The organism is Methylotetracoccus oryzae (assembly GCF_006175985.1).
GTDB classification, from domain to species: Bacteria; Pseudomonadota; Gammaproteobacteria; order Methylococcales; family Methylococcaceae; genus Methylotetracoccus; species Methylotetracoccus oryzae.
The window spans coordinates 1-83,550 of sequence record NZ_SRSH01000022.1; the positions used below are offsets into that span (position 1 = coordinate 1).

Here is an 83,550-nt window from a genome sequence, read left to right on the forward strand (position 1 = left end):
AACCGAGCGAGGTCGGCGAGAATAGCGGCATGGACCTTGCTAAGAACCGATCATGAGCTTATCCTGCGTTTTCAATGAGTTACACGGGTATTCTATCACAGTCCCTTAACTTAACGGCATTGGGTAGCGACCTACAGTGCGCCGTTACGAAGGAAATTCCCCCGCCCGGTTCCCCATCGCACGACCGCGTGTGCAGTACCCGGCAGGTCGTAGACCACGATGCCTGATGCCATAGTGTTTAGCACGACCTCGAGATCCGCATCGGCATCGATGTTGCCCAGGGTCGGAGCGGCCATGACGCCATTCCAGTTGCCATCGACCGCATCCGGCAAATCGACCTCGTAGATGGGCTGACCATCCGCGCTCAGGATATGGAGCTTGCCCGTGTGGAATGTGCCTTTCTGTACCCAGGAAGCAAAGATCACTTCGGACTTGCCATCGCTATCCAGATCGGCAATCGTCGGCTCTGAGGCAAAGCGGATGAAACCCTCGCTGGACTTATAGATCGAGTATGGCCAGCTGCCGTGTTGCGTTTTGTCCAGCCAATAAGCGTGCATGCGGCCGTCGTAGGACGCAAACAGGATCTCCTTTTTTCCATCGCCGTCTAGGTCTGCGACGGCCGGGTTCGACATTGCACTTTCGATCAGATTGTAGTCCTCGGCCAAGGGAGTTCCGGTATTGATCGGTATCGTGCGCCAGTCGTAACCGCTGCTGTTGAAGCGCGTCCGGTTCTTGTTGAAGATGAACAAAGCCGTATATTGGCTGGGGGGATAGCCGATCTGGCAGTTGTACATATTGCCCGTGACCGCGACCTCGCGCACGCCGTCGCCGTTCAGGTCGGCGATTACCGCCGGCCCGGTGGCAAAGTTGGCAAGATAGCTTTCTGCCCTCGTTCCGTCACAGTCGCCAAAGCCGCGCTTCTCGATCGACAGATTTTCCCATACACCTACTTTGCCCCAATAGGTTTTGCCAGGATAGGTGGAATTGCTCACACGAAGCGGTACGCCATTGGGTTTGTAGGCATTGATGTAATGCACGTCCGACGGCACGACGATTTCCAGACGGGTGTCGCTTGAGTCCAGGTTGCCGGCGGCCGCATTGGCGTTGAAGACTCCCCACGCGTAGCCGTTCTCGTTGTTGAGCTGAGGCCAGCCGGTCCGCAGGATGCCATTGCTGTTGTAGACCCATGTATTGGTCTTGGCGCTGACGGCAGCGGTCACGGTCAATTCCAATTTGCCTCCGTTCCCATCGAGGTCTGCGGCGAGAACTCCGCGCAGCTCCCCTGTCGTGGGCTGCCGTTGCCACTTTGTTTGGCCAGCGAGATTGTAGACGGTGAGATAGCCACCGGATTGTGCCGTGATGATCTCTGCGCCTCCGGCCTGGTCGATATCGGCAACGACGATACCGGGCCATGTGCGGCGGCTGGTGTCGCCTACACGCCAGATCAGATTCCCATTCGCCCCGTTCAGGGCAAACAGCGAGTAGGCCGATGCGACGACATCTAAAATGCCGTCCCGATCGACGTCGACTAGGGCTGGAGAGGAATACCACGCCGTTTCACACCAAGTGTCGTAACAACCACCGCGCGACCACTTCAGCACAGGAGCGGTAAACGCAAATGCGGTTGCAGATAGTTGACTGGCGACACAGAGGATAAAGGTCAAATAGACCCACGCTGAAGCAAACGAAAGGCGTTTCATAGGAATCCCCAGAGGAAAGGTAGATCTCTCGTTGAGACGTTGCCTAAGTCATTGAGTCTCGGTGTTCTTGAATTAAGAGTCGGAATCGATCGGGAATGACGTCCCGCGCTACAGGTCGTTCGGCGATTTGGACTTGGATCATCGGCTGCCCACTAAACCGCATACACGAACCAGAAACTTACAGTGGCGCTGAAGCCTCTCGACGGGGGAAGATCTACCCGCAATGGGAACTTGTCAACGCACGAAAATGATCAGGAATAGTGAAGAACTGAGCTCTCGGTGCGACGAGCTGTCCCCCGTTTTCACCATGCGCTCTGCGCGCGTTCGATAGTCCTTCTTGTTGAACTCGTTGTAGCTGCCTGGGCCCGGCACTCGAAGCGAGTCTTTGATAAGCCGGGCGCGGTCCACGCAATGACGGTTCAGTTCCATCCGTAGATCAAGTTGAAGCGGCCGAAGGTAGGGAGTTCAGCAGGCCAAGTGAAGTCACGCAGCACACCGGGGTACGTCAAGCGCTCGATCTTCGTAATCAAGCTCACATGTCCCTCTCGATGAACTTCTCGGCATCCCTCACGCCCAGGCCGCCGGAGATGAGTTTGGGCAGCAGCTTGTCGCGCAGCGCAGCGAGGGTGCGTTCACCTTGGGTGTCTTAGGCTGCTATAGAGGATCTGCCGCGTCTTGTTCACTGCGGCTATGAAATAAGGATTCTGCATAGCGGTGCTCATCACCAGATTAACGCGACAATCGCAGAGCGCTTCGAGAGACTCTTTCAACCCGAAGTACCGATGGAAGAGATTGGCCGGACTCTCGTCGAAATCCACCCGAAAGTCGAGGTCGCTGCGTTCGGGATCGAAGGCATCAGTTGTCGCTGAACCGAACAGTTCCAGCCGCGCCACGCCGTAGCGGCGGCAGAGCTCGGGGAACTAGGTGATGTGCGGAGTGAGTACGCTGGCAATCCTAAGCGACGATTATGCCACCAGCGCGGAGTTCATTGCCTCAATCACTTTCGACAGTTTCGCGCCGAAGAGCTTGGGCACCCGGTCTAATCCGCTGCGCTGGTCGGATGGCGCATAGCCGAAGTCCTCGGCCTCTAGCCCCCAATTGCCGGCGAGATGCTCGGGTGCTTCTTGGGCTACCAGCGCTCTACACGACCCGGCCAAGGACATCCACCGCGCCGAGAACTGAACGCCCAGCGCAGTGCCGCCTGCCTCATGCCGGCGCGCCGGCCGGAAGTGGCTGGTCCACGAAATGCCCGGGCTGCCCGGATGCGGGATCGCGCGCAAGGCGCAGTTCCCGACCGTGGTAGGCGCGGAGGCTGGCGCGGTGGCCGATCGAGATGATGCTGGCCCGCGGCAGGTGTTGCGCCAGCAGACGGTACAGCTCGCTCTCGGCGTCTTCGTCGACAGCCGAAGTCGCTTCATCCAGAAACAGCCAATCCGGTTGGATGACCAGGGCACGCGCGATCGCGATGCGCTGCTGCTCGCCGCCGGACAGGCGCTGTGCCCAGTGCGCGTGTTCGCCCAGCGAGGGCATCAGATGCGGTAGCCCGACCGCGCGCAGCGCCTCGGCCAGCCGGTCCTCGCCAACCTCAAGCGAGCTTTCCGGATAGCGCAGCACGTCGGCCAGCGTGCCGATCGGCAGGTAAGCCCGTTGCGGCAGGAACAGCATGCGTGCCTGCTTAGGCTTCGTGATGCGACCGTGCCCGAACGGCCAGATGCCGGCCAGCGTCCGAAACAGGGTCGATTTCCCGGAACCTGACGCGCCGGTCACGAGCACGCGCTCGCCGCGCGCGAAGCTCAGGTCGGCATGGTCGACCAGGGCGCGGCCGTCCGGCAGGTTCAGGCTCACCCCCGCTAGTTCCAGGTCGCTGCCGGCGTGCGTCTCCTGTTTGAACCCGTCGCCGGCCAAGGTGGCCCGCTCGATTTCGGCGATCGCGCGTTCGAACGTCGTCAGTCGCTCAACCACGGCGCGCCACTGAGCCAGATCCGTGTAGCTGTCGACGAAGAAGCTCAGCGCGCCCTGGACCTGCCCGAAGGCGCCGGCCGTCTGCGTGATGCCGCCGAGCTGCATCGCGCCGGAAAAGTAGCGCGGCGCCGCGACGATGACCGGGAAGATGTTCGCGGCCAGGCTGTAGAACGTGGTCATCGCGAACACGTTCTTCTGCACGGTCATCAGCTGTCGCCAGTTTTGCACGACGTGGCCGAAGTTATCGAAGAAGCCGCGTCGCTCGTCGTTCTCGCCGCGGTACAGCGCGACGGCCTCAGCGTTCTCCCGGAACCGGACCAGCCCGAAGCGGAAATCGGCCTCGTAACGCTGCTGGTCGAAAGTCAGGCCGATCAGACGCCGGCCGATCATGTGCGTAAGCCAGGTGCCGACGATCGCGTAGATCAGCGCCACCCAGACCATGTAACCGGGGATGGTGACGCCGTTCCATGTGAGGCTGCCCGACAACTGCCACAGGATCGCGACGAAAGATATCAGCGTGACGAATTGGCTCAGGAATCCGAGGCTGAGATCCAGGGTCGTGTCGACGAACAGCTTCAAGTCTTCGGCGATGCGCTGGTCCGGGTTGTCGGTGACGCCGTTGCCGAACTGCATCCGGTAATAGGCGCGATGGCTCAGCCAGCGGTCGATGAAACGGCGCGTCAGCCATTCGCGCCAGCGGATGCGCAGCCACATCTGCAGGTAGATCCGCGTCAGGCCGAATAGCACATAGATGCAGACGATCACGCCCCATTCGATCAACAGCTTCCAGAACGCAGCTTCGTTTTTGTCCTGCAACGCGTTGTAGAACTCGCCGTTCCAGGTGTTCAGCCGCACGTTCAGGTAGACCAGGAACAGGCTGATCGCGACGATCACGCCGAGCAGGATGCGGCCGGGCCAGCGATCGGAGGACACCCAGTAGGGTTTCAGCAGGGTCCATAGATCATGCAGAAAGGGCCGAATACTCCGCATTGCAGTCCTCTTGGAAATCAGCGTGTCAGGAAACTGGCTTAAGCCGGGCGCCAAGCGGCGGGAGCATGGGCAGCGCCGCGCGGAATGTCAACGCGAGCGCAGCCCCATCGGAGGCATAGGGAAGGCTCAGGTCCGGAACAGCGCGCCGAGTCGCTTGCCCAGCACCGCGCCGGCGCCCAGCATCGTGATCGTCAGGAAAACCATCGACCAGACGCCGAGCGCCGCGGCCAGCGCCGGGCCATCGCCCAGCGAGGACGCGAGCGTGTAGATGGCTTTGGTGATGGGGAAATGCGCCGCCTGTTGTGCCAGGATCATCGAGTCGCTGACTTCGAGCATCGCGAACGAGAACGCAAGCAACGCGCCGGCGATCAGGTTCGGCGTGACCAGCGGCAGCGTGATGCGCCACAGCGCGCGCTCGGGCGATGCGCCGAGGTTTTGCGCGGCTTCTTCCAGGATCGGATTCACCTGCTGGAAGCCGGCGGCGGCAGAGCGGACGACGTAGGGCAGTCTTCGCATCGCGTAAGCGACGACCAGCAGCAGCAACGGGTCCTCGCCCAACATGAGCGCATGCAGGGGCTGGCCTTCGCGTGACAGTGCCAAATACCCGAAAGCCATCACCAGGCCCGGAACGGCCAGCGGCAGCATGGCCATGGCATCCAGCAACTGCCGTCCCGGCAAGGTCGTTCGCACCACCACGTACGCGACGCCGATGCCGAGAACGACATCGAGCAAGGTCGCCAGCGAGGCGTATTTCAAACTGTTCGCGATCGAGCCCAGCGTCAACTCGTGGCCCAGCGCCTCGCGGTAGTGGGTCAGTGTCAGCGTGTCCGGCAGGACCGTCGCATACCAGTCCTGCGCGAACGACAGCAGAATCACGCCAAGATGCGGGATCAGCGCGAGCCCGGTCAGGGCCGCGAACGCCGCCGTGCACAGGAACGCCCGCGGCGCCGACGGCCTCACGGTCTCGCGGCCGGTCGTTGCGCGGCCGCCGCCGGTCGCGATGCTGCGCTCGAAGGCCAGCTTGCTGAGCCCGTAGAACAGTGTCGAGAAGAACAACAGCACGACGACCAGTGCGTAGGGGAAGGGGTTGTTGCTGAGATCCTTGATCGCGTTGAAGATTTGCACCGAGGTCACGCGGTCGAAATCGAACACCAGCGGCACGCCGAGTTCGGTGAAGGCCCAGATGAAGGCGATCGCGCTGCCGGCGAAGATGCCGGGCATCGTCAGCGGCAGCGTGATCCGCCAGAACCGACGCCACGGCGGGCAGCCGAGGTTCGAGGCCGCTTCCTCCAGCGCCGGGTCGAGGTTTGCCAGGGCCGCGGCCGCATTCAGATAGACGATGGGATACAGGTGCAGCACGTTCATGATGATGACGCCGGCCATCTGGCCGTCGCCGAGCCAGTCCACCGGTTGCTCGCGGCTCATTAGGCCTGCGTCCATCAGCAGGCTGTTCAGCGCGCCGGCCTGCCCGAGCATCGCCTGCACGCCCAGCGCGCCGACGAAGGGCGGCAGGATCAGCGGCGTCAGCACCAACGAGTTCAGCAAGGCTTTGCCGGGATAGTCGAAGCGCACGTAAACCACGGCCAGGGGCAGGGCGGCCAGCAGGCAGCCCAGCGTGGTCCAGGCGGCGATCACGAACGAATTGACGAGGCCTTCCCGGTACAGCACGTTCCGGAAGACCTCCAGCACGAATTCCAGAGTGAAGCGTCCGTCCGCGTCGACGAAGGCCATGCGCAGCGTGCCCCAGATCGGCAGCACGAAGAACAGCGCGAAGAACACCAGCATCACGCCGAACACGGTCCGGCTCAGGGCCCTGCTCATGGCTCGGCTCCTGCGCTGACGGCCAGTTCGTAGGCGCGCTGGTATTGCGCCCGGAAGGCATCGCCGAGTTCGCGTGCCAGTCGCACCTCCTGCACGCGGTCGCGGGCCCGCAGCAACTGCGCAATGCCGCCGATCGCCTCGTCGTAGCTCACCCGGCTCAGGTCGTGGAACGCCGCCAGCGCCGCAGCAGGAAGCCCGTGCGCGGTCATTGCCTGCCACGCGCGTTTCTGCTCGTGGTGGGTGTCGGCGCACATCACGCGGATCAGGAAACGGATCGCGGCAAATGCCGGGCCGGTCCACTCGGGGTGATAGACGAAGGCCGCGCTTTGCGCATACGGGCGTTCGCCGGGATCGGTCATGAACGCCCGGTTGTTCTCGGTGTAGAAATCCTTCCGGACCGGCAACCGTCGCAGCGCCGTGTCGGCCGGGCCTCCCGGGGTTCCCGGGCGGAACGCCCAGAGTTCCTGGCCGGCCGGGGACAGCACGAATTCGATGAAGGCCGTGGCCAGGTCCGGGTTCGGTGCGCCGCGCAGCATCGCGATCGAGTCGACGCTGAGCGAGGTGCCGCCCTGCGGAGCGATGAAGCCGACCCGGGAAACGCCGTTCGGTTGCCGCACGAACTCTTCCGTGGCGCGGCCATAGGAATCGATCGCCATGCCGGCGGCTGCATCCCCGCGCGCGACTTCCAACGGAATCTTGCCTGCCGAGTCCGTGAAATAGCGCGCGTTCGCGCTGATGCGCTGGATTAGCCGGAGACCGGCCTCCCATCCCCGCCGGACGCCTTCGGCTTCGATTGCCGCGGGTGGGAGGCTCGCGCCGCGCTCCACGGCCACTTCGGCGATCGCCCTATGCATCTGTTGCTGGATCATCAGTTCGAACGCTTTCGCGACGGAACCGCTCTTGGTCGGATCCGACAAGGCCACCTGACCGAGCAAGGCGGGGTCGGCAAGATCCGCCCATTGTGTCGGCTCGGCCTTCACGCCGAGCCGATGCAGCACGTCGCGGTTGTAGACGACGCCGAAGCTGGCCAGGACGACGCCGATCCAGCGTTCCGACCGGTCCCGAAACGGTTCGCCGCCGACCTGATCGGGGATGACGGCATCCGTGAACCAGTCCGGATGCGCGGCGATCACGGCGGCCAGACCGTGCTGCCCGTCTGCGGCGTGTGCGACCAGATAACCGGCATCGGCATGCTGCTGAAAGTCGTAGGAGCCACCACCGAATAACAGATCGACGCCGATGCCGACCGAGGAGGCCAGGAAGGCTCGGCGCGCGTCGGCGGCGGTGCCGTCGGGAGCGGACGAACCCGGCTTGAGCTTGGCGTTGGCAAACGCGCCGGCGACTTCCGGGGTCCAGGGCTTTTCGAGCCGGTGCTGCCATTCATACTGGAACGCGCCGCCGAATTCCGACTTCAGGAACATCGCGATCTCGGAGGAACCGCCGGGAATCCGCCAGTCGAGGTACAGGGTTTCGCCAGTCCGGGCCTTCCAGTCCCTAGCGAAAGCCCGCCCGAATTCCTTGCGGATGCGTTCGTTGTGCGGGGACAGGATGACCAGCCGCCGGTCGTAGGTCATCGGAGCCGTCGTGTCGGCCGAGCGCAGCAGGAATGGCCCGACCAGGGTCAGGACCAGGGCGGCCAGGATCAGGAATTCCTTGCGCAGGCGCCTCGGCCGCTCCTGGCCCGTCGGCGTCGCCGGCTCTGTTCGGTTCACTTTGGTTCAGCCGGGCAGCAGCACGACATCGTCCACCCCTACCGATGCAGTCACGGCGGCGCCTGAGGGCTGCAGCAGGGCCGCCGGGTTCATCTGTGTGACCTTCAGGCCAGCCGACCCACTGACCCGCAGTTCGTACTGTGCCGTTGCACCCAGGTAGATGACGTTCTCGACGATCCCCTTGAAGCGATTCGGCAAGGCCGGCGGTTCGTCCGACAATGTCAGGGCCTCCGGCCGGATCGACACCTGCACGCGATCCCCAGGGGCAGGTTGCCAGGCGGCGAGATGGCAGCGTGCGGTCAGGCGGCCGGCTGCCGTGTCGACCTCGAAACAGCCCATCCCGCCGCCGGCCCCCTGCACGGTGCCTGACAGGATGTTGGTCTCGCCGATGAACTCCGCGACCATCCGGTTCGCCGGGTTCCGGTAGACCTCAAGCGGGGCGCCGACCTGAACCAGCCGGCCCGCCTCCATGACCGCCAGGCGATCGGCCATCGACAGGGCTTCTTCCTGATCGTGGGTGACATAGATTCCGGTCAGACCGTATTCCTTGCAGATGCGGCGAATCTCGGCGCGCATGTCGAGGCGCAGCTTGGCGTCGAGATTCGACAGGGGCTCGTCGAGAAACAGGCACTTGGGCCGGATGACCAGCGCGCGAGCCAGCGCGACCCGCTGCTGCTGTCCTCCGGACAACTGCTGGATGCGCCGTTCGCCGAGTCCATCGAGCTTGACGGCCGCCAGAGCCTCGGCCACACGGGTGGCGATCTCGGCTTTCGGACAGCGACGCTCTTCCAAGCCGAAGGCAACGTTCTCCGCGACGCTCAGGTGCGGCCACAGCGCGTAGCTTTGAAACATCATGCCGGTGCCGCGCTGATGCGCCGGCAGATGCGTAACGTCCTCGTCGTCGAAGCGGATCGTGCCGGCATCGGGCGTGTAGAACCCGGCCAGATGGCGCAGCAGTGTGGTCTTGCCGCAGCCGCTGGGGCCGAGCAGGAAAAACAGTTCGCCGGGTTCGATGCGCAGGTTGATGTCGGCCAGCACCGTCGCCGTACCGAAGCGCTTCGTGAGCCTGTGTACCGTAATCGCGACCATCGAAGCGGAGTTCCCCTTTACTGCTGCAGGGCTACGCCATCATGCGTAAGGCAGCATGGTAGGGCAATCCGGCGGTCATTCGCGACCCCCTGCGCCGCCGCCGGCCGATTGCAGTGGTGCTCTTCGCTTCCGAAAACTGTGGCATTTGCCACACCTCCCTGTGGACCTTGACTCAGTTTTGGACCTGTTCAATGGCGCACAGGTAAGCATTCCCTTATCGAACAAGGGAGATACGATTGGGCACGATTGTTGGATCTATACGGTCGTCGCCAAGTCTGACTGCGGCCCATAACTTAAAACGACCGAGGAAAGCCTGAATGACCGCCACTGCCATTGCGCCGCTCCGCTCATCTGCTTCCAACCGCGAATCCGGCAAACTGTTGCTCGGCACCGGCCTCGCGTTCGCGTCGCTGATCCTGGTGCCGGCTGTCGCCGCACAGATCGGCCTGGGCGCCAGCCTCACCGGCGCGCTGCGCATCGCGCTGATGAAGGCGTCGAGCCGCGCCGTCCGGGGTTCCGGCGCGGGCGGCGACGACGTCGCCACATCTTTCAGCTGCCATTGACGCGACGGGCCGGCGGTCCACATTGAGAGGGGCGCGGCATCCTGCCGGCCTCTCTCCTGTGCATTAACCCGGGGGGCGATGCCGAGACATCGGCACAGGGCATCAGTCATCCTGAGTCCGACGACGTCTTTCGCCGAGTCCCGCGTTCTGTCACGGCCGATAGCTCTCGATCTTTTGGTCCAGGGTCTGTTCCTGCGGCCGGGTCGTGAACGAGCCGGTTTCATGGCAGCTGATCAGTCGCTGAGTGCCGCGTTCCCGCCACACTTTCAACGCGGCTCGCACACTGTCCCAGGCATCCAGATTGCGGATGTCGAGCAGCCCGACGCGTTTGTCGACTGCCGCTGACAGGCGTTCGCCGGTCACCGAGTCGAGGTATTCGAGTTCGTAGGCAACGTCGCCGGTGAACAGTGCCTGCCCTTTGCCTTCCGCATAAACCGTTGCGGCACCGCTGACGTAGGGGGCGGCCGCACTGATGTCTTCCAGCAGGACGTTCGCCTTTTCGGCTTCGGTGAAGGCGCCGCGGATGCGCATCACACCGGGGCCGGGGCTGTCGACGATCGTCATTCCGGCATCGGTGACCGTCTGGCGCAGCGCCTCGGCGCCGAGTGCCCGCAGCATATCCCGATCCTTTTCCTCGAGTTGCTGCAGCGATGACTGATCGCCGCGAGCCCACAAGGTCACGGGATCGATCATCGCCTTTCTGTAGAGCCGGCAGTCAGCTCTGGGGTTGCCGTATACCAGGTAAGGTTCATTACCGACCCCACGGCGCATATCAGAGTAGTCACCCAGAAATCCGGCCGGCGTGACGTGGCGTGCCTCCTTGGTCGTGCTGCAGCCGGTCATTGCGATGGCGCCGAGCGCCATGGCCAGAGAAACGGTAACGCCGCTGATCCGCCGCCGATGTGGGCGAGGTAGTGGAAGAGTGTTCATGGGATTCACCATCGATCCTCGTAGGTATGGCGGAAGCTTGATGTCTCGCACGGTAAGCCGCGAAGGCGGTACCGACGCTCCCGTCGCCTACAGTCTGGTGCAAGTTGGCGAAAACGGGCGCGATTCCACGCTGCCGTTGACCGGCGAACCGTCCGCAGGCTCGCGTGCACTGGCAGCGGAGACCTGAAGGTCCCAGTGTCGTCGTTGACAAGCTTTCGGAGCGCAGGCACGCTGCGCCGTGCTTGGAGCGCTGCCGGTTCTGCAGACCTTTCGGATACCCCCCTCATGAAGCGAAAACTCCTTATCTCTTCCGTTGCGTGTTTCGTCCTGCTGGCGGCTGGTGCGGTGACGGCAGCAATGCTCAGCGGCACCGCGACCTACCGCGAGCGCATCGCGCTGCCGCCGGACGCGGCGTTCGACGCGGTCGTGGAAGATGTCTCCAGGGCCGATGCGCCGTCCACCGTGATCGGCCGTATCGACCTGAAGCCGGCGGGACAGGTGCCCATCCACTTCGAGATTCCGTATGACGCATCCCGCGTGCAGGTGGGCCATCGCTACAGCGTGCGCGCCAGAGTCACTCACGAGGGCCGTTTGTTGTATACCACCACCCGGATGTATCCGGTGCTGACGCCATCGTCCGGCGGTGCAGTGGAGTTGATGATGGAGCGCGTGTCCCGAACCCCGACCGAAAAGCCCGACCGCAGTCTGGCGAACACCTACTGGAAGCTGACCGAACTGAAGGGCGATCCGGTGAAGGTACTGCCGCAGCAACGCGAACCGCACCTGATCCTGCAGTCCGAGCAACAGCGTCTGGCCGGTTCCGGCGGATGCAATCGCTTGCTGGGCTCGTACACGCTGCAAGGCACGTCGGTCGCGTTCGGCAAGGTGGCGTCGACGATGATGGCCTGTGTCGACGGCATGGAGCAGGAGACGGCCTTCTTCCGCGCCCTGGAGTCCGTGCGTGCCTGGAAGATCCGTGGCGATGATCTCGAGTTGCTCGACGAGTCGGGGCGGGTCGTCGCGCGCTTCGTGGCCGTCGATCTGCGCTGACCCCCTCAAGCAGGAGTTCCCAATTATGGGTTCACGACAAACGCCGTTTTGGGCACTACAGGCTTGCGTCGTTACTGTTGCGGCTTGCGCGGCGACGAAACCGGTTCCGCCCGCGCCCGAGCCCCTCGTCGTCAGCGCTGATCGGTCCGGCACCAACCTGGCGCTGTTGCCGGGACAGGAATTGGTGATCCGCCTGCCGGGCAATCCGACGACAGGTTATCGCTGGTCTTCGTTCGGGCCGACCGGGTCTGCGCTGAGTGCCACAGGACCGGCGGCGTACGAACCGGACGCGGGAACTTCCCAGCGCGTCGGCGCCGGCGGCTTCGAGATCTGGCGCTTCGTCGCCACCCGCGCCGGCACGGTCGAACTGCGATTCGAGTATCGCCGGCCCTGGGAAACGGGCGTGGCACCCCTTCAGGTGGTTCGCTATACCGTCAGCGTGCGGTGATTCCTCAGAGAAGCGAGAGGCGTTCTCCGATCACGGATCACTGATGGGGTGTTGTAAAATTGGGTTCGTTTCGCTTGTCTAAACGTGTCACACACCACATGGGAACAGCAGATGCTTGAGGATTTCAAGAAATTCATTTTGAAGGGTAATGTCGTCGATTTATCCACCGGCGTCATTATCGGCGCGGCCTTCACCGGCATCGTCACGGCGTTCACGAAAGGGATCGTCGAGCCGGTCATCGCCCTTGCCGGCGGTGGCCCCAGCCCGAAACTGACCATCCCGATCATGCAGAAGGTGGTCGAGGTCACCGAGAAGAATGCCGCCGGACAGGATGTGACCCATATGGTCAACAAGCTGATCGAACTGGATGTCGGCATCATCATCGGTGCGGTTACCAGCTTTTTGATCACCGCAGCGGTGGTGTTTTTCGTGATCATCAAGCCCATGAACAAACTGGTCGAACTCGCCAACAAGAGCCAACCGGAGCCGCCGCCTCCAGAAACGCCGGCCGACGTGCAGTTGCTGACCGAAATCCGCGACCTGCTCAAGTCCCGTCCCAACTAAGCCAGCGCCGGCTCGGTCCGGTTCGCAATCGACCGGACCGAGCCGGGCGATGCGGCAGTGGGGGCGGATGCTTTGGGTCTGATTTGGGTATTGAATAGTTAAGCCCAAGCCGAGTAGACGGGTAATGAGTCGTCGGCGGAAAGCTTACGGATCGGACCCATCGCCAGGCCAGTGACTCGATCCTGACCTGCCGCTCTTTGCGGTGCAGTGCTTTCGTCTGTAAGGGCGCGAGTCGCGCGGTGGGCTCTTTTGGGTCAAACCACGCCGTAAATCTTCCCGACCCATTCGGGGCGCTCGACGTGATCGATCAGATAGTCCACCCATTCTTCACTGCGTTTGCGCTCGATCGGTGCCAGTGCCGGATAGGCACGGCGGTAAATCGCATTGAATTCGCGAATGTCGGCGAGAGTGAAGGGCGGCTCGTGGCAAGCAAAGAAGTGATTGATCTCGCCATAGTTTACGGAATGTAGGGCCTTGATCTTGGCAGCTTCCATGAATTCCCCCTCGGCGCGCCATCGCGCCATTTTGCTTCTTTGGCATTCACCAGCAGGACACGGTGTCCTGGCGGTAAGGCTCGTGACTTGATACACACAGGACGATTAAGCAAGCCAGGTGCCACCCGGTAAGCCCAGGAATCATGTGGAAATGGGTCGGGCGATGGGTGGACCGGGGGGATCTTTTCACCCAGGCACTGGGTGTTTTGGCGCACTCTGACCGGTGTGTTGTCGCGCGCGGTGCTCTCCCCATGCACGCGGGTGCTCGGCTGCGACCTCCGCTGTCAGGGCACGGTTCAGGTGTAGCGTAGGCTGCCCCTGCGGAGGGGCCGGCACTCTGCCGGCGGGACGGCACGACTCTTTATTCTTTCGGTAATGGGGTGATCCAGACCATGCACGATGCATACGTTCGGGATGGCGCGGAGGCAGGACTCTCGCTGGTGCGCAACGATCTGCTGTTTCGCTTGCAGCGCAAGCTGGGGCTCGTGCCGGCAAACGGTCTCGGTGTGGTCCGGCGGGCAATCTTCTGGTCGCTTGTCGCGTGGTTGCCGGTGGCACTGTGGGCCTACTGGGCCGGCCATTTTCGCCCCGAAGCAACAGGGGAATCGCTGTTGCAGCATTTCGGAGTCAACGCGCGCTGCCTGATCGCGATACCGTTGTTCATACTCGCGGAAGGCACCAGCCACCGACTGACGACGGGGCTCATTCCCTACTTCGAGACCTCGGGACTGGTGCGGCCGTCCGATGTGCGCCCGTTTCGGGAGTTGCTGGTCGGCGTCGCGCGGTTGCGCGATACGGTTTACCCGTGGATCGTAATCCTGGGTCTGATCGTCACGCTGGAAACCCTGCCGCTCACGTTGACCGATACGCATGAACTCGCGTGGGCTGGCTCCGAGACCGACATCGACGGCTTGGGTTTCGGTGGTTGGTGGTACCTCCACGTCTCGCGCGCGATCTTCCTGGTTCTGCTGCTCGCCTGGCTGTGGCGCGTCATCCTGCTGACCACCTTGTTCCATCGGATTTCCAAACTCGATCTGCAACTCGTGCCGACGCATCCGGACGGTGCTGGAGGGCTCGGCTTTCTGGAACGATTTCCCATGGCTTTCAGCCTGGTGCTATTGGCGATATCGATAGTCCCCGCATCTAAATGGGCGCACGAGGTGCTTTACCACGGCAAGGATGTGCACGCCCTTCAGTCGGGCATGATCGGGCTGGCCCTGGTCCTGCTGCTGGTGTTCGCCTCGCCCTACCTGGTCTGGGTCGGCACGCTGGCCCGCACGCGGAAGCAGGCCCTGCTCGACTACGGCGCGCTTGTCGGAGAGCATGGACGCCTGGTCCGCCGGCGCTGGATCGACAAGATGCCGGTGGAGGATGATGCGGTGCTGACCGCACCCGAACTCGGACCGGTGGCCGATACGGTTGCACTGTACGAAGCAGCGCAGAACATGCGAGCACTGCCGCTGGGGAAGCAGTCGCTGCTCGCGCTCGTGGTGCCGGTCGCGTTGCCGATGCTGGGTGTGGTCGCGCTGCGGATACCGGTCAAGGAGATCCTGTTGACCCTGTTGAAGGCGCTGGCCTGAGGCCGCGCTGCGGATGATCCGCGAATCGGCTTCGGCCGACTCACGACGGTAATCGGAAGAAGAAAATGGCCCGGGTGCACGCACCCGGGCCAGGGCGATAGACGGGGCGCGGCGGCGCCTCGAGTCGGGGGGAGGTGGCCTACGGCACCCCGGGGCTCAGGTTCGAAGAGCCGAAAGTGATGAAGAAAAAGGCCGTGGCACCGCGCACGTAGGTGTGGCCCTCGTACGTCGGCGTGGAGGCGAGGTACTTGCCCGAGGCACGCTCATAGATATCGATCGTAAAGCGTGTGAAGGCGCTTTGCGTGCTGGACTTATAAAACGCCATCTCCGGCAGCGAGATCGGGAACAGGGAGCCGGTCACCGGCGGAATACCGAAGAAGAACTCGTTGCTGTTGGTGCCGAACGCGTGAATCATCACTCGCAGCAGGTACTGTTCATTCTTGTCTCCCGGGATCCGCAGGCCCTGTTTTCCCAGCCAGCGCGTGATGCCGGCCTGCACGAACGCTTTGTCGGGCACGGTGTCGGGACTCAAGCCGTAAGTCTCGATAGCGACCGATCGGCCCGCGGGTATGTTGATACGGGCGTGAGCGACGGTCTGCGCGAGCGACTGATCCAGTATCAGCTGCTCGGTTGCAGTGCGCGGTGTGTCGGTCATGCGGCCGGATGTCGTACAGCCGCTCAATGATGCGACGCCCACGGCGACGCTGAGGAGGGCAAGGCTACGTCGGATCATGGCTTAGTCCTCCTTGGGCTGCAGGCCCCAGGCGGTCATCAGTGCCTGGTCGGTCAAAACGGTCATGGTTTCGGTATTCGGCAGTCCAAAGAAGGTTTCGTAGCGCGCATCCCCCGTCCAGATCAGCCGTCCGGTGCGGGCGTCAACGCCCTTGACCGTTACCAGTGGAGGCCGGGCCTCATCCGCCCGGTCGGCGAACACGACTGCGTCGGCGCCCGCTGCATTGGCCGCCTGGACGATCGTTTCTTCCTTAATCAAGAAAGCGTCTTCGGTCGCGACCTGGGTTCCGAGCGCTTCGTGGATTCGGTCGCGGTGTATAACGGACAAACCGTGTGCCTTTACCCAGGCTTCAGCCGCGTTGATGGTCCGTTCGTCATTGCCCCATACGACCACTGACCTCACGTTGCGGGGTTTTGCGCCTGGAAAACCGGACACGGTAGGAGGTTCCGACGGAAGGTATTCATCCAGGACGGTGCCTGTGGAGCACCCCGAAAGAATTGGGATTATTGCCCACATGAGGCGGGTGGCTATTTTTCGCACACTACTGTCTCCTTGCTGCGTGACTCGGACGGTAAGTTTCAGGCACAGTACCGGAACACGATTGCGGATACGCGCCGCAGTTGCTGGCCATGGCATAGAATACGGGATTTTCGAAGGCTTCGCGTGCTCGCCTGACGTGCATCAGTTCCCAGGCAAGTAAGGGCCATACCGAGCGCGCCTCGCACCGCCCGGCAACATTCCGGAGACGTGCGGGTTCGGTCGCTGGGTAAACACTGGTCGGATAACCGGTGCCAGGCGGATGGTAAGTACTCCAGAACTCCGGGCGACACAGACGGGTCGACGAGAACACGAGTGAGTGATACCTATATCTTTTGCGCGTGCCGGTCTCGGATAGAGAGCGAAAACCTTGATCCAATCCCCTATACCACTCCGTTCGAGGGGTTATTTCCCTTACGGAAAAGCGAAAGAAGGGCGACCTGAACGCCCCGCGTCGGTGAGGGGAAATCCGGTCCATCGGAAAGCCCTCAATGCCTGCTTCGTGACGATAAGCCAGGCGAGCTGGGCGTTGATTGGTGCGCGAGCGGATCCGGTCATGGCCTTTGAGGCGACCGGACCCCAACGTGCGGGTGCGCAGGGCGAACCCATTACACTCCCCGCATTCTTGATAGGGAATCCGAGCATGAAGACACTAATCACCCTGGTCATCGCGGCCGTGCTGACTACCGCCGGCCCAGCGGTCGCGGCCCCTGATCCGCTTCCGTCCTGGACCGAAGGCCCCGCGAGGTCAAACATCCTGAGTTTCGTGCAGACCGTCACGCAGCAGGGCGGGCCAGACTACGTCGCGCCCGCCGACCGTATCGCGGTCTTCGACAACGACGGGACCTTGTGGTCGGAGCAGCCAGCCTACTTCCAGCTGCTGTTCGCCATCGACCGCGTGAAGACGCTGGCCGCCACGCATCCCGAATGGAAGAAGAAACAGCCGTTCAAGGCCGTGCTCGAGGGTGACATGAAGGCCTTGGCCGCTTCGGGCGAGAAGGGGTTGCTGGAACTGGTCATTGCGACCCACGCCGGGAACACGAGCGATGAGTTCGCCGTGATCGTCAAGGATTGGCTCGCAACCGCGAAACACCCGAAGTTCCAGCGCCCCTACACGGACCTCGTGTTTCAGCCGATGCTGGAACTATTGGCCTACCTGCGTGCGAACGGATTCAAGACCTTTGTCGTGTCCGGCGGTGGCATCGAATTCCTGCGCGTATTCGCCGAGGAGCGCTACGGAATCCCACCCGAGCAGGTGTTCGGTTCCAGTGTGAAAACGAAGTACGAGGTGCGCGACGGCAACCCGGTGATCGTCCGGCTGCCGGAAATCGACTTCATTGATGACAAGGCCGGCAAGCCGGTCGGCATCAATACCTTCATCGGAAAGCGGCCGATCGCCGCGTTCGGCAACTCCGATGGCGACTTCCAGATGCTTGAATGGGTCACTTCGGGTCCGGGCGCACGGTTCGGCTTGATCGTCCATCACGACGATGCCGTGCGCGAATTCGCCTACGACCGCCACAGCGCTTTCGGCCGGCTCGACCGCGGCCTGGATGTAGCGCCCAAACGCGGCTGGACGCTGGTCAGCATGAAGACCGATTGGCGTCGGGTCTATCCCGAGTAGGCCGGGCGCGCCGCGTCGGGGTCCTCCCTTGCCTCCGCCTACTCCCCCGGTCCGCTGCAGGCGGCCGGGTTTGCGCTGGCAGCCGGAATGGCCCGCAGATACTGATAGACGGCGTCGAGGTCGTCGTTGGTCATCTGCCCGAGCATCGGCCATGGCATGACCTGCAGCAGTGGGCTGATGTCGGGGTGAACGTTCTTTAAGTCCTTCCCGGTCCGCATGGTGGCTCGAAATTGCGCCAGGGTCATCCCGGCCGGCAGACCATTTTCGTCCTTGGTGAGGTTGCGTGACACGAAGGGACCGAAAGTGACTCCGCCGGCCAGATACCCGCGTGCTCTGAACTGCTTCGGTTCGCCCTTGAACGGGTTATGGCCTTTTGCATAAGTCGGGCAGCTGTGGCAGTCGGCGCAGGACCCCTGTGCATTGACGATGTAGCTACCGAGACCCACCGCATCGCGTTGGCGCGGCGAGTAGCGTAGCCGGACCGGCGCAATTGCCAGCCCCTGCTCGACCCGCGGATCTTCGACGACGGCTGGTTTCACGGTGACGGTACCCGTCATCCCTGAAAAGCAATGGACGAAGCAGAAATACGGATACGTGCCGGGCTCGGTAAAGGTCCGGCTGAAGGTCGTGCCCGACGAATCCCACTTGCCGTCCCCTCGGCAATCGGTGCCGCTGGTCGATGTATGGAGGCTGCTGACCAACTCCCATTTGACGGTGTCGCCAACGTTGATTTCGACGTGTTCCGGGCTGAAGGTCGTGCCGCCGGCCCGGATGACGACTTCCGCCGCCATCGCCTGGACAGCGGCAAGGCCACTGCTCAACGCCAGCAGCACCCAATATGCGTATTTCATTCCGGCCCCTCCCGTCTCGCGGTTTGTGACTCACGGCAATCCCCAGCCCCGCATTCAGAATTACATAGGTTGCGGCGGATTGGAAACCCGGCCGGACGGGGTCGACCGGAACAGGCCACCACGAGTGGCACGGAGCGTGACGGGCTCGGACTATAATGCAGCCTCGCGACCCGAGTGCCCGACCAGGGGGGCGCAGCGGGCCGACAGCCATTCCTTGCCTGTCTGTCCCGCAAGGCCCGCAAGGCCCGCGCGGCTTGCGGTGTCCGCCTGCCCTGATTGCACTTCACCAACACGATTTCCGCATCTCGATGATTTCCTCCACCGTCACCAGCCGTCGCGACCCGTCGTTGCAGGCCGTACTATGCAAGGGAACCCCTCTGCGCTACTCGCCGGGCTCGGACCCCTCACTGGACCGGCCAGCGCATGTCCGGGCGGGGTCCGGGCTCGTTCGTCTGGGGGAGCGCATTGCCATCATTCAGGACGATGCCCTGTTCATCGCCCTGCTCGACCCCGCGACCGGCGAAGTTTCTCCGGTGACCCTGCCGGCGGGTGAAGGCGGGCGGCGCGTCTTCGACGAAGCACGTGGCAACAAGCATTTAAAGCTGGACCTGGAGGCCTGTACTACGGTGCCATGGGAGGGCGGCGAGGCGCTGCTGGCGTTCGGGTCGGGGTCGAGCGCGCGTCGGGAGACGCTGGTGCTGCTGGCGGAGTCGGGCGAGATGCAGACACTGGAGGTGCCCGGCTTCTATGCAGCGCTCCGGGCCGAAACCCGCTTTAGCGGCAGTGAACTTAACATCGAAGGCGCGTTGTACGCAGACGGCCGGCTGCGGCTGTTCAACCGGGGCAACGGCGCCCCGCGTGACGGTCTTCAACCCGTCAACGCGGTTGCTGAACTCGACTGGGCCGGGTTCTGGGCCTATGTGACGGACCGCGGCGGAAACCTTGCACCCGTTCTCGAGAATATCCGGCAATACGACCTCGGATTGCTGAATGGAGGCAGGTTAGGATTCACAGATGCCAGCATGACGCCGTTTGGTCTGCTGTACGCCGCCAGCGCCGAGGACTCGCCCGACGTGACCCGCGACGGGGTCGTGACGGGCTCTGCGGTCGGTATCCTTTCCGGTGCGGCTGGCCCGCGCTGGATCGAACTGCGCGATCCCGATGGAAAGCTATTCCCGCACAAGGTCGAAGGACTGTGTCCGGCGAATGATTCGGGGCGCTTTTACCTGGTGGTCGACGTCGACGATCCGGATCGGCCCTCGGAGCTCTATGAGGTCGAACTGAGCGGTGAGTGGTGATTCCCGGTGGGGAGGCATCAAGCTCCGCAGGCCTCTCACCAGAAGTGCAGCCGCGCCCAGCCCGATACGCCGATCGAGACGCGATGGCGGAGGAGACCAGCCCTCCGTCGCAGTCCTAGCTGACCGTTCCAGCGTCGTAGGGCCTGCCTGAGGCTACCGGGAAGCCAGTGGCGAGCCAGCGACGTTTTGCGACCCCAGAAGCGGTACTTGCCCGCGAACTCGAAGCCGGCAGTCAACAGGTTGGCATGGAGGCGCGGACAGGCCTCCGCGAAGGTTTCATCGCGGGATGCGTCCAGATCGTTCGTGAAGCGAATGAACTCCTCGCGGAGCAGCGCTGACTCGGCCGGCGCGGGACGCGGCCGCCGCAAACTGGCGATCACCGTGGACACATGCCATCGATTGGCGTCAGTACATTCCGTGTCCAGGTAGTCCGTCCAGGCCCGGAGTGCTTCGTCGATCACGGTCTGGGGCAACAGGTCGACACTGAGGTAACGGGGTTCCGTCAGCACGTTGTCCAGCACGAATGGAATCCCCTCCTGCTCACACAGGCGCACGAGATCAAGCAAACCGAACACGTTGTAAGCCTGGAGTGTGGGTCTGACCGAGATCGGTACGCCGGCTTCACGGAAAGCGAGAATATTCGTCTTGATTGCCTCCCATTTTGCGGGAGGCCTGATGTATTCCTGGACCGTGCCGATGCCATCGAGGCTGAAGCCAATCTCCACCTTTTGGAATTGCTTCAACTGCTCCGCCATGGCGGCAGAGTAAACGGTCCCGTTGCTGGTGATGTACAGCGCAATGTGTTGTGAGTGCCCGTCCCGCACCAGACGATCGAGAATGCGGGGCAGCGTCGGGTTGATCAGCGGTTCGCCACCGGAAACAACGATGTTTCTGAGGTGTTCCGGATGAGCGAAAACCTCTCCGAATACGACATCTTCGCTCTTGAACCAGTGTGGATTCTCCGGGATGCGGCTGACGATCTCGCGTGGCGGCCGCTTGCTGCTGATGGCCTTCGTGGTCAGCGTAAGGTCGCTAACGTCGATCTGCCCTCGGGCGCCTGTCAGCAGCAGCGACAGTTGCATTCCGGAAGGGCAGGACAGCGCGGGTTCGGGCTGGATCGAGAGTCGCCAACGGCGGCCTGAGAGCCATTTATTGGCGAGTCGTGTTCCATTGACCACGACCGTGAGACGGCAGGGGAAGAGCGAACGCTTGATCCCGGCGAGTTCGATCGCTGAGATCGCTTCCGAAATGCCCGGCAGGGTGATCGTTGCTTCGAGCTCCGCGATGGCACGGGTTTGTCGGTGATCCTCTTCCTCGAGTTGGCCGAACCCCGAATAGCTAATACCCTTGAGGTACTGGGGCAGTAATGCTTCGGTACGGGACAGGTCTCCTCTCCAGCTGGAATGCAAGGCGTCGGCGGCAATTTGCGAGCTGAATGTCGGGCTGCACATCCGGCATTTAAGATTGCACAGGTTCCCCAGCCATAGATGGAGTCCGGACGGTGGTGGCGCGGCCGCCTGCTCTTTCTCTACGATCGTCCGAGCTCTGGCGAAGAGTTCACTGTCGTCGGCTACCTCCATGATGTCGATTGCGGCGCGATTGGCTATCTGGCGCAGGCTGGTACCACCGTCACCTTCCTTCGCGTAGCAACCTTCGCACGCACCGATTGCCGTCCCGTCGAGCATCCGGCGGCGAACGTCGCGCATGTACTCCGAATTCCAGATTTGCTCGAAAGGCTCCGTGTGCAGGGAAAGGGTTCGATTACCCTGCGTTACTTTATGGGCCGTACTGCAACACAGGCTCGCCTTGCCGTCCGACTTGATATTGATTTGGTAAAACGGATATGCGCAGAAGGTTTTGTTGGTGTCGTGCATAGAGCCTCGCTGCGTTATCGGATTTCCTTTTTCACCGAGTGCGGGAGTCGTCCATGGCAGAAATCGCCATTACCTTCTGATCTTTATGGTTATATCGGTTCGGCTTGAAAACCATTTCATTGTTGCGGCTTTTCTGGTTTTGAAAGTGCTGCTACCAATGGAGGAGGGTCGCGGCCGAACTTTCGCTTGATGGTGGGAAACCAAAAAATGTGGGGGTTTAAGTCAAGTTAACAGAATACCACTTAAACCCGCCAGGCCCGAGTTGATTTTCCCGCACGGGGGCATCCATCCCGTGCATCGCCCCGAGTGAGTTCTGTCGGGGCGTTGTGCCCTGACGGGAAAGTCGGGCTAGGCCCAGCGGGTTGCCGTGGCGGGGGCGTCCGTATCAAGCTGGGGTCAGGCTGGTGCGCCGGATCCCGATTCGATAGGCGCGCAGCCTGTCAGCAGAAGCGGCAGGGCTTGGAGCGGCGTCTCCCCACCGTGGGATCCGGGGCAATTGCGGGGCGCTGCGGCACGTCAACAAAAATACCGGGGGAAGCAGGACGATGCGCGCGCGCCGTTCATCGTCTGCTCGTGTCAACCGGAAGTGCCGCTGCGTTGACCGACAGGTCTCCAGAGACGGGGTGCCCCAGGTGTTCGATCATGATCCGCCGCACTTCCTCGATGGTCGCGGGGTGCCCCTGGCAAGAGTGTCCGGAACGAACCACCAGTTCGGATTCAACCTTGTCGAGGTGGGCGCTGCGGTATTCCACGACCCCGTCGTTGCCCGTTGGTATCGCTTCACCGGGCAGCACGGCGATGATTGAATGGGCCTTGATGTCAGGGCCCAGCGGCAGCCTGAGCAGCGTCTCCAGCACGGGATTGTGCTCCGCCATGCCGTCGACGCTGGTGGGAACCTTGTCGCGAATCTCGTCAGGAACCTTCAATTGCCCGGTCAGGCGTGCGATACCGTCGGCGCCTCCCTGAATGAGGGTCGTGGGAAGCGTGACGAAGTTTCGGGCCAGCCGGCGGACCCAGCTCTTGGTCAGGAAGCTGCCGCGATGCGGTGTCGCAATGAAGACGATGCGCTTGACGAAAGGCAGCGGCTCGAAAAACATCGAGCGCTCGATCTTCTGCTTGATTTCGGGGCTGGCGTCCAGCGCCGCGACCGGCTTATCACTGACCGAACGCCATAACTCGTCGCCGGTCTTCACCGCGGTCATGTGCGTCAGCAGCCCCCCTTGACTGTGTCCGATGACGATCATCTGGCGCATCGCTGGATCCCGGCCCGCCGGGTCGAGGCGTGTGACCATGCCGGTCAAGGCATCGCGCAGATCGGCACCCGAGGCCGCCAGCATCAGGTTGCTGGTGTACTGATAGAACCAGAACTGGTAGCGCTTGCGGATCGTCGGGTCGCTGCGCAGCATGTTGACCATCTCGGCCCACCATACCGGGCTGCTCCCCGTGCCGTGCACGAGGACCACGGGAATCCGCCCTGGCTGATAGGGTTGGACGAACAGCACATGGTGCTTGATGTCCTCCCCGAACAGGAAGCGTTTCAGGCCCAGATTCCAGATGTCCGGATCATTCAGCCGATAGGCGAGCGGGGCCGTGGTATCTGATTGCAGGGGGACTTCCTTGCCCTTGAAGTTCACCGCATGGTCGTCATAAGCGGAGTACAGCTCCAGTCGCGCTTTGGCTCGACCGGCCTCCAGATCGCGCAGACCGCCCTCAAGCAGCAAGAACGCCGTCAGCGGCAGGGCGCCGCCGTTGGGGGCTTCCTCGGTGTTCTTCATGACCCCGATGAGCGGCGCGCCCATGCCGGGGGTGCGGTTGCGAATCGAGAAACCGTGCACATCGAAAGCGTCGGCCGGAAGAAAGGACTCGAAGTCCGATGTCTTCCACCCAAGCCGGCTGTTGTCGATCAGTACCGGCAAAGACTTGCCCGCGACGGTTCGCGCTCTCCCGACGAATTCAGCCCTGCCATCATCGCCGTTCGCAAAGGCTCGGGCCAGCGCGCGGTTATAGAGTTCGCAGGTTTCCCGAAAGCGGTGGTCGTAAGGTGTCGGTGCTGGTTCGGCGCCATCGCCCAACAGATAAAGGAACGCATAGATTGCCGATTGCAGGAACAGGTCACGCTGCGCCGGTTGGCCGTTCCGGGTCGAAGACACCTGCTCGCCATAGGCATAGCTGAGTTCGGCCAGTGCGTACAAGATATCCCGCCGGTCATCCTTCAGTGCAATCCGGTGCAGTTGCATGATGGCCTGCCAAGGATCCGACTCGTACACATCGCCCAGGTTGTAGCGGTGCAGCACAGCCTTGGCGTCATTGCTGAGTTCGGCGCTGGTCAGCGGGTTACGCGATGCGATCTGATACGATTCCTCGGGTGTGACGCGCGTGACACCGATGGGTGTCGAGCATCCCGCGCTCCCGAGCGCGATTGCGATGAGCAGGTTTCCGGAAAGTTTCCGTCGCGAAGTCAGGGACGGAGAGTACTGTCTTTGGTGCATCGGTTGCTCAAGATTGATGACGGCGTGTCGTCATGATGCCACGCAAGCGTGTAGCCAAAAGGGGGCGATTCCGTGTCGCCCGCGGTACGATCCCGGGCCGCGTGCCACTACAATCACCACCACAGGGCCCGTCGCCCCTTACCCACTTTACCGCACGCCCCATCGCGTCATGAGACATTTTTTTGGACCTCCGGGCCGGGACCGTTCGGTCGCAACCGCGTTCGGCCTGTTTCTGGTTCTTTGCATTGCTGCCGTCATCCTGATCCGTACCGGGCTGCTGGAATCACCGGAGCTCGAACTGGGCGACCGGGTCACCCCGGTGGCGGGTGAGATGCGGACCACCGAGGGTATTCCGATTCAGATCGGGGCGTATCTCGAAAACGTCTACCTGTTTTCCTCCGACGATGGAACGTTCGATGCGGACGGCACGGTATGGCTGATTTTTCCGGAGCAGGCCGCGCAACTGTTGAGAGAACGGGAATTGGCTCCAGCCGATCTGCTGCATTTCGTCAATCGCATCGACGATTGGGATTTCTCCCTGGAGCCGCGGCAGAAGGAACCGCTTCGGCTCAGCGATGGCCGCTCATACCAGGCATTCCGTTTCTCGGGACATTTCTACGTGAACGACCTGGATTTTCACCGGTTTCCGTTTCAGACGGTCCGGCTACCACTGGTGTTGGAATTGTACGAGTTGGGCACCGAACCGGAGCGACCGGTTCTCAACCTGCTGCCGGATCGGACGGCATCGGGGGTTGCCTCCTATGTCAGCGTTGTCGGCTACCGCACGGTCGGTTTCCACATCGCCTCGGGGGTTCGCGAATACGCGACTGATTTCGGTCTGGGTGGTGTCGACAGTCGCGCTCATCGAACGCGTCAGGTGTCATTCGTCGTGTCTTACCAAAGGTCCGTGAATTCGGCCTTGCTGACCCTGTTCCTGCCCCTGATCGTCCTCATGGCGCTGGTGCTGTTTTCGCCGATGCTGTCGGCCTCGCTCTGGGACGTCCGCCTCGGGATCCCTCCAATGGCCTTGCTGACCCTGATATTCCTGCAGCAGGGTTACCGGGACAAATTGCCCGAGCTCCCCTACATCACGTTCATGGACGTCATCTACAACCTCTGTTATTTCGTGAACCTGATCCTGTTCGCGCTATTTCTTTGGGGTTCCAATCGGTTGCATCTGGCGTCCGAGGACGAGAGGCCGGACGTCGTCTGCTCTCTCGATGTCATCGACCGCCGGTTTCAATTGGGACTCTCCCTGGCCATCATCTTGCTGGCACTGGTCAACTGGTTCGTCATCGCAAGCCATTTCGGTTAACGTGAAAGAGTCGCGCAGCGACACCGGCGCGCCTCTCCCTCCGGGAGAGGATGGGTGAGGACAAGCGGTCATGGCACGCATGCTGGCAGCATCCGGGGTGGCCGAAGGCCATGACCCTTAGCACGAGGTTTGGTCATGGGATGTGGCCGCGAACGGCGACCCCGCGCGTGGGTTGGTTGTGTGTCGCCCAGGAAAGCGACCGTTCCGGGGCCGGCCGAGTGATGACCCGGGTATCGCACTGAATTCGCGTCATCGGAGGTGACCGGCATATGTTCAAGGCCAATCTGCAATGCGCTTGCCTTTCGCTGTTGGTCGGCCTTTTCGCCGACCGGGCGGGGGCCGCCGGGATGACGGCGGAGCGTTTGTCACCGCGGGGCGACGGCCGGATGACCGTCCGTGATTATGCCAACGCCCGGGCGATGCCCCTTCCCGGAGCCGATGCGCGCTCGGGAATGGCCGTGCCTTCGGCGAGACGCGCTGCCGGCAATCTCAATCCCGGTTCCTCCACGGGCAGCGCGGGGGATGGCAAAACGGTGCCCGAGGTGATTGTCCCGCGCCATCGGCTGCAGGTCTCCCAGCGGAATGATGCGGAAGGTGGCATCGAACCTCAGGCCTTCGGACACGCCGGTCAGCCCTTTACGACTTCCCGCGTGGACCTGAGGGGTAACCCGGTTTCCCGATTCCACCCTTACAGCGAGACCGGAAGGCTTTTCGTCAAGGTCGCAGGTCAGACGCTGTATTGCTCGGCGGCGCTCATCAAGCGGGGGCTGGTCGTGACCGCAGCGCATTGCGTTGCGAAGTTCGGGCGGGGACAGGCATTCGACACCATTCGTTTCGTCCCCGCCTATCTTAGGGGCGTTGCGCCATTCGGGACCTGGCGGGCGAAGCAGGTCCTTGTCCCCAAAGCCTACCTTGATGGCTCCGACGCGTGTGTCGCGCACAGCCCCGGCGTCATCTGTGAAAGCGACATGGCAGTCATCACGCTGACCGCCAAGCCCGGCAGCTTATGCACGGATGACTATGCCGGCGATCATGCCGGTTGGTATCGCATCGGCTGGGATGGCTACGGCTTCACCGACGAGAATCAGGCATTGATCTCGCAGTTCGGGTATCCCCTGTCGCACGACGACGGGCAGATGATGCAGCGCACCGACTCACAGGGCTACATCAATTTCCTGTTGGCCGACAACACGGTCATCGGCAGTCGCCAGACCAACGGTGCGAGCGGTGGGCCCTTGCTGGTGAACTTCGGACGCGTCGCGGTATTGAGTGGCACGACGCGTGGTGCGGATGCCGCCCCGAACACCGTGGTCGGGGTCACCAGTTGGGGCTACACCGACCGCACGCTCAAGCAGATGGGCGCAAGTCCGTTCCTGTCGACGAATATCAAACTTTTGGTTGATGCGGCCTGTGCCGCGACGCCCGCCGCTTGCGGGAGCTGTTGAGGCTGTGCGGCCGGCGGAGTGCGCGTGGTGACCGACCGACCATGGTCAGTCAGGGCGAGGCCTCGCCGGCGGTCAGGGCGCTACGGTGAAAGACGAGATCCCATACGCCATGGCCCAAGCGCTGCCCGCGGCGTTCGAATTTGGTCTCGGGCCGATAGACCGGGCGTTCGCTGAAGCCGCCGGACGGATCGGCATTGACCAGTTCCGGACACGCGCCCAGCACGTCCAGCATCTGGTGGGCATAGTCTTCCCAGTCGGTTGCGGCGTGGAAGAGTCCGCCCGCGCGGAGCTTGCCGACGGCGAGTCGGACGAATTCCGGGTTGAGCAGCCGCCGTTTCTGGTGCCGCTTCTTGTGCCAGGGATCCGGGAAAAAGACGAACAATCCCGACAGCGATGCGTCCGGAACGCAGCGCTCCAGCACCTCGACCGCATCGTGGGTATAGACCCGCACGTTACCCAGGCCGCGGCGTTCCAGTTCCAGCAACAGGTGGCCTATACCGGGCGGGTGGACCTCGATGCCGATGAAGTCGTGTTCCGGCTGGATTTCGGCCAGGTGCGCCAGGGTTTCCCCATTGCCGAAGCCGATCTCGACGAACACCGGCGCGTCGCGCCCGAAGGTGGCGCGGGGAGCGAGCGGTAGTGACGGGTCCAGACCGAAGCGCGGCAGCAGCTCGTCCAGTGCCTTGCGCTGCGCTGGTGTGATCCGCCCCTGGCGCCGGACGAAACTGCGGATGCGTGCCGGCTGCGGCTCGCCTGCATGGTCGATTGGCCCGGCCAACTCCTGCGTCTCCGTCATCGCGCGACCGCAGGCCGACGCAAGCGCGGCGTGTGCCAGTAACTGGCGATCAGCAGCAGCCAGGCCAGGCCGGCGAGCAGCGGCGCCAGATCGACCTGAACGCGCTGCGGTTCGGCATAGTGGTCGGAACGCAGTGCGTGCCGCAGGTCCTCCGCGCTGTTCAGCCGCAGATAGTCCAGTCCGGTGCTCGCGGCGAGACGCTTCAGGTGATCCTCGTGCAGGCGCGACAGGTAGAACCCGCTCGGCGGGGTCTCCGGTATCGCCTGCGCTTCGAATTGCTGGGTGGGCGTGCGATCCTCGGGCGCGGTCAGGTCGGCGTTTTCCCAGTAGCCGGTTTGTCGGTTCTCGCGGTCGAGCTTCGGCACCAGCATCGGCTGCGAGCCGCCCACGCCGACCACCACGCCCTTGACCTCGCCGGCCTTGCCCATGAACGGCGGCGTGATCGCTTCGTCAGGCGTCTGCTGGCCGTCCGACAGGAACACCAGACGGGTTGCCGGTTTGCGCTGGCCGACCTGGCGCAAGGCGTTGTACAGTCCGGTTGCGATGTAGCTGTCGGCCGCCCAGGCCATGCGCCAATCGATATGCGACAACACATCGGTGATGATCGGTAGGTGTTCGCAGATTTCCAGCGGCTCGAACAGCAACTCGGCGTTGCGGGTCGTGAACAGGCCCAGGCCGACTTCGGAACCGCAGGGCAACTCGAACAGCGCCTCGGCAAGCGTCTGCTTGACGAAGCCGAGCCGGTCGGCGGGCTGTCCGGTGACGTGGTAGTCACGGACGTTCATGCTCTGCGTGATGTCGATCACGAAGAAGTACCGAAACACGTTGCGCTCGAACGGGACGCGCGGATGCGCGATCGCCACCGCGGTCAGCACCGCGGCCAGCAACGCCAGCCAGAGCCGCCACCGGAAGGGGCGGTCGCCGCTTGTCACGGACCGCCTCCGGGCAGGCTTGGCATGGTCGCGAACACGCTGCTCTTCGAGCCCTGGAAGTCGCTCTTTGCCCGTTCCTTCGGCGGTGGCGTGATGCGGTGTGCGTATTCGAGGTTGTAACGCGCATCCCAGGCGTCCGGATTCAGGCGCAGCGCGGCGCGGTAGCTCTCCTTTGCGAGCGCGACCAGCGTGTCGACGCGCGCGTATTCGAGCACGCCGACCGCATTCCACAACGGGGCTGCTTCACGCAGGTACAGGTTGGCGATGTTGTAGTGGACGCGCTCGCGGAATTCGGGCGTGCCCTCGCGGAGGACGGTGTTGTACAGCCGCAGTGCTTCCTGCTCATTACCGCGTGCGGCTTGCGCGCGGGCCGCGGCAAAGACCAGTTCCCGGTCCGTGTCGTCGGTGAGCGTGATCCGGCCAGGCTCGGCGAGCGCGCGGTTGTCGCGTTCGAAGCGGGACCATGCCAGTCCCTCGTAGGCGGCGAGGCCCAGGAACGCCAGGGTCGCAAGGCCGAGCGCTGGCGTGCCCGGAAGCAGCTTTTTCAGAAACGCCATCGGTCGACCTCCAGGGCGCGCGAAGCGAGCAGTGGCAACAGAAACACCAGTGCGGCGACATAGCCATACGTGGAAAGATCCTGCCGCGGGATTTTTTCCAGATAGGGCAGGGGGTCATTCTCCAGCGCTTCGATATCGGCGACCGCGCGCCGCAGCGCATCGGCATTCTCGGCTTCGTAGGCGCGATAAGGGCTGCCGAGGGTCTGGAAAAACTGGTGCAGAAAATACTCGGGCGTCGTCGACTCCCCGGGATTCTCGGGCGGCGCATCCAGGTGGACACCCGTGCGGTTGCGGAGATAGATCCAGTACAGTCGCGCGTCGGTGCCCGAGAAACCCTGGTGCAGCCGTTCGCGCGTTTCTTCCTCGATTCGCGCCGCGCCATCCGATACCAGCAGGATGATACGCGCTCCCCCCTTGCGGCGACCTTCAAAAAAATCCAGCGCCATAGCGAGGCCCGAGCCGATATTCGTGATGCCGTGGCCGCGCTCGGTCGAACTGCGCACGGCGGCCGACACGGCCCCGCGGTCCTGCGTCAGAGGCAGCACATAGATCGGCGCGGCACTGAACGCGACCACCGCAAACAGATCGTCCTTCCGGCGCGTGACGAAATCGGTCAGGATCTCGCGGGCGACAGCGCCCTTGGTTTCCCGCGCGGCGCCGCCGAGATAGCGGCCGACAAAACTCTCGTTCATGCTGCTGCTACGATCGATCAGTAGCACGATTTCGGCGCCGAAGCCCAGGCGCTCCACGGTCTGTTCACGCCGATAGGGTCCTGCGACGGCGACCACAAGTGCGATCAATCCGAGACTCGCGGACAGTCTCACCGTGCGGTCGATCAGGGTCGAGACACGGTCGGTCGGTGCGACCGTGAGGCTGGAATAACGCAGCGGGCGCTGGCCGCTGGCCAGCCACGGAATCAGCGCCGACAGCGCCGCGAGCAGCAGCCACGGCATCGCGAAACCGACGTTCGTCACGCGCTGCGTTCCAGTCGGGCGCAGCGACGGCAAAAGCCTTCGAGCGCCTGGCAATGGACCGAGACATCGGTTTCTTCCGCACCGGGTTCGAAGAAATGGCGCTGCGAGGCATCGAAGAAGGCCTCGAATTCCGCACGCAACGGAGCGAAGACCGGTCTGGCCTCGAAGAACGCATCGAGCATCGCTGGGAACACCGGTTTGCCGTGGGTCTTGGCCAGCGCCTCATGAACGGCACGCAGACCGGCATCCAGTCGGACGCCGGGGCTGGCTGAGCGCAGCCGCGCGATGCGCCGGCAGGCGTCGGCGAACGGGCGACGCCTACCCAGGCCGGGAATCAGGCCGAAACGAGAAGCCAGCGCCAGGACTCCGAGCGCCGCGGCGGACAGGAAAGCGACGAACCGGTAGAACGCCGACTGCGCCGGGAACTGCCGTTCATGCGCATCCCCGCGGAGCATGACCTTGTCGTCGGGTGTGGCCGGCGGGATAAGCGGGATCAGGCCGAAGGACCATTCCGGCGTATGGATCTCGGCATTCGTTCCGCCGACGCGGTAGGCGATCGCGAGCGGCGGGATCACCGCCGTTTCCGGATCGCGTATGCCCTTGAAAACCTGGTAGGTCACGTCGATCCGCACCACGTGGGCACTCTCCTGCTCCCAGCGGAGGGTACGGAGGTCCAGCCAGTCGTTGACTGCGCCGGGGCTGGGCAGCAGCGGTGTCACCAGTTCGGCGCCGTCCGGCAGCCACAGCCGGAGGTGATGCTCGATCAGACTGCCCAATGTGTAGCCGAAATCGCGCGAGGCCTGCAGCTCAAGGTGCGGGGCGGCCGTCTCGGCCCGCAGGGCCCCGGCGGCTAGGCATAGCATCAGCGCAATCGAACGCATCAGGGCCATGGGTCTGGCTACTCGGTCAAGAAATAGCGCGTCAGCGCATCGGCGTCGAACGGATCATCGAGAAAAAACGGTCGCCGGCCATGGCGTCCGCAGATGCGGTTCAACTCGTCGCGGCGGTTCCGAAAATTCTCCATGAAACGCTCGCGCAGGCTCGGACGCATGAACAGGCGGCGCTGCCGGCCGGTTTCGGGATCGGCGAGATTGATCCAGCCGAAAGCGGGCAGCTTCTGGTATTCAGTGTCCGACCACACGACGATCGGAACGACATCGTGGTGCACGAAGGCGTCGAGCACCCGGTTCGTTTCGTCCGCACCGAGATGAAAATCGGATACCAGGAACACGAGGCTGCGCTGTCGCCCGAGTTGCGCGGCGGCGGCGCACAGGCCCTCGACCGATGAGTGTCCGTCGGGTTCCAGCGTGGACAAGGTGTTCCGGAAGTCTTCGGGCAGGCCCTTGTACCACCGCAGCGGAAGGCACAGATCCGAGCGCAGCGCAGTGTCGCAGGCCAGGAAGCCGAACGGATCGCCCGTCCGGAAAGCGGAATAGGCCGCCGCCGCACAGAAGTCGGCAATGCGGGCCAGCTTGCCCGAGCGTTCGCCGAAACCCATTGAGGCCGAGACGTCGGCCACGACCTGGACCGGGACCGAGCTGCGCTGGCGGAACACGCGAACCATGAACTGACCGAAGGGGTCGTGCAGCGTCGCATGCACGTCGATGTGGCGCGGCTCGGGATAGGCCATCAGCGGCGCGTGGCCGTAGAACTCGTCGCTGCCCCCGGTCTGGCTGCTGCGGTGGTGACCAGGATGAACCCGGAACGACCGCCAGCGGATCGGGTAATGGAACTCAGAGGTTGCGAAAAGACCTGCTGTGCGGCCCGATTGCGGCGTCGCGCGGTGCTCGGAATCCTCACGTACGCCGTGTACGTTCCGGTTCCTGCGCTCCGGGCGCCTTGCACTCGTGCCGCTCACGACGGTTTTTTTCACAAACTCTCAGCGATCAGGGCGCTGGGACGTTGTTCAGGATGCCGGTCATCAGTTCGCCGATCAATTCCGAGCGCCGCAGTTCATAGACCGGGTGGAAGAATACGCGGTGCGCCGTGGTTTCGCGAAACACGCCGCGGATGTCCTCGGGCACCAGATAGTCCCGGCCGTCCAGCCAGGCCGCGACGCGGGCCGCGCGCATCATCATGCTGACACCGCGCGCGCTCGCGCCGGCCAGAATCAGCTGATCCATGTCGAGGTTGCCGATTGCGACGTCATAGGCCGCGGGCTTTCGAGTGGCCTCCCACAGGGCGAGCGCGTACTGCTGCAAAGCGTCGCTGGCGCGCACCGATTCCTGGATGATCGGCGCCAGACCGGCGATTTCCCGATACGGTAGCACGCCGGGCACGATGCTCTCGAGCAGCTTGTCGACGTCGTGGAAGCGCGGGTTGAACATCAGTTCCAGCCGCTCCGCCTGGTCTTCAGGCGCTTCGATGTGCAATTCCATCAGGAAACGGTCGCGCGCGGCGGACGGAATCTCGAAGGTTTCCTCCTTCTCGACCCGGTTGCGGTCGGCGAAGACCTGCAGGTGCGGGAAGAAATGCTCGCGGTTGAATGCGGTCACGCTGCGCTCGGCCATCACGCGCAACAGCAGCGAGTGCACCTGGGGACGTGCCCGGTTGACCTCATTGAAGAAGAACACGGACAGTTCCGGGCCGTGCTTCAGGATGGGGCCGGGGTCGACCTGGGGCTTGCCGTCTTCGTTGATGTACGTGTGGTACACCAGATCGTTGGGCATCAGGTCGATGGTGCCCTCGATCCGTTCGTAGGCGCCGCCGATACCGCGCGCGACGGCACGCAGCAGGGTCGTCTTGCCGACGCCGACGTCACCCTCCAGCATCACATGGCCGCGGGCGAAGATCGCCAGCGTGATGTGCCGAATCGGGCCATCCATGCCGATAAGGCATTGCTTGATGGAGGATTCGAGGGCGAGGGCGCGGGGGCGCCAGTCGGCGAGCAGGGAATCGTGGCCGGAGGAACTCATGAGTCGTTGGCTACACAGTTACTCGACGGAAATGACGGAATGGAGGGCTTGGCGGCCCTGCCGGAACGGGTCGGGTTCGGGATGGGCGGGACGGTGTACCGACCCGCCCGGAGCTGGTCAGGCCGTGGTCGGGCTGTCGCTGGTCGCAGGCTTGCTGTCCTCGATCAGCGGATCGAAGCGGCGCAACTGCGCCTGACCGAAGGCGATCAGCTCCATGCCGATATCGATGACCAATTGGTACAACTGGGGCAACTGATAGATCCGGTAGCCGAGGTAGCCGACGCCACCGATGCCGAGTGCCGCAGCGATGACCGTCGGGAGACCGATCGCACTGAAGATCCGGGTCAGCTGGGTCATGACGTCGAGCGGGAGCAACAGCAGGAAGCCGAAATACACCAGCACCATGAACATGAACAACACGAACGTGAAGAACTTAAGCACCTTGGCCAGGACCCACTCTAGTTTCATCGGCATACCTCTGCGAACTTTAATCTGAGGAAAAATCAACGCGACACAGTTCCCGCGGTCCGACGCGACAGCGCCGAAGACGCCGCTCAGGGGCGGGACGAAGGGGGTTCGGTGTTCGATCGGGATGGTGACCCCGGCGGGCTTGCCCACCGGCCCATCGCCGCTAATCGTTGAATACTATCACATCGCCTGCCTCGCGACAGCGCTCCGCGAGCGGTCGGCTGGCCGCGCGGCTGTGCTAAGCGGGCAGCAGCAGTTTGCCTGGTGCGAAGTTGTACTCCCTTGGCTGAGCCATCGGGCGGTCCAGTGCGACCGCAGCACTGATTCCGGTCGGCAATGGCAATTCCGCGAAATGCCATGAACACGCAACGTCCGGTGGCGGTGCCGGCGCGATCAGCCGTGGTCGCGAGCCCGTGCAATCGAAGACGCAACGGTTCAGGCCATAGGCCAGGCCTCGGCCGATGGCTTTGCAGAAGGCCTCCTTCAATGTCCATAGTCGGAACAGCGCCGCCGTCTGCCGTGCCGGGTCCAGACTGCGCAGCCAGGTCCGTTCGCTCTCGGCGCAGCAGCGCTGCAACAAGGTATCGACATGCCGGATTTGTCGCCACGCCTGAAGGTCGATACCGATCTGCCCGTCCCACGCCAGCGCCAAGACGCCTCGGCCCGCCGTATGCGATACGTTGAAGACCAGGCCGCGGGCGCCGTCCGAATCGGCCAGTTGCGGCTTTCCGTGTGGCCCTGCAGTGATGACGACCGAGCGCGGATTCACGCGCAGGTACCGGCCGATGACGATCCTGAGCGTCGCGCGGGACGCCATGAAGCGCCGGCGCGAAGCGGGGTCCTTGAACTGCGCGCTGCGGCGCAGTTCCTGCTCGGACAGCAAGGCGCCCAGGGCACCGGCGGGCGCGACCGTTGCATCGATGTCGAAGTGCCAACAATGTACCGCGCCGCTGGCAAGTTCGGTGATGTCGTACGATGCGTCGCCGAAATCGCGAGGCGGCACGGTAACTTCGGTCCGGGTCCACATCGGTTTGAGGTGTTGGGGTGGTGCGCGCTGGGTCCTGTGACAGTGCGCCGAAGTGTAACGCGTTGCCCGGTATCGGACCCAGACTGCGACGTTCAACCCGATCAACTGCTATCGCCGGGTGGCTTTCACTTTCAGCGGTGCTGACGGGCCTGTACCCTAGCGGTGCAGTATCCGCGCCAGGGGCGGACCGCGGGTTCCCCCTCCGGTCGGATTGCTGGCGGTTCCTCAGATCGGGTACCGGCCGGACTGTGCCCCATCACCGCGAGGGTATCGATGCACGACTCCACGACCACGAAGCCGCAGACACCGCTGAAGCGGGGCCACTCACCGCATTTCTGGGGTCTGGTTCCGATCGGCGTCGCCTGGCTGTTGTGGGCGCTGCTCAAGACAGAGTCGCTACATCTACCGCTGGAAACCGTTCCAACGACGGCGCTGGGCTACGGTGTGGCGATCTTCGGAGTGATGCTGGGCTGTGTATCCTCCGTGGTCCGTCGTGCCGATCGTCTGGCCGAACTGCTTCGTGAGCCTGTCGGAACCCTCATTCTGACCTTGTCCGCGACCCTGATCGAGGGCAGCCTGATGCTGGCGGTCATGTTGGAAGGGCGCCAGAATCCCACGCTACTGCGCGACACGGTTTTCGCGACGCTGATGTTGTCGATGAACGCACTGGTGGGACTGGCGCTCACGGGCGGTGCCTGGCGGCATCGCGAACAGAGCTTCAATCTGCGAGGTGCCTTGTCCTTCCTGCACCTGATCATCCCGCTGTCGCTGATGTTGCTGATTCTGCCGAACTACACGCGTTCGACACCCGGCCCGACACTGGCGCCACATCAGGAGGCGTACCTCGGTGGTCTGTGTCTGGTGGTCTATGCGCTGTTCTTGCTGATCCAGACGGGACGCCATCGGTCGTACTTCGATCACCTTGACGTAGGACGCGCCGATCCGAGCAGTCGGCCGCTTTCGGCCGCAATCCTCCGCAGCCATCGCCGGGAGGTTGCCGTCAATGCCGTCGCGCTTGTTGCATCGCTTCTTCCGGTATTGTTGCTGGCGAAGTTTCTGGGCCGAGTTATCAATTACGGGATCGATGAACTCGGCGCGCCGACGGCGCTCGGGGGGCTGATCATCGCCAATCTCGGCTTGATGTCCGAGGGTGCCGGTGCGCTGCGTGCTGCGCTCGCGAACCGGATGCAACGCGCGGTGAACATCTGCCTGGTGTCCTCCCTCGCCACGATCGGGCTCACCGTGCCGGCGGTGCTGCTTGCTGCCGGATGGCTCGACATGCAGCTGACGCTGGGGCTTGCGGGCAAGGACGCGACGCTTCTGGCCGCTACCCTGTTGAGTGCCGTGCTCACCTTCGGCAGCGGCTCGGCCAACCTGCTGCAGGGCATCGTTCATCTGATGCTGTTCTTCGGGTATGTTATGTTCATTCTGTTTCCCTGAGCGTCTCCGGACCAGGGCGTGACGGTCGCCCGGATAAGACTAGCTGCTGCGGGATTCCTGGCAATCCGGGGCGCCACTATTGCGGTGCATTGCATGAAACCTGAACGCCGGTGGTTCGCCCTGGCCCCGCTTCTGATCGCCTTCGTTGCGCCCGGCATGGCGGGCGCGCCGCCGGATGTCGTCGCTCTCGCCGAACAGTTGGATCAGGAGTGGGCCGAGATCTTCTATGATGCCAACGAAGCCGGTAAGGCGAGGCGCCTTGTCGACCTGCTCGCTCGTGCGGAAGCATTCAAGGCTGCCAACCCAGCCTGGGCTGAACCGCGGATCGTCACTGCCGTGACGCTCTGCTCCCTGGCCGGCGTCGACTGGGGCCTCGATTCCCTGAGTCGTATCGATCAGGCACGACAACTCCTGACGCAGGCCGTCGACCTCGATCCCAAGGCAATGGAGGGTGCGGCCTATATTGCGCTGGGCAATCTGTACTGGCGTATGCCAGGTTGGCCGATCTCCTTTGGTGACGACGCGCGGGCGCGGCAGTATCTGACGAATGCCGTGAACCTTTTTCCCGCAGCGATCGACGCCAACTTCTTCATGGCCGACTTTCTGATAGATCAAGGGGAATACCAGCAGGCCCATACCTTTTTGGAGAGAGCCGAGCGGGCGCCTATCCGAGCCAGTGCCCGGACATCCGACGCGAGGTTGAAAGAGGAGATGGTCGAGGCGCGACGTGTCATCACCGAGAAGGGCCGTTCCCGGTCCGGCCTTTTCTCCCGTCTGTTGCCGGATTTTGGGTCTTCGTAACAGAGATAATTACATTCCCTGCCAGCTGCTGGTCGTTGGATGCGCTGATATCTCGGAGGAGAGGTCGTCGGGATCAGGTTCTTCTGGGGCAGCGGTGTTCAAGGGCTTGCTGGAACTGGCTATTCCATGGGAATGCCGGAGGTGGCAGTCCATGAGTCGTTGTCGATAGGAGCCGAATCCTGATTCCGGTGGCGCGGGATCAACTTCAACCTTGGTACCGCATCTGCCTTCATAGATGCCGATCTGGGCTCGCGGCGATACCAATGCTGCGCGGACGACGCAGGCAGTGGTCCGGCCCGCCTTTGTCACTGATGCTACGATACTCCAATTCTTCTGTTTGACAGTGACGTAGCGCGCATGAATCCTGCAAATGGGGGTGGTCAGCGTCGTAAAAAAGTGTATGGGTTTAACGAGGAAGCAGAGAATTTTGACTTTCTCTGAACTCAATGCAGTTGCGTTTCGGGTTGTCGATGATCCTCATCAAGGACATGCGAATTCCTTCTTCACGCGACATTATCAGTAGCTGTATCAGTATGAGACCTGGGCTGATGCAAGCCGATCACTTGATCCCTATTTCAACTGGCTCAGCGTCCGCCATGAATTGCCAGACAGGATTCGTCAGATCTATGACTGGAATAAGAATCTCGGTGGTCTCGACGCTGAGTTTCCGCCCGTTTGGATGATTCTGGCCCGGTGTGGTGTATTTTTTTTCGACGTCTTCATGATCCTGCTTCGACAGAGAAGGGCCGACTTCAATACGCTTTTTTGCAAACAATCGCGCTGCCGCGATGCATCGATACCGCATGGCGCGGCCTTGTGTTGCGCGATCTTTATTCGTCGGTTTTGTGAGTTCTGCGCCATTCGTGCCGCCTGTCAGGCTCTGTTATTGGAGCGAAAGGGGGGGGCACGCGAGCATGTTTGGCGATACTGACGGCGAACACGGGTGTGCGCTACTGGTATTCCAGGGAAAAGTGATTCGATAAGGCAATCGCTGGCGGGATGCCAAGGGATGGCAACTTATCCGGTTTCGCATTTGCGTGATGAGCCACGTATCACGCCTGCTCGTGGATAGGAGAGTCGAGGCATCTTTCGGCGGTGATCGCTCAATGCACGTGCATGGTGCGATTGTTTGCCTTATCGCTTCGTTGCAGCAGGTACCTGTCCTGGTCTCCGCTCATATGTGCGCCATCACTGGTTAGGTAGAGTAGCGTTTCCTCTCCCTTGATCGCGAGCCGACGCTGCGGGGCATCCTTGTTTGGGGTAAGCGTCAGAACCCCGGCCGTATCGTCCCACTGATATTTTCCTTTCTCGAAAGACTCCCGGTTCTGGGGCTTCGCAGGCTGTATGACCAAAAGATATCTATCCTTGGCATTCAAGGAGAGGGTCATTTTGATGCCATTGCAGTCCTGCTCATGACAGGGAAGGTACCCATAAAAAACGCCCCGGAATTGACCTGGCAATTGACTGGGGCTCAGGTGCGTTGAGTGATCCATCTCGCCCCCCTGGCTCTGTTCGCGTGCCTTGAGAGCCTTTTCCTGCATTTGCATATCGGTTTCTGCGAGAGCGGCGTTGAGTGAGGACAGTAGGGCACCGAAGATAAACACTAGGCGTCGTCTGGTCGTGTTCCGGTCGGAAGGTGTCATACGGAGCTTCTCCTGTTCCTTTGTTCCTGATGTGTTTCGCCGTGCGGGCCGGACCTGCCTGCCGCCATTTACGATCGTCGCGGTATATTAGCGTGCCTGACCGGCGCTGTCCTTTGTTCTGGTGTTGTGGGTGTCTGAGCCGAAGTCGCGTCTGTGAACTCGGGCGCGTAGTATCGCCTCGGTATGGCAAAAGTGGTGAGCGGCTGGTTCGGGACAGTCGGCTCATCGGCGACTTTGCCGGTCATACCTCGGCATACTGAATCGAGCGCCCGATCCAGCGGTGATGCAGCTGAGCGGGAACGGTGGAATCCTCAGCGCCGACTCGGTCGGCGGCCTCGGCGACCCGCGGCAGCATCCAGGCGTCTCTGGGCAGCGCGGCGACGCGGAAGCTGCCGCCACCGGTCTGCCGCGTGCCAAGCAGCTCCCCCGAGCCGCGTAGCTCCCAGTCCTTCTCGGCAATCGCGAAGCCATCGTTCGACTCCCTGAGTATGTCGAGGCGTTGCCGGGCAGTGGTGCCCAGCGGGGGTTGATACAAGAGCACGCAGAAGGCGTCGCCGGCACCGCGCCCGACGCGGCCGCGCAACTGATGCAGTTGGGACAGGCCGAAGCGCTCCGCGTTTTCTATGATCATCAATCCCGCGTTCGGAACATCGACCCCCACTTCGATCACGGTCGTCGCAACCAGCAGGTCGAACTCGTGGCGCTTGAATGCCTGCATGACACTCTCCTTGTCGGCGCTTTTCATCCGCCCATGGACCAGGCCAATGCGGATCCCGTCCAGCGCTGCCGAGAGGCCTTTCGCCGTCTTTTCCGCTGCCTCGCACTGCAGCGTCTCAGACTCCTCGATCAGGGCGCAGACCCAATAGGCCTGCCGTCCCCTGCCGACCCAGTCGGCAATGCGTCCGATGATCTCGTCCCGGCGATCGCCGCGCATCGCGATGGTCCGCACCGGTGTCCGTCCAGGGGGCAGGGCATCGATGACGGACAGATCGAGATCGGCATAGTCGAGCATCGCGCGTGTCCGGGGAATCGGAGTTGCGGTCATGATCAGCTGATGCGGGACCAGGGTGCCGGTGTCGCCCTTGGCGCGCAGGGCGAGTCGCTGGTGCACACCGAAGCGGTGCTGCTCGTCGATGATGACCAGCCCCAGCCGATGGAACGCGACATGGCGCTGGAACAGAGCATGGGTGCCGATCACGACGCCGGCGCGGCCTTCGGCGACACGGGCCAACCGTTCTTCGCGCTGGCTGTTCTTGTGGCGGCCCAGCAGTAGCACAATCTCGACGTCGAGCGGCGCTAGCCAACCGCTCAGGTTCGCGAAGTGTTGCTCGGCCAGCAACTCCGTGGGTGCCATCAGCGCCGTCTGCCATTGCGACGCAGCGGCGGTCAGCGCAGCGAGTGCCGCGACGACGGTCTTGCCGGACCCGACGTCGCCTTGCAGCAGGCGCATCATCGGCGCGGCTTGTCGCAGGTCCTGCCCGATCTCTGCCGATACCCGCTGCTGCGCAGCGGTCAAGGCAAACGGCAGCTGCGACTCGAAGGCCTGGCGGGTCCGGACGTCGAGCGCAAGCACCGGCGCTGCCTGCCGGCGACCCTCGACGCGTCGTCTGAGCATACTGAGGCGATGGGCGAGCAGTTCCTCGAAGGCAAGGCGTTCGCGCGCCGCGTCGGTGCGTTCCGCGTCGTTTGTCCCCGGCTGGTGGAGCAGACGCAGCGCTTCCGGCAGCGGTGGGTGAGCGGATGTCGGGCCAGGCCGGTCGGCGAGCGGGTCGTGCAGACTGGCGCTACCCGAGTCCAGTCGTTGCAGGGTTTGTTCGACCAAGCCGCGGAAGGTGCGCTGGCGCAACCCCTCGGCGATCGGGTAGACGGGCGTCAGTCCCGTTTCGGTTGGACCCGCTCCATCCGGAGTGGGGAAGCGGTATTCGGGATGGATCATTTCCGGTCCGAGCAAGCCGATGCGAACCTCGCCGAAACACTGGATGTGCGCGCCCGGAATGAAGCGCGACAGCTGGGTCGCACTGTAATGAAACAGCCGGATGTACAGCGTGCCGGTCTCATCCTCCAGGCGGCAGACAACCGCCCTGCGCCGTCCTCTGGCCGCTTCGATACCAGCGACGCGGGCGTGTACCAGAGCGCGAACGCCGGGTACCAGGGCGGCGATCGGCGTTAGTTCCGTCCGGTTTTCGTAGCGGAGCGGCAGATGAACGAGCAGGTCGAACAGTGTGAAGAGGCCCAGCTTGCCGAGGCGCTCGCGCGTCGCATGGCCGATCCCCTTGAGGGTGTCGATCGGCAGCGCTTCCAGGGCCGGCGCCGGCACCGGCGTGGGGCTATTGACCGATGACCAGTATCGCGTCCATTTCGACCGCGGCGCCGCGCGGCAGTGACGCGACGCCAATCGCAGCCCGGGCCGGGTAGGGTTCGGAAAAATAGTCCGACATGACCGCATTCACCCGCGGAAAGTGCGTCAGGTCGGTGAGGTAGACGTTCAGCTTGACGATGTCGGACAGGCCTCCGCCCGCCGCCGCCGCGACTGCTTGCAGGTTGTCCAGCACACGTCGTATCTGCGTGTCGATCGGGCCGGCCACCAACTCCATCGTGGCCGGGTCCAGCGGGATCTGGCCCGACAAATACACGGTGTCGCCGGTTCGGATCGCCTGCGAATACGTGCCGATCGCGGCGGGGGCCTGATCGGTGTGAATCACTTGCCTAGTCATGCCTGCGGGTCTTCTTGGTTTCCGATTTGACGCGTGTGATGCGCGTGACGACCGACAGCTTGCGCAACTCCCGCATCACGTTGGCCAGGTGGGCCCGGTCGCGAACGCTGAGCGTAATGATGTCGGTCGATATCTGGTTGTCCTGATTCGTGATTTGGACGTTTTCGATATTGGCGGACATCCGGGAGATGCTTGCCGCGACCTGGGCCAGCGTGCCGGGCTGGTTGAGCAGTTCGAGCCGGATCACGGCCGGGAAGTCGCCGCTGGCCTGCTTGTCCCACTCGACGTCCACCCAGTTCATCTGCTTCATCCGCAGCTCGGTGACGTTCTTGCAGTCGCTCTGGTGGATAACCAGGCCCTTGCCCGGATTGAAGAAACCGATGATCGGATCGCCCGGAATCGGGCGACAGCATTTGCCCAGGTTCACGACCATGTTTTCGGTGCCCTTGATCACGAGCGGGGAGCGCGTCCTCTTTCGCGATCCTTGGGTCGTATCGGGACCGGCTTCATCCTGAACCAGGTGCTTGATGATCAGGAATGGCAGTCGGTTGCCGAGGCCAAGGTCTTCCAGCAGCGCATCGAGTGACGGGAGGTCCAGACTCGTCAGGAGTTGGTTGATATTTTCGCCGGGCAGGTCCTCCAGCGTCGTGCCCTGGGCCGCGAGTTCCTTCTCGAGCAGGCGTCGGCCGAGCGCGATGGCTTCCTGCTTCTTGAAATTCCTCAGGTAGCTGCGTATCGCGGCCCGCGCTTTCGCTGTCACGACATAGCTCAGCCACATCGGGTTCGGACGTGCCCACGGGGCGGTCACGATCTCGATGGTCTGGCCGTTCTCGAGGGTGGTTTGCAACGGCACCAGCGCGCGGTCGATACGGGCTGAAACGCAGGCATTGCCGATGTCGGTATGGACGGAATAGGCGAAGTCGACGACGGTCGCGCCGCGTGGCAGCTTGATGATCTTGCCGCGTGGGGTGAACACGTAGACTTCCTGCTGGAAAAGGTCGACCTTCAGGTTGTCGAGGAACTCAAGCGAGTCGCCGGCGGTTTGCTGGATTTCGAGCAGGTTGCGCAGCCACTCATAGGCGCGGGCCTGACTGCGGTCGCCGAGTTCGCTGTCGGACTTGTACAGCCAGTGGGCGGCAATGCCGGACTCTGCGACCTGGTTCATGGCGCGCGTCCGGATCTGAATCTCGAGCGGCATCCCGTGCGGACCGATCAGTACGGTGTGCAGTGATTGATAGCCGTTGCCCTTCGGTACGGCAATGTAATCCTTGAAGCGGCCGGGCACCGGCTTGTAGAGGTTGTGCACCATCCCCAGCGAGCGGTAGCACTCGTCGACGTTACCGACGACGATCCGGAACGCGAAGAAATCGTGTACCTGCTGGAAAGTCAGCCGTTTGCTCCGCATCTTCTGATACAGGCTGAACAGGTGCTTCTCCCGGCCGATGACCTGGTAGCCGACGATGCCGGCCTGTTCGAGTCGCTTCTTGACGCTGCTCTCGATGAGCGCCATGACTTCCTTGCGGTTGCCGCGGGCCTTGCGGACGGCTTGCTGCAGCACCCGATAGCGCAGCGGGTGCATCGCCGCGAAGCCCAGGTCTTCCAGTTCGATCCGGACCTCGTTCATGCCCAGCCGGCTCGCGATCGGGGCATAGATATCCAGGGTTTCGCGGGCGATGCGGCGTCGGCGCGGCGGGCTCATCGCTTCCAGCGTTCGCATGTTGTGCAGCCGGTCCGCGAGCTTGACCATGATGACGCGCAGGTCCTTGATCATCGCCAGGACCATTTTGCGCACGTTCTGTGCCTGCGCTTCGGCGCTGGATTTGCAGTCGAGCTGCGTCAGCTTGCTGACGCCGTCGACCAGTTCGGCCACCTCGTCGCCGAAATCCTGGCGCAACTGCTCCTTGGTGACCGGTGTGTCCTCGATGACGTCGTGCAGGATTGCCGCCATGATGCCTTTGGCATCCATGCGGAGTTCGGCGAGTATCAATGCCACCGACAGGGGATGGCAGATGTAGGGTTCGCCGCTGAGCCGGAACTGCCCCTCGTGCGCCGTGCGCGCGGCCTCGTAGGCGCGGAAGATGTCGGCGATCTGCGGTGCGTCGAGGTACGACGCGGCGATCCCGGTGAGCCGTCTCGCCAGTTTGTCCTGCGGGAGTTCAGGCGCTTCCGTGCGTGACAGCGGGATGATCATGACGGCCCGGGCCTGCTGCGGGCCAGGCACTGGTTGGCGGAGAACCCTGGCCGGTATGGCAACGCCCCGACGATCGGGATCATCGTGGTCGGCAGGGGTTCCGTGAGAGTGACCATGACGGCGTGGTAAAGCTTGGGTTGAGATTCATCCACGCGTCGAGGTCAGCAAACCGTCCTTGCCTGTCAAATGTCGTCGTCGAAATCGGCGTGGTCGTCGAAATGCACCGGCGGCATCGGGCGCTCGATCACGAAACGATCGGGCTTGGGCGCCTCATGCAGGTAGGCAGGACCAATCTCCCCGGCGGCGATCTCCCGCAAGGCAACCACCGTCGGCTTGTCGTTGGTCCAGGGAACCTTGGCATCGTCGGGGTAGCGTGCGATCTGCCGCGCGCGCTTGGCGGCCAGCAGGACGAGTTGGAAACGGTTTTCGACCTTGTCGAGGCAATCCTCGACTGTCACTCTTGCCATGAAACTACCTCTGGACGGCTCGGCGTTGCGTAAGGGGGAAACTAGTATCGCCCAAAGCTCGCGCTGCTGTACAGCGTTTTGACAACGCTCTGTCGCGTCTTGTTCACAGCGTGGTGGTTACGGCCACTCGGCCGCTGCCGAGCCTGGGGAGAATCTCGGGTTGCGGGAGGCTCGTGGGTAACCATTCACCACCCCTCATGCTGGGTAGTGGGAGCGGGCCGGGAGGGCGAGACCGTCTGCGGGAGGGAGCCCGCAGGCTAGCCTCCAGGGACGGATTCACGGCGTGTCTCGGCTTCCCCGCCCGCTCCCGCGAGAGGGAGGCGTGAACCGTTACGGCTCGTGGCCTCCCGCAGCGGATCCTGGCTAGAACGGTCTGGGCGACTTTCAGCCGCCTGCCGCGCGCTTTTCGAGCATCGCGACTGCAGGCAGCACCTTGCCTTCGAGGAACTCGAGGAAGGCGCCGCCGCCGGTGGAGGTGTAGGACACCTTGTCGTTGATGCCGTACTTGTCGATTGCCGCCAGCGTGTCGCCGCCACCGGCGATCGAGAAGCCGGCGCTTTCGGCGATGGCCAGCGACACGGTCTTGGTGCCTTCAGCGAACTGGTCGATTTCGAACACGCCGACCGGACCGTTCCAGACGAGGGTAGCGGCCTTCTTGATCAGCTCGGCATAGCAGGCTGCGGTTTCCGGACCGATATCGAGGATCATGTCGTCCTCGGCCACGTCGGCGACCTTCTTGACCGTTGCTGCAGCGGTCTCGGCGAATTCCTTGGCGCAAACGACATCGGTCGGGATCGGGATCTCGCCGCCCTTGGCCTTCGCGGCCTCGATCAGGCGCTTGGCTTCGGGGATCAGGTCGACTTCGCACAGCGACTTGCCGACCGGGTAGCCCGCTGCGGCGAGGAAAGTGTTGGCGATGCCGCCGCCGACGATCAGCTGATCCACTTTGGTCGACAGCGAATCGAGCACGGTCAGTTTGGTCGAGACCTTGGAGCCGCCGACGATGGCCAGCAGCGGGTGCGCCGGGTGGCTCAGTGCCTTGCCGAGTGCATCCAGCTCGGCCGATAGCAGCAGGCCGGCACAGGCGACCGGCGCGTGCACGCCGACGCCATGGGTCGAAGCCTCGGCGCGGTGCGCCGTACCGAAGGCATCCATGACGTAGACGTCGCATAGCGCCGCCATCTTCTGCGCCAGTTCCGGATTGTCCTTCTTCTCGCCCTTGTTGAAACGGACGTTCTCGCACAGCACGACCTCGCCCGGGGCTACGTCCACGCCGCCCAGCCAGTCCCTGACCAGCGTGACCGGCTTGCCGAGCAACTCGCCCAGACGCTCCGCGACCGGTTGCATCGAGAACTCTTCGGCATATTCACCCTCGGTCGGACGGCCGAGATGCGACATCACCATGACCCGGCCGCCGGCTTCCATTGCGGCCTTGATCGTCGGCACGCTGGCGCGGATGCGAATGTCGCTGGTGACCTTGCCATTCTTGACCGGCACGTTCAGATCCTCGCGGATCAGTACGCGCTTGCCCTTGAGATCGAGGTCGGTCATGCGGAGGAAAGTCATTGAAGTCTCCTGGAAGTTGGGGGAAAGGGGAATCAGCCGCCGGCACGCCACTTTATCGAGCAGCCGATGCTAGGAATCTGGTGTTCGGGGCCCCGGTCGGTTTCCGCAATCTGCTTCATGGCATCCAGCAGTTCGCGAGGCGCATCATCCGATGCGGCGGCCCGGCCGCTGGCATCGAGGCGGCCGCGGTACTGCAGTTCGAGCCGGCTGTTGTAGCCGAAGAAATCCGGCGTACAGACGGCGCCATAGGCCTTTGCAACAGCCTGGGTCTCGTCGAACAGGTACGGAAACGGGAACCCGAACTCGGCGGCAACGGCCTGCATGTTCGCGAAGGAGTCTTCCGGGTAGTCGGCCGGATCGTTGGACATGATGCCCACCGCGCCGATGCCGCAGGCGGCGAGTTCGGCGACGTCGCGCACGAGTCGCTCCCGTATCGCCTTCACATAGGGACAGTGATTGCAGATGAACATGACCAGCAGGCCATGCGGGCCGCGGCACCGGTCCAGAGTCCAGATGCCGCCGTCGGTGCCGGGGAGTTCGAAGGGGATGGCTTGACGGCCGAAGTCGCAAACGGGGGTTTCGATGGCGGCCATTCTGCTCCGGTCCGATCATCTCAAGACACGGGATGATAGCAAATAAGATTTGCGGCTTGCCACGACGAAGGCAGGCACCGCATGCTGACGCGGCGCGCCAATGCGTGAATCCAGGTCACCGAGAGGAGTTATGTCATGGGTCCTGAGGAACCTCCCACCGATTTTCTGCGCAGGTTTCCGGACGGTCTTCCGCGGCCATCTGACGATGGCGCCTGCGATCATCTTGAGGGGACCCGGCTACCATCAGTGGAGCTGCAATCAACTACCGGCAGGGTAGTCGATCCGTCCCGTATCCCCGGCTGGGTGGTGCTGTTCTGCTATCCGATGACCGGCCGGCCGGGGCGCCCCATTCCCGAGGGCTGGGTGCAGATTCCAGGGGCGGCCGGCTGCACGCCGCAAGCGTGCTCCTTCCGGGATCGCCATCACGAGTTGCAGCCGCTGGGTACGACCGTGTTCGGTCTCAGCGCTCAGGAAGCCGCAGACCAGCTTGAAGCCGCGGAACGGTTGGAACTCCCGTTTCCGTTGCTGAGCGATGCGGACTTGCGGTTTGCGAACGCATTGCATTTGCCGCAGTTCGAGGTCGAGGGTTTGCGTTTGCTCCGGCGCGTAACGCTGGTTTGCCAGACCGGGTTGATTCGCAAGTTCTTCTATCCTGTTTTTCCGCCCGACCGGAATGTCGATGAAGTTTTGACGTGGTTGCGCAGGCACGGCCGCTAGCTCGGCCTGCGAAGAACGCACGCTCAGCGCCAGGCGGAAAACAGCAGCGCGGCGCCGGTGACGCCGGTGAGCCATAGCACGGCGGGTGCCCAGGCCGTCATCAGGGCGGGGGGCGGGACCGCGAACAACAGCGTCGTCGCGATCAGCAGCGTGGCTCCGGCGACGCTGCGCGTCAGCCGCTGCTGGCCGCTGCGGATTTCGGCACGCAAGTCCTGCAATTCGCGCGAACGGAAACTGACTTCGAGCCTGCCGTCGACGGTATCGCGCAGTGCGCGGTGGACCAGTCCGGGAAACTCGGGCCATTGTTGCGCCCAGTCCGGCAGTTGGAGGCGGACCTTCTCGAACGCCGCCTTGGGGCCGATTTGTTCGCGGAACCACTTTTCCAGGAAAGGCTTTGCCGTTTTCCACAGATCCAGCTCGGGATAGAGCTGCCGACCCAGACCCTCGATGTTGAGCAGCGTCTTCTGCAGCAGCACGAGTTGCGGCTGCACCTGCATGTCGAAGCGCTGCGCGACCTGGAACAGCCGCAGCAGCAGCGCACCGTAGGAAATCTCGCTGAGCGGCTTCTCGAAAATCGGTTCGCAGACGGTCCGGACCGCAGATTCGAATTCCTCGACACGGGTCGAGGCCGGTACCCATCCCGACTCGATATGCATTTCCGCGACGCGCCGGTAGTCGCGGTTGAAGAAGGCCAGCAGGGCTTCCGCGACATAATGCTGATCGGCGCGGGACAGGCTGCCGACGATGCCGAAATCGATTGCGATGTACCGTGCGGGAGGCAACACGAAGATATTGCCGGGGTGCATGTCGGCGTGGAAGAAATTGTCCCGGAACACCTGTGTGAAGAAGATCTCCACACCGCGTTCTGCCAGGAGCCGGAAATCGACTTCGGCGCCGCGGAGTTGCTCGATGTCGCCGACGGGAATGCCCGAAATTCGCTCCATGACCATCACGGCCTGGCGCGTGTAATCCCAATAGATGCGGGGGATGTAGAGGATCTCGGAGCCTTCGAAGCGGCGCCGGATTTCGGCGGCGTTGGCGGCTTCGCGCACCAGATCGAGTTCATCGAGGATCGTCTTGCGGAACTCGGCAACGACGTCGATGGGCCGGAACCGTCGGGCTTCCTGCCAGAACCGCTCGGCGGTCGTCGCGAGGCGCTCCAGCAGGTCGAGATCGGAGCGGATGCGGCGGTCGATGCCCGGCCGTAGGACTTTGACGACCACGGACTCGCCGCTGTGCAGCCGCGCCGCGTGTACTTGAGCCACCGAGGCCGAGGCGAGGGCGTTTTCATCGAATTCGGCAAACAACTCCAGGACCGGCCGTCCGAGTGCCTGCTCGATGATTTGCTGGGCGTCGGCGCCGGGGAAGGGTGGGACCTGATCCTGCAATTTGACAAGTTCGTCGGCAATGTCGTCCGGCAGCAGGTCGCGCCGCGTCGACAGGGCCTGGCCGAACTTGACGAAGATGGGCCCCAGGTCTTCCAGCGCGCGGCGCATCCGCGCCGCCCGCGGGCCGCGCACATCGCGGAGCCAGGTGCCTGGCGTCAGCTGGGCGGCGAGCCGCAGCGGTGTGGGGAGCGGTACCGCCAGCAGCAGATCGTCCAGGCCGTGGTACAGCAGCACCCACTGAATGTGCAGCAGCCGCCGCAGCGACTTGATCGACGAGAACGCCATGTCCGAGGGCTAGTCGTGCGGGACCGGCGCGGCGGCGGTCGCAGTACGCAGTCGCGTCAGCCGCGCTTCGAGCCGATCGCAGTCTTCGCGCAGGCGGTCGACGCCGGACAGGAACGCCTCGCCCTCGGCGGGTGCCGGGATTTCCCGGACTTCCTCCTGCAGAAACTCGGTGACATCTTCGCGGACGGTCGTGGCAGTCCGTTCGGCCCAGGCGTGAGCGGCGTCGGCCACGCCGGCGACATGTCCCGCAACGATCGGTCCCAGCAGCGACGAGACCCGTTCGCGCCATTCCCGGGAAGCACTCGTGAAAATCTTGCGCAAGGCATCGGCGACATCAGTGTTGCCATCGATCCGGATATCGCCGGCGGCGAGCGCCTGATGCGGCGACCGACCGAGCCCCAGTCGGGCAAAGGCCGGCAACGAGCCCGTCAGCATCGCATCGGGCGTAGTGCCGGACTCCATCTGGATCTGCAGTCCTTCGGGCGTCGGCAGCAGGTAGGTCGTGAATCCGGGCGGGTCGACACGTAGCGCGATGGTCCGGCCGGACAAGGCCTGCAACTGCTGGCGGCTGGCGTCCGAGCCGAGGAACCAGCGGCCCAGCGCCTGTTCCAGTACTGCGACGGCCGCCGTTCTGGCGATCAAGGTGACTTCGCCGGTCATGATGCGCGACTAAAGTTTGTAGCCGCGGTGGATCGCTACGACGCCCTGGGTCAGGTTGAAGTACTCGCAGCGCTCGAACCCGGCGGACTCCATCATTTGTTGCAGCGTGTCCTGGTCAGGGTGCTTGCGGATCGATTCCGCGAGATAGCGGTAGCTCTCGGCATCGTTCGCGACCAGCTTGCCGATGAACGGCAGCACCTTGAACGAATACAGGTCGTAAGTTTTGCGGAAAGTGTCGCCCGGTGGCCGGGAGAACTCCAGTACGATCAGTCGTCCGCCGGGCTTCAGCGCACGGAACATCGACTTCAGCGCGACGTCTTTGTGCGTGACATTGCGCAGACCGAAGGCGATGCAGACGCAGTCGAACGAAGCATCCGGAAATGGCAGTTGTTCGGCGTTGATCTGCGCGTAGGAAATCCCTTTGAGCACTCCGCCGTCGATCATCCGGTCGCGGCCGCGTTTGAGCATCTCGGCATTGATGTCCGACAGCACGACCCAGCCGGCCCGACCGACGCGCTGACGGAACAAGTCGGTCATGTCCCCGGTCCCGCCGGCGAGATCCAGCACCCGGTCGCCGTGGCGAACATGGCTCAGTTGCACCGCAATGCGTTTCCACAGGCGGTGAATGCCGAGCGACATCAGGTCGTTCATGACGTCGTATTTGCCGGCGACCGAGTCGAATACGGCGCGGACCATCGAGGCCTTTTCGTTGACCGGGACTTCCTTGAAGCCGAAGTGGGTTTTGTCGGTGTCGTTCATCGGTCTTGTGTGGGGTCGGTCACGCCCTTGCTGTGCGGGAGCGTAAGGTTCGTGGGGTGCGGGTTCAAGCGCGCGGATGGCCTGCCGCGGCGCAGCGGGCAAGGTAGTCTCCCCACAGGCGGTCGCGGTTTCGGGCCATGTCGTAGAGCAGTTCCCAGGTATAGATGCCGGTGTTGTGGCCATCGCTGAAGTGCAGCTTCACCGCGTAGTTGCCGACCGGCTCGACGCTGTCGATCGTCACCGATTCCTTGTCGAGTTGCAGCATCTCCTGTCCCGGCCCGTGCCCGCGCACTTCGGCGGAAGGTGAATGCACGCGCAGGAATTCGTGGGTCAGTTCACCCCGGATGCCGTCCTCGAAAGCGATCTCGAAGATACGCGAGCGCGTATGGACCTTGATGTCGACGGGGATCGGTGTGGCCATGCTCACAGGATGTAGCGGCTCAGGTCTTCGTCCATTGCCAGTTCGCCGAGGTGGGCGTCCACATAGGCACCGTCGATTACGATGGACTCTCCGTTGCGATCGGCGGCTTCAAAGGACACCGCCTCGAGCAGTTTCTCGAGCACCGTGTGCAGCCGGCGGGCGCCGATGTTCTCGGTCCGTTCGTTGACTTCCCAGCTGATCTCGGCGATGCGCGAGAGCCCGTCGCGCGTGAACTGCAAAGCGACGCCCTCCGTTGCCAGCAGTGCGCTGTACTGTTCGGTCAGCGACGCGTCCGGCTCGGTCAGGATGCGCACGAAATCTCCGACCGACAACGCGTTCAGCTCGACGCGTATCGGGAAGCGTCCCTGCATTTCGGGAATCAGGTCCGATGGTTTCGACAGGTGGAAGGCGCCCGACGCGATGAACAGGATGTGGTCGGTGCGCACCATGCCGTGCTTGGTGCTGACCGTGCAGCCCTCGACCAGCGGCAGCAGGTCGCGCTGGACGCCCTCGCGTGACACGTCCGGCCCACTGTATTCCGAGCGCCGGCAGATTTTGTCGATCTCGTCGAGGAACACGATGCCGTGCTGTTCTACCGAGGCCAGCGCGCGCAGCTTGATGTCCTCCTCGTTGACCATTCGGGCCGCTTCCTCGTCGCGGAGCAGCTTCCGCGCATCCCGAATCCGCAGCTTGCGGTTGCGGGTGCGTCCGCTGTGCATGTTCTGGAAGAGGTTCTGGAGCTGGCTGCTCATTTCTTCCATGCCGGGCGGCGCCATGATCTCGACGCCAATCGGCGAAGCCTGCACCTCGAGTTCGATTTCCTTGTCGTCCAGTTCCCCGTCGCGGAGCTTCTGGCGGAATTTCTGGCGCGTCGGCGACTCGGGCGCGTCGGCCTCGGCCGTCCAGTTGCTCGCCTTCGGCAACAGCACGTCGAGAATACGTTCCTCGGCGGCCAGTTCGGCCCGTTCCTGGACGCGGGACAGTTCGCCCTGCCGCGTCATTTTGATCGCGGCGTCGAGCAGATCGCGGACGATCGACTCCACGTCGCGACCCACATAGCCGACTTCGGTGAACTTGGTGGCCTCGACCTTGATGAATGGGGCATTCGCGAGGCGGGCCAGGCGGCGGGCGATTTCGGTCTTGCCGACGCCGGTCGGGCCGATCATCAGGATGTTCTTGGGGGTGATCTCATCGCGCAGCGCTTCCGGAACGTGCATGCGACGCCACCGATTGCGCAGCGCGATCGCCACCGCCCGCTTGGCCTCGTTCTGCCCGACGATATGCTTGTCGAGTTCGTGGACGATCTCCCGAGGCGTCATTTCGCTCATGATTCTGTGGCTTCGTCGGAGGCGGCCTCGAGTTCTTCGATGACCAGACTGCGGTTGGTGTAGATGCAGATGTCGCTAGCGATGGTCAGCGATTGTTCGACGACGGTACGCGCATCGAGCGTCGTGTGTTCGAGCAGGGCCCGCGCCGCGGCCTGAGCGTAGGGGCCGCCTGAGCCGATGGCGATCAGACCTTGCTCCGGTTCGATCACGTCGCCATTGCCGGAGATGATCAGCGAGGCCTTGCTGTCGGCGATCGCCAGCAGGGCTTCGAGGCGGCGCAGCATCCGGTCAGTCCGCCAATCCTTGACCAGTTCCACGGCCGCCTTGGTCAGGTTGCCGCGGTGCTTCTCGAGCTGTCCCTCGAAGCGCTCGAACAGGGTGAAGGCATCGGCCGTCGCGCCGGCAAATCCGGCAATCACGCGGCCGTGGTACAGGCGCCGCACTTTGCGTGCGTTGCCCTTCATGACCGTATTGCCCATCGTGACCTGGCCGTCGCCGCCGATGACGACCGTGTTGCCGCGCCGCACCGAGACGATCGTCGTGCCGTGAAACTGTTCCAAACTGCCCGCTCCTCATCGAAACGCGAATTCTACATGAACCCGGATGTTCTGTTTCGGCTCCGCCGGTGGAGTTTATCGGGGGCGGGCTGTGAGCGCTTTCGGCTGTGGATCGCTCCGGCATCCCCCGACTGCGCCGCCTGTCACCGGACCGTAACAGAGATCGCGTAAGGTTCGGAAAGTTGCAGCGCCGGCTCTTCGCGCGTGTCAGGCGGCATGAGCGTAGGATAGGTGTGTCGGTGTGACTGGTGTCTCTTCAAAGCGGCGGCGAGGTCGCCGAAAGCCTGCCCACGGGATGTAGGGGTGGGGTTTTCGGCCGGTTCGAGCAGCGACTGGATGAAAATCAGGCATGTATTTTGAGGAATCTGTTGGCGAAGCCGTGGAGCAGCGGTTGTCTGGGCTGGTGATGCCATTGCGGCGGGCGTTGCCCGGCCGGATCCGGGTGCGGGTCGAGGGCCTCTACCGATCGGAGGCGATGCGTAGCCACCTGGAGCGGGTACCCCGGGGCGTCTCGAACCTGCGCGTGGTCAGTGCCAATCCGCTGACCGGCAGTGCGCTGGTGCTGTTCGATCCGCAGCGCTCGGCCCGAGAAGTTATCGGGGAGCTCGAGCGCTGGGCCGGCGCGCTGCTCAGTTCTGAGCATCCGACCCTGAGCACCTCAGTCCACGCGGCGCCGCCCGAGCGTTCCACGGCTCGCCGCAAGCGCCGCGCGCGCCCGGAGGCGACCTTCACCGCGGCGCCTGAATCGTCGCCGCGCGAGACGTGGCACACCAAGGCGGCCGAGGAAACGCTCGTGCACTTCGCGAGCACCGAACACGGGTTGCCAGCCCGCGTTGCAGCCGAGCGTCTCGACCGTTACGGCCCGAATCAGCTCGGCGCGATGCAGCGCCGTTCGCCCGTCGCGATGTTCCTGGAGCAGTTCGCGAATCCGCCTGTGGCACTGTTGGGTATGTCGGCCGTGGTGTCGGTCGCGACCGGCGGGGTTGCGGACGCGGTGGTCATCGTCGGTGTGGTGCTGATCAATGCGGTGATCGGTTACGTCACTGAGGCGCAGGCCGAGAAGACCATCGATGCGTTGAGCAACATCGGCCCCTCCCACGCGACCGTATTGCGCGACGGCGACCACCGCTCGATCTCGATCGGGGAGGTCGTTCCGGGCGATGTCCTCGTGCTCTCGCCCGGTACTTACGTGGCTGCGGATGCGCGATTGCTATCCAGCAACCAGCTGTCGGTAGACGAATCCGCGCTGACCGGCGAAAGCCTCCCGGTCGGCAAACATCACGATTTCATCGGCAGTGCCGAAACGCCGATGGGCGATCGCAGGAACATGCTGCACCGGGGCACGGTCGTGACCGGGGGTAGCGGTCTCGCCGTCGCTGTTGCGACGGGCGCCCGTACCGAGATCGGCGTGATCCAGTCGCTGGTCGGTGAGGTGCGGACGCCCGACACCCCGCTGCAGAAGCAACTCGACGACATGGGCATGCAGCTGGCCATCATCTCCGGCGGCATCTGTGCGCTGGTGTTCGGGATCGGCGTTCTGCGTGGCATTCCGATGCTGGAAATGCTGAAGTCGGCGATCTCGCTCGCGGTCGCGGCGGTGCCGGAAGGGCTGCCGACGGTCGCGACGACGACGCTGGCTCTCGGGATCCGTCAGATGCAACGCGAGAAGGTCTTGATCCGCCATCTGCCGGCAGTCGAAAGTCTCGGCTCGGTGCAGACGCTGTGTTTCGACAAGACGGGCACGCTGACCGAGAACCGCATGCGGGCCGTGGCCGTGATGACGCCGGAGCATGTGGTCGAGCTGTCCTCATCCGGCGCATTCACGCTGGATGGTTCCCCGATACATCCGTCGGAGCGGGAACCGCTGCTGCGCCTGATGGAAGTGGTTACGCTGTGCAGCGAGGTGACCTTCCACGGCGATGTCGGGCCGCCCGAGCTCGAAGGCTCACCGACCGAGAAGGCTCTCGTCGAGATTGCGCTGCTGGCGGGCGAGGACGTGCGCGCCCTGCGGCAGCGGTATCCGACGGTGAAGACCATCCACCGTGCGGAGGGGCGGCTGTTCATGGTCACCGTGCACCTGGACGAGGACCGGAAGCCCGAGCACCTGATCGCCGTAAAGGGCAGCCCGGCTGAAGTGCTGGCGCTGTGCAGCGACTATGCGAATGGCGGCGGCAGGATCGCGCTGGACGATGAACGGCGGTCGGCGATCCTGGAGCAGAACGAACTCATGGCGGGTCAGGCGCTGCGCGTACTCGGCGTGGCCATCGGGCACTCGGTCCGGACGTCGACCGCGGCCGTGACCAAGGGCCTGACCTGGCTCGGACTGGTCGGCATGGAGGACACGATTCGTCCCGGTATGGAGGAACTGATCGACCGGTTCCAGGAGGCCGGGATCGAGACGGTCATGATCACCGGCGATCAGAGCGCGACGGCCTTTTCGGTCGGTCAGCGCCTGGGACTCAACCATCGAAAGCCGCTGGAGATCGTCGATTCGACGAGCCTGGACAAACTGGAGCCGGAGGTCTTGCGCGCCATCGTCCGCGACACCACGGTTTTCGCGCGGGTCAGCCCGGCGCACAAGCTGCGTATCGTGCAGGCGCTGCAGGATGCCGGGCTGGTGGTCGCCATGACCGGCGACGGCGTCAATGACGGGCCGGCGCTCAAGGCGGCCGATGTCGGCGTCGCGCTGGGCGAGAAGGGCACCGAAGTGGCCCGATCGGTCGCGGACGTCGTGCTCGAGGACGACAACCTGCACACGATGATCATCGCGGTGGAGCAGGGTCGCACGATCTATCGCAATATCCGGAAGAGCCTCCATTACCTGCTGTCCAGCAATCTCAGCGAGATCGAGATCATGCTGGTGACGACGGCGATCGGGGCCGGGGAGGCACTGAATCCGATCCAGTTGTTGTGGATCAACCTGATCACCGACATCATGCCGGCGCTGGGCTTGTCCATGGAGCCGCCGGAAAGCGACGTGCTCAAGGAGCCGCCGCGTGATCCGAAGGAGCCGATCCTGCGGCGCAGCGACTCGCTGCGCTTGCTGCGCGAGTCCCTGGCCATATCTGCCGGTACACTCGGCGTGTACGGCCTGAGTCTCGCCCGCTACGGTATCGGTCCCCGGGCATCGACCAACTGCTTTATGACCCTGACGCTTGCGCAGTTGCTGCATGCCATCAGTTGCCGCTCGGAAAAGACCTCGGTGCTGAATGCCCGCGACGGTAATCGGATACTTGCGACCGGCATCGGCGCTTCGTTTGCATTGCAGATTCTCGCGGCCTTCGTGCCTCCGCTGCGCACGCTGTTGCATCTGACGCCGGTCGCTGCAGTCGACTGGCTGGCGATCGCGGCGGGCGCGACCTTGCCGTTCGTTGCCAACGAGGCCGTCAAGCACTTACCTTCCCCGCCAACGGCCGATCATGAGACTTGAGCCATGACCAAGAGCTTCCTGTTTACGTCCGAGTCTGTCACCGAAGGCCACCCGGATCGGGTCTGTGACATCATCAGCGATGCCGTGGTGGATCGCTTTCTGCAGCAGGATCCGTACACCCGCGTGCTGACAGAATGCGCCTTGTCGAAGAACGTGGTGTTTCTGGCAGCGCGGTTTGCGTCCAAGGCGGTCGTGGACATCCCGGAGGTCGCGCGCAACGCGATCGCCGAAATCGGGTACCACCCGCAGGAGTTCAACGCCTCCGACTGCACCGTCGTGACGAGCTTTGTCGCCCAGTCATTGGATAATCGCGCCGAGCAGGACGAGGCCGGACTGAGCGACCGGGAACTGGACCGGATCGTGGTTCGCAATCAGGTCACTCAGTTCGGCTACGCATGTACCCAGACGCCGGAGTTGCTGCCGTTTCCGATCGTGATCGCCAACCGGCTCGCACACCAGTTGACCGCGGCGCGGCGCGAACGCAAGGTCGCCTATCTGTCACCCGACTGCACGACCCAGGTCGGCGTGGAGTTCGACTGCGGGCGCCCTACACGTATCCACAGCATCACTTTGATCGCCGGGACGCACGGTGTGCCGGACTTGGGAGCTGCCGAGTTGCGCAGGGATCTGATGCAGTGGGTCATTGCCCCCGTCTTCGGTCATGAGGAAATCCAACCCGATGAGCGCAGCGAAATCTTCGTGAACCCCCGGGGCATGCTTCACAAGAGCGGACCGGCCGCGCATTCCGGCATGACCGGCCGCAAGACCGCCAGCGACAGTTATGGCGGATTTGCCCGCCAGTCAGGGTCGGCCCTGAGCGGCAAGGATCCGATGCGCATCGATCGTGTCGGCGCCTATGCCGCCCGCTACGCCGCCAAGAACGTGGTTGCGGCGGGCCTGGCCGAGCAATGCGAGGTCCAGCTCAGCTACAGCATCGGCCAGGCACGCCCCGTCAGTCTGGTGATTTCGACCTTCGGCACGGGATCCGTCAGCGAGGAAGTCATCAAGGCGAGGCTCGAGGAGCACTTCGATTTTCGTCTCGGCGCGATCATCCGCGATTTCGATCTGCGACGCCTGTCAACGCGGAACAAGGGAGGCTTCTATCGCAAGTTGCCGTCCCACGGCCACTTCGGTTCATCCTTCACCGAGTTGCCGTGGGAGCGCGTCGATCGGGCCAGCGCGCTGCGCTGAGCTGCGTCTAAGGAAGCACTGACTCGGCGGCGAGCGGTCGGGTACTCCGGCCAAGATGCCGTCGGGCAGGCGACCGCGGGGGCCACACTACCACTCCCGCCGATCGGATTTTCGATCACGGCGAGCGGCCGGCGCCGGCAGAACCGGCCTGGAAGCCAGCTTCGTAAGATTGCTGTTTCGATCGCTGGTACCGATCGGTCAGCAATCCGCCCAATAGGCCCACCCCAGCGCCGATTCCGGCGCCCATGCCCGCATTTCCGGCGATCGCACCGATCACGGCGCCGCCTGCCGCGCCCATACCGGCGCCACTCAGAGCCCGCTGCTGGGTGGGGCTCATGTCCGCACAGCCGGCGCTCATCACAGCCGCGATCACCGGTATCACCTTGTAAGCCGTCTTCATGTCATGACTCCTGGTTCAGGGGTTCTTGCCGGTCCGGGTCTGCTGTGGGCAGGGCCATTGTGCCATCGCCCACCGGACGACGCCGTCCAGCGGGGTTTCGCTGCCATATTGCGGATTCGCCAGATGCCACTGCACGAACAGGGCTGCGCCCTGATCGCGCGTGACCCGTTGATCCTGGCAGTACAGGCTGTCCTTCAGCGCTGCCTGACTGACATCGTCGTAGTGACGGACGCCGAGGATGAACCCCTCACAGAAATGGATGGCGGCGATCCGGTTGGGATCGTCGGGTCGCGCGCTGCAGAGACTGACCAGGTCTGCGGTGGTCCGCAGCAGAAAGTTATCGGTCGTCACCGGGCTGCTCACCCGGACCGGTGCGGGCCCGGCGCGGCAGACCGATCCCGGAATTGCCGCCAGCAGCAGTAGCCCCGCCGCGAGCGTCGTCTTGGTTTTCATCGTAGGTTCTCCTGATTCATGTTGCCGTGTGGAATCCTGGGTTCGGTGGCAGCTTGCGGTCATACGGGATGCGGCTGCTCCGGTTCATCGGAGGGCGTGGAGCCTCCAGTGGCGGACTCCCGTGGTGCGCGGACTCCGCCATTCCCTTCTCCCCGCAACGACACTGCATGGTGCAGCCGCATCATCCATTCCGGCCCGGCCGGAAAGCACGAGGGCGAAGTCCGCGGACCTGTCCCGAGATGCGCACTCCGCGTGCACCATGCCTTCCGGCGAAAGTAGCTGTCAAGGGTTCTCCGGCGGCAGCCGCCGGAGAATTCCGGGCCAACTGCTTGACCCCTGCTTATCGTTTCGGATTAACTGCAGCCCACGGCACCAGTCCAGGGTCCGGGCCTGCTCCGCAGCAGCCGCATCCCGTTCCACGGGAGCCTCCGGGCCAAGACCTGGCCGGACGGCATTCGGTGTCGTGATGCCCCGATGCGATCTCGCGGTTGCCAGCTCACTGGCTGTCTTGCAGGGGGCGAACAAGCTGGTGTCGCGATCTGGAAACGACAACAAGAGACTAACAACGAGGAGGATGAGCTATGAACCTGGTGAAAAATGTCGGCAAAGTCGACAAGACGGTGCGTATCGCGGTGGGAGCGTTGCTGGTCGTTCTGGCTGCGACGGGAACCATCGGTGTCTGGGGTTGGATAGGCCTTCTTCCCTTGGCCACCGGCTTCATGGGTACCTGCCCCGCGTATACGGTGATGGGCATCAGCACGACCGATACCAAGGCCTGAAAGACAGTCGCCTCAGTTCGCGGTCGGTTGGTCGGGTGCAGGGGCTTCGGAAAGGCTGGCAGGGGCGCGATGAACCGGGAATATCCCCTGCCACCTAACTCCTGAACACCGCAGTTGCCAGCGCAGGCCCTTAGCCTGCCCGTTGCTTGTACTGGGTTTGCTTAACGCATGATCGCCATCGCGCGATGGGCGCTCCGGTGCGGACGTCGTGGGGTTTCGGGGTCAGGCCGGGTATGGTCCGGTCTCGATGCCCCGCCCGCTTTTGGCGAAAGCCCCGATACGACGGCCCCAACGCTGTCGTTCCGACTCGTCCCAAAGGGGCGTTGAGCGGGCGCACTCCCTAACCCAAGACAGCCCCAAACCCGGCTGCTTCGGTGTGTCGTCTGGACGCCTTGCTTCCTGTCGCCGCGCGGACCGGCAACTCGCTGGCCGGCGGCTTGGCTACACCCCCGATGGTTTATCACGGCCTGATCCAACCTACTGTCGCCGCGGCGCTCGCTATCGGGCACTTGAAGTGCGTTCGACACGCTACTGCCTGGCGCGCTGCTCTGATCATCCGACTCGCACCATCTCTCAACGCGTCCTCAATATCGCTCCGCTGCCACGCTGACGCAATACGTAAGACTACGTAGACGGAGCCCGGACCTGACACAGCGGACGTTGTCCGGACTGGCCGCTCAGGCCGCGCCGGCGGCCGCTTTCAGCGGCGCCCGGCCAGGTACAGGCCCCACGCAAGTGCCCCGGCCAGCGTAGCCCAGAGCAGCGAAGGAACTAGGTAGAAGTGCGCTTGGTAAAAAGTGGCTTCCGGATCGCGCCGATACGGTATCGAATACACGCCGGCCCAGCGCTCGTGCACCGGTGACAGGGCCAGCACGTTCCCTGAGGCCAAGGCGGCGGTTGAGATTCCAGTATTCGTCGAGCGCAGGACCGGACGGCGAAACTCGACGCTGCGCGCGAGCGTCATGTAGAGGTGCTGGTAGGGTTCCTGCCAGCTTCCGTACCACGAGTCGTTCGTTGCGTTGACGATAAACTGCGCGCCCAGATCGGCCAGTGCCCGCGTGAAGCTTGGAAAAAGGCTTTCGTAGCAGATCTGCGGACCGATCCGATAGCCGTCCAGTTTCAACAATGTCGTCGGGCCCGGGCCCCGTGCGAACTCGCCGATCGGTGGCAGCCAGTCGCGCAGACCGGGAAACAGGTTCTCGCCCGGTATGTACTCGCCGAAGGCAAGCAGCACCGATTTGGCGTAGTGCGGCGGTACCAGTCGACCGTTGCGATCCAGCGTGAACAGGGCATTGGTGAGACGCCGCGAGGTCCGGTCGACACCGTAAGCCCCCGTGATCAGCGGCAGTTCGAGCCGACGCAACTCCTCGGCGAGTTCCAGCTGGTATTCGCTCGGTTTGATGTCCGCGCCCAGAAAGGCCGGGAAGGCGGTTTCCGGCCAGATCGCGAAATCGATCGGCCTCGCCTGGGCCTTGACGGCCTGGTCGGTCAACTCGAGATAGCGGCGAAGGATCGAGCCCTGATAGGCGTTGCCCAGTTCGGCGGCCATCTTCTCGGCGTTGCCGATATTGCCTTGTACCAAGAGGACGGACACGCTGGCATCGGGCGGCGGGAGCCGGCGAGCAAGGGTGAGCCCGCCGAGGTTGAGCAGTACGAAGGCCGCGGCGACCGCGCCCAGGAAAATACCACCGCGCCTGTTGCGCCGGTTCCGCCAGGCATAAAGCAGCGGCCAGTTGCACAGTAGCGTCGCCGCGCTGAGGCCGCTGAAGCCGACGAACTCTGCCCAATGGAATAGTGGGACCCCTGCCGCGTACCAGGAATAACCGAAATTCCAGTCGAACAAGGTCGGCGAGTAGGCTTCAGAAAGGGTCGTAATCAAGGCCAGCATGCCGATCGACAGCGGTTCGGGCCAGCCGAATGCCTGCCGACCCAGGAACCAGGCCGCTCCTGCCAACGGCACGAACAGGTGGGCCAGCAGCGCAAACGCGATCATGCCGATTCCGGCCACCAGCCAGTTCAGGTGAGCGAACTCATGCAGCAGATAGGTGACCCAGTTGAAACCGATCAGTGTGAAAACGGAAGCGGTCAACACGCCGCCCAGCACCACGCGCCGAAGGGACACTTGCCGTTGCCAGAACAGCCACAGAGGTACGAAACAGAACAATGAGGCCCATGGGGGGAACGGAATGTAGCTGGTGCCGATCATCACGCCGGACAGCAACGGGAGCAGCCAGTCCTTGCGGCAGGGCACGGGGGGTATTCTCATCGACAACTCGATTGTACGGACGAAGCGAAAGGGGGCGGACGCGGACGCGCGGCTCGGTGCTCGGGATAATCGTCCGGGCCGCGTCTTGAGGCAGGTGGGTTATCCGTAGCGCGGGCCGCGGGGTATCGCCGGCGCATATGCTACGCGGAGGTGTGTGTCAGGTCTATTTCGGCCGCGGCGTGGACGAAGTCGCGGCGAGTGAGAGTCGGGCCGTTGCCGTGCCCGGGGGGCGTAAAGGGCCGGTCGCGGCTGGACCGACCCTTAAGGAATGAAGGGCGATTCGCTTCAGGCTGCCGGCAGTTTCCGCGCGGAAGCCGGGGCTTGGGCTTCCGTCCGCTTCGGTACGGGGGCGGTCAGGGTTCGGAAGCCGATGATACCCATGATGCCGAAGAAAATGGCCACCGCGGTCCAGGTCAGTTTGCCCAGCCATGAACCGGTCTGTGCTGGTGCCGGCAGACCAACGCTGAATGGTATGCGCACGCGGTCATCCTCGGAGAACGGATCCTCGCCGACGCTGACAATCAGCGCATAATGCCCGGGTTGCGCGATGTCGACGTGCGTTTCGGCCGTACCGTTCTTGTAAACCTGTCGGGGTGTCTCGACCAGCGTGCGGACTTCCTTGGGTGGCGCGCCGTCCGCGGAGTAGCTTTCCTCGACGACGCGCAGCGCGACCGGCAGTTTGCGCACATCGCGGTCCAACAGATCCACGGTCAGGAACGTTTCTCCGACGGAAGGAACTTCCTGGCAGTACTTGGCGAATTCTGTGGCCTCGTTGCGTTGGCGACCCTTCTGCAAGGCGGTGAAGTGCATTGCATAAAAGTCGTTGGCAATGAGGCAGGTCATTGAGGCGCCCTGGTACATCTGCCGTCCATTGTCGATGCTTCGCGTCGGTCCGTTCGCGGCTTCTGCCGCGCTGGCAACGCCGAAGGCCAGGATTGCTCCACCGACGCAGCGGCGGAACACGCTCGAGGCCGGATGGGAGGCTTCAGGGTTTCTGTGGTGGCGCATGGTCGGATTCTCCTTTTGGATCCCGCATCTGAAAGAAGTACTTGCCGCTGACCACGTGGCCGTCGGCGGACAGTACCCGGTAGCGGACCATGTAGCGGCCCGGATTCAGCTTGTCGATCGATGCCCGCAAATGGGAGCGATCGGTGAAATCGAGTTTGGCGTCGTGCCGATCCACGCGATGGCCGGAGGCGTCGACGACCGCCAGCGCGAGATACTCCTGCCCGACACCCTCGTTGAAGATCAACAGTACTTCTTCGGGGCTGTCCGAAATCGTCGCTTCCTTGTCCGGAGCTGCTTTCACAAGGATTGCATGCGCCAGGTGTATCGGGGGGCGGGAGGTTCCGGCGCTCAGATTGAATGGATCGGCACCCGAGGTGCCGCCGCCCCATATGCTTCCCGTTACGTCAAGATGCGTGGCCAGTGATGTGGCCAGTGTCAGTGGGGCGTGTATCGCGGCCGACCCCGTTGCGGGCAGGGTGCCGAGACAGAGCGATACGAGCAGTAGGCAAACGGGCGTCTTCATCGATCGAGCGGTGGGTTCAGTTCAGATGCGCGGTGGCGAGAATGTCACGTCCGGCTGAGTCCTTCTCGGTCCAGAAGGCCTGGAAGCCGTCGGCGGTCGCCAGGACTCGGGGCTGGCCGGATGTCTCTGCAGTCTGTGTCAGCAGCCTGGGTTGGGACCAGGTCCTGCCGGCGTCGCCGGAGCGGATGAAGGACACCGCTGCGGCGTGCGCGGCAACGTCGGCGAAGACGGCTGCCAGTTCGTCCCTCGTTGCGGCGAGGTCGGCGCGGCGACTGCGGCCGGTTCCGATCGCTCGCGGCGATGACCAACTGCTGCCTAGGTCCGCTGAGCTTAGAAAGTAGAGACCGGCCGCGTCGGTCTTGCCGGTCCAGACGATGCTGTGCAGCGTCGTTCGGTCGCCTTGCGAGGCGATCGCCAGGGCGCCGCCGCAATGCGGGCAACCGGAAAACTGCCAGCCGAAGTCACCAACGGCGGGCATGGGTTGCCAGCTTATGCCGTTGTCCCCACTGCGGCTCAGCCGCATGTCGTGAGGCTCCTGATCCCGGTAGAGGACAACGATGCCATCTCCGGGCAAGGCGGCGACGCGGTTCCAGCAGCACGTGCAGGCCGTTGCGTCGAGCGTCGTTTCCGTGTGCCAGGTCTCGCCCTGGTCCAAGGAGCGTGCATATCGCAGTCCCTGGGAGTTCCCGTTCTCATCCCGATCGTCCAGCCACACCAGATGAAACAGCCCGTCGTCGTCGGCGGTCAGGTCCATGTAGGACTGGTTGTTGGTGAGGTCGCCGGTCGCCGGGTTGGCTCCCCGACTCCAGCTTGTGCCGCCGTCCCGGGAGAACGCAACGATCATCGGGCCGGTTCCGGGCACGGCCCCCGCGCCCTGCCATACCGCGACGAGATTGGGACCATCCGCGGCGATTTGCACCTCGTTGCCGTGCCCGGCAATCGGTGCCGGGTCTCCGCGCTGGCCCAGAGGGACCGGCGTGCTCCAGGTGGCGCCATGGTCGTCGGACCATGTGTAGATGACGGTCGGAGTGGTGTGTTGTGGCATCGTTGCCGACAGCAACGCGTGCAAACGATCGCCATCAGCGGTCACGTCCATGCTGGCGATGTCGTCGATGCCGCCAATGCTGGGTCGTCGCACTTCGCCAAGGTGTTCGTTGTCACCCATCTGGCAAGCCACCGCGGCGACGAGAGCGCCGCACAATACGATGCCCCGGTGGGCTGCGTTGGTGATCATGCGCCGTGGCCGGATGCGAGAGGTGCGGCCCATGCCGATGCTGCCGTGTGCATGCTGTCGGCCGACCGCTGTCAGTAAAGAACCGCGTGCGGGAAGAGAGTGAAATAAGCCAACAGGCCATAGCAGGCGACGGCGAGCCCGCCATGTGCCAGGAGGATCGCGCGGGAGACCTTCTTGCCTCGCTTGCTGCCGATGCCCATTACGACGCCGAGGAGGATGATGACGACCGCGAGTCCGATGTTTGCGTAAAGGCGGGTATCGCCCGCAAGGGCAGCGGCGATGACCAGCCCGGAGCCAACCAGGGCCGCGCCAGCGTGAAGCGGGGGGTACATCGGATCGATCGCGTACCCGCGCCAGGCATCGCGGACCATGACGAGACCCATCAATGCGACGAGAGTGAAGGTAGCCAGGGCACCCATCAACATAGGCAGTTCCTCCGGGGATTCGATTTGGGAGACAAGGGATGTCAACGCATTTGTAATGGAAGAAGCATGCCAGCGGACAGCGCAAATACTGGCGCTCGGTGTCGGGCTATCGGGGTCCGCCCGTGATGCGGCCTGCGGGGCAGGGAGCTAAGGTTCGACGCGTGTTGCAGGGAGGCGCGGGGTGTCCGTCGTTCTGTGTTATACGCCGCACCGAGGTTGGCAAATGCCCAAGAAATGGTGAGACGAAGGACCCGCCGCAGTGGGTGGAAACGAGGGTGGGGCGTCGCTGCACTCCGCGGTAATGCCAGTGGAGGCGGATCAGCCTCCGGCTATGGTCTACCGCAGAGTCGAGCGGAGCAGGGGGTGCACAACGGGGCGGCCGGAGTTGCTGCGGTGGCTGGAGCAACGGCGCCGACGGAAACGGCGGCGGGATAGCCCTCCCCGCCTTCTCGTCAAGACAGAGAACTCGGCCTGCGCGATCGCTTGACAGCCGCGGTCCGGCGCGGCATCGTTGCGCCTCTCGACGCCGGCGCGGGCTTCCTCGCGCTGCTGCGCTCCGCAAGAGCCGACTTTCCTTTCAGTGCGCATCGTCATGAATACATCGACCCCGCCAGATCCCCACATCGAGACCAATGCCTTTCTGCGCCTGATCTTCATGGTGCTGTGCTTCGCGCTGTTCGGGGTGGTGCGGTTGCTGTTGTGGGCCGTCGTCGCATTCCAGTTCCTGGCGCATCTGTTCACCGGTCGCGTGACCGAGCGCGGGCAACGCTGGGGGCATGCGCTGTCGACCTGGATTTACCAGATGATGCTGTTCATGGCCTACAACACGGAACGGATGCCTTTTCCGTTCACTTCCTTCGGGCCCCACGACGATTGAGCCGCCGCCTCAGGCGGTTCTCTCGGCACGTCTGAAAGTAGCGAAACAACCAGACTTGGTCCGGAAGGTAGCCGCCCCAGCGGTACCACCACCAGGCCGCCAGTTCGTACAGCACCAGGCCGGTCCGCTGCAAAGCGGTCGCATTCGGTTTCCAGTCACAGCGGCCGAAGGCTGCCCGCGGCGGCAGGTAGAACCCAATGGCGGCCGGAACCACGGAAAACCCGGCTTGGCCGAAGGCCGCTGCGGCACGCCGCATGTGCCAGTCGTGGGTCACCAGCACGATCCGCACAATGCCGACAGGATGCAGTAGGGCCCGGCACAGCCGCGCGTTGCCTGCCGTGTCGAGACTCGCCGTCTCCCGCCATGCCACATTCACTCCAAATTCCTCGGTTAGCGCCGAGGCCATGAGGTCGGCTTCCGAAGCCGGTGCGGCCTCCACACGGCCCCCGCTGACGGCAATCGGGAGTCCGCTGCGCCGGTGCAGCATCGCCGCATAACGAATCCGTTCCAGGGACAGGGGGGACAGAGCGCATCCGCCGAACTCCGGCGCTCAAGGCCGCAGCCCGCCGCCGATTACGACGATCGCCTGGGCTGGCGGCGCGTCTTCGGGGAGCGGGGGTGGCGAGAGGATGAGTTTACCGAGGCGCGCTGCGATGGCCGGCGTGCTGGCGAGATAAAGCGCCGGCGATCCCGCTGATCGCGCAGTCGATCAGCAAGGCATAGGGCTGCGGTGCCGGGGGGTTGCCGCCGGCACCCGCGGCTCAATGTGCGGGTGCCGGCGCCGCATCGGTTCCGGGTTCAAGCAACGGTGCCGCCTGCAGGTCGGCGTGGTAAGATGAGCGAACCATCGGGGCGCTTGCGACACTCGTGAAGCCGAGTTCGGTCGCGATCGCGCCGAGCCGGTCGAATTCTTCGGGCGGGACGTAGCGCAGTACGGGCAGGTGGGCCGGGCTCGGCTGCAGATACTGTCCCAGCGTCAGCATCTCGCAGCCATGGGCGCGCAAATCCTTCAGCACCTCGACGATCTCGTCGAAGGTTTCGCCGACGCCCAGCATCAGTCCGGACTTGGTCGGTACCGCCGGCAGCAGCGCCTTGACGTCGCGCAGCAGTTCCAGCGAGACGCGGTAGTCGGCGCCCGGTCGCACCGCGCGATACAGACGCGGCACGGTTTCCAGATTGTGATTGAACACATCCGGCGGTTGCCGGCCGAGCCACGCGAGCGCCGCCGGCACGCGGCCCCGGAAATCCGGGGTCAGGATCTCGATGCGCGTCGCGGGGCTGGCCGCGCGGACGGCCTCTATACAGGCTGCGAAATGCCCGGCCCCTCCGTCGCGCAAGTCATCTCGGTTGACCGAGGTGATCACGACATAGCGCAAGCCGAGCGTCCGGATGCTCTGCGCGAGGTGGGCGGGCTCGTCCGGGTCGGGCGGAACGGGTCGGCCATGGGCAACGTCGCAGAACGGGCAGCGCCGGGTGCACATGTCACCGAGGATCATGAACGTGGCCGTGCCGTGGCTGAAGCACTCGTTCAGGTTCGGGCAGGCCGCTTCCTCGCACACCGTATGCAAGGCGTGCTCGCGCAGCAGTTTCTTGACGCGGGTGGCGTTCTCGCCGGTGGTGGCCCGGACCCGGATCCAAGCGGGTTTCCGCAACGGGGCCTCGGCCGGGACGACCTTGACCGGGATCCGCGACAGCTTTTCGGTGCCGCGCTGATGCGTGTCCGGTTGGTGCCGGGAGGGCGCGTGCAGTGTCTTGGCGTCGGTCATGGGGCGGGTCCGTCTAGGTGGAGTTCGGTGATCAGGCCGAGTAGCAGGGGGGCGGTTACCTCGCAGACACGCACGGGAATGCCGAGTGCGGTAAGGCTGGTCACCGGCAGTCCCCGATAGCCGCAGGGGTGGATGGCATCGAAGGCGGACAGGTCGAGGTCGACATTCAGACTCAGGCCATGGTAGCTGCAGCCACGCCGGACGCGCAAGCCGAGTGAGGCGAGCTTACTGCGGGCCACGTACACGCCGGGGGCGCCCCGACGGGTTTCCGCGCGCAGTCCGTATTGGGCGCACAGCCCGATCACGCTGGTCTCGAGGGCCGAAACCAGCGCGCGGACGCCGAGGCCGCGGCGTGCGAGATCGATCAACGCGTAGATGACCAGCTGTCCGGGGCCGTGATAGGTGATCTGGCCGCCTCGATCCGAGCGGACCAGGGGCGCGGACAGTGGTGCGATCGCGTGGCTGGGGTCGCCATTGAGGCCCAGGGTATAGACCGGACGATGCTCCAGCACCCACAGTTCATCCGGTGTCGCGGGCGTGCGCTCAGCCGTGAAGCGCTTCATCGCGTCCCAGACGGTTGCGTAGTCTTCGACGCCGAACTGGCGGATAAGAACGTCCAAGGCCTCAGACCAGGAAGATGGTCGCGAGTCCCAGGAAGATGAAAAACCCCGCGCCATCGGTTACCGCGGTCAGCAGCACGCTGGTGCCGACGGCGGGATCCTTGTCCATCGCATCGCGCACCAGGGGAATCGAGATGCCCATGATTGCGGCGACGAGCAGATTCAGGAGCGTGGCCGCGGCCATCACGAGACTCAGGTCGAGTTCGCGGTAAAGCAGATAGGCGACCGCGCCGATCACGCCGCCCCAGACGATGCCGTTCATCAATCCGATCGCCATCTCCTTGAGGATCAGCCGCTTCATGTTCGATTTGTTGATCAATCCCAGGGCGAGCGACCGCACGATCAGGATGCTGGTCTGGTTGCCGGTATTGCCCCCGATCGCCGCGACGATCGGCATCAGCGACGCCAGCGCGACGATTCGGACGATCGTGTCCTCGAACAGCCCGATGACCCGCGTGCTTGCAAACGCCGTGATCAGATTGATGCCTAGCCACATCCAGCGGTTCTGGGCGCTTTTCCAGATGCTGGAGAACAGGTCTTCCTCTTCCTGCAGCCCGGCCTGTGCCAGGCGCTCCTCGTCCGACGATTCGCGGATGTAGTCGACGATCGCATCGACCCGGATGCGTCCCTGCAATCGGCGCTCGCTGTCGACGACCGGTGCCGACAGCAGGTCATAGCGCTCGAAAGCCCGGGCCGCGTCGGCCGCGTCGTCATCGAGGTGGAAATAGACGACCTCCCGCGACATGACCTCGCCGACCGAGGCGTCGAGGCTGTTGACCAGCAGACGTCGCAGTGACAGCACGCCCCGCAGCACGTTGTTCTCGTCGACGACGAACAGCTTGTCGGTGTGTTCGGGCAGGTCGCCGCGCCGGCGGAGGTAGCGCAGCACGACACTGAGCTTGACGTCTTCGCGGATCGTGACCATCCCGAAATCCATCAGGGCGGCACAGGTGTCCTCTTCGCGTGCCAGGACCGATTCGAGCCGCGCGCGGTTTTCCTCGTTGAGGTGCTTGAGCACCTCCAGCATGACCTCCTCGGGGAGATCCGGCGCGAGGTCCGCGATTTCGTCGGTGTCGAGCTGTTCGGTTGCGGTGAGCAGCTCTTCCGGGTCCATATCCGAGATCAGCGTCTCGCGGACCGCATCCGACACGTCCAGCAGGATCTGGCCGTCGAGCTCGGACTTGACCAGATTCCAGACGGTCAGTCGCTCGCGCAGCGGCAGGGCTTCGAGGATATAGGCGATGTCGGCCGAATGGAGCTGGTCGAGCTTCTGCTTCAGCGCCGCCTGGTGCTGCCGGTGCAGCATGGTCTCGACCAGATCGTGGTGTGGCATCGGCTGATGCCGAACGATGGTCTCTTCCAGCGTCTGCTTGTTCAGCAGCTCGAGCACCTCCTCCAGGTGATGCTGCAGGACTTCTTCGCTGCTGATGTTTTCGGCTTCTGACTGTTCCACAGGGCTCGGTGATCCGGGTTCGTTCGGCTGAGTCGGTTCTTCCTCGGCTGTCGGTCGCTCAGCGACGGAACCACCGGCAGCCTCTGCTCGTTCAATCCGGCTTACCGGGCAAGCCGAGCCGCTACAAGGCCATCAGTACCGCCGGCGTTCGGCTGAGTTCCCGGTACAGCTCATCCAGTTGTTCCTGGCTGGTCGCGGTGACCGTCACCGTGAGCGCGGTGAACTTGCCGCCGCCGCTATCGCGCGTCGATACGGCCTCGTCCGGAAGCATTGGCACGTGCCGCCGGAAGATCGCCAGCACGCTGCTCTCGAAGTCTGGCTCCTTGCGACCAATGACCTTGACCGGGAAATCGCAGGGGAAGGTCAGCAGGGAAGCCGAGGCCGGTTGTTCCGTCATGAGTCGCCGCGGAGCGTTTCCTTGTAAGCCCGGTAGTAAGCCTGCACGCGTTCCCACAGAGCGCCGGGGGCTCCCGTTCCGACCGGTGCGCCGTCGAGTTCGATGACCGGCATGATTTCGCGCGTGGAACTGGTCAGCCAGATCTCCCGGGCGGTCTTCAATTCGGTCAAGGCAATCGGGCGTTCCGCGGCGGGGACGCCGTGTTCGAGCGCGAGTTCCAGGACCAGATCGCGCGTAACCCCGGGCAACAGCTCACGCCCCTTGGGCGGCGTGACCAGGGTGCCGTCGATCAGGGCGAACAGATTGCTGGCCGCCCCTTCCACGGCGAAGCCGTCGCGGATCAGCACGGCCTCGGTCGTGCCGGCGTCGATCGCCTCCTGCTTCAGCAGCACATTGGCGAGCAGCGTGATGGCCTTGATGTCGCAGCGCAGCCAGCGAATGTCGGTTACCGTCACGGCCCGGATGCCTTCGGTCGGCAAGGGTGCGATCGGCGTGCACATCGCGAACACGGTCGGCTCGATGTCCGGCGGGATGGCGTGGTCCCGCTTCGGCGCGGCGCCGCGCGTGATTTGCAGATAGATCGACTGGTCATGTCCGCCCTGAATCAGCCGGGCGAAGATCGCGGACCAGTCTTCCGCCGTCAGCGGCGGCTGCATGCGGATGGCGGCGAGGCTGTTGGCGAGACGCGCCAGATGTTCGGCCAAACGCAGCGGTTGACCGCCGTAGACCGGGATGACTTCATAAACCCCGTCGCCGAACAGGAAGCCCCGGTCCATCACGGAGACCTTGGCTTCGCTCAGCGGCAGAAACGTACCGTTCAGGTAAACGGTGGAATTGTCCAGTTGCACGTTCGGTAGCCTCGCCTATTTGAACCACAGCGCGACCGAGTCGGCCATCCGGCGGAAGAACCCGCCAGTCTCGACCGTCTGCAGCGCGACCAGCGGGCGTTCGGCCACGACCTGATCGTTCAGGGTCGCCTTGGCCGTGCCTGCGGCGTCGCCCTGCTTGATTGGCGCGACGAACAAACCGGCGATATCCAGGCTGGACTTGACGGCATTGAACTGGCCGCGTGGGAACGTCACGTAGAAGTCCTGCGCGAGACCGATCGGCAGTTCCTTTGCCTCGCCCTTATAGATTCGTGCCTTGGCCAGTGCCTCGCCGCCCTTATACACGGTCTTTGTTTCAAAGAAGCGATAGCCGTAGTCGAGCAGCGCGCGGTTCGCGTCCGCCCTGGCCTTGTCGCTGGCCGTGCCCAGCACCACCGAGATCAGGCGCATGTTGTCCCGCAGCGCCGATGCGACCAGGCAGTAACCGGCGCCCTTGGTGTGCCCGGTCTTGACGCCGTCGACGGTGGGGTCGGTGAACAGCAGGCGGTTGCGGTTCGGCTGCTTGATGCCGTTGAATTCGAACTCCTTGATCGAATGCCATTCATAGAAATTGGGGAAATCCCGGATCAGCGCGGCCGACAGCAGCGCCAGGTCGCGGGCCGTGGCGTAGTGCTCCGGATCGGGGAGTCCCATGCTGTTCTTGTAGTGGGTGTTCTTCATGCCGAGGCGCTCGGCATGCTGGTTCATCATCTGCGCGAAGACCGTTTCGTCGCCGCTGACGTGCTCGGCCAGCGCCACGCTGGCATCGTTGCCCGACTGCACGATCATGCCCTTGAGCAGGTTCTCGACCGAGATCTGTGCGCCGACCTTGGCGAACATCCGTGAGCCCTCGGTCTTCCAGGCCTTCTCGCTGACCGTGACCAAGTCGTCGAGTTTGATATGACCTTTCTTGACTTCCTCGAATACGACGTAGGCCGTCATGATCTTCGTCAGGCTGGCCGGTTCGAGTCGTTCGTCCGCATTGCGCTCTGCCAGCACCCGACCGCTGTTCGCGTCCATCAGCAGGTAGGCCTTGGCAGGCGGCTCGGGCGGGGAGGGAATCGGGAGAGGATTCTCGGCCGCGTTCGTCGACGCGACCGTTAACCACAGCGCCACGCCGATCAGGAGCCAACGCGCGAGGGAAGGAACTGCTCTTGCCATGTCAAGGTACGGATTGTGCAAAAGAATCCTATGTTAGCACGCGCGGCCGGGTGCCGGCGCGTTGCCGCGCTTTCGGCTCGCAGAGGGATGCCGCACAGAGGTATTGCGGCGGCCGGCGACGAGGTTGGCGGTGCGCTGCCTTGGGGTCAGACCGGAAACAGCCGCCGGTGGGTTTGGATGGACATCAGGATGCCGAACGCTGCCATCAGCGTCACCATCGAGGTACCGCCGTAGCTGACCAGTGGCAGCGGTACGCCGACGACCGGCAGGATACCGATGACCATGCCGATGTTGACGAACACGTAGACGAAGAACGTGACTGTCAGCGCGCCGCTGAGCAGCCGGCAAAAGGTATCCTGCGCCTGGGTCACGATTTGCAGGCAGCGTCCCAGGATGAACAGGTAAACGGCCAGCAGGGCGACGCAGCCGACCAGACCGAACTCCTCGGCCAGGATGGCGAAAATGAAGTCGGTCGAGCGTTCCGGCAGGAACTCCAGCTGGCCCTGCGTGCCGTGCAGCCAGCCCTTGCCGTAGATGCCGCCGGAGCCGATCGCAATCTTCGACTGGATGATGTGGTAGCCGCGTCCCAGCGGGTCCGCCTCCGGGTTCAAAAACGTCAACACCCGGTCGCGCTGGTAGTCGTGCAACATGAACCAGCCGATCGGCAGCGTCGCCCCGAGCACTACGGCCAGTGCCAGCAGATAGGCCCAACCGATACCGCCGAGGAACAGCGCTACGCTGCCGGCTACCGCGACGAGCATCGCGGTGCCGAGGTCCGGCTGCTTCGCGATCAGCGCGGCCGGGACGACGATCAACAGTCCGGCGATCAACACCGTCGGCCAGCGGGGCGGCAGCCCGGCTTCCGACAGATACCAGGCCAGCATCATCGGCGTTGCGAGCTTCATCAGTTCCGACGGCTGGAAGCGGAATACACCGAGGTCGAGCCAGCGCTGTGCGCCCTTGCCGATATCGCCGATTACCAGCACCGCGCCCAGCAACAGGACGCCGAGGCCGAACAGCAGGGGGCTGGCAGCCTTGATGTGATCCGGATGGACTTGCGCCAGGGCCAGCATGATCGCCAGTGCGAGGAGTAGTCGGCCGCCCTGGCGCAAGAGCACGTCGAGATCCTGGCCCGAGGCGGAATACAGGATCACGAAGGCCAGCCCCATCAGGGCGATCAGGCCACCGAGCAGGGGCAGGTCCAGGTGCAGGCGGTTCGTCCAGGGGTTGGGGCGCGCTGCCGCCAGTTTCACGTTCAGCACGCTATTGTCGAACTTCATGGCGGTACCTGGAGATAGTGGGTGATCAGCGCGCGCGCGATCGGCGCCGCAACCTTCCCCCCGAAGCCGGAATTCTCGGCAACCACGGCCACGGCGATCTTCGGTTCCTGGGCCGGTGCGAAGGCGATGAACAGCGCATGGTCGCGCAGCTTCTTTTTCACCTTCATAGTCCGGTAGTTCTGTCGCTGGCCGACCGAAAATACTTGCGCGGTGCCGGTCTTGGCCGCGATCCGGAACGGCAGCCCGCCACCGATGCGCGAAGCCGTGCCGCGGCCGCTGTGCACGACATCGACCATCGCATCGACGATCAGCTTCCAATGCTTGGGGTCGGCCTCGATCGCGGGTGGGCGGGGGTCGTCGGCGTGTGGGTCACGCGTTTTGCCGCCGGCGCGCGCCGTATCGACCAGGCGCGGGGTCACCACCTGTCCACGATTCGCCATGATGGCAGCCGCGCGCGCGAGTTGCAGTGGTGTGGCCTGCACATAACCTTGCCCGATGCCGGAGATGACCGTTTCGCCGAGCGACCAGTCGGATTTGCGCACCCGGCGCTTCCATTCGCGGGAGGGGAACAGTCCCCGCATTTCGCCGTCCAGGTCGATCCCGGTCTTCTGGCCGAAGCCGAAGCGCTCCATATAGTCGTGCAGCTTGTCGATGCCGATGTACACGGCCAGCTTGTAGAAATAGACGTCGCAGGATGAAGTGACCGCATAACGGAGATCGACGGCGCCATGCCCCCGCCGAAAGGAATCGCGATACCGGTGCGACGAGCCGGGCAGCGAATACCAGCCCGGGCAGGACACCCGTTTGGCCGGATTGAGTTTGGCTGCTTCCAGCCCCGCCATCGCGACGAAGGGTTTCACGGTCGAGCCCGGTGGATACAGGCCGCGCAGCGCCCGATCGTATAGCGGCCGCTCGGGATCCTGTTGCAGCAGTTCGTAGGCCTTGCGCGAGATGCCGTTGACGAAGGGCGTCGGGTCGAAGGAGGGTTTGCTGGCCATCGCGAGGATGCGGCCGGTGGCCGGTTCCAGTGCTACGACGGCCCCGGAGTGCTCGCCGAGAGCATCGTAGGCGACCTTTTGCAGCTTGATGTCCAGCGACAGGGTCAGATCGTTGCCAGACAGTGGTGCGACCGAGCCCAGCGAACGCAACGGGCGACCGGTCACGTCGGTTTCGATTTCCTCGTAGCCGGCGCTGCCGTGCAGCAGTGTCTCGTAGCTCTTTTCGATGCCGCTCTTGCCGATGTGCAAGGTGCCGCTGTAAGCCGAGCGGTCGAGCAGGTCCATCTCGGCCTGACTGATCCGCCCGACGTAGCCGACCACATGCGAGGTCAGGTTGCCGTAGGGATAGGTTCGGACGCGGTGCGCTCTCACTTCGACGCCGGGGAAGCGCGGCATGCGCACGGCGAAGCGAGCAATTTCTTCTTCGCTGAGCTGCAGTCGCAGGGGGATGCGGTCATAGGGTTTGGAGCGGCGCAGGGTCGAGTTGAAACGCTGCAACTCGTCTTCGGTCAATCCCAGCAGTTCGGTCAGATCGGCGACGACCCGCTTGAGATCGCCGGCTCGCACCGGAACGACTTCAAGGCTGTAGGTCGGGATGTTGTCCGCCAACACCTCACCATTCCGATCGAAGATCACGCCCCGGTTCGGGGGTAGGGGGGAGATCCGGATGCGGTTGTCGCGGGACAGTGTCGCGTAATGCTCCTGCCCGACGATTTGCAGGTAGACGAGGCGGGCAACCAGCAGGCCGGTAGCCAGCAGCATGCCGATTACGCACAACGCGATGCGGGACAGGAACATACGGCTATCGAACGGCGTGTGCCGGGTTCGCAGTCCGTCGCTGATCGCCGTCGACCGGCGTCCGCCGCGCATGTTTCGGAGGCCTGCTTAGTGAGCGCCGAAACGGCGGCGCAGCAGATCAAGCGAGTTCTGTACCAGCGGCCACGCCAGCAGTCCGCTGACGATCGGTAGCCAGTAAGCGTTGTCGGTGATCTCCGGACCCCTGCCGTTCTGGGTCCAGAAGACCAGGAAACGGCTGACGCTGAGTAGCAGCGCGACCAGCAGGCTTTGTTGGACGAGCGGATAGAACCGCAGCCGCGGCTGGATTCGCTGGCACACGTAGATCACCGCGGTGTAGGCGAGTGCATGCTGTCCGAGCGTCCGTGCCGTCAGCACATCGGTGAACAGGCCGACGATCCAGGCGGTCGCCAGACCGATGTGACCCGGGGTCGACAGCACCCACGAAATCAGAAACAAGAGCACCCAGTCAGGGTTGAAGGTCGCCAGGCTGGACGGCAGCGGCAGGATCCGCAACATCATCGCGAGGAGCAGGCTGACTGCAGCGAGCCACCGGATACCCAGGCTACCGCGTGCGCGTGTCATGGCTGTTCGCGGCGGAGGCCTCGGTATGCATTGCCCCGCCCAGGGCAGCGCTCGGCGGCTCGGGTACCCGTGGCACCGGGTCCGCTTTGCTCCAGACCAGCAGCACCTCGCGGAGCCGGTCCAGTCGCGCCACCGGCGTCGCAACCACCTTGGCAAACGGGCTGCCCTGCGCCGCGATATCGGTGACGGTCGCCACGGGATAGCCGGGTGGGAAAATCCCGCCCATGCCCGATGTGACGAGAAGGTCGCCAGGCTGGATGTCCGCGCTGCCGCTGAGGTAGGGGAGTGCGAGTTGGTCGAGTTGACCCGTGCCGACTGCCACGGTGCGCAGTCCGTTGCGATTGACCTGGACCGGGATGCCGTGATTGCTGTCGGTGATCAGCAGGACCTCAGCGCTGACCGGGCTGACCCGTACGATCTGCCCCACGACGCCGGTCGCGCCGAACACCGGCTGGCTGACGTGGGCGCCGAAACGCGCACCCTTGTTGACCACCAGCACCTGCTCGAACGGGAACAGGTTGACCGATAGCACTTCGGCGATCTGCATCTGTTCGCCGACCTTGAACGACGTCTCGAGCAGCCCGCGCAGCCGGATGTTCTCCTGTTCCAGTGTTGCGAACTTCATCAGCCGCGTCTTGAGGATCAGCTCTTCGTCGCGGAGTCGCTGATTTTCGGCGAACAGGTCGGCATAGCTGGAAAACGCCTCTCGCGCCGAGCTGACGAGGCGGGTCGGGACGCTGACCGCTTGCTGCACCGGGTAGACGAGCGAGGTCAGCGCGGACCTGAAGGGAACGGCCAGGCCCTTGCGTTCTGCGACCAGCAGCACGCAGGCAGCCAACACCAGCACCAGCGCCCGCAGATGTAGCGAGGTATTTCGTCGGAAAATGGGTTTGATGGCGGACGCTCCCCTCAGCGCGGTGGCCGTATGCCGTCGTGACGTCGAATGGATCGCGTCACTCCAGGGAGAACGCGCCGGGCCCCTTTTCGTCCAGCAGTTCCAGCACGCGCCCGCCGCCACGGGCAACACAGGTCAGCGGATCGTCGGCGATCATGACCGGCAAACCGGTTTCCTCGGCGATCAGTCGGTCGAGGTCGGTCAGCAGTGCGCCGCCGCCGGTCAGCACGATGCCGCGTTCGGCGACGTCGGAGCCGAGCTCGGGTGGCGTCTGTTCGAAGGCGGCCTTGACTGCGCCGACGATACCGGACAGCGGTTCCTGTATCGCCTCGAGGATCTCATTGCTGTTCAGCACGAAGCTGCGCGGAACGCCTTCGGCGAGGTTTCGTCCCTTCACTTCGATCTCGCGGACTTCGCTGGAGGGATAGGCCGTGCCGATTTCCTGCTTGATGCGTTCGGCCGTGGCCTCGCCGATCATGATCCCGTAGTTGCGGCGCACGTAGCTGACGATCGACTCGTCCAGCCGGTCCCCGCCGGTGCGGACCGAGGCCGAATAAACGATACCGTTCAGTGATAACACCGCGACTTCGGAGGTGCCGCCGCCGATGTCGAGCACCATCGATCCGCGCGCTTCGTGAACCGGGAGTCCGGCACCGATGGCGGCTGCCATCGGCTCGTCGATCAGATAGACCTCGCGCGCGCCGGCGCCGGCAGCGGACTCCTTGATGGCGCGCCGCTCGACCTGGGTCGAACCGCAGGGTACCGAAATCAGCACGCGCGGGCTGGGGCGAAACAGGCGATATTTGTTGCTGTGCACCTTGCTGATGAAGTACTGCAACATTTTCTCGGTGACCGTGAAATCGGCGATCACACCATCTTTAAGGGGGCGGATCGCGGTGATGTTCTCGGGTGTGCGTCCCAGCATCTGTTTCGCTGCGGCGCCGACCGCTGCGATCGACTTCGACCCGCGTGCCCGATCCTCGCGGATCGCGACGACCGAAGGCTCGTTGACGACGATGCCCTGGCCTCTGACGTAGATCAGCGTGTTCGCCGTGCCTAGGTCGATCGACAAGTCGTTGGAGAAAAAGCCTCTCAGCCGTTTGAACATGGTGCTCCGTGACATTAACCCGGTCGAGCCGGAAAGCGGTTTAAGCGGTGGGCGACAGATCGGTTATGATATCGCACTCCATGTAACGGGGTGCATTCATGTCGCTGGATTCCGAAGCTGTAAAGCGCATTGCCTGGTTGGCGAGGCTGTCGATCGATGACGATCGCGTCGCGGATTATGCCAGGGATCTGTCGGGCATCCTGGACTTCGTCGAGCAGATGAACGCTGTCGACACGGGCAGCGCCATGCCGCTCGCCCATCCCCTGGATCAGTCGCAGCGACTGCGTCCGGACGAGGTGGTCGAGTCCGACCAGCGGGAACGGTTCCAGCAGCAGGCGCCTGCCGTCGAGGCTGGGCTCTATCTGGTGCCGAAAGTCATCGAATGACCTGCCGTCCGCCCTTCGGTCCCGGCGTGACGAAACGGCGTTTCGCACGTGCCACCGGGCCGGAGGCTTCGCGTTAACTCAAAGTCTCCGGACATGCATAACTCAACCATCGCGCAACTGGCCGAAGGACTTCGTGCCGGCCGTTTCAGCAGCCTCGAATTGACCCAGGCCTTCCTGCAGAGGATCGAACGGCTCGACCCCGGGCTCAATTGCTACGTGACGGTGACCGCGGAACAGGCGCTGGCCGAGGCGCGGGCTGCCGACGCCCGGCTCGCTGCCGGCAATGCCGGCCCGCTGACCGGCATACCGATTTCCCAGAAGGATATCTTCTGCACGCAGGGCGTGCGCACGAGCTGCGGTTCCCGCATGCTGGATTCCTTCGTTGCACCTTACGATGCGACTGTCGTCGAACGCTTCAAGCAGGCCGGTGCGGTCATGCTCGGCAAGTTGAACATGGACGAGTTCGCGATGGGTTCGTCGAACGAAACCAGCTTTTACGGACCGGTGCGCAATCCCTGGGATACCGGCTGCGTGCCGGGCGGATCGTCGGGTGGATCCGCCGCGGCGGTCGCCGCGCGCCTGACGCCGGGTGCGACCGGCACCGACACTGGCGGGTCGATCAGGCAGCCCGCCTCGTTCTGCGGCATTACCGGGATCAAGCCGACCTACGGCCGCGTGTCCCGCTGGGGGATGATCGCGTTCGCGTCGAGTCTCGACCAGGGTGGGCCGATGGCGCGCACGGCCGAGGATTGCGCGCTGATGCTGCAGGTCATGGCCGGTTTCGACGAGCGCGATTCGACGAGCGTCGACCGTCCGGTACCGGACTACCGGGCCGCCCTCGGCGGAAGTGTGGAAGGTCTGCGGATCGGCCTGCCGAAGGAGTTCTTCGGGGAGGGGCTCGACGGCGAGATCGCAACCGTGCTCCAGCAGGCGATCGACGAACTGCGCAAGCTCGGCGCCACGGTGCACGAAATTTCGCTGCCGAACATGGGCCTGTCGGTGCCCGCCTATTACGTGGTCGCGCCGGCCGAATGTTCGTCAAATCTGGCCCGCTACGACGGCGTGCGCTTCGGCTACCGCTGCGAGGCGCCCAAGGATCTGCATGACTTGTACTGCCGCTCGCGGGGCGAAGGTTTCGGGGCCGAGGTCAAGCGCCGCATTCTGATCGGCACCTATGCGCTATCGGCCGGGTATTACGATGCCTACTATCTGAAGGCGCAGAAAATCCGCCGCCTGATCAGCGAAGATTTCCGTAAGGCGTTCGAGCAGGTCGATGTGATCGTCGGACCCACCGCCCCATCGGTTGCGTTCAAGTTCGGCGAGAAGACGGCCGATCCGATCGCGATGTATCTGTCCGACATCTACACCATCGCCGTCAACTTGGCCGGGCTGCCCGGCATGTCTGTCCCGGTCGGGTTCTGCGGACGTTTGCCGGTGGGCATGCAATTGATTGGCAACTATTTCGACGAGGCCCGCTTGCTGAACGTCGCGCACCGCTACCAGCAGGTGACCGACTGGCAGACGCGGGCCCCTGAAGGATGCGCCTGACGGCCGTCCCGTCCGGCATTCCGTCCCGTCGCCGGGTCTGCGAGGCGCCGGCGGCCGCCATGATCATCGTCGTCGGCAGCGTGAGGGAAGCACCCTCGCGCTGCCGATCACCGCTACAACTTCAGTCAGGGTAATGCGCGTTATGGAATGGGAAACAGTGATCGGCCTGGAAGTCCATGCCCAGCTGGCGACCCGATCGAAAATCTTCTCCGGCGCTGCGACGGCCTACGGAGCCGAGCCGAATACCCAGGCCTGTGCGATCGATCTCGGTTTGCCCGGTGTGCTGCCGGTGCTGAACCGGGAAGCCGTCCGGATGGCAGTCAAGTTCGGGCTTGCAATCGGGGCCACGATCGCACCGGTGTCGGTCTTTGCGCGCAAGAATTACTTCTACCCGGATCTGCCGAAGGGCTATCAGATCAGTCAGTACGATCTGCCGGTCGTGGCGACCGGTCAGATGACCATCACGGTGGATGGCGCCGTGAAGACGATTGGTATCACCCGCGCACATCTTGAGGAGGATGCCGGGAAGTCGCTGCATGAGGATTTCCACGGCTCGACCGGCATCGATCTGAACCGCGCCGGTACGCCCTTGCTCGAAATCGTCTCGGAGCCCGACCTGCGGTCGGCCAAGGAGGCCGTCGCCTACATGAAGAAGCTGCACGCGCTGGTGCGCTATCTGGAGATCTGCGACGGCAACATGCAGGAGGGTTCGTTCCGCTGCGATGCGAATGTCTCGGTCCGGCGGAAGGGCGACAGTCGCTTCGGCACCCGCGCCGAGATCAAGAACCTGAATTCGTTCCGTTTCGTCGAACGCGCGATCAATTTCGAGGTCGAGCGGCAGATCGAACTGATCGAGGGCGGCGGCGCCGTGGTTCAGGAAACCCGGCTCTACGATTCGGTCAAGGACGAAACGCGGTCGATGCGTAGCAAGGAAGAGGCGAACGACTACCGCTACTTCCCCGACCCCGACCTGCTACCCCTCGAAATCGGCGCGGCGCTGATCGGCGAAGTGCGCGCGACCTTGCCTGAGTTGCCCGATGCGAAACAGCAGCGGTTCCGCAGTGATTACGCGCTCAGTGACTACGATGCGGAGGTACTCACGGCGACGCGCGAACTTGCGGATTTCTACGAGGCCGTCGTGCGGTCCGCGGGGTGCGACGCGAAACTTTGCGCCAACTGGGTCATGGGCGATCTCTCGGCCGCCTTGAACGAGGCGAATCTTGAGATCACCGCCAGCCGGGTCGATGCAGACAGGCTGGCGGGCTTGCTGCAGCGGATTGCGGATGACACCATTTCAGGCAAGCTGGCGAAGCAGGTCTTCGAAACGATGTGGCAGGAAGGTGCCACTGCCGACGCGATCATCGAGCGGGAGGGTCTCCGCCAGATCACCGACTCGTCGGCGATCGAGGCGATCATCGACCGCATCATGGCCGACAACCCGGGACAACTCGCGCAGTATCGCGCCGGTAAGGACAAGCTGTTCGGCTTTTTCGTCGGACAGGCCATGAAGGCCACGCAGGGCAAGGCGAATCCGCAGCAACTGAACGAGTTGTTGAAGCGAAAGCTCGACGCCTAGGTCCCGCGCACGGCGGCGGCGCCGTTCGAATCATCCCTGCTCCGCCTGTGGCGCATTCGATCGCGCTGCCGAGGCTGGCCGCCACCTAATCCAAAGAGCGTTCCAGATGCAGCACAAACGAGGCAAGCGGGACCGCAGGCGTCGCCGCCGGGTGCGTGGCGACAAAGGCGCGCTGCCGCAGACTTTTCTTGCCAGCGATAGCGGCTCCAGCGACAGGAGCTCCGATGTCGTGAGCTCCGGCCCTCCGGCCGACGGTCAAGACGCCGACAGACCCTGGCATGCGCTGACCGTGGCGCAGACCTTCGCGAAACTCGATGTGGATCCGCAGGGCCTGTCTGCCGAGTTGGCGCAGGCGCGTCTCTCTACGCACGGCTTCAATGAATTCGTGGAGCAGCGGCGGGTGTCGGTGCTGCGGCTGTTACTGTCGCAGTTTGCGAATGTGCTGACGCTGATCCTGCTGCTCGCGATCGGTATTTCCGCCTTTCTCGGCCACGACACGGAAGCCGTCGTCATCGGTGTGATCGTGCTGTTCTCGGTGCTGCTAGGTTTCTTTCAGGAGTACCGGGCCGAGCACGCGGTCGCCGCGCTGCGCGAGCTGACAGCCCCGACGGCTACCGTCATCCGCGACGGTACCGAGGCGGTGATCGCCGCCAGCCTGCTGGTGCCCGGTGACATGGTGCGGCTGGCGACCGGCAATCGGGTGCCGGCGGATCTCCGCCTTATCGAGACCCGCAGCCTGCAAACCGACGAAGCGGCGCTCACCGGAGAGTCCACGCCGGTTGGCAAGCATCCCGAACGCGTTCTGGCCGAGGGCGCGGCCATCGGGGAGCGTTGTAATCTGGCGTTCTCCGGGACGTCGGTGACCCACGGCAAGGGATTGGGTGTGGTGGTCGCGACCGGCATGGACACCGAGTTCGGCCAGGTCGTCCGCATGCTCGGGCAGGCCAAGGTCCGCAAGACGCCATTACAGCAGAATCTAGACCGGGTCGGCCGCCTGCTGGCCTTGTTCGCACTGGCCATCGTCGTGGTGATCTGCGCGCAGGGCGTGCTCCGGGGCGAGTCGCTGATCGAGATGCTGATCTTCGGTTTTGCGCTGGCCGTCGCCGTTGTGCCGGAAGCGCTGCCCGCGGTCGTGACCGTCTCACTGGCGATCGGTGCGCGCCGCATGGCAGCGCGTAATGCGCTGATTCGCCGCCTGCCCGCCGTCGAGACGCTCGGCTGCACTTCGGTGATCTGCTCGGACAAGACGGGCACGCTGACGCGCGACGAGATGACGGTGCGCAAAGTGGTGACCGCAGAGCGACAGGTCACGCTGTCGGGGACCGGCTACGAACCCTTCGGCCGCACTCTCTTCAAGGGCGAGAGCGTTGCGCCGAGCGTGCTCGAACACGCGGTGCTGCAGGCCGCGGCTTTGTGTTGCGATGCTGAACTGGTGACTTCCGCGTCGGGCCGTGCCGGGATCAAGGGCGATCCGACCGAAGGTGCGCTGGTGGTCGCGGCGGCGAAGATCGGTCTGAAAAAGAAGGAACTCGAGCGGCTCGCGCCGCGCCTCGATGAAATCCCTTTTTCTTCCGAAACCAAACGGATGACGACGCTGCACCGCGCTGGCGATAACGCGACCATCGCCTACTCGAAAGGGGCCGCCGAAGTGGTCCTGGCCGCGTGCACCCGGCAATTGACCAGCGACGGCGAACGGCCTCTCGACGAGGAGCAGCGGAGCCTGATCCTGGAGCAGGCCCACGAACTGGCCGACCAGGCCTTGCGCGTGCTGGCGGTAGCGCAAAAAACCGATACGACCATCGCCGATGCCGAACACGGGATGACCTTGCTCGGGCTGGTCGGGATGATCGATCCCCCCCGTTCGGAATCGGAGGCGGCGGTCGCGATGTGTGAGCAGGCCGGGATCAAGGTCGTCATGATCACCGGCGACCATCCTTCGACGGCGCGTGCCGTTGCCCGCGAGGTCGGCATCCTGAAACAGGGGCGTTTGGTGACCGGCCGCGAACTCGATGCGATGGACGATGCGGAGTTGCTGCACGCGGTGGGCGAGGCCGACGTTTACGCGCGTGTCTCCCCAAAACACAAGTTGCGCGTGGTCGAGGCGCTGCAGCGGAACGGCCAGGTCGTGGCGATGACCGGCGACGGAGTCAACGACGCCCCGGCGCTGAAGCGCGCCGATATCGGGATCGCGATGGGCATCACGGGTACCGATGTCAGCCGCGAGGCGGCGGCCATGATCCTGACCGACGACAATTTCGCGTCCATCGTCGCGGCGGTCGAGGAAGGCCGCGGCATCTTCAACAACATTCGAAAGTACCTGATGTATCTGCTCGCGGCCAACATCGGGGAGATCGGGCTGGTGGCGTGCGCCGCACTGCTCGGTCTTCCGATGCCGCTCAGCGCCGTGCAGATTCTGTACGTCAATCTCGCGACCGACGGGCTGCCTGCGCTGGCCCTGGCGCTGGATCCGAATGACGCGGCGCTGATGACCCGCAAGCCGCGTGATCCGCTGGCCGGTATCTTCACGCGGCCGGTCGTCATGCTGATGCTCGCGGGCGGACTGTGGTCCATGGTCGTGAACCTGGGGCTGTTCTTCTGGGCCTTGCAGCAGCCCGAACATTCCACCGAAATGGCGATGACGATCGTTTTCGCGGCCCTGGTGCTGACCGAATTCTTCAAGGCCTTCAGTTACCGCTCCTACGATCGTTCGATCTTCAAGCGCACATTCACCAACACGTGGCTGAACATGGCGATCCTGTGGGAACTGGCACTGCTGCTGGCGCTGATTTATGTGACGCCCTTGCAGGTTTTGTTCGGCACCGGTTCGCTAACGGGCCTCCAGTGGGCCGTGATCGCAGCGGCGGCCTTCTCGATCGTGCCGGCGCTGGAAGTCGTCAAATGGTGGACTTTTCGCCGCGGCGCCCGGGGGCGTTGATCCGGTTTTCGACGTCAAGTCCCGAAAACGCCGTCGCCCGGGGCGGGCCGCGCCAGCCCGCTTCGAACGTAACGGTTCACGCCTCCCCCTCGCGGGAGCGGGCGGGGAGGTCGAGACTCGCCGTGAATCCGTCCCTGGAGGCTCGACTGCGGGTTCCCTCCCGCAGACGGTCTCGCCCTCCCGGCTCGCTCCCACTACCCAGGAGAGGCTGTCGTAAAAGGTGCCGACCGGCTGTGGCGGGGTAAAATTGCTGAAGAGCAACGAGTCTGGAACGATGTGATGGTGGCCAAGAGGATCAGACGGCGGGTCAGGGTACTGGATACGAGC

Annotated in this window: 75 protein-coding genes and 1 pseudogene; 21 read left to right on the forward strand and 55 right to left on the reverse strand. The window is 63.7% G+C overall.

The window, feature by feature from the left end; genetic code table 11:
* Nucleotides 1-131: 131 nt before the first annotated feature.
* The 6 genes and pseudogenes from BWR02_RS17995 to BWR02_RS18030 form a co-directional block, all read right to left on the reverse strand.
* Nucleotides 132-1,700: an FG-GAP-like repeat-containing protein gene (locus tag BWR02_RS17995; protein WP_139559299.1), complete on the reverse strand. Its 1,569-nt coding sequence runs from the start codon at nt 1,698-1,700 to the stop codon at nt 132-134.
* Between the two features lie 632 nt (nt 1,701-2,332).
* A pseudogene (locus BWR02_RS18005) lies at nt 2,333-2,602 on the reverse strand (nucleotidyltransferase family protein); the annotation flags it as partial.
* Between the two features lie 304 nt (nt 2,603-2,906).
* The gene (locus BWR02_RS18015) at nt 2,907-4,652 is read right to left on the reverse strand and encodes an ABC transporter ATP-binding protein/permease (RefSeq protein ID WP_139559302.1); all 1,746 of its coding nucleotides are present in this window, start codon (nt 4,650-4,652) and stop codon (nt 2,907-2,909) included.
* Nucleotides 4,653-4,778: 126 nt separating this feature from the next.
* On the reverse strand, nt 4,779-6,473 hold the full coding sequence (locus BWR02_RS18020; RefSeq protein WP_201276317.1) for an ABC transporter permease: 1,695 nt from the start codon (nt 6,471-6,473) through the stop codon (nt 4,779-4,781).
* A complete protein-coding gene (locus tag BWR02_RS18025) occupies nt 6,470-8,185 on the reverse strand; it encodes an ABC transporter substrate-binding protein (protein WP_201276318.1) in 1,716 nt (571 codons plus the stop codon). The genes BWR02_RS18020 and BWR02_RS18025 overlap by 4 nt, the downstream gene beginning before the upstream one ends.
* Before the next feature lie 6 nt (nt 8,186-8,191).
* On the reverse strand, nt 8,192-9,274 hold the full coding sequence (locus BWR02_RS18030; RefSeq protein ID WP_139559303.1) for an ABC transporter ATP-binding protein: 1,083 nt from the start codon (nt 9,272-9,274) through the stop codon (nt 8,192-8,194).
* 317 nt (nt 9,275-9,591) lie between these two features.
* On the opposite strand from BWR02_RS18030, the gene BWR02_RS18035 reads away from it, so the two are divergent.
* Entirely contained in the window at nt 9,592-9,837 is a 246-nt protein-coding gene (locus BWR02_RS18035) for a hypothetical protein (RefSeq protein ID WP_139559304.1), read from the forward strand.
* 150 nt (nt 9,838-9,987) lie between these two features.
* Here BWR02_RS18035 and BWR02_RS18040 read toward each other — a convergent pair whose 3' ends face one another.
* On the reverse strand, nt 9,988-10,767 hold the full coding sequence (locus BWR02_RS18040) for a DUF3313 domain-containing protein (RefSeq protein ID WP_162560227.1): 780 nt from the start codon (nt 10,765-10,767) through the stop codon (nt 9,988-9,990).
* 40 nt (nt 10,768-10,807) lie between these two features.
* On the opposite strand from BWR02_RS18040, the gene BWR02_RS20990 reads away from it, so the two are divergent.
* The 4 genes from BWR02_RS20990 to mscL all read left to right on the forward strand — a co-directional run bounded on the left by BWR02_RS20990 (nt 10,808) and on the right by mscL (nt 12,829).
* The gene (locus BWR02_RS20990) at nt 10,808-10,954 is read left to right on the forward strand and encodes a hypothetical protein (protein WP_162560228.1); all 147 of its coding nucleotides are present in this window, start codon (nt 10,808-10,810) and stop codon (nt 10,952-10,954) included.
* Nucleotides 10,955-11,052: 98 nt separating this feature from the next.
* Nucleotides 11,053-11,817 carry an META domain-containing protein gene (locus BWR02_RS18045; protein ID WP_139559306.1) on the forward strand — a complete coding sequence of 255 codons (765 nt, stop codon included), beginning with the start codon at nt 11,053-11,055 and terminating at the stop codon, nt 11,815-11,817.
* 25 nt (nt 11,818-11,842) lie between these two features.
* Nucleotides 11,843-12,265: a protease inhibitor I42 family protein gene (locus tag BWR02_RS18050; RefSeq protein WP_162560229.1), complete on the forward strand. Its 423-nt coding sequence runs from the start codon at nt 11,843-11,845 to the stop codon at nt 12,263-12,265.
* A 111-nt stretch (nt 12,266-12,376) separates the two neighbouring features.
* Nucleotides 12,377-12,829: a large conductance mechanosensitive channel protein MscL gene (gene mscL / locus BWR02_RS18055; protein WP_139559308.1), complete on the forward strand. Its 453-nt coding sequence runs from the start codon at nt 12,377-12,379 to the stop codon at nt 12,827-12,829.
* Between the two features lie 254 nt (nt 12,830-13,083).
* Here the strand turns inward: mscL and BWR02_RS18060 are convergent, their stop codons facing one another.
* A complete protein-coding gene (locus BWR02_RS18060) occupies nt 13,084-13,323 on the reverse strand; it encodes a hypothetical protein (RefSeq protein WP_139559309.1) in 240 nt (79 codons plus the stop codon).
* A 392-nt stretch (nt 13,324-13,715) separates the two neighbouring features.
* Between BWR02_RS18060 and BWR02_RS18065 the strand changes: the two genes are divergently transcribed.
* Nucleotides 13,716-14,903 carry a hypothetical protein gene (locus BWR02_RS18065; protein ID WP_236102397.1) on the forward strand — a complete coding sequence of 396 codons (1,188 nt, stop codon included), beginning with the start codon at nt 13,716-13,718 and terminating at the stop codon, nt 14,901-14,903.
* A 139-nt stretch (nt 14,904-15,042) separates the two neighbouring features.
* Here the strand turns inward: BWR02_RS18065 and BWR02_RS18070 are convergent, their stop codons facing one another.
* Nucleotides 15,043-15,636, reverse strand: a complete 594-nt coding sequence (locus tag BWR02_RS18070) for a hypothetical protein (protein ID WP_139559310.1) — start codon at nt 15,634-15,636, stop codon at nt 15,043-15,045.
* Nucleotides 15,637-15,639: 3 nt separating this feature from the next.
* Entirely contained in the window at nt 15,640-16,038 is a 399-nt protein-coding gene (locus BWR02_RS18075; protein WP_139559311.1) for a hypothetical protein, read from the reverse strand.
* 778 nt (nt 16,039-16,816) lie between these two features.
* Here BWR02_RS18075 and BWR02_RS18080 point away from each other — a divergent pair.
* Nucleotides 16,817-17,797, forward strand: a complete 981-nt coding sequence (locus BWR02_RS18080) for an HAD family hydrolase (protein ID WP_139559312.1) — start codon at nt 16,817-16,819, stop codon at nt 17,795-17,797.
* A 38-nt stretch (nt 17,798-17,835) separates the two neighbouring features.
* Here BWR02_RS18080 and BWR02_RS18085 read toward each other — a convergent pair whose 3' ends face one another.
* Nucleotides 17,836-18,648, reverse strand: a complete 813-nt coding sequence (locus BWR02_RS18085; RefSeq protein ID WP_139559313.1) for a cupredoxin domain-containing protein — start codon at nt 18,646-18,648, stop codon at nt 17,836-17,838.
* A 308-nt stretch (nt 18,649-18,956) separates the two neighbouring features.
* Between BWR02_RS18085 and BWR02_RS18090 the strand changes: the two genes are divergently transcribed.
* Nucleotides 18,957-19,946 (forward strand): DUF6929 family protein, encoded by a 990-nt coding sequence (locus BWR02_RS18090; RefSeq protein WP_139559314.1) that lies wholly within the window; start codon nt 18,957-18,959, stop codon nt 19,944-19,946.
* A gap of 35 nt (nt 19,947-19,981) precedes the next feature.
* On the opposite strand, the gene BWR02_RS18095 is transcribed toward BWR02_RS18090, so the two are convergent.
* Together BWR02_RS18095 and BWR02_RS18100 are read right to left on the reverse strand one after the other, a co-directional pair.
* A complete protein-coding gene (locus BWR02_RS18095) occupies nt 19,982-21,820 on the reverse strand; it encodes a radical SAM protein (RefSeq protein WP_139559315.1) in 1,839 nt (612 codons plus the stop codon).
* A 560-nt stretch (nt 21,821-22,380) separates the two neighbouring features.
* Nucleotides 22,381-24,309 (reverse strand): esterase/lipase family protein, encoded by a 1,929-nt coding sequence (locus BWR02_RS18100; protein WP_139559316.1) that lies wholly within the window; start codon nt 24,307-24,309, stop codon nt 22,381-22,383.
* A gap of 169 nt (nt 24,310-24,478) precedes the next feature.
* On the opposite strand from BWR02_RS18100, the gene BWR02_RS18105 reads away from it, so the two are divergent.
* Together BWR02_RS18105 and BWR02_RS18110 are read left to right on the forward strand one after the other, a co-directional pair.
* The gene (locus BWR02_RS18105; protein WP_139559317.1) at nt 24,479-25,624 is read left to right on the forward strand and encodes a ligand-gated ion channel; all 1,146 of its coding nucleotides are present in this window, start codon (nt 24,479-24,481) and stop codon (nt 25,622-25,624) included.
* A gap of 269 nt (nt 25,625-25,893) precedes the next feature.
* On the forward strand, nt 25,894-27,069 hold the full coding sequence (locus tag BWR02_RS18110) for a trypsin-like serine peptidase (protein WP_201276319.1): 1,176 nt from the start codon (nt 25,894-25,896) through the stop codon (nt 27,067-27,069).
* A 49-nt stretch (nt 27,070-27,118) separates the two neighbouring features.
* Here the strand turns inward: BWR02_RS18110 and trmB are convergent, their stop codons facing one another.
* From trmB to BWR02_RS18155, 9 genes are all read right to left on the reverse strand, one after another.
* Complete coding sequence (trmB, locus tag BWR02_RS18115) at nt 27,119-27,865, reverse strand: tRNA (guanosine(46)-N7)-methyltransferase TrmB (protein ID WP_139559318.1); 747 nt, start codon at nt 27,863-27,865, stop codon at nt 27,119-27,121.
* Nucleotides 27,862-28,797: a vWA domain-containing protein gene (locus tag BWR02_RS18120; RefSeq protein ID WP_139559319.1), complete on the reverse strand. Its 936-nt coding sequence runs from the start codon at nt 28,795-28,797 to the stop codon at nt 27,862-27,864. Before BWR02_RS18120 ends, trmB begins: the two co-directional genes overlap by 4 nt.
* Nucleotides 28,794-29,354: a tetratricopeptide repeat protein gene (locus BWR02_RS18125; protein WP_139559320.1), complete on the reverse strand. Its 561-nt coding sequence runs from the start codon at nt 29,352-29,354 to the stop codon at nt 28,794-28,796. The genes BWR02_RS18120 and BWR02_RS18125 overlap by 4 nt, the downstream gene beginning before the upstream one ends.
* Entirely contained in the window at nt 29,342-30,328 is a 987-nt protein-coding gene (locus tag BWR02_RS18130; RefSeq protein WP_236102399.1) for a vWA domain-containing protein, read from the reverse strand. Before BWR02_RS18130 ends, BWR02_RS18125 begins: the two co-directional genes overlap by 13 nt.
* Complete coding sequence (locus tag BWR02_RS18135) at nt 30,325-31,218, reverse strand: hypothetical protein (RefSeq protein WP_139559321.1); 894 nt, start codon at nt 31,216-31,218, stop codon at nt 30,325-30,327. Before BWR02_RS18135 ends, BWR02_RS18130 begins: the two co-directional genes overlap by 4 nt.
* Before the next feature lie 8 nt (nt 31,219-31,226).
* Entirely contained in the window at nt 31,227-32,201 is a 975-nt protein-coding gene (locus tag BWR02_RS18140; protein WP_236102401.1) for a DUF58 domain-containing protein, read from the reverse strand.
* Nucleotides 32,202-32,214: 13 nt separating this feature from the next.
* Complete coding sequence (locus tag BWR02_RS18145) at nt 32,215-33,243, reverse strand: AAA family ATPase (protein ID WP_139559322.1); 1,029 nt, start codon at nt 33,241-33,243, stop codon at nt 32,215-32,217.
* Between the two features lie 117 nt (nt 33,244-33,360).
* A complete protein-coding gene (locus BWR02_RS18150) occupies nt 33,361-33,711 on the reverse strand; it encodes a hypothetical protein (RefSeq protein WP_129883294.1) in 351 nt (116 codons plus the stop codon).
* A gap of 238 nt (nt 33,712-33,949) precedes the next feature.
* Nucleotides 33,950-34,738 carry a 4'-phosphopantetheinyl transferase family protein gene (locus BWR02_RS18155; RefSeq protein WP_139559323.1) on the reverse strand — a complete coding sequence of 263 codons (789 nt, stop codon included), beginning with the start codon at nt 34,736-34,738 and terminating at the stop codon, nt 33,950-33,952.
* A gap of 273 nt (nt 34,739-35,011) precedes the next feature.
* On the opposite strand from BWR02_RS18155, the gene BWR02_RS18160 reads away from it, so the two are divergent.
* Together BWR02_RS18160 and BWR02_RS18165 are read left to right on the forward strand one after the other, a co-directional pair.
* Nucleotides 35,012-36,178 (forward strand): calcium:cation antiporter, encoded by a 1,167-nt coding sequence (locus tag BWR02_RS18160; protein WP_139559324.1) that lies wholly within the window; start codon nt 35,012-35,014, stop codon nt 36,176-36,178.
* A 93-nt stretch (nt 36,179-36,271) separates the two neighbouring features.
* Nucleotides 36,272-36,979 (forward strand): tetratricopeptide repeat protein, encoded by a 708-nt coding sequence (locus BWR02_RS18165; RefSeq protein WP_139559325.1) that lies wholly within the window; start codon nt 36,272-36,274, stop codon nt 36,977-36,979.
* A gap of 559 nt (nt 36,980-37,538) precedes the next feature.
* On the opposite strand, the gene BWR02_RS18170 is transcribed toward BWR02_RS18165, so the two are convergent.
* From BWR02_RS18170 to BWR02_RS18205, 8 genes are all read right to left on the reverse strand, one after another.
* Nucleotides 37,539-37,784: a hypothetical protein gene (locus BWR02_RS18170; protein WP_162560230.1), complete on the reverse strand. Its 246-nt coding sequence runs from the start codon at nt 37,782-37,784 to the stop codon at nt 37,539-37,541.
* A gap of 298 nt (nt 37,785-38,082) precedes the next feature.
* Entirely contained in the window at nt 38,083-38,622 is a 540-nt protein-coding gene (locus tag BWR02_RS18175; protein WP_139559327.1) for a copper resistance protein NlpE, read from the reverse strand.
* A 241-nt stretch (nt 38,623-38,863) separates the two neighbouring features.
* Nucleotides 38,864-40,939 carry an ATP-dependent DNA helicase RecG gene (recG, locus tag BWR02_RS18180; RefSeq protein ID WP_236102403.1) on the reverse strand — a complete coding sequence of 692 codons (2,076 nt, stop codon included), beginning with the start codon at nt 40,937-40,939 and terminating at the stop codon, nt 38,864-38,866.
* A gap of 10 nt (nt 40,940-40,949) precedes the next feature.
* Nucleotides 40,950-41,336 carry a deaminase RidA gene (ridA, locus tag BWR02_RS18185; protein WP_139559329.1) on the reverse strand — a complete coding sequence of 129 codons (387 nt, stop codon included), beginning with the start codon at nt 41,334-41,336 and terminating at the stop codon, nt 40,950-40,952.
* Nucleotides 41,329-43,527 (reverse strand): RelA/SpoT family protein, encoded by a 2,199-nt coding sequence (locus tag BWR02_RS18190; protein ID WP_139559330.1) that lies wholly within the window; start codon nt 43,525-43,527, stop codon nt 41,329-41,331. Before BWR02_RS18190 ends, ridA begins: the two co-directional genes overlap by 8 nt.
* Before the next feature lie 182 nt (nt 43,528-43,709).
* Nucleotides 43,710-43,994: a DNA-directed RNA polymerase subunit omega gene (gene rpoZ / locus BWR02_RS18195; RefSeq protein ID WP_129883303.1), complete on the reverse strand. Its 285-nt coding sequence runs from the start codon at nt 43,992-43,994 to the stop codon at nt 43,710-43,712.
* A 384-nt stretch (nt 43,995-44,378) separates the two neighbouring features.
* Nucleotides 44,379-45,560 (reverse strand): phosphoglycerate kinase, encoded by a 1,182-nt coding sequence (locus BWR02_RS18200; protein ID WP_139559331.1) that lies wholly within the window; start codon nt 45,558-45,560, stop codon nt 44,379-44,381.
* 32 nt (nt 45,561-45,592) lie between these two features.
* Nucleotides 45,593-46,153: a thioredoxin family protein gene (locus tag BWR02_RS18205; protein ID WP_139559332.1), complete on the reverse strand. Its 561-nt coding sequence runs from the start codon at nt 46,151-46,153 to the stop codon at nt 45,593-45,595.
* A gap of 135 nt (nt 46,154-46,288) precedes the next feature.
* On the opposite strand from BWR02_RS18205, the gene BWR02_RS18210 reads away from it, so the two are divergent.
* Nucleotides 46,289-46,870, forward strand: a complete 582-nt coding sequence (locus BWR02_RS18210; RefSeq protein ID WP_139559333.1) for a peroxiredoxin — start codon at nt 46,289-46,291, stop codon at nt 46,868-46,870.
* 23 nt (nt 46,871-46,893) lie between these two features.
* Here BWR02_RS18210 and ubiB read toward each other — a convergent pair whose 3' ends face one another.
* From ubiB to hslV, 6 genes are all read right to left on the reverse strand, one after another.
* Nucleotides 46,894-48,543 (reverse strand): ubiquinone biosynthesis regulatory protein kinase UbiB, encoded by a 1,650-nt coding sequence (ubiB, locus tag BWR02_RS18215; RefSeq protein ID WP_139559334.1) that lies wholly within the window; start codon nt 48,541-48,543, stop codon nt 46,894-46,896.
* 9 nt (nt 48,544-48,552) lie between these two features.
* A complete protein-coding gene (locus BWR02_RS18220; RefSeq protein ID WP_139559335.1) occupies nt 48,553-49,203 on the reverse strand; it encodes a ubiquinone biosynthesis accessory factor UbiJ in 651 nt (216 codons plus the stop codon).
* 9 nt (nt 49,204-49,212) lie between these two features.
* Nucleotides 49,213-49,962, reverse strand: a complete 750-nt coding sequence (ubiE, locus tag BWR02_RS18225) for a bifunctional demethylmenaquinone methyltransferase/2-methoxy-6-polyprenyl-1,4-benzoquinol methylase UbiE (protein WP_139559336.1) — start codon at nt 49,960-49,962, stop codon at nt 49,213-49,215.
* A gap of 64 nt (nt 49,963-50,026) precedes the next feature.
* Entirely contained in the window at nt 50,027-50,383 is a 357-nt protein-coding gene (locus BWR02_RS18230; RefSeq protein WP_139559337.1) for a gamma-butyrobetaine hydroxylase family protein, read from the reverse strand.
* 2 nt (nt 50,384-50,385) lie between these two features.
* Complete coding sequence (gene hslU, locus BWR02_RS18235; RefSeq protein ID WP_139559338.1) at nt 50,386-51,711, reverse strand: ATP-dependent protease ATPase subunit HslU; 1,326 nt, start codon at nt 51,709-51,711, stop codon at nt 50,386-50,388.
* Complete coding sequence (hslV, locus tag BWR02_RS18240; protein WP_139559339.1) at nt 51,708-52,271, reverse strand: ATP-dependent protease subunit HslV; 564 nt, start codon at nt 52,269-52,271, stop codon at nt 51,708-51,710. The genes hslU and hslV overlap by 4 nt, the downstream gene beginning before the upstream one ends.
* Before the next feature lie 346 nt (nt 52,272-52,617).
* Between hslV and BWR02_RS18245 the strand changes: the two genes are divergently transcribed.
* Both BWR02_RS18245 and metK read left to right on the forward strand, forming a co-directional pair.
* Nucleotides 52,618-55,698: a cation-translocating P-type ATPase gene (locus BWR02_RS18245; RefSeq protein WP_201276320.1), complete on the forward strand. Its 3,081-nt coding sequence runs from the start codon at nt 52,618-52,620 to the stop codon at nt 55,696-55,698.
* Nucleotides 55,699-55,701: 3 nt separating this feature from the next.
* On the forward strand, nt 55,702-56,889 hold the full coding sequence (gene metK / locus BWR02_RS18250; RefSeq protein ID WP_139559340.1) for a methionine adenosyltransferase: 1,188 nt from the start codon (nt 55,702-55,704) through the stop codon (nt 56,887-56,889).
* A 115-nt stretch (nt 56,890-57,004) separates the two neighbouring features.
* On the opposite strand, the gene BWR02_RS18255 is transcribed toward metK, so the two are convergent.
* Both BWR02_RS18255 and BWR02_RS18260 read right to left on the reverse strand, forming a co-directional pair.
* A complete protein-coding gene (locus BWR02_RS18255) occupies nt 57,005-57,289 on the reverse strand; it encodes a YMGG-like glycine zipper-containing protein (protein WP_139559341.1) in 285 nt (94 codons plus the stop codon).
* A gap of 15 nt (nt 57,290-57,304) precedes the next feature.
* Entirely contained in the window at nt 57,305-57,742 is a 438-nt protein-coding gene (locus BWR02_RS18260) for a Rap1a/Tai family immunity protein (RefSeq protein WP_139559342.1), read from the reverse strand.
* Nucleotides 57,743-58,323: 581 nt separating this feature from the next.
* Between BWR02_RS18260 and BWR02_RS18265 the strand changes: the two genes are divergently transcribed.
* The gene (locus tag BWR02_RS18265) at nt 58,324-58,521 is read left to right on the forward strand and encodes a YgaP family membrane protein (protein WP_201276321.1); all 198 of its coding nucleotides are present in this window, start codon (nt 58,324-58,326) and stop codon (nt 58,519-58,521) included.
* A 700-nt stretch (nt 58,522-59,221) separates the two neighbouring features.
* On the opposite strand, the gene lnt is transcribed toward BWR02_RS18265, so the two are convergent.
* The 5 genes from lnt to BWR02_RS18290 form a co-directional block, all read right to left on the reverse strand.
* Nucleotides 59,222-60,787, reverse strand: a complete 1,566-nt coding sequence (lnt, locus tag BWR02_RS18270; protein ID WP_139559343.1) for an apolipoprotein N-acyltransferase — start codon at nt 60,785-60,787, stop codon at nt 59,222-59,224.
* 285 nt (nt 60,788-61,072) lie between these two features.
* Nucleotides 61,073-61,795 carry a hypothetical protein gene (locus BWR02_RS18275; RefSeq protein WP_139559344.1) on the reverse strand — a complete coding sequence of 241 codons (723 nt, stop codon included), beginning with the start codon at nt 61,793-61,795 and terminating at the stop codon, nt 61,073-61,075.
* Complete coding sequence (locus BWR02_RS18280; RefSeq protein WP_139559345.1) at nt 61,773-62,318, reverse strand: copper resistance CopC family protein; 546 nt, start codon at nt 62,316-62,318, stop codon at nt 61,773-61,775. The genes BWR02_RS18275 and BWR02_RS18280 overlap by 23 nt, the downstream gene beginning before the upstream one ends.
* 16 nt (nt 62,319-62,334) lie before the next feature.
* On the reverse strand, nt 62,335-63,552 hold the full coding sequence (locus BWR02_RS18285) for a sialidase family protein (protein ID WP_162560231.1): 1,218 nt from the start codon (nt 63,550-63,552) through the stop codon (nt 62,335-62,337).
* Nucleotides 63,553-63,623: 71 nt separating this feature from the next.
* On the reverse strand, nt 63,624-63,977 hold the full coding sequence (locus BWR02_RS18290; RefSeq protein ID WP_139559347.1) for a hypothetical protein: 354 nt from the start codon (nt 63,975-63,977) through the stop codon (nt 63,624-63,626).
* Nucleotides 63,978-64,569: 592 nt separating this feature from the next.
* On the opposite strand from BWR02_RS18290, the gene BWR02_RS18295 reads away from it, so the two are divergent.
* Entirely contained in the window at nt 64,570-64,854 is a 285-nt protein-coding gene (locus tag BWR02_RS18295; RefSeq protein ID WP_139559348.1) for a DUF4389 domain-containing protein, read from the forward strand.
* On the opposite strand, the gene BWR02_RS18300 is transcribed toward BWR02_RS18295, so the two are convergent.
* The 12 genes from BWR02_RS18300 to BWR02_RS18355 all read right to left on the reverse strand — a co-directional run bounded on the left by BWR02_RS18300 (nt 64,826) and on the right by BWR02_RS18355 (nt 76,778).
* Nucleotides 64,826-65,380 (reverse strand): YdcF family protein, encoded by a 555-nt coding sequence (locus BWR02_RS18300; RefSeq protein WP_268921428.1) that lies wholly within the window; start codon nt 65,378-65,380, stop codon nt 64,826-64,828. The genes BWR02_RS18295 and BWR02_RS18300 overlap by 29 nt on opposite strands.
* Nucleotides 65,381-65,615: 235 nt before the next feature.
* Nucleotides 65,616-66,620 (reverse strand): lipoyl synthase, encoded by a 1,005-nt coding sequence (gene lipA, locus BWR02_RS18305; protein ID WP_139559350.1) that lies wholly within the window; start codon nt 66,618-66,620, stop codon nt 65,616-65,618.
* Entirely contained in the window at nt 66,617-67,240 is a 624-nt protein-coding gene (lipB, locus tag BWR02_RS18310; RefSeq protein WP_139559351.1) for a lipoyl(octanoyl) transferase LipB, read from the reverse strand. The genes lipA and lipB overlap by 4 nt, the downstream gene beginning before the upstream one ends.
* 4 nt (nt 67,241-67,244) lie before the next feature.
* Nucleotides 67,245-68,693 carry a magnesium transporter gene (mgtE, locus tag BWR02_RS18315; protein WP_236102407.1) on the reverse strand — a complete coding sequence of 483 codons (1,449 nt, stop codon included), beginning with the start codon at nt 68,691-68,693 and terminating at the stop codon, nt 67,245-67,247.
* Between the two features lie 121 nt (nt 68,694-68,814).
* Nucleotides 68,815-69,090, reverse strand: coding sequence for a YbeD family protein (locus BWR02_RS18320; protein WP_139559352.1), 276 nt, complete (start codon nt 69,088-69,090; stop codon nt 68,815-68,817).
* Nucleotides 69,087-69,938: a D-amino acid aminotransferase gene (locus BWR02_RS18325; protein WP_328591532.1), complete on the reverse strand. Its 852-nt coding sequence runs from the start codon at nt 69,936-69,938 to the stop codon at nt 69,087-69,089. The genes BWR02_RS18320 and BWR02_RS18325 overlap by 4 nt, the downstream gene beginning before the upstream one ends.
* Before the next feature lie 15 nt (nt 69,939-69,953).
* Complete coding sequence (locus BWR02_RS18330; RefSeq protein WP_139559353.1) at nt 69,954-71,117, reverse strand: D-alanyl-D-alanine carboxypeptidase family protein; 1,164 nt, start codon at nt 71,115-71,117, stop codon at nt 69,954-69,956.
* Nucleotides 71,118-71,263: 146 nt separating this feature from the next.
* Nucleotides 71,264-72,397 carry a rod shape-determining protein RodA gene (gene rodA / locus BWR02_RS18335; RefSeq protein WP_139559354.1) on the reverse strand — a complete coding sequence of 378 codons (1,134 nt, stop codon included), beginning with the start codon at nt 72,395-72,397 and terminating at the stop codon, nt 71,264-71,266.
* Nucleotides 72,394-74,265 carry a penicillin-binding protein 2 gene (mrdA, locus tag BWR02_RS18340; protein ID WP_139559355.1) on the reverse strand — a complete coding sequence of 624 codons (1,872 nt, stop codon included), beginning with the start codon at nt 74,263-74,265 and terminating at the stop codon, nt 72,394-72,396. Before mrdA ends, rodA begins: the two co-directional genes overlap by 4 nt.
* A 15-nt stretch (nt 74,266-74,280) precedes the next feature.
* Nucleotides 74,281-74,775 (reverse strand): rod shape-determining protein MreD, encoded by a 495-nt coding sequence (gene mreD / locus BWR02_RS18345; protein WP_139559356.1) that lies wholly within the window; start codon nt 74,773-74,775, stop codon nt 74,281-74,283.
* Nucleotides 74,756-75,724 (reverse strand): rod shape-determining protein MreC, encoded by a 969-nt coding sequence (mreC, locus tag BWR02_RS18350; RefSeq protein ID WP_328591533.1) that lies wholly within the window; start codon nt 75,722-75,724, stop codon nt 74,756-74,758. Before mreC ends, mreD begins: the two co-directional genes overlap by 20 nt.
* Nucleotides 75,725-75,728: 4 nt before the next feature.
* Nucleotides 75,729-76,778 carry a rod shape-determining protein gene (locus BWR02_RS18355; RefSeq protein ID WP_139559357.1) on the reverse strand — a complete coding sequence of 350 codons (1,050 nt, stop codon included), beginning with the start codon at nt 76,776-76,778 and terminating at the stop codon, nt 75,729-75,731.
* Nucleotides 76,779-76,876: 98 nt separating this feature from the next.
* On the opposite strand from BWR02_RS18355, the gene gatC reads away from it, so the two are divergent.
* The 4 genes from gatC (at nt 76,877) to BWR02_RS18375 (ending at nt 83,223) form a co-directional block, all read left to right on the forward strand.
* Nucleotides 76,877-77,164 (forward strand): Asp-tRNA(Asn)/Glu-tRNA(Gln) amidotransferase subunit GatC, encoded by a 288-nt coding sequence (gatC, locus tag BWR02_RS18360; protein WP_139559358.1) that lies wholly within the window; start codon nt 76,877-76,879, stop codon nt 77,162-77,164.
* A gap of 93 nt (nt 77,165-77,257) precedes the next feature.
* A complete protein-coding gene (gene gatA, locus BWR02_RS18365; RefSeq protein WP_139559359.1) occupies nt 77,258-78,712 on the forward strand; it encodes an Asp-tRNA(Asn)/Glu-tRNA(Gln) amidotransferase subunit GatA in 1,455 nt (484 codons plus the stop codon).
* Nucleotides 78,713-78,854: 142 nt separating this feature from the next.
* The gene (gene gatB / locus BWR02_RS18370; RefSeq protein WP_139559360.1) at nt 78,855-80,288 is read left to right on the forward strand and encodes an Asp-tRNA(Asn)/Glu-tRNA(Gln) amidotransferase subunit GatB; all 1,434 of its coding nucleotides are present in this window, start codon (nt 78,855-78,857) and stop codon (nt 80,286-80,288) included.
* Between the two features lie 106 nt (nt 80,289-80,394).
* Entirely contained in the window at nt 80,395-83,223 is a 2,829-nt protein-coding gene (locus tag BWR02_RS18375) for a cation-translocating P-type ATPase (RefSeq protein ID WP_139559361.1), read from the forward strand.
* The last annotated feature ends 327 nt before the right edge of the window (nt 83,224-83,550 follow it).

Bases quoted from the DNA above. Each gene is read 5' to 3' on its own strand.
- BWR02_RS18285 (WP_162560231.1), bottom strand. From the start codon at position 63,552: ATGATCACCAACGCAGCCCACCGGGGCATCGTATTGTGCGGCGCTCTC.
- mscL (WP_139559308.1), top strand. From the start codon at position 12,377: ATGCTTGAGGATTTCAAGAAATTCATTTTGAAGGGTAATGTCGTCGAT.
- BWR02_RS18275 (WP_139559344.1), bottom strand. From the start codon at position 61,795: ATGCGCCACCACAGAAACCCTGAAGCCTCCCATCCGGCCTCGAGCGTG.
- BWR02_RS18260 (WP_139559342.1), bottom strand. From the start codon at position 57,742: ATGAAAACCAAGACGACGCTCGCGGCGGGGCTACTGCTGCTGGCGGCA.
- BWR02_RS18110 (WP_201276319.1), top strand. From the start codon at position 25,894: ATGTTCAAGGCCAATCTGCAATGCGCTTGCCTTTCGCTGTTGGTCGGC.
- BWR02_RS18320 (WP_139559352.1), bottom strand. From the start codon at position 69,090: ATGACGGAACAACCGGCCTCGGCTTCCCTGCTGACCTTCCCCTGCGAT.
- BWR02_RS18020 (WP_201276317.1), bottom strand. From the start codon at position 6,473: ATGAGCAGGGCCCTGAGCCGGACCGTGTTCGGCGTGATGCTGGTGTTC.
- BWR02_RS18210 (WP_139559333.1), top strand. From the start codon at position 46,289: ATGGGTCCTGAGGAACCTCCCACCGATTTTCTGCGCAGGTTTCCGGAC.
- lipA (WP_139559350.1), bottom strand. From the start codon at position 66,620: ATGACCGACGCCAAGACACTGCACGCGCCCTCCCGGCACCAACCGGAC.
- BWR02_RS18165 (WP_139559325.1), top strand. From the start codon at position 36,272: ATGAAACCTGAACGCCGGTGGTTCGCCCTGGCCCCGCTTCTGATCGCC.
- metK (WP_139559340.1), top strand. From the start codon at position 55,702: ATGACCAAGAGCTTCCTGTTTACGTCCGAGTCTGTCACCGAAGGCCAC.
- BWR02_RS18200 (WP_139559331.1), bottom strand. From the start codon at position 45,560: ATGACTTTCCTCCGCATGACCGACCTCGATCTCAAGGGCAAGCGCGTA.
- BWR02_RS18100 (WP_139559316.1), bottom strand. From the start codon at position 24,309: ATGCACCAAAGACAGTACTCTCCGTCCCTGACTTCGCGACGGAAACTT.
- BWR02_RS18170 (WP_162560230.1), bottom strand. From the start codon at position 37,784: ATGCGGTATCGATGCATCGCGGCAGCGCGATTGTTTGCAAAAAAGCGT.
- BWR02_RS18155 (WP_139559323.1), bottom strand. From the start codon at position 34,738: ATGTGGACCCGGACCGAAGTTACCGTGCCGCCTCGCGATTTCGGCGAC.
- BWR02_RS18265 (WP_201276321.1), top strand. From the start codon at position 58,324: ATGAACCTGGTGAAAAATGTCGGCAAAGTCGACAAGACGGTGCGTATC.
- BWR02_RS18150 (WP_129883294.1), bottom strand. From the start codon at position 33,711: ATGAAACTAGAGTGGGTCCTGGCCAAGGTGCTTAAGTTCTTCACGTTC.
- BWR02_RS18145 (WP_139559322.1), bottom strand. From the start codon at position 33,243: ATGAGTTCCTCCGGCCACGATTCCCTGCTCGCCGACTGGCGCCCCCGC.
- BWR02_RS18050 (WP_162560229.1), top strand. From the start codon at position 11,843: ATGGGTTCACGACAAACGCCGTTTTGGGCACTACAGGCTTGCGTCGTT.
- BWR02_RS18175 (WP_139559327.1), bottom strand. From the start codon at position 38,622: ATGACACCTTCCGACCGGAACACGACCAGACGACGCCTAGTGTTTATC.
- BWR02_RS20990 (WP_162560228.1), top strand. From the start codon at position 10,808: ATGTCTCGCACGGTAAGCCGCGAAGGCGGTACCGACGCTCCCGTCGCC.
- BWR02_RS18330 (WP_139559353.1), bottom strand. From the start codon at position 71,117: ATGGCAAGAGCAGTTCCTTCCCTCGCGCGTTGGCTCCTGATCGGCGTG.
- BWR02_RS18135 (WP_139559321.1), bottom strand. From the start codon at position 31,218: ATGGCCCTGATGCGTTCGATTGCGCTGATGCTATGCCTAGCCGCCGGG.
- BWR02_RS18065 (WP_236102397.1), top strand. From the start codon at position 13,716: ATGCACGATGCATACGTTCGGGATGGCGCGGAGGCAGGACTCTCGCTG.
- BWR02_RS18105 (WP_139559317.1), top strand. From the start codon at position 24,479: ATGAGACATTTTTTTGGACCTCCGGGCCGGGACCGTTCGGTCGCAACC.
- lnt (WP_139559343.1), bottom strand. From the start codon at position 60,787: ATGAGAATACCCCCCGTGCCCTGCCGCAAGGACTGGCTGCTCCCGTTG.
- BWR02_RS18245 (WP_201276320.1), top strand. From the start codon at position 52,618: ATGTATTTTGAGGAATCTGTTGGCGAAGCCGTGGAGCAGCGGTTGTCT.
- BWR02_RS18190 (WP_139559330.1), bottom strand. From the start codon at position 43,527: ATGATCATCCCGCTGTCACGCACGGAAGCGCCTGAACTCCCGCAGGAC.
- BWR02_RS18095 (WP_139559315.1), bottom strand. From the start codon at position 21,820: ATGCACGACACCAACAAAACCTTCTGCGCATATCCGTTTTACCAAATC.
- BWR02_RS18060 (WP_139559309.1), bottom strand. From the start codon at position 13,323: ATGGAAGCTGCCAAGATCAAGGCCCTACATTCCGTAAACTATGGCGAG.
- BWR02_RS18045 (WP_139559306.1), top strand. From the start codon at position 11,053: ATGAAGCGAAAACTCCTTATCTCTTCCGTTGCGTGTTTCGTCCTGCTG.
- rpoZ (WP_129883303.1), bottom strand. From the start codon at position 43,994: ATGGCAAGAGTGACAGTCGAGGATTGCCTCGACAAGGTCGAAAACCGT.
- mrdA (WP_139559355.1), bottom strand. From the start codon at position 74,265: ATGCGCGGCGGACGCCGGTCGACGGCGATCAGCGACGGACTGCGAACC.
- BWR02_RS18125 (WP_139559320.1), bottom strand. From the start codon at position 29,354: ATGGCGTTTCTGAAAAAGCTGCTTCCGGGCACGCCAGCGCTCGGCCTT.
- BWR02_RS18085 (WP_139559313.1), bottom strand. From the start codon at position 18,648: ATGAAATACGCATATTGGGTGCTGCTGGCGTTGAGCAGTGGCCTTGCC.
- BWR02_RS18070 (WP_139559310.1), bottom strand. From the start codon at position 15,636: ATGATCCGACGTAGCCTTGCCCTCCTCAGCGTCGCCGTGGGCGTCGCA.
- gatC (WP_139559358.1), top strand. From the start codon at position 76,877: ATGTCGCTGGATTCCGAAGCTGTAAAGCGCATTGCCTGGTTGGCGAGG.
- BWR02_RS18230 (WP_139559337.1), bottom strand. From the start codon at position 50,383: ATGGCCACACCGATCCCCGTCGACATCAAGGTCCATACGCGCTCGCGT.
- hslU (WP_139559338.1), bottom strand. From the start codon at position 51,711: ATGAGCGAAATGACGCCTCGGGAGATCGTCCACGAACTCGACAAGCAT.
- BWR02_RS18035 (WP_139559304.1), top strand. From the start codon at position 9,592: ATGACCGCCACTGCCATTGCGCCGCTCCGCTCATCTGCTTCCAACCGC.
- BWR02_RS18030 (WP_139559303.1), bottom strand. From the start codon at position 9,274: ATGGTCGCGATTACGGTACACAGGCTCACGAAGCGCTTCGGTACGGCG.
- ubiE (WP_139559336.1), bottom strand. From the start codon at position 49,962: ATGAACGACACCGACAAAACCCACTTCGGCTTCAAGGAAGTCCCGGTC.
- BWR02_RS18375 (WP_139559361.1), top strand. From the start codon at position 80,395: ATGCAGCACAAACGAGGCAAGCGGGACCGCAGGCGTCGCCGCCGGGTG.
- BWR02_RS18015 (WP_139559302.1), bottom strand. From the start codon at position 4,652: ATGCGGAGTATTCGGCCCTTTCTGCATGATCTATGGACCCTGCTGAAA.
- BWR02_RS18355 (WP_139559357.1), bottom strand. From the start codon at position 76,778: ATGTTCAAACGGCTGAGAGGCTTTTTCTCCAACGACTTGTCGATCGAC.
- BWR02_RS18160 (WP_139559324.1), top strand. From the start codon at position 35,012: ATGCACGACTCCACGACCACGAAGCCGCAGACACCGCTGAAGCGGGGC.
- BWR02_RS18080 (WP_139559312.1), top strand. From the start codon at position 16,817: ATGAAGACACTAATCACCCTGGTCATCGCGGCCGTGCTGACTACCGCC.
- BWR02_RS18280 (WP_139559345.1), bottom strand. From the start codon at position 62,318: ATGAAGACGCCCGTTTGCCTACTGCTCGTATCGCTCTGTCTCGGCACC.
- gatB (WP_139559360.1), top strand. From the start codon at position 78,855: ATGGAATGGGAAACAGTGATCGGCCTGGAAGTCCATGCCCAGCTGGCG.
- trmB (WP_139559318.1), bottom strand. From the start codon at position 27,865: ATGACGGAGACGCAGGAGTTGGCCGGGCCAATCGACCATGCAGGCGAG.
- BWR02_RS17995 (WP_139559299.1), bottom strand. From the start codon at position 1,700: ATGAAACGCCTTTCGTTTGCTTCAGCGTGGGTCTATTTGACCTTTATC.
- BWR02_RS18090 (WP_139559314.1), top strand. From the start codon at position 18,957: ATGATTTCCTCCACCGTCACCAGCCGTCGCGACCCGTCGTTGCAGGCC.
- BWR02_RS18220 (WP_139559335.1), bottom strand. From the start codon at position 49,203: ATGACCGGCGAAGTCACCTTGATCGCCAGAACGGCGGCCGTCGCAGTA.
- BWR02_RS18205 (WP_139559332.1), bottom strand. From the start codon at position 46,153: ATGGCCGCCATCGAAACCCCCGTTTGCGACTTCGGCCGTCAAGCCATC.
- BWR02_RS18295 (WP_139559348.1), top strand. From the start codon at position 64,570: ATGAATACATCGACCCCGCCAGATCCCCACATCGAGACCAATGCCTTT.
- BWR02_RS18040 (WP_162560227.1), bottom strand. From the start codon at position 10,767: ATGAACACTCTTCCACTACCTCGCCCACATCGGCGGCGGATCAGCGGC.
- rodA (WP_139559354.1), bottom strand. From the start codon at position 72,397: ATGAAGTTCGACAATAGCGTGCTGAACGTGAAACTGGCGGCAGCGCGC.
- ubiB (WP_139559334.1), bottom strand. From the start codon at position 48,543: ATGGCGTTCTCGTCGATCAAGTCGCTGCGGCGGCTGCTGCACATTCAG.
- gatA (WP_139559359.1), top strand. From the start codon at position 77,258: ATGCATAACTCAACCATCGCGCAACTGGCCGAAGGACTTCGTGCCGGC.
- mreD (WP_139559356.1), bottom strand. From the start codon at position 74,775: ATGACACGCGCACGCGGTAGCCTGGGTATCCGGTGGCTCGCTGCAGTC.
- BWR02_RS18290 (WP_139559347.1), bottom strand. From the start codon at position 63,977: ATGTTGATGGGTGCCCTGGCTACCTTCACTCTCGTCGCATTGATGGGT.
- BWR02_RS18255 (WP_139559341.1), bottom strand. From the start codon at position 57,289: ATGAAGACGGCTTACAAGGTGATACCGGTGATCGCGGCTGTGATGAGC.
- ridA (WP_139559329.1), bottom strand. From the start codon at position 41,336: ATGACTAGGCAAGTGATTCACACCGATCAGGCCCCCGCCGCGATCGGC.